The 115,343-nt window shown below is 37.4% G+C and carries 93 protein-coding genes and 1 pseudogene (1 of these 94 running past the window's edge); 31 read left to right on the forward strand and 63 right to left on the reverse strand.

Annotated elements, in window-relative coordinates; all coding sequences use genetic code 11:
* On the reverse strand, window positions 1-311 hold the 5' portion of the coding sequence (locus AC27H3_RS01180; protein ID WP_487103036.1) for a YegP family protein. Its footprint begins 25 nt before the window's first position; the window shows 311 of its 336 coding nt (coding positions 1-311); it begins with the start codon at window positions 309-311; the stop codon falls past the left edge of the window.
* 244 nt (window positions 312-555) lie between these two features.
* Between AC27H3_RS01180 and AC27H3_RS01185 the strand changes: the two genes are divergently transcribed.
* Window positions 556-1,440, forward strand: a complete 885-nt coding sequence (locus AC27H3_RS01185; RefSeq protein WP_487103038.1) for a BrxR family transcriptional regulator — start codon at window positions 556-558, stop codon at window positions 1,438-1,440.
* Between the two features lie 621 nt (window positions 1,441-2,061).
* On the opposite strand, the gene AC27H3_RS01190 is transcribed toward AC27H3_RS01185, so the two are convergent.
* The gene (locus AC27H3_RS01190) at window positions 2,062-2,697 is read right to left on the reverse strand and encodes a PEP-CTERM sorting domain-containing protein (RefSeq protein WP_487103040.1); all 636 of its coding nucleotides are present in this window, start codon (window positions 2,695-2,697) and stop codon (window positions 2,062-2,064) included.
* Window positions 2,698-3,089: 392 nt separating this feature from the next.
* Here AC27H3_RS01190 and AC27H3_RS01195 point away from each other — a divergent pair, with 392 nt between their 5' ends.
* The 3 genes from AC27H3_RS01195 (at window position 3,090) to AC27H3_RS01205 (ending at window position 8,964) form a co-directional block, all read left to right on the forward strand.
* The gene (locus AC27H3_RS01195; RefSeq protein ID WP_487103042.1) at window positions 3,090-7,073 is read left to right on the forward strand and encodes a two-component regulator propeller domain-containing protein; all 3,984 of its coding nucleotides are present in this window, start codon (window positions 3,090-3,092) and stop codon (window positions 7,071-7,073) included.
* A gap of 196 nt (window positions 7,074-7,269) precedes the next feature.
* Window positions 7,270-7,437, forward strand: a complete 168-nt coding sequence (locus AC27H3_RS01200) for a zinc ribbon domain-containing protein (RefSeq protein WP_487103044.1) — start codon at window positions 7,270-7,272, stop codon at window positions 7,435-7,437.
* Window positions 7,438-7,446: 9 nt separating this feature from the next.
* Window positions 7,447-8,964 carry a hypothetical protein gene (locus tag AC27H3_RS01205; protein WP_487103046.1) on the forward strand — a complete coding sequence of 506 codons (1,518 nt, stop codon included), beginning with the start codon at window positions 7,447-7,449 and terminating at the stop codon, window positions 8,962-8,964.
* Window positions 8,965-9,270: 306 nt separating this feature from the next.
* Here the strand turns inward: AC27H3_RS01205 and AC27H3_RS01210 are convergent, their stop codons facing one another.
* Window positions 9,271-9,984: a PEP-CTERM sorting domain-containing protein gene (locus AC27H3_RS01210; protein ID WP_487103048.1), complete on the reverse strand. Its 714-nt coding sequence runs from the start codon at window positions 9,982-9,984 to the stop codon at window positions 9,271-9,273.
* 537 nt (window positions 9,985-10,521) lie between these two features.
* Window positions 10,522-11,148 (reverse strand): PEP-CTERM sorting domain-containing protein, encoded by a 627-nt coding sequence (locus AC27H3_RS01215; protein WP_487103050.1) that lies wholly within the window; start codon window positions 11,146-11,148, stop codon window positions 10,522-10,524.
* A 538-nt stretch (window positions 11,149-11,686) separates the two neighbouring features.
* On the opposite strand from AC27H3_RS01215, the gene AC27H3_RS01220 reads away from it, so the two are divergent.
* Window positions 11,687-12,379 carry a substrate-binding periplasmic protein gene (locus tag AC27H3_RS01220; protein WP_487103051.1) on the forward strand — a complete coding sequence of 231 codons (693 nt, stop codon included), beginning with the start codon at window positions 11,687-11,689 and terminating at the stop codon, window positions 12,377-12,379.
* A 259-nt stretch (window positions 12,380-12,638) separates the two neighbouring features.
* On the opposite strand, the gene AC27H3_RS01225 is transcribed toward AC27H3_RS01220, so the two are convergent.
* On the reverse strand, window positions 12,639-13,460 hold the full coding sequence (locus tag AC27H3_RS01225; RefSeq protein WP_487103053.1) for an RMD1 family protein: 822 nt from the start codon (window positions 13,458-13,460) through the stop codon (window positions 12,639-12,641).
* 806 nt (window positions 13,461-14,266) lie between these two features.
* Window positions 14,267-15,139 (reverse strand): protease HtpX, encoded by an 873-nt coding sequence (gene htpX / locus AC27H3_RS01230; RefSeq protein WP_487103055.1) that lies wholly within the window; start codon window positions 15,137-15,139, stop codon window positions 14,267-14,269.
* Window positions 15,140-15,459: 320 nt separating this feature from the next.
* Between htpX and AC27H3_RS01235 the strand changes: the two genes are divergently transcribed.
* Entirely contained in the window at window positions 15,460-17,406 is a 1,947-nt protein-coding gene (locus tag AC27H3_RS01235) for an AsmA family protein (protein WP_487103057.1), read from the forward strand.
* Between the two features lie 227 nt (window positions 17,407-17,633).
* On the opposite strand, the pseudogene AC27H3_RS01240 reads toward AC27H3_RS01235, so the two are convergent.
* From AC27H3_RS01240 to AC27H3_RS01260, 5 genes and pseudogenes are all read right to left on the reverse strand, one after another.
* Window positions 17,634-18,302 (reverse strand): annotated as a pseudogene (locus AC27H3_RS01240) (transposase); the annotation flags it as partial.
* 175 nt (window positions 18,303-18,477) lie between these two features.
* Entirely contained in the window at window positions 18,478-18,957 is a 480-nt protein-coding gene (locus tag AC27H3_RS01245; RefSeq protein ID WP_487103059.1) for a hypothetical protein, read from the reverse strand.
* 164 nt (window positions 18,958-19,121) lie between these two features.
* Window positions 19,122-19,550, reverse strand: coding sequence for a hypothetical protein (locus tag AC27H3_RS01250; RefSeq protein WP_487103061.1), 429 nt, complete (start codon window positions 19,548-19,550; stop codon window positions 19,122-19,124).
* 773 nt (window positions 19,551-20,323) lie between these two features.
* Window positions 20,324-23,044, reverse strand: a complete 2,721-nt coding sequence (locus tag AC27H3_RS01255; RefSeq protein WP_487103063.1) for a nitrate reductase — start codon at window positions 23,042-23,044, stop codon at window positions 20,324-20,326.
* Between the two features lie 154 nt (window positions 23,045-23,198).
* Window positions 23,199-24,551 carry an NAD(P)/FAD-dependent oxidoreductase gene (locus tag AC27H3_RS01260; protein WP_487103065.1) on the reverse strand — a complete coding sequence of 451 codons (1,353 nt, stop codon included), beginning with the start codon at window positions 24,549-24,551 and terminating at the stop codon, window positions 23,199-23,201.
* Window positions 24,552-25,393: 842 nt separating this feature from the next.
* On the opposite strand from AC27H3_RS01260, the gene AC27H3_RS01265 reads away from it, so the two are divergent.
* The 10 genes from AC27H3_RS01265 (at window position 25,394) to AC27H3_RS01310 (ending at window position 38,857) form a co-directional block, all read left to right on the forward strand.
* On the forward strand, window positions 25,394-26,866 hold the full coding sequence (locus tag AC27H3_RS01265; RefSeq protein WP_487103067.1) for a NarK family nitrate/nitrite MFS transporter: 1,473 nt from the start codon (window positions 25,394-25,396) through the stop codon (window positions 26,864-26,866).
* 6 nt (window positions 26,867-26,872) lie between these two features.
* A complete protein-coding gene (locus AC27H3_RS01270) occupies window positions 26,873-28,645 on the forward strand; it encodes a bifunctional protein-serine/threonine kinase/phosphatase (protein WP_487103069.1) in 1,773 nt (590 codons plus the stop codon).
* A 251-nt stretch (window positions 28,646-28,896) separates the two neighbouring features.
* The gene (gene nirB / locus AC27H3_RS01275; protein ID WP_487103071.1) at window positions 28,897-31,440 is read left to right on the forward strand and encodes a nitrite reductase large subunit NirB; all 2,544 of its coding nucleotides are present in this window, start codon (window positions 28,897-28,899) and stop codon (window positions 31,438-31,440) included.
* Window positions 31,441-31,468: 28 nt separating this feature from the next.
* Entirely contained in the window at window positions 31,469-31,804 is a 336-nt protein-coding gene (gene nirD / locus AC27H3_RS01280) for a nitrite reductase small subunit NirD (RefSeq protein ID WP_487103073.1), read from the forward strand.
* A 372-nt stretch (window positions 31,805-32,176) separates the two neighbouring features.
* On the forward strand, window positions 32,177-32,818 hold the full coding sequence (locus AC27H3_RS01285) for an ANTAR domain-containing response regulator (RefSeq protein ID WP_487103075.1): 642 nt from the start codon (window positions 32,177-32,179) through the stop codon (window positions 32,816-32,818).
* Between the two features lie 9 nt (window positions 32,819-32,827).
* The gene (locus tag AC27H3_RS01290; protein ID WP_487103077.1) at window positions 32,828-33,907 is read left to right on the forward strand and encodes a CmpA/NrtA family ABC transporter substrate-binding protein; all 1,080 of its coding nucleotides are present in this window, start codon (window positions 32,828-32,830) and stop codon (window positions 33,905-33,907) included.
* 350 nt (window positions 33,908-34,257) lie between these two features.
* Window positions 34,258-35,655: a CmpA/NrtA family ABC transporter substrate-binding protein gene (locus AC27H3_RS01295; RefSeq protein ID WP_085301483.1), complete on the forward strand. Its 1,398-nt coding sequence runs from the start codon at window positions 34,258-34,260 to the stop codon at window positions 35,653-35,655.
* A gap of 126 nt (window positions 35,656-35,781) precedes the next feature.
* The gene (locus AC27H3_RS01300; RefSeq protein ID WP_487103523.1) at window positions 35,782-36,729 is read left to right on the forward strand and encodes an ABC transporter permease; all 948 of its coding nucleotides are present in this window, start codon (window positions 35,782-35,784) and stop codon (window positions 36,727-36,729) included.
* A 10-nt stretch (window positions 36,730-36,739) separates the two neighbouring features.
* Entirely contained in the window at window positions 36,740-37,606 is an 867-nt protein-coding gene (locus AC27H3_RS01305) for an ABC transporter ATP-binding protein (protein WP_487103079.1), read from the forward strand.
* Between the two features lie 60 nt (window positions 37,607-37,666).
* Window positions 37,667-38,857 carry an alginate export family protein gene (locus AC27H3_RS01310; RefSeq protein WP_487103081.1) on the forward strand — a complete coding sequence of 397 codons (1,191 nt, stop codon included), beginning with the start codon at window positions 37,667-37,669 and terminating at the stop codon, window positions 38,855-38,857.
* A 429-nt stretch (window positions 38,858-39,286) separates the two neighbouring features.
* Here the strand turns inward: AC27H3_RS01310 and AC27H3_RS01315 are convergent, their stop codons facing one another.
* Entirely contained in the window at window positions 39,287-39,430 is a 144-nt protein-coding gene (locus tag AC27H3_RS01315) for a hypothetical protein (RefSeq protein WP_487103083.1), read from the reverse strand.
* Between the two features lie 242 nt (window positions 39,431-39,672).
* Between AC27H3_RS01315 and AC27H3_RS01320 the strand changes: the two genes are divergently transcribed.
* The 3 genes from AC27H3_RS01320 (at window position 39,673) to AC27H3_RS01330 (ending at window position 44,684) form a co-directional block, all read left to right on the forward strand.
* Window positions 39,673-41,088, forward strand: a complete 1,416-nt coding sequence (locus tag AC27H3_RS01320; protein ID WP_487103085.1) for a coniferyl aldehyde dehydrogenase — start codon at window positions 39,673-39,675, stop codon at window positions 41,086-41,088.
* A gap of 68 nt (window positions 41,089-41,156) precedes the next feature.
* Window positions 41,157-42,785: an AMP-binding protein gene (locus AC27H3_RS01325; RefSeq protein WP_487103087.1), complete on the forward strand. Its 1,629-nt coding sequence runs from the start codon at window positions 41,157-41,159 to the stop codon at window positions 42,783-42,785.
* A 1,026-nt stretch (window positions 42,786-43,811) separates the two neighbouring features.
* Window positions 43,812-44,684, forward strand: coding sequence for a LysR family transcriptional regulator (locus AC27H3_RS01330; protein WP_101685906.1), 873 nt, complete (start codon window positions 43,812-43,814; stop codon window positions 44,682-44,684).
* Between the two features lie 373 nt (window positions 44,685-45,057).
* Here AC27H3_RS01330 and AC27H3_RS01335 read toward each other — a convergent pair whose 3' ends face one another.
* Window positions 45,058-45,663, reverse strand: a complete 606-nt coding sequence (locus tag AC27H3_RS01335) for a MarC family protein (RefSeq protein ID WP_487103089.1) — start codon at window positions 45,661-45,663, stop codon at window positions 45,058-45,060.
* Window positions 45,664-46,139: 476 nt separating this feature from the next.
* Complete coding sequence (locus AC27H3_RS01340) at window positions 46,140-47,057, reverse strand: histone deacetylase family protein (RefSeq protein ID WP_487103090.1); 918 nt, start codon at window positions 47,055-47,057, stop codon at window positions 46,140-46,142.
* Window positions 47,058-47,460: 403 nt separating this feature from the next.
* Between AC27H3_RS01340 and AC27H3_RS01345 the strand changes: the two genes are divergently transcribed.
* Together AC27H3_RS01345 and glsB are read left to right on the forward strand one after the other, a co-directional pair.
* Window positions 47,461-47,976: a hypothetical protein gene (locus tag AC27H3_RS01345; protein WP_487103092.1), complete on the forward strand. Its 516-nt coding sequence runs from the start codon at window positions 47,461-47,463 to the stop codon at window positions 47,974-47,976.
* A 464-nt stretch (window positions 47,977-48,440) separates the two neighbouring features.
* On the forward strand, window positions 48,441-49,373 hold the full coding sequence (glsB, locus tag AC27H3_RS01350) for a glutaminase B (RefSeq protein ID WP_487103094.1): 933 nt from the start codon (window positions 48,441-48,443) through the stop codon (window positions 49,371-49,373).
* A gap of 179 nt (window positions 49,374-49,552) precedes the next feature.
* On the opposite strand, the gene AC27H3_RS01355 is transcribed toward glsB, so the two are convergent.
* Both AC27H3_RS01355 and AC27H3_RS01360 read right to left on the reverse strand, forming a co-directional pair.
* Window positions 49,553-51,193 carry a M28 family metallopeptidase gene (locus tag AC27H3_RS01355; protein ID WP_487103096.1) on the reverse strand — a complete coding sequence of 547 codons (1,641 nt, stop codon included), beginning with the start codon at window positions 51,191-51,193 and terminating at the stop codon, window positions 49,553-49,555.
* Window positions 51,194-51,243: 50 nt separating this feature from the next.
* Window positions 51,244-51,891, reverse strand: coding sequence for a hypothetical protein (locus AC27H3_RS01360; RefSeq protein ID WP_487103098.1), 648 nt, complete (start codon window positions 51,889-51,891; stop codon window positions 51,244-51,246).
* 154 nt (window positions 51,892-52,045) lie between these two features.
* Between AC27H3_RS01360 and AC27H3_RS01365 the strand changes: the two genes are divergently transcribed.
* Window positions 52,046-52,774 carry a YebC/PmpR family DNA-binding transcriptional regulator gene (locus tag AC27H3_RS01365; RefSeq protein WP_487103100.1) on the forward strand — a complete coding sequence of 243 codons (729 nt, stop codon included), beginning with the start codon at window positions 52,046-52,048 and terminating at the stop codon, window positions 52,772-52,774.
* Between the two features lie 149 nt (window positions 52,775-52,923).
* Window positions 52,924-53,955, forward strand: a complete 1,032-nt coding sequence (ltaE, locus tag AC27H3_RS01370; RefSeq protein ID WP_487103101.1) for a low-specificity L-threonine aldolase — start codon at window positions 52,924-52,926, stop codon at window positions 53,953-53,955.
* Window positions 53,956-54,068: 113 nt separating this feature from the next.
* Here ltaE and AC27H3_RS01375 read toward each other — a convergent pair whose 3' ends face one another.
* From AC27H3_RS01375 to rlmD, 4 genes are read right to left on the reverse strand one after another with little or no spacing between them, the layout of a single operon-like run.
* Window positions 54,069-54,869, reverse strand: coding sequence for an enoyl-CoA hydratase-related protein (locus tag AC27H3_RS01375; RefSeq protein ID WP_487103103.1), 801 nt, complete (start codon window positions 54,867-54,869; stop codon window positions 54,069-54,071).
* 32 nt (window positions 54,870-54,901) lie between these two features.
* On the reverse strand, window positions 54,902-55,708 hold the full coding sequence (gene mazG, locus AC27H3_RS01380) for a nucleoside triphosphate pyrophosphohydrolase (RefSeq protein ID WP_487103104.1): 807 nt from the start codon (window positions 55,706-55,708) through the stop codon (window positions 54,902-54,904).
* A 17-nt stretch (window positions 55,709-55,725) separates the two neighbouring features.
* Window positions 55,726-57,927 (reverse strand): GTP diphosphokinase, encoded by a 2,202-nt coding sequence (gene relA / locus AC27H3_RS01385; RefSeq protein WP_487103106.1) that lies wholly within the window; start codon window positions 57,925-57,927, stop codon window positions 55,726-55,728.
* Between the two features lie 36 nt (window positions 57,928-57,963).
* Entirely contained in the window at window positions 57,964-59,280 is a 1,317-nt protein-coding gene (rlmD, locus tag AC27H3_RS01390; RefSeq protein WP_487103108.1) for a 23S rRNA (uracil(1939)-C(5))-methyltransferase RlmD, read from the reverse strand.
* Between the two features lie 141 nt (window positions 59,281-59,421).
* Between rlmD and barA the strand changes: the two genes are divergently transcribed.
* Window positions 59,422-62,196, forward strand: coding sequence for a two-component sensor histidine kinase BarA (barA, locus tag AC27H3_RS01395; protein WP_487103110.1), 2,775 nt, complete (start codon window positions 59,422-59,424; stop codon window positions 62,194-62,196).
* A 37-nt stretch (window positions 62,197-62,233) separates the two neighbouring features.
* On the opposite strand, the gene AC27H3_RS01400 is transcribed toward barA, so the two are convergent.
* The 12 genes from AC27H3_RS01400 to rpoE form a co-directional block, all read right to left on the reverse strand.
* The gene (locus AC27H3_RS01400; RefSeq protein ID WP_487103112.1) at window positions 62,234-62,479 is read right to left on the reverse strand and encodes a hypothetical protein; all 246 of its coding nucleotides are present in this window, start codon (window positions 62,477-62,479) and stop codon (window positions 62,234-62,236) included.
* A 590-nt stretch (window positions 62,480-63,069) separates the two neighbouring features.
* A complete protein-coding gene (gene acpS, locus AC27H3_RS01405) occupies window positions 63,070-63,450 on the reverse strand; it encodes a holo-ACP synthase (protein WP_487103114.1) in 381 nt (126 codons plus the stop codon).
* A gap of 24 nt (window positions 63,451-63,474) precedes the next feature.
* Entirely contained in the window at window positions 63,475-64,212 is a 738-nt protein-coding gene (pdxJ, locus tag AC27H3_RS01410; RefSeq protein WP_085301462.1) for a pyridoxine 5'-phosphate synthase, read from the reverse strand.
* 124 nt (window positions 64,213-64,336) lie between these two features.
* Entirely contained in the window at window positions 64,337-65,038 is a 702-nt protein-coding gene (recO, locus tag AC27H3_RS01415; RefSeq protein ID WP_487103116.1) for a DNA repair protein RecO, read from the reverse strand.
* Between the two features lie 171 nt (window positions 65,039-65,209).
* Complete coding sequence (era, locus tag AC27H3_RS01420) at window positions 65,210-66,121, reverse strand: GTPase Era (protein WP_487103117.1); 912 nt, start codon at window positions 66,119-66,121, stop codon at window positions 65,210-65,212.
* 31 nt (window positions 66,122-66,152) lie between these two features.
* Window positions 66,153-66,842, reverse strand: coding sequence for a ribonuclease III (rnc, locus tag AC27H3_RS01425; RefSeq protein ID WP_101685883.1), 690 nt, complete (start codon window positions 66,840-66,842; stop codon window positions 66,153-66,155).
* A gap of 2 nt (window positions 66,843-66,844) precedes the next feature.
* Window positions 66,845-67,765: a signal peptidase I gene (lepB, locus tag AC27H3_RS01430; RefSeq protein WP_487103119.1), complete on the reverse strand. Its 921-nt coding sequence runs from the start codon at window positions 67,763-67,765 to the stop codon at window positions 66,845-66,847.
* Window positions 67,766-67,885: 120 nt separating this feature from the next.
* A complete protein-coding gene (gene lepA, locus AC27H3_RS01435; RefSeq protein ID WP_487103121.1) occupies window positions 67,886-69,676 on the reverse strand; it encodes a translation elongation factor 4 in 1,791 nt (596 codons plus the stop codon).
* An 88-nt stretch (window positions 69,677-69,764) separates the two neighbouring features.
* Entirely contained in the window at window positions 69,765-70,241 is a 477-nt protein-coding gene (locus AC27H3_RS01440) for a SoxR reducing system RseC family protein (RefSeq protein ID WP_487103123.1), read from the reverse strand.
* The gene (locus AC27H3_RS01445; protein WP_487103125.1) at window positions 70,238-71,200 is read right to left on the reverse strand and encodes a MucB/RseB C-terminal domain-containing protein; all 963 of its coding nucleotides are present in this window, start codon (window positions 71,198-71,200) and stop codon (window positions 70,238-70,240) included. The genes AC27H3_RS01440 and AC27H3_RS01445 overlap by 4 nt, the downstream gene beginning before the upstream one ends.
* Window positions 71,197-71,790 carry a sigma-E factor negative regulatory protein gene (locus AC27H3_RS01450; RefSeq protein ID WP_487103127.1) on the reverse strand — a complete coding sequence of 198 codons (594 nt, stop codon included), beginning with the start codon at window positions 71,788-71,790 and terminating at the stop codon, window positions 71,197-71,199. Before AC27H3_RS01450 ends, AC27H3_RS01445 begins: the two co-directional genes overlap by 4 nt.
* Window positions 71,791-71,867: 77 nt before the next feature.
* Entirely contained in the window at window positions 71,868-72,446 is a 579-nt protein-coding gene (gene rpoE, locus AC27H3_RS01455) for an RNA polymerase sigma factor RpoE (RefSeq protein WP_085301454.1), read from the reverse strand.
* 220 nt (window positions 72,447-72,666) lie between these two features.
* Between rpoE and nadB the strand changes: the two genes are divergently transcribed.
* Window positions 72,667-74,265 carry an L-aspartate oxidase gene (gene nadB, locus AC27H3_RS01460; protein ID WP_487103129.1) on the forward strand — a complete coding sequence of 533 codons (1,599 nt, stop codon included), beginning with the start codon at window positions 72,667-72,669 and terminating at the stop codon, window positions 74,263-74,265.
* Between the two features lie 80 nt (window positions 74,266-74,345).
* Here nadB and AC27H3_RS01465 read toward each other — a convergent pair whose 3' ends face one another.
* Window positions 74,346-74,600 (reverse strand): hypothetical protein, encoded by a 255-nt coding sequence (locus AC27H3_RS01465; RefSeq protein WP_487103131.1) that lies wholly within the window; start codon window positions 74,598-74,600, stop codon window positions 74,346-74,348.
* Window positions 74,601-74,787: 187 nt separating this feature from the next.
* A complete protein-coding gene (locus AC27H3_RS01470) occupies window positions 74,788-75,039 on the reverse strand; it encodes an FAD assembly factor SdhE (protein WP_085301451.1) in 252 nt (83 codons plus the stop codon).
* A gap of 196 nt (window positions 75,040-75,235) precedes the next feature.
* Here AC27H3_RS01470 and ygfZ point away from each other — a divergent pair, with 196 nt between their 5' ends.
* Both ygfZ and AC27H3_RS01480 read left to right on the forward strand, forming a co-directional pair.
* The gene (gene ygfZ, locus AC27H3_RS01475; protein WP_487103133.1) at window positions 75,236-76,201 is read left to right on the forward strand and encodes a tRNA-modifying protein YgfZ; all 966 of its coding nucleotides are present in this window, start codon (window positions 75,236-75,238) and stop codon (window positions 76,199-76,201) included.
* Window positions 76,202-76,209: 8 nt separating this feature from the next.
* Window positions 76,210-76,698 carry an FKBP-type peptidyl-prolyl cis-trans isomerase gene (locus tag AC27H3_RS01480; RefSeq protein ID WP_487103135.1) on the forward strand — a complete coding sequence of 163 codons (489 nt, stop codon included), beginning with the start codon at window positions 76,210-76,212 and terminating at the stop codon, window positions 76,696-76,698.
* Between the two features lie 205 nt (window positions 76,699-76,903).
* Here the strand turns inward: AC27H3_RS01480 and AC27H3_RS01485 are convergent, their stop codons facing one another.
* From AC27H3_RS01485 to guaB, 7 genes are all read right to left on the reverse strand, one after another.
* The gene (locus AC27H3_RS01485; RefSeq protein ID WP_487103137.1) at window positions 76,904-78,868 is read right to left on the reverse strand and encodes a RecQ family ATP-dependent DNA helicase; all 1,965 of its coding nucleotides are present in this window, start codon (window positions 78,866-78,868) and stop codon (window positions 76,904-76,906) included.
* Window positions 78,869-79,033: 165 nt separating this feature from the next.
* The gene (locus AC27H3_RS01490) at window positions 79,034-79,645 is read right to left on the reverse strand and encodes a DVUA0089 family protein (RefSeq protein WP_085301447.1); all 612 of its coding nucleotides are present in this window, start codon (window positions 79,643-79,645) and stop codon (window positions 79,034-79,036) included.
* 385 nt (window positions 79,646-80,030) lie between these two features.
* Window positions 80,031-80,381: a RidA family protein gene (locus tag AC27H3_RS01495; protein ID WP_487103139.1), complete on the reverse strand. Its 351-nt coding sequence runs from the start codon at window positions 80,379-80,381 to the stop codon at window positions 80,031-80,033.
* Between the two features lie 70 nt (window positions 80,382-80,451).
* A complete protein-coding gene (locus AC27H3_RS01500) occupies window positions 80,452-80,994 on the reverse strand; it encodes a hypothetical protein (RefSeq protein WP_487103140.1) in 543 nt (180 codons plus the stop codon).
* 15 nt (window positions 80,995-81,009) lie between these two features.
* The gene (locus AC27H3_RS01505) at window positions 81,010-81,585 is read right to left on the reverse strand and encodes a hypothetical protein (RefSeq protein WP_487103142.1); all 576 of its coding nucleotides are present in this window, start codon (window positions 81,583-81,585) and stop codon (window positions 81,010-81,012) included.
* Window positions 81,586-82,277: 692 nt separating this feature from the next.
* A complete protein-coding gene (guaA, locus tag AC27H3_RS01510; protein ID WP_085301443.1) occupies window positions 82,278-83,855 on the reverse strand; it encodes a glutamine-hydrolyzing GMP synthase in 1,578 nt (525 codons plus the stop codon).
* A gap of 238 nt (window positions 83,856-84,093) precedes the next feature.
* The gene (gene guaB / locus AC27H3_RS01515) at window positions 84,094-85,566 is read right to left on the reverse strand and encodes an IMP dehydrogenase (protein WP_487103144.1); all 1,473 of its coding nucleotides are present in this window, start codon (window positions 85,564-85,566) and stop codon (window positions 84,094-84,096) included.
* Window positions 85,567-85,755: 189 nt separating this feature from the next.
* Between guaB and xseA the strand changes: the two genes are divergently transcribed.
* Window positions 85,756-87,093, forward strand: coding sequence for an exodeoxyribonuclease VII large subunit (gene xseA / locus AC27H3_RS01520; protein ID WP_487103146.1), 1,338 nt, complete (start codon window positions 85,756-85,758; stop codon window positions 87,091-87,093).
* Here the strand turns inward: xseA and AC27H3_RS01525 are convergent.
* The 12 genes from AC27H3_RS01525 to iscX form a co-directional block, all read right to left on the reverse strand.
* Window positions 87,090-87,773: a flagellar brake domain-containing protein gene (locus AC27H3_RS01525; protein ID WP_487103147.1), complete on the reverse strand. Its 684-nt coding sequence runs from the start codon at window positions 87,771-87,773 to the stop codon at window positions 87,090-87,092. The two genes, xseA and AC27H3_RS01525, sit on opposite strands and share 4 nt — an antisense overlap.
* Window positions 87,774-87,955: 182 nt before the next feature.
* A complete protein-coding gene (der, locus tag AC27H3_RS01530) occupies window positions 87,956-89,431 on the reverse strand; it encodes a ribosome biogenesis GTPase Der (RefSeq protein WP_487103149.1) in 1,476 nt (491 codons plus the stop codon).
* 144 nt (window positions 89,432-89,575) lie between these two features.
* Entirely contained in the window at window positions 89,576-90,778 is a 1,203-nt protein-coding gene (bamB, locus tag AC27H3_RS01535; protein WP_487103150.1) for an outer membrane protein assembly factor BamB, read from the reverse strand.
* 18 nt (window positions 90,779-90,796) lie between these two features.
* Complete coding sequence (locus AC27H3_RS01540) at window positions 90,797-91,435, reverse strand: YfgM family protein (RefSeq protein ID WP_487103151.1); 639 nt, start codon at window positions 91,433-91,435, stop codon at window positions 90,797-90,799.
* A 9-nt stretch (window positions 91,436-91,444) separates the two neighbouring features.
* Window positions 91,445-92,719 carry a histidine--tRNA ligase gene (gene hisS / locus AC27H3_RS01545; protein WP_487103153.1) on the reverse strand — a complete coding sequence of 425 codons (1,275 nt, stop codon included), beginning with the start codon at window positions 92,717-92,719 and terminating at the stop codon, window positions 91,445-91,447.
* Window positions 92,720-92,873: 154 nt separating this feature from the next.
* Window positions 92,874-93,992: a flavodoxin-dependent (E)-4-hydroxy-3-methylbut-2-enyl-diphosphate synthase gene (gene ispG / locus AC27H3_RS01550; RefSeq protein ID WP_273311757.1), complete on the reverse strand. Its 1,119-nt coding sequence runs from the start codon at window positions 93,990-93,992 to the stop codon at window positions 92,874-92,876.
* A gap of 47 nt (window positions 93,993-94,039) precedes the next feature.
* Entirely contained in the window at window positions 94,040-95,083 is a 1,044-nt protein-coding gene (locus AC27H3_RS01555) for a RodZ domain-containing protein (protein ID WP_487103155.1), read from the reverse strand.
* Window positions 95,084-95,095: 12 nt separating this feature from the next.
* Entirely contained in the window at window positions 95,096-96,412 is a 1,317-nt protein-coding gene (pilW, locus tag AC27H3_RS01560) for a type IV pilus biogenesis/stability protein PilW (RefSeq protein WP_487103157.1), read from the reverse strand.
* A gap of 41 nt (window positions 96,413-96,453) precedes the next feature.
* Window positions 96,454-97,599 carry a dual-specificity RNA methyltransferase RlmN gene (gene rlmN / locus AC27H3_RS01565; protein WP_487103159.1) on the reverse strand — a complete coding sequence of 382 codons (1,146 nt, stop codon included), beginning with the start codon at window positions 97,597-97,599 and terminating at the stop codon, window positions 96,454-96,456.
* 277 nt (window positions 97,600-97,876) lie between these two features.
* Entirely contained in the window at window positions 97,877-98,308 is a 432-nt protein-coding gene (ndk, locus tag AC27H3_RS01570; protein WP_126667789.1) for a nucleoside-diphosphate kinase, read from the reverse strand.
* Between the two features lie 283 nt (window positions 98,309-98,591).
* Window positions 98,592-100,286, reverse strand: a complete 1,695-nt coding sequence (locus AC27H3_RS01575; protein WP_487103161.1) for an NAD-dependent malic enzyme — start codon at window positions 100,284-100,286, stop codon at window positions 98,592-98,594.
* A 140-nt stretch (window positions 100,287-100,426) separates the two neighbouring features.
* Window positions 100,427-100,627 carry a Fe-S cluster assembly protein IscX gene (iscX, locus tag AC27H3_RS01580; protein WP_085301431.1) on the reverse strand — a complete coding sequence of 67 codons (201 nt, stop codon included), beginning with the start codon at window positions 100,625-100,627 and terminating at the stop codon, window positions 100,427-100,429.
* Between the two features lie 244 nt (window positions 100,628-100,871).
* Between iscX and AC27H3_RS01585 the strand changes: the two genes are divergently transcribed.
* Both AC27H3_RS01585 and AC27H3_RS01590 read left to right on the forward strand, forming a co-directional pair.
* The gene (locus tag AC27H3_RS01585; protein ID WP_487103163.1) at window positions 100,872-101,117 is read left to right on the forward strand and encodes a DUF2164 domain-containing protein; all 246 of its coding nucleotides are present in this window, start codon (window positions 100,872-100,874) and stop codon (window positions 101,115-101,117) included.
* 84 nt (window positions 101,118-101,201) lie between these two features.
* Window positions 101,202-102,155, forward strand: a complete 954-nt coding sequence (locus AC27H3_RS01590; RefSeq protein WP_487103165.1) for a D-2-hydroxyacid dehydrogenase — start codon at window positions 101,202-101,204, stop codon at window positions 102,153-102,155.
* Window positions 102,156-102,240: 85 nt separating this feature from the next.
* Here the strand turns inward: AC27H3_RS01590 and AC27H3_RS01595 are convergent, their stop codons facing one another.
* Entirely contained in the window at window positions 102,241-103,578 is a 1,338-nt protein-coding gene (locus AC27H3_RS01595; RefSeq protein ID WP_487103167.1) for an NAD(P)/FAD-dependent oxidoreductase, read from the reverse strand.
* A 104-nt stretch (window positions 103,579-103,682) separates the two neighbouring features.
* Between AC27H3_RS01595 and AC27H3_RS01600 the strand changes: the two genes are divergently transcribed.
* Window positions 103,683-104,249 (forward strand): GNAT family N-acetyltransferase, encoded by a 567-nt coding sequence (locus AC27H3_RS01600; protein WP_487103169.1) that lies wholly within the window; start codon window positions 103,683-103,685, stop codon window positions 104,247-104,249.
* A gap of 73 nt (window positions 104,250-104,322) precedes the next feature.
* Here the strand turns inward: AC27H3_RS01600 and AC27H3_RS01605 are convergent, their stop codons facing one another.
* From AC27H3_RS01605 to AC27H3_RS01645, 9 genes are all read right to left on the reverse strand, one after another.
* Window positions 104,323-105,855 (reverse strand): aminotransferase class V-fold PLP-dependent enzyme, encoded by a 1,533-nt coding sequence (locus AC27H3_RS01605; protein WP_487103171.1) that lies wholly within the window; start codon window positions 105,853-105,855, stop codon window positions 104,323-104,325.
* A gap of 227 nt (window positions 105,856-106,082) precedes the next feature.
* On the reverse strand, window positions 106,083-106,775 hold the full coding sequence (gene ung / locus AC27H3_RS01610; RefSeq protein ID WP_487103173.1) for a uracil-DNA glycosylase: 693 nt from the start codon (window positions 106,773-106,775) through the stop codon (window positions 106,083-106,085).
* A 426-nt stretch (window positions 106,776-107,201) separates the two neighbouring features.
* On the reverse strand, window positions 107,202-107,480 hold the full coding sequence (locus tag AC27H3_RS01615; protein WP_487103175.1) for a hypothetical protein: 279 nt from the start codon (window positions 107,478-107,480) through the stop codon (window positions 107,202-107,204).
* A 431-nt stretch (window positions 107,481-107,911) separates the two neighbouring features.
* A complete protein-coding gene (thrC, locus tag AC27H3_RS01620; protein ID WP_487103177.1) occupies window positions 107,912-109,198 on the reverse strand; it encodes a threonine synthase in 1,287 nt (428 codons plus the stop codon).
* Between the two features lie 60 nt (window positions 109,199-109,258).
* Window positions 109,259-110,236 (reverse strand): homoserine kinase, encoded by a 978-nt coding sequence (thrB, locus tag AC27H3_RS01625; protein ID WP_487103179.1) that lies wholly within the window; start codon window positions 110,234-110,236, stop codon window positions 109,259-109,261.
* Complete coding sequence (thrA, locus tag AC27H3_RS01630; protein ID WP_487103181.1) at window positions 110,236-112,692, reverse strand: bifunctional aspartate kinase/homoserine dehydrogenase I; 2,457 nt, start codon at window positions 112,690-112,692, stop codon at window positions 110,236-110,238. The genes thrB and thrA overlap by 1 nt, the downstream gene beginning before the upstream one ends.
* Before the next feature lie 264 nt (window positions 112,693-112,956).
* On the reverse strand, window positions 112,957-113,901 hold the full coding sequence (locus AC27H3_RS01635) for a GGDEF domain-containing protein (RefSeq protein WP_487103183.1): 945 nt from the start codon (window positions 113,899-113,901) through the stop codon (window positions 112,957-112,959).
* A 2-nt stretch (window positions 113,902-113,903) separates the two neighbouring features.
* Complete coding sequence (locus tag AC27H3_RS01640) at window positions 113,904-114,512, reverse strand: chemotaxis protein (protein ID WP_487103185.1); 609 nt, start codon at window positions 114,510-114,512, stop codon at window positions 113,904-113,906.
* A complete protein-coding gene (locus tag AC27H3_RS01645) occupies window positions 114,509-114,874 on the reverse strand; it encodes a response regulator (RefSeq protein WP_487103187.1) in 366 nt (121 codons plus the stop codon). Before AC27H3_RS01645 ends, AC27H3_RS01640 begins: the two co-directional genes overlap by 4 nt.
* Window positions 114,875-115,343 lie beyond the last annotated feature (469 nt).

Genomic DNA, 115,343 nt, shown 5'->3' on the forward strand with positions numbered 1-115,343 from the left:
GCTGTAGGTCCATAGCGCTTTACAGCTTCTATGCCCTTATCTCGAGCTTGCGCACTAGAATAAGCTTCACTAACACCAATCACTTGTTCATTTGATGCTTTTAATGTGAAATACGGCGCATTTCGCCCATTTGTTAAGCGACTATAGTATTTGTCGTATGGACTATGAGTTTTGCACGATGCAATACCGTTTTCAGCTCCTTGCATTGAAACATATCCCTCGCTTTGAAGAATGATTTCGTTGTTAGGTGCTACCAATCTGAAGTAGTGCTGTCTGTTTGTTCCTAAGAACAGTTCATAACGTTCGGCCATTTTAAGGCTCCTTAAATAAATTGACTTTATGAGAGCAAACAATCACAATCTTGGCTCCTACCCCAAAGGTGTGATTATTCGCTCACCTTTTTATACCAACTCGTAAGTGAATTTCATTCTCGAGTTAGTACAATTAAAATACTACCATGATCGTTTTGATCATAGCAAGCATTATGATCGACTTGATTAATTCGATCTCGCAGTTTAATATTAAAATAGATAACAAACAGACAAAGGTATCGACATGAATACCGAGCTAAAAGAAGTATCACCACAAGTTAGAGAGCGGTTAGCGTTTATTGATTTCTTCGCTTATTTCTTAGGAAGAGTAGGAAGAAAAGAGTTAAGTGACAGATTTGGGATAAGTGCCCCTGTAGCAACAAGAGACTTTCGTTTATACAACCAAATAGCACCTGATAACTTAATTTATAGACCAAGCGATCGTGCATATTTCAAAAGCGACAGCTTTTCACTAATCACTAGCTTATCGGTAGATAAATGCTTAAGCACTCTAAATGATGGCTTTGGTGATTTTGAGTGCGTAGAACAGCAACTGGAGATCAGTGAAAGCTCTAGGTTAGGTAAACCAGATCTACAAACTCTTGCTTCAATTACAAGAGCAATTTATACAAAGACTGCAATTGAAATAACCTATTTTTCAACTACATCAGGTGAAAGCAAAAGAACCATTGTTCCACATACATTAGTAGATACAGGTATGCGCTGGCACGCACGATCTTATTGTAGAAAGCACAAACAATTTAGAGACTTTGTAATTAATCGAATTGTCAAAGTAGAAAATGTACATGCTGGCTCTGCTTCAGATAATGAAGTGAAATTTAATGATGATGATTGGATAGAAAAAGTAGATCTCGATATTCGACCACACCCAAGACTAGGCGATAAAACAAGAGCAATTGAACTTGATTACGGAATGGATAAGGCTAAATTGCTAGTTAATTGCAGACTTGCTACAGCCTCCTACCTTTTAAGCGGTTGGAATATCGATTGCACTGAAGACCATTCAGAAGCAGGAAAACAATTCCATTTATACTTGCATAACAATAAAAGTGTATTTAAAAAGTATTCAGGTAAGCTATTTGTTAATAATGCTAAATCTAAGAATTAACTCTAGGGTAATTTTTGAATAATTGGATGATTCCAAAAAGACCTATTGATGACTTTAAGCCACATTTAATGCACTAGAGTTTTTGGATATGCTTTTTTTAGTTTGATAAATCTAATTTGTGAAGTATTTAATATTGATAATAACCACAAAAATCACATAATTAGTGCTATAAATTGGGTGGAAAACAGATAGGGCTATTATTGTATTTCAATATATTATTCATGTGGTTACACCGCATAGCCAGTGGGATTCCCTGCACCACGTAGCGGCCTTGTAATCAGTAGGTCGCCAGTTCGACTCCGGCAGTCGGCACCATTTATTCTCTAACGAGAAGAAACGAAACCTTAATAGCAATGTTAAGGTTTTTTTTCGTCTGCAATTTATTACTTATTTAAGTTCATTCAAGGAAGACCCAATATAGTTCTTGGATATTTATACCAATTGATATAAACAATCGATCATTCAAAAGCGGTTTAAAATTGATTGATTCATTAAGTCAATTGGTATTACAGAGATGCTTGTTCCTATCGTATTATTTAGAGCCATTATTTGCTACCAGTCAAAAAAAAAAAACACCAATCATTACAATTGATGTTTTTAGCACTCACAGCGAAGAAGTTATTAAGCTTTTTTCTTAAATTTACGTGCTGCTAAGCCCATAATACCTAAAGCAAAAATGGCAAGTGTAGAAGGCTCTGGAACTTGTAGTGTTGGATCCTGAACTAAGCTTTGGGTGTTACTTGTAGTAAAGTTAAGGATTTGGTCATCATTGTAAAATGCTTGTTCATCATTCGCATTTCTAAAAAACAAGTAAGTAGAGTATTGATTCTGTGTTAACTGCATGCGGCTTACATTGCTTGTATGATCATAAACTAGATAGGCAGATTCACTGTAGCCACCTCCTACTTCCAGTGATAATTCCCAATTATTATTCCCTAAACTACTAAAACTAAATAAGTTATCTATATTAAGGTACTCCAAAGGACTAAGTAGTGATACTGGAGCACCTAGTGATGCAATGTCATATGACATTGAATTTATATCTGCAAGTGTCACCCCTGTTCCAAAATTACTATCATCTACAAATTCAATGGTAAATGTATCTCCAGAAGAAAAATTATTTACCGAGTTGGCATTAATATTATCAAGTTTAAATTCGAAAATAATGCCCGCAGTTGCTGCGTTGCACATTACAAACATTAAACTAGCAAAAAACATTTTGCTAAACTTACACTTCGTTTTTGAAAAACCTTTCATTCTTTATCCCTTTTTATTTTTTTTAAAGTAAATTTGGCAAGTAAGTCCTTATAAGTAAAACCCACTTAACGTGCAAAAAGCAAAAAACACACCAAAAAAAATTATACTTTAAATTCAATGCATTAGTTATCTGCTCTATTTTTACACTCGTACAGTTGTAAAAATAACTGACACGAAAACCTCTATCAACCATCTGAATTTATTGCAAAATATTTGAAAGCTACCGTTTCAAGTGACTTAGACAGAAAAAGAGAGCAAGTTTTAACGGTTCGTCGCAACTTTTAAATCTAATTTTTAAGCACAACTGAATTACTTGTGAATAAGCTTACATATTTGTAAGCTCTGTATGTCATAACTTGTTTATTTAACTAATTAAAATAAGAAAAAGCTAAATGCCTCATGTTTTACTTTACTGTTTACTTATTATTCCTTTCTGCTCGCTCTCCAATGAACTAGAAAACACTTATCAACCAGATCCAAATTTTATTTCATATACAACAGAAAGTGGCTTATCTAATAATATTGTTACCGCAATAACGCAAGATAGTGACGGTTTTATGTGGTTTGGTACCCAAGATGGCTTAAATCGTTTTAATGGAAATAACTTTAAAGTCTACCGTTACAGCCCAAATAAAAAATATAGCCTTGCAGGCGTTAGAGTTACTAGCCTTCATGTAGATTCAAAAAAACAACTATGGGTTGGAACAGAGACCGGCGGGTTAAGCTTATATCAGCCAGATACGGGTGATTTTTTAAATTTTAGGCACAACACCTTGGACCTAAATACTATCAGTAGTAATGCTATTACTTCGTTAGAGAGTGACAACAAACACTTATGGATTGGAACTCTTTCAGGTATTTCAAAATTAAACCTAAGCACTTTAAAAATTGAACGAGTTGCACACAGCCAACAAAATGGCTCAGGTACAAACCATGCAAAAATATCTTCGTTAACAAAAGACAATAACAACAATATATGGATAGGAACATTAGGTGGTGGTTTAAACAAATATTCAAATGATAAAGATTTTTATACTTATTTTCAGCATCAAGCTGATACCCCTCATTCGCTTAGCAGCAATCAAGTAAGTAGTGTGTATGTTGATAGTTACAATGAAGTTTGGGTTGGCACTGAACAAAAAGGGTTAAATAAATACCAAAAAAACTGCCAATGCTTTAAAACCTATCTTGCTAAAACCGATGACCCAACCACTTTACCGCACAATATGGCACTGTCTTTTACAGAAAATGAAAAACGCGAATTATGGATAGGTACAATTAGAGGCTCTGCAATTTATCATAGGGCAACTGATACTTTTACAAGATATAAGCTAATACGAGCAAATAAAGCAGGCCGGCTTTATCGCTCTAACCGCTCATCTTATACAAGTGCCGATGGTACTGTGTGGTTTGGCAGCCAGCAAATGGGTGTAATATCAATTCCAAATGATGGTTTTAGGTTCCAAAGCTACCAATACGCTGCAAATAATTTAAGTTTAAGGTCTGATGATATTAACTCTTTGTTCGTTGAAAATAACGAAATGTGGACTGGCTCTATCAGTGGACTATTTCGCTACAAACTTGGTGAGAATGGACAGCTTTCTTTTTTAGATAGAGTACATCAAGCTTTCGCCTTAAAAATAATTAAATCATCTGACAATACATATTGGCTAGGAACCAACCAAGGGCTTGTGCATTTAGACAAACAGTTAAAAGAGCTATCGCACTTCACTAAAAACGACTTTTCAAGTCATTACATCAGAGAGAACGCTGTATTAGATGTAATTCAAGCACGTAATGGCGATATATTTATGGCGAGTTGGGAAGGTGGATTTAGCCGGTTAATAGATGAGAAAACGGCTGAGTTCGATAATATTGGCCAACTAAACGATCCCCGAGGTGAATTACAAAGTTTGTCAATATATGCCTTAAAAGAAGATAAACAAGGCAATATTTGGATTGGTTCAAGAGCCGGAATCGATAAATACAATCAGCACTTAAACAGCATTACCAATTACACTTTGCTCGACGATGAATATATCAATGCAACAGTTTATTATATTTTTGAAGGTGAAAGTGGTTTATGGCTAGGCACTAACTTTGGTCTATATCGATATTCAACCACAGAAGATAAATTCACTGCTTTCCCATTAACTTTAGACAGCCAATATATTCAGGCTATAGCAGAAGAGTCAGACGAAGTATTATGGCTAACCACCTTTAATGGCTTATATCGCGTTAACTTAGTTAATAATGAAACCACTAAATTCACTAAAAAAGACGGTGTGCAAGGGAACGAGTTTAATACCAAAGGTATCTTCAAAGCGCCAGATGGGTGGTTATATTTTTCAGGCACTGAAGGTGTAACTAAGGTTAATACTCAACAGTTTACCTCGAGTAACTTTGCGCCAACAATTAATTTTGTAACTTTGCACTTGCTTGAGTCAGATAAAAAACAGCGAATTATCGGTGAAAGCGCACTTAACTTAAGTGCAAATGAAAATAGTTTCAGTATTACTTTAATTGTTGATGATTATCGCTCGCCCGCTAAATTAAAATATCGATATAAACTTAATCACGGAAAATGGAACGAGCTTGATAACACGCAAACAATTCAATTTCTCAATCAAGAATACGGATTATTAAAGCTTGAAGTACAATCAACTAACCATTTAGGTATTTGGCAACCAAACACTCAATTACTAACGGTTAATGTTCATCCGCCAATTTGGCAAACCAGCATAGCTTACACGCTATATTTCTTGATAATAATTAGTCTTATTTTTACGGCTTACAATATTCGTGTAAAACGTTCAAAAGTAGCCCAAAAAGAACTCGAGAATAAAATTGCTGAGCGAACTGCTGAAGTAAATAACCTGTTAATCCAAAAACAAAATTTATTTGCTAATATTTCACATGAGCTACGCACCCCACTTACCTTAATTACAGCGCCATTAGAGCAATTAATTACAGATAATACTTTTAACACTAAACAGAATAAACTGTTAAAAATGGCCAATAACAACAGTAAAAGGCTTTTTAGTTTAGTTGAAAAAATACTGCATTTAACATCTATCGATAAACAAGATAAAGCCCAAGAAAACATTGCTATTGATGAGTTATTACATAAATACATTATTGCCTTTGAGCCGTTATTACAGGCTAAAAACATTAAATTATCAAAAAATGTACATAGTAACGCCACAATTTATGCTGATAATCATGAGTTATCATCAGTAATCGAAAATTTATTCAGTAATGCGCTTAAATATACAATGAGTAATGGTTGGGTAAAGCTGCACTCTAGAATTAAAGGGAGTCAATATCAACTTGTCATTGAAAACGAACACCAAGGATTAACAGCATTAGAAACTGAAAAAGTTTTTGAGCGATTCGAACGCTTAGGGCAGCCAGATAGTGAACAAGGTTTTGGCCTAGGATTAGCTTTTGTTAGAGAAATTTGCCAACAAAACAGTTGGAAAATTGAATGTATTAGCATTGCAAGCCACTCTGTATCATTTATGTTAACTATTAATGACTATGGTATTGTTCAACCACAAAAAACCTTAACACCACAAAATGAAATAAATCTCTTAGCAGCGAATAAAAAGCCCCGTACAGTACCCGGAAAACAAAACATTCTAATTGTTGAAGATAACAATGAGTTGCGTGAATTTTTAGCTGAAATTTTTTCAACTCATTACCAAGTAATAACAGCAAAAAATGGTTTATTAGGGGGAGAAATTGCGATAGCAGAAATACCCGACATCATTATTTCAGATGTAATGATGCCTGAGCTTGATGGTTATCAATTATTGCAACAACTGGCGCAGCATGACAACACTTGTCATATCCCCGTTATTTTGCTCACCGCTAAAGCGGATAAAGAAAGTGAATTAAAAGGGCTAGAACTTGGCTCTATTGATTACATTGCAAAACCCTTTGATACCAAAGAATTATTACTAAAAGTGCAAAACACGTTAACTAAAAGAACTTCATTGCTTAACTTGTCTAATAGCACATCTCAAAGTCATGAGACTCAATACATATCTGAGCGAGATACGCACTTTAATACTAAATTGAATAACATCGTTGAAAAAAACTATAGTAATAGCGACTTTAGTGTTGAACAGTTAGTCGATCAAATAGCGATGAGCGAACGACAATTACAAAGAAAAATGAAAGCATTATTTGATCAAACGCCAGCCGAGTTTATTCGTAATTATCGATTACAAGCATCAAAAGCACTATTACTCGCTGGTAAATCAATTTCTAATACTGCTGACTTAGTTGGCTTTAATTCATCAAGCTATTTTAGTCGCAGCTTTAAAGCAGCTTTCAAAAAATCGCCTTCCGACTTTATTCACCCCAAATAGGATACTAAGCACTATTAATAGTAATAGGCTGAATTAACAGCACTTTATTATCTTTTGTCGGTTATGTTCATCATAAAGTCGGATTAGTTAAAGCAAGTAAAAACCATTAATATTACGATATTTTTAATGCTCCCAGCTCAGTAAGTTAACGACCAACGAACGTTAACCAAAGCTAATATAAAGGTAAAAATAAAAAATGAGTTTAATAAACTGCCCTGATTGCGAAAAGCAAATATCTTCAAATGCACACAAATGCCCTTTCTGCGGATATAAAGCACCTACAACCTTCTTAGGAAATCTACTGCTAGTAGCCTCAATATTGCTAGGTAGTTTTGGCATTATTAATTGGCTTTTATTACTTTAGGAGAAATTTATGTCATTAAAAAAAAGTAAAATTGTAATAGCATCAGCATTTTTCTTCATGGCTGTTGTGTATTTCATTATGATGCTTGTTAAATCTTATGAGTTCATAAACTCAAATACCGTGTTCGTTGTTTCTTTATCATTGGGTGCTTTTTTAGGTTCTTTTACTGGGCTGATATTAATTTTGGCTGACAAAGAACAAAACAAGACTGCCGCCGATCAGTGGGCAATAAATAAAGCTTACAAGTATTATTCGCAATACTTTAGATTATCCTTAATATTGATTGCTGGCGTTGTAATATCTAAATTATTTTTTGAAGTAACCCAGGCTAAGTGGTATTTAAAAATGCAAGTTGCAAGCCACGCAGTAGAGTTATGTAATGAGTGGAACTCGAGTAAAGATGTCAAACAAGAGCACAAGTATTATTCAAAAGCTGTTTTAGAGCGTTTTTCATCGCATGAAGTTTTGGTACTGGCTTGTAGCGCAGCTATGTTTGAACAAAATGATGTAGATAAGCACAGAATTAAAGTTGCTATAGCACAAATAGACAATAGAGAGATCAACAGTGTATTCACAACAATTGGGTTACTAAAAGAGAAAAAAAACCAGATTATGCTAATAAATAAACTTATTCTGCGTAATTATTTAGTCGAAGCCGAACAGCTGATTTTAGATTTGCACGCGACTATTGCTGAAGAGTCAGAGAGCATAATATCCAGCATATCTGGTAATTCAGAAAATAAATTATCACCAACAGAAAAGCAAAAATTAAGAGTTAAGGCCAAAGAGAATTCCCAACATACAAATAAACTACACCAAGTGTTAGCAAATTTAGCTCTAGGGTATTTAAATAAAGGCGACTATGCCAAAGCTGAGCCTATGTATAATGCTTTACTCTCTGCAAATATAGATTCGGTCACTTATGGTTTGAAACGTATTTACGATGCGAAAGATAAAAAAAGTAAATCTGTTGAGCTACTACATAAGCTGTTAGATAAACAGCTTAGTAAAAACAGCAATCCTTCACAAACCTACGCCTACCTTGGTGAATATTATGATAGTGGTATTGGTGTAACAAAAAACCTTGAGGTTGCAAGAACGTATTATGAAAAAGGCTTAAAATCACTTTCCTCTGCCAGTAAAGTCAGACTAGCAGAGATGATTTACAAAGGTATTGGCGGAGATGTAAACCATAGTAAAGCGATTGAATTAGGATATAAAACCCCTAAGATGCTTAAAGTAGAAAAAATTAAAAATGGATCAGGATATATTGAGCGAGGCACTTATACCTGCCTTTATTTCAATTCAATTCATAGAATCACACAACTGCAAAACAGCTATGGAAGTTTACACTATGTTAAAAGAGCAATACCTGCTGACTGTGTTGACTTAACCTCTTATGCCAGAGGCGTAAATACCTTACCGATAAAGAAGTTTGTCTCAGTTGAAGGTAATTATATACAATTCAAATTTTCTAATAATGGCGACTCAGCCTGGGTACATTTAAATAGTATTCAGATTAAATAACAATAAGATTAAAAAGCTTAGCTTTAATTAATATGTACCTTGCGTTATTGCTGCAAGGTACATATTACATAGCGTTTATTATTACTGACATGACCAAGTAACAGGCAATTTTTCGCTAGAAATAAACTATATATAAACTATAAATAAGCTAATGAAATTCAGTTAAGTTCACGTTATTGTTCCAACCTAAACATTTAAACTATCAACAACATAAATTTAACAGTTCTCTCTAATTTGGAGTCCACCAGATACAAAAAAACACCAATCATAACAATTGATGTTTTTACACATTTAAAGAAGAAATTATTAAGCTTTCTTGTTAAATTTACGTGCTGCTAAGCCCATAATCCCTAATGCAAAAATAGCCAATGTGGATGGCTCGGGAACACTAGTGGTTTCTGTAGTAATAGAGACATTATCAAACCCTATATCAAATGGACCACTATTATCAGCTTGAGCAAATCGAACTAAAACGTTTTGTCCCTGCAAACTTAAAAGTGAAGCAGTTATATTTTGATTAAAAGATGTCCATGCTTGAGTATTATTGTCTCCAGGGTTTGTTTGAAGCGCGCTAAATACGATATCACTTGGTGCAACAGAATCGAAAAGTGAACTGCCTAGTAGAATCTCTACACGAAATTGTTGGTTACTTACATTATTGAACGCTAAAGTATTTGGGCTAGAGAATCCACTACCGAAGTTTTGATAGGCATAATCAAAAGAGAAATTAGCTGATAAAAGGTTATTAGGAACTACAACTGACTGCCAAAAAATGTTCTGACTTGGACCTGATTGATTTCCAGCGAATGCATAAAAATCTGAAGTAGGAGATGCCCCCAGTTCTGGATCGCCAGATGCAGGAAGAACTGTTTGTGTCGAGCCGCCAGACTGTGAAACAGACCAACCTGAAAAATCACCTGTCTCAAAATCACCATTTGTAATTAATCCAGCAAATGCTGAACTTGCACAAACAGATAAAGCCAAACTAGCAACTGTCGCCTTCAATAATTTAAATTTCATGTAATGTCCCTTAGTTATTTATTATTTCTTTTATATAAGGTAAATGAACTAGTACAAGCTTTTACCTGTGTTTTACTTTTACTTCTGAAGTAAAGCAAAAAGCACACCAAAAGAATAAACCCTATAAATTTCAATAAAATAAATTTATAGAGTTTATTGTCTATTTATTAACTGTAAAATAATTCGACATAAACAAGTTACTAACTAATTGAATATTTGATAAAAATCTAACTATTTAATATTTTGTTATAAAACCTGTCATGGTGGTTCAAGAATATAAACACTAAAAAAATGTATGTTCAAGGGCGCATAATTTAAATCTACTTTGCCGAGCTAATTTCGTTAACGCTAGCTATTGATATCAATAATATCTAAAACAGCACACTCCAAGCAGCTTAAATAGCGTAATAAATAGCAAAATAAGAACTTCAAAAATTAATAAACTTAATGCATCTAGGCTGCATGTTTGAATTCACCAGATACAAAAAAACACCAATCATAACAATTGATGTTTTTACACATTTAAAGAAGAAATTATTAAGCTTTTTTCTTAAATCTACGTGCTGCTAAGCCCATAATACCTAAAGCAAAAATGGCCAATGTAGATGGCTCTGGAACGTCGATTGCCGAAGCTCTAAATACAACTTTTTCATACACTCCGCTACTGTTACTAGCATAGTTTCCAACTTTGTATCCAGCAGTATAGTCATCATGCATATGCCATGATAACTTTGATAAAGCACCATTATCAGCAGATGTATCAGCGGAGTTTAAAGTCACTGTTTCACCTATATCAACAAAGCCCATTGAATAATCGTTTCTAAAATACCAAGATGCACCGTTATAGTCGTTCGTAGCATTACCTAAGGTATAGTTTAACAAATCAGAATAAAGCACAGCAGAGCCTAAGGCTATGTTATTAGTTCCAATATCTAATGCGCCAATAAAAACATATTCATCTAGAGCAATTCCAGCAAACATTTCGTAGTCATGGGCGTCTTGTGATCCCCAGTTTGACTGAAAGTTTAAACTCCATCCGTTATTGGTTAAGGTACTTGTATCGATATCGGTTTGTATACCAAAAGGTATCAAAGTAGCACTAGCAAAACTACTTACAGACAAAAAACTACTTACAATTGCAACTTTCAAAATTTTAAATTTCATTTGATATTCCTTTTAATCCCTCAGCAAACTCTCTTGAGGTAAATACTAAAGTGAAACAACATCACTTACTGTTTTCTAAGCTAGACACACTCATTAATACACAAAGCATCTAAAGCACAAAACAAGCCAATTTAAATTTATCCTTTAATTTCAAATTATTAAATAAAATAAAATTCAACCCACTGTAATTACTGTAAAAAAAATGGACATAATAATTTAGCAAATGAATTTAAGGCATAATGTTAATAAATATATTTTGTAATCAGCAGCCCAAAACTTATAGTCATAAGTTTATTTTATAGTTGAGATAAATTATCTTGGCTGTAACCTAGTTCAGTAGGCTGCATCGTTTATTTCAAATAAAACCTCTTGCTCACATATCTTGTACTTCTTTTTTTACCTACCTTATAATATATAAAGTTTTACGCCCTAGTTTTGAGCCATTACATTGTTAAAAAAATATATTACTTTTTTGATATTTATATTATCAATTTCCCATGTAAATTCAGCCTTTGCTGCTAAAGAAAAAGTGTTAACCATGTGCGTTTCACATTTTCCGCCGTACCAGATTGTACTGCCTAATCGAACACCTATTGGTGAAAATATTGCCGCTACAACTTATTTTTTTAATCAACTCGGCTATGAAGTTCAATATACACAGGACAACTCTATTTGGCGTTGTTTAGGCATGTTAAAAGCTGGTAAAGTGGATATTATGTCGGGTTTATTAGACGCACCTGAACGTCGTGAATTCGCACACTTACTTGTATATGGCTCATTAAATAAGAAATCTCTTTATGTTAACCAAAACGGCCCAACAATAACTAAATTTGCAGATCTTAAAGGCTTAAAAATAGCGGTATTGAAAGGTATAAAACAGTTTGAAAAATTTGATAATGCGCCCGATGATTACTTTGAAAAAGTCTATATTAATGATATGGCGGCTGCATTTCGTGTTCTAGCCGCTGGTAAAGTTGACGTTGTCATTTCAACTGAGTTTAACGAACTCGAAAAGTTTCAAAGTTCGAGTAATAAAGGGATAAAAAAAATGACCGTCGATTTAGATGATGCCGCATTACTTTTTATGGCTTTATCAAAGAAATCTAAAATTGCTCATTCAGCTAAAAAATATGAACAATTGTCGGAAGAGTTTTACAAAAATAAAGAATTTCAAAAAGTTATTAATAATTTTAAATTAGCACACCCTGAGCACTATGCTCCTGCTTTATAAATTCGCTTAAAGGAACTTCTATTCCTAACAGGGAAAAATATTAGTAAAGCGTGATTTTTTAAATTTTTTTTCCCAGATAGTAGCTAACCAAAGCTCTTACCTATAAGTTGAAGCTTTATAGTTAAATGATGTACCAATTTAAAACGCTGATGTACAAAAGTTTTTGAATACAAAAGCGCCTAATTAACTACATTAGACGCTTTAAATATTCCTAAAGCTACTTTAGGTCTTTGCGCTGCACATTAGAGTATTCTGCTGATTAAGCCATTAAGTTTTTCCATTCTTCTGCCAAGAATATAACAATTTCAATGGCGATCAACACGATGATGATCCACTCTAAAAATGATGAATGTTGATGTTTTTGCTCTTCAGCTAGCACTTCAAATAGCTCATTAATGGTAGAAAGCTTTTTCGATAATAGCTCTATACGTTGATGTATATCCATATATCGAGCCATACGCTGATAAGCCACTTCATGCTCCGGGTACTCCCAAAAAAAGTCAGGTGTATCTAATAAGCCATAATGCAGAATAATGTCGCTTTTAGTACTTAATAACGTGCCTCGAATTTTAGCTATTTCTTTTGGGCTAATCGATATTTTGCCAAACTTAGCCAACTCTTCTGGAATATGGGCATAGTCTTTAATCGAGTTTTGCGCTTGCACCTCATATTCCATAAGCTTACTCGATTGCGCCAACGCATGACTTATGGCTAAACGCGTTAAAGGATCATCGTCTGGCAAGGTAATAAGATCTTTTTTAATCATCAATTCGCTAGCGAATGTAAAGCTTAAATGTTCTTCAATTTTTTCAAAATGCGTTGTATTGTCTTTTTTAAGGCTATTAATTAACGCTTGGCGCTCAACTTTATCAACCGCCCAAAACACCACTACACCGTAATCAAATATCCAATATTCGCCAGTAGATACAACTATTTGCACCGCATCTCTGTAGCGAGTTCCGCCTTCAAAAAAACGCTTGTCGATATTAGAATTCTCTGATGAGAAGTCATCACCAAAGTTGTAAATAGATAAGTTATCGTCGCTAAAGACAATGCTATTATCTGTTATTAGTTGTTCCATGGTTACTCATTTAAATGACAAAACTATTTATGTGTTTGATACGCGCTGCATTAGTGCATGTCGCTGATTATATTAACTATTATTCTAAATTCCCTAAGTTTTCCCTGACTTATTTAACAATACACAAGCAATACCTTAGTCGCTATTTAGCTTAAGTATCTTATTCACTAGGTGCTCATTTTCAAATACACATATAGAATAAATTATTTGCCTAAACTTCTGTTTTTTTACGTTATAAAACAATAATTAAAATCCTACCTAAGTAAAAATTTCGCTGATTTTGCACTTTTATTAAAAAAGCTCAACATCATTTTTTTAATCAAGCTAACAAAAAATATTGAGAAAGTTAGTTCCGTTGAGAATAAAATTTTATAGACTTTATTAACAAGCACTTAAAAGTTATCAGAACATTTAAACCGTGTGAAAGTCAGTAGCGTCATTCAAATATTTACGAAAAATAACTGCACAAGTTATTCTCAATAAAATTTTTAGTCACAAAAACATCCATATATATCGAATGAGGAGTGGTTCATCACTATCCTTGTTCAAGATTCTTGTTCAAGGTTTATACAAAGAGTTTTCGAAGATTAAAATGGCGAAATGAGTTGGAGCGACTTGCGTTTGTTTTTGGCTGATTTAATTAAGCTAGGTTAATAAAAAACATATCACATTACGCTGGTATTCTTAAACGCTACCCGCAAATAATGCCCATTTGAAAACAAAAAGCGCTAACCAAGGTTAGCGCTTTTTACATATTACTTAGCAAGCGTGTTTACCGATAAAACTTTGCTTTTGTAACCCTATTTCTACATAGACTTTAACGCATTAATTCGATCTTCTAGTGGCGGATGCGTAGCAAATAATTGGCTAAATGAAGACTTAGTATTTATACCAAATGCCATCATAGAACCTTCTAAATGGCTTTCTTGGCTACGTTTAAGTCGCTCTAAAGCACTAATCATTGCTGATGTACCAGCTAACTTTGCGCCGCCAATGTCGGCACGAAATTCTCTTTTTCTTGAAAACCAAGCCACAATAGTACTCGCTAGCACACCTAGCAGCATTTCTAGTACAAATACGATGCCAAAATAAGCAAAGCCACCTAAACCTGCACCATTTGAATTATTGCTTCTAGTAGCGTTATCGATAAGGCCGGCAATTACTCGCGCTAAGAAAATTACAAAAGTGTTTACCACCCCCTGCACTAGCGTTAGCGTTACCATATCTCCATTAGCTACATGGCTAATTTCATGGCCAATAACTGCTTCAGCTTCTTCTTGTGTCATGTGCTGCAATAAACCAGTACTAACCGCTACTAAGGCATTATTTTTATTGGCACCGGTTGCAAAAGCATTCATATCGGGTGAATCAAAAATGGCTACTTCAGGCATACCAATTTTAGCTTGTTGGGCATAACGCTTAACCGTTTCAAGTAACCATTTTTCAGTGTTATTTTTTGGTTGTTCAATCACATAAGCACCAACAGAGCGCTTTGCCATCCATTTCGACATTAGCAATGAAATAAATGAGCCACCAAAACCAAAAACACTCGCCATAACCAGTAAGCCGCCCATGCCCTGACGATCAATGCCAAATACTGACATTAAAATGCTCATGGTAATACTTAGCACAACCATAATCGCTAAGTTAGTTAATAAGAATAAGACAATACGCTGCATGTTAAACTCCAGTAATTGATCGCAACCTTGACATAATATGTCTAATTTATTTTTAATCAATACATTTTTTGTGTTTGTTTGTATATTTTTACGAGTGCTTCAGATAAGTCAGCATCATAATAACCTAGTAACGCTATAGGTATGCCACAATTTTAAAACATACTTAACGGCATGTACTCCAACCTATTTTCAAGCAAAATTTACCTATTATAATAATTTGCTTGGTTTACAAAATACTCGAATCTTTATTTGCCTATTCGATGAATTTAATCTTCTTTTTTACTATAGTAGGCAATAACTTTAGTTATCTAAGAGCTGTTATGAAAATATTTTTAAAATCCATCGTTATATTTATTCTTGCCATTGTTTTATTAGCCGTGGTTGCAACACAGTTAATATCAACAGAGGATATTGTTAACCGGGTAAGCACTAACGTAGAACAATCTACCGGACGTACATTAACGGTTGATGGCGAACAGAGTTTACGTGTTTTTCCTAGCTTGTCGGTAACATTAAAAGATGTGCATTTTTCTAATGCGGCAGGTGGCTCTAAGTCAGACATGGCAAGCATTAGCGAACTACTGATTCATATTCCGTGGCTTTCAGTGTTTTCGGGGGAATTGGCGATTGAAAAATTTGTGATTAATAATCCTGACATCCTCTTAGAGAAGAATATTGATGGCAGCGTTAATTGGCAGTTTTCAACATTAACAGGCGCAGAAAAAAACACAGAAAACAATACCGAAAATTCAGCAAATAAAGGTCAGTCGGTTACCCTGCCTAACGGTTTTGATATTAGTTTAGGCCAAGTAGAAATTAATGCCGGCAAGCTCACTTTTATTGATCATCAAAATAAGCAAACACAGGTAATCGACCAACTAAATTTAGCGGTAAAACTGCCTTCTTTACAACAACCCCTTAAACTCACGGGCAGTGTAAGGTATATGGCGCAAGTGCTTGAGCTTGAATCGAGCATAACTTCACCCGCTAAGGCCATAAATAATCAGCCATTTTCTGTAGAATTAGATTTATCATCCGCTTTGCTGAAATTAAATTACCAAGGTGAAGTTATACAACAGGGCAAAGAGTTAAGCGGCAAGTTATCGGTTTCCGGTGACTCTGTTAAAGAGCTACTCAACTGGCAAAATATTCCATTGCCAGCTAAAGATGAAGCATTCAATAAGTTTTCATTTAAAAGTAATATTGGCTTTGCTAACAATAAGCTGAGTCTAGAGCAGTTAATTGTTAGTTTAGACGCCCTAGAGTTTAAAGGCACAACTAGCATCGCTTTAACTACGCCACTTAATGTTGAAAGTAAAATTGATCTAGGCGTGCTTGATCTAAATCCATACTTGCCTGAGCCAAGCACTGTCATTGAAACACCACCAAGCGATGATAAAGCGGCTCAACCCATAGTTTGGGATAATACCCCGGTTGATTTGTCAGCATTAGGGTCAATAAATGCCAATATTTCAATTCAATCGAGTCAACTATTGGTACGTGATATCAAGCTTGGTAAAAATGAATTAGCGATTGTGTTAAACAATAGTGTTGCTGATATGCAATTAAAAAGTTTCGAGGGTTATGAAGGTAATGGCAGTGGTAAAATTAGGGTTAATGCGAATAAAAAACCTTACCAAATCACGACTAAATTTGAGCTAGCTAATATTAACGCCGAGCCCTTACTTACCGATGCAGTTGGCTTTGACAAACTACTAGGTAAAGGTCACTTAGCTTGGGATCTTTCAACTCAAGGGCTTAGCCAACGTGAGTTTATTAATAAACTTAATGGCCAGCTCGACATTAGCTTTATCGACGGTGCAGTTAAAGGCTTAAATTTAGCCGCTATTGCAAAAAGTGCGAGTAACATAATGCAAGGTAACTTATCTGCAGTAAGTTTAGACAGCGACTTTAGTAATGCAGAAAAAACTGACTTTGCCGCTTTAACCGGGAAATTTACACTTAATAACGGTGTCGCTAATACTGACAATTTATCTTTAGATAATCCCTTTATCAGAATATCGGGCACTGGTGATATCGACTTACCTGAAACCAAAGTCAACTTGCATATTAAATCAAAGCTAGTAGCGTCAACTCAAGGCCAAGCAGCAGAAAGTACTGACTCTGGTGTGGTAATACCAATTAAAATTACCGGACCATTTCATAAAGTAAAAATACGCCCTGATGTAAGCTCCGGCGCTAAAGATAAAGCAAAGGAAAAGGTTAAAGACAAACTCAAAGACAAATTAAAAGGTCTATTTGGCTAGTAAATTAGCTGAATGAATTGGCTGCGTTAACATTCAGCGATAGTTTATATTTACTATCGCTGAGCTTTTTTTGAGAGCTGCCCTGTGTAATTAATTATTAATAGAGGAGTAATTAATAGATAGTAATTAATAGAGGCACTCATTCTAAATAAAATCTAATCACATAACAGCGATCTTATAATATCTCAGTGTTCTGTAATTTCAATTAAGATGAGTGTCCGGTTAATTTTTGTGAGGGTTTTGGGTTGTTGGCTTTGTGTGGCTTGCTCGCATCGTAATTTAACGCTGGTGTGCACTGAATCTTCTGGGGTGTTGGCGATATTGGCGCGAATGGGGTTTAAGTCAACATAAGCCATACAAGCGGCAAGTGCGGCTTCATCAAGGAGTGCTTGAGATTTAAAACGTCCTTCCCAAAAACGGCCTGTGCAGTTATCTTCTTGGTTAGCGGCTCTGGCAATACCTTCATTGATATTACCCATAAACCAGCTGATTTTCATCAGGCGTTTGCGATACACTTCAGCGCTGGCTTTAACGCTTTCAAGCAACGGTTTCGCTAACACATCACCACGACAGTATTGTTGTGTCAGTAATGTGCCCTTGTGTAAACGGTGCCAACGTTCGAGTACCTCATTCATACTCCACTGTTTGGCTTTTTCTTCATCCACAAATAACACCACATGATAATGGTTACTCATTACCGCATAAGCACAAACGTCAATCGCAAAGACTTGACTAAGAAAATGTAACTTATCCTCAACCCATTGGCGGCGATGCTCATAACTTTGCCCTGTAAAGGCATCTTCTCCACATAAAAAAGCACGTCGAACACAACGTGAAATACAATGGTAATAAGGGGTATCGACTAAACTGATTTGTCTTTTTCGAGGGGTTGCCATCCTAGCTTCCTGATTAAAATCCTATTTGCTCACAAGCATAGAACAGCGTTCATAAAATGCAAATTTGAGTGGGTGTCTCGTTAATTTGAAAAATGTAGTTGGCTAAAATGTTGAACGGAGTGAAAACAGGCAACTGTATTTTTTCCGTTTGAAGTTTTGTTAGTTTTTTATAACACTATAGAAAAGATAATGTACCATTTTTAATAACAACATCTAATAAATTACTATTAAAACATTGAAGCTCAGCGTTACACACAACCGCTTTAAGTTTGTATGTACCATCTACTGCAACATCCTGTTCTATCTCTGAATTAACTCGAAATTCTTGTAGTAATAAAGAATAATCAAAAACTTTAGATATCCCCATATACATAGGTAAAGAAGTACTTCCTTTTAGATCGCAAATATAATTAATGTGACCATTATCAGGTATGTAAACTTTATCCTTAGAATGTAAATAAAAGTTTAGTTGTCCAATAGCTGAACTACACAACGTTTTATGTGATATTTCCATTATTTCATATGGGTCTTCACTATCGTTTAACAAAGTAACTAATAATCGCTGTTCATCTATAACACTTACAAATAATTCAGAATCATTTGCGTAAGTTTGGAATGTTAAAAAAGTAATTAAAACTATAAATGCTTTATTCACAAACGCCTCTAAAGGTGATTAATTAATATTTAAATACAACACCGAAATAAGAAAAAAACTAACGCCTAATTAACAGGCAAAAAATTGTTGGCTAAAATAAGTGAACGGAGTGAACAAAAAGCCAACTGTTTTTTGTCCTTGTTTAATTTCTTGTTATACGAACTTTAACTACTAGCTATGAATTTACTCCATTCTTTAGCTGCTCCTACAGAAACACCCAATGGAAATACTGAGCCCACGATTATAAAATAATTGGAGTTTTCGAACTCTGTTGTTTGAAATATACCCGTAAACAAAAAATTAATGAACCCAAAAATACCGAAGCCCCAACAAAGCAAAATTGCATATTTTACAAAATTAGATTTAGGTGAGTTAAAAGGGTTTACTCGTTGAAAACCGATCACAAGTGTAACCATTACGATTGCAGCGAAATACATAAAAACAGTCATTATAGGTGCCGCAATGACTAAGGCTAAATCATTCACTGTATATAACCCAATGCAGAGAGAAATAGAACACCATAACAGTGAAAATTTGGTAAACCATTTTTCAGAGAAATTCATGTATGGGATTATTCTAAGTTCAAGATTCACACCACGCTCCGTGTTCGTATAACAGCTTATTATGAGGAAAAAATCCTTGTTTAAACAAGGAAAAAATCCTTCTTTCATATTTTAAGATAATCAAAACATACCTGATTTATTCATTATCTACAATAAGTTACTAATAAAACATCTCGTGATGTTAAAGACATAAACGAGAATATTTCCTTTTTATTGGATGAAAGCAGGAAACAGCACCAAACTGTATAGATGCACAGTACATTTTGTGGCGTAACAAAATAAATAAAGATAAATATATGAGCTCTCTTTTTCTTATTCATATTTAAGAGCCGATGTGGATAAAAGGATTAGAGCCGTTTTAAGTAAACTCTTCTGAAAAAACAGTATTTCAGTGGATCATGTGATACCAAGAAAACTATGAGCCAATTACAGGTTAACAATATATATAAACTATTTACTCTGGTTCATTGAAGGTGATGATTTATTCAAAGTCATTCTCGCTGTTAACGTTTTCTGCTAGCTTCCTTGCCATACTTTTTTACATCAATGTGTTTTTACATCAATACTTTTTAGTTGATAATTTTGTTGGCTTTTACAATAAAAATTAAACATAAACTACGGAGGCAGGTTCGTTGAAATATCAGCAATGTGCTCAAACAGAGATATTAATCGAGTTATACTACGCCAGTTTCAGGCTCATAACTGTCTGTCAGATGAAGTCAGAACCTATACACACTTAACATTTTCATAAAATGTTAAGTGTTGTGCTAACTTTATACCAATGTAAAAAATTGCTTTTAAAGTTAACCGTTCAATAAATATGTTTTCAATTCAGGAATACATGAACCACAGTTAGTGCCACATTTTAACTTTTCACCTAAACTGGTTACCGACTTACAATCGCCGGATTTAATCGCTGCTTGTATGGTTTTTTCACCCACCTGAAAACAAGAGCATATCATGTCGCCCACATCGCCTTTGCCATCACTATCAATACCCGACATTAGCTTAAAGCGAGTTTTTATTGGTAGGAATTTATTTAACTGCTGTTCAATAAATCTACTGTTAAACGTCAGGCTTAAATCGGTGCTTGCTGCAAAAAAACAATGCAGTTGGTTATCGATAAAGCCGGCAATACGTAATACATTTTTTTGCTGGTCTTTTAATACTACCCAGTCGTTAATCTGCGGATATAAGTCAGCGAGAAAAGTTTCATCTTCAGCTAGCTCTTGCTGATCAGATAATAAATATTTGTGACCTTGTTCAAGCTGTATTTTGCTCCAGTAATGGGTTGAACAGTTTACCGCTTGCGAAGAGATTAAATAGCCAGACCATACAGCATTAAACGGCCTAATATTAACTGGACTGTGTTTGAATTCGGGTTGCCCACAAAGATCGTCAGTTATCGGGTTTACCAATGCAGATGCGCGAGCAGAAGCCGAAAAATTATCATTCCAGTGTATAGGAACAAAAATTTCGCCCGTGCGCTGCTCATTCGTAATATTTACTCTACCAATATATTCAGCACCCAAGTTAGTGAGCACAGCGAGTTGTTTATCTGCTAATTGAAAACGCTTGGCATCTTCTTCGTTAACAGCAATATAAGGCTCGCTTGAGTGAGTCATTAACTTAGCAACACGACCGGTTCTGTTCATAGTATGCCATTGATCGCGAATTCGCCCCGAATTCATTACCACTTGATCAAGACTCGGCGCTATTTTAGGTAATTTCGCAATAATAGGGATAAAGTTCGCTTTTTGATTTTTTGTCGCAAACACAGCATCTGTGAATACACGTTTTACCCCGCTGGGGTTCGCTGTATTAATTGGCCATTTCGTTGGTGTAAAATTTTCGTAATCAGATAGTGAAATGTTAGCTAACGCTGAAATATCAAAAACCCGGTAAATATCATGTTCAGCTCTTTTATCGGCATAAGGGTGGCTGTTTTCAAAACCTGACAATGCCGCATGCTCTTTGAATATATCGACGGGATGTTGATAATTGAATGCTGCTTTAAAGCCTAACTTGTGTGCAACGTCGGTAATTATTTGCCAATCATTTTTTGCTTCACCTGGCGCTTTTAACATGCTTTTGTGCACAGAAATGGTTCGGTCAGAGTTGGTTACAGAGCCATGTTTTTCGCCCCAAGTACTTGCGGGTAACACCACATCAGCATAAGCAACAGTGTCAGTGTTTTCATAACATTCGCTCACCACAACCATAGGGCATTTTTTTAATGCGCGTTTAACAAGGTTAGCATTAGGCATACTCACTACAGGATTAGTCGCCATGATCCAAATGGCTTTTATTTTTCCAGAATCTACCGCGTCGAATAAGTCTACCGCTTTTAAGCCTTGCTTAGTCGCAATGTTAGGGGCTTGCCAAAAACGTTTAACTAAGTCTATTTCATTGGGGTTTTCAAAATGTAAATGCGCGGCAAGCTGCGTCGATAAGCCACCTACTTCGCGACCACCCATAGCATTAGGTTGCCCGGTAATTGAAAACGCAGCAGCACCTTCTCGCCCTATTTTCCCCGTCGCTAAATGACAATTAATAATGGCATTACCTTTATCAACACCACTTGATGATTGGTTAATGCCTTGCGAGAAAAAGGTAACGACTTTGTCAGTTTCGGCAAAAATCTGGTAACTCTCAAGCAATAATGAAAGCTCTATATCACAGGCCTTTGCTACAGCTGAAATATCAGCAAACTGGCTTTGTGCGGTTTGTAATGTTTGTTCGAAACCTTGGCAATGCTTGGCGATATAATCGTTATTTAAATGCCCTTGCTCAGCCAAATACATTAACAAGCCGTTATAGAAATAAGCATCGCTGCCAGGCTTTATTGCCAGATATAAGTCGGCATCTTTCGCAGAAGCCGTTTTACGTGGGTCGATTACCACTATTTTACGTGTTGGGTTTTCTTCCCTCGCTTTAATCATGCGCTGATAAACAATGGGATGAGCATAAGCGGGGTTAGCGCCAATAATAAATATAGCTTCGGCGGCGCTTAAGTCGTCATAACAGCCAGCCACAATATCTTCGCCAAAGGCACGTTTGTGAGCTGTACTGGCAGACGCCATACATAATCGTGAGTTGGTATCAACATTGGCTGAGCCAATAAAGCCTTTCATGAGTTTATTGGCGACATAATAGTCTTCGGTAAGTAACTGCCCTGATAAATAAAAAGCGACTGAGTCTGGGCCGTATTGCGCAATTGTTTCTTGAAAATGTTTGGCTATTTTAGACGTTGCTTGGTCCCAACTTACATCTTCGCCATCAATACGCGGGCTTAAGATTCGATTTTTTACCCCTTGTGTTTCATGAAGTGAAGAACCCTTTACGCACAAGCGCCCTAGGTTTGCAGGGTGCAGTTTATTACCTTTTACGGCAATAACCTTATTATTTTCAACAGTGGCTTCAATACCGCAACCTACCCCACAATAAGGGCAATTAGTTTTATTTGTGGTGAGTTTATTGTTTAAAGCTGAAGGTTGTTTATCGGTAAAAATAATATCGGTCATGAAGTTCTCAAACGTTAACTCACCAGTGCAATTATTATTCGTTTTTTGCAAAAAGTGCGTTGGTAAAATTTTAAATTAAGTGGCTTCTTAATATCAAAGTCGTGTGCGCTACTGCTAAGCTAAAGCAAAACTAGCCTTATGTTGCAAAAGTAAGTTATGCGATACTGACTTGCTTTTCATTATCGCTAAGGGTGACAAACTCTTCGCCAATTAAAAGCTCTGGCAACATAGGAGTAACTGTTGTTGCTTGTTGCATTAGGTCAAAATAAGCCATACCAGAGCTCACATCGCCAAAGAGCACAACACCACTTATTTTGTCGTTTTTAACGATTAACTTGCGGTAAATAAGCGCTTTTTTATCTAATAGCGTAAAACATTGGCTATCTTCTGATACTTCAACATTACCTGCTGAAAATAACTGCACACCCGACACTTTTAACTTGGTTGCTACAGGTGCGTTATAAAATGGCTTTTCTAGGTTATGACATAAACGCTCAGCAAGCGTAATACACTGTGCCCAAATAGGGTCAACTAAACCAAAGGTAGCTCCTTGGTGCTCACAACATTCGCCTAAAGCGCTTATCGAAAGTTCACTGGTTTGCATGTAATCATTAACTAATATGGCACGATTAACTTCGATATTACTGATTTGCGCTAATTCTTTGTTTGGCGTAATACCGGTTGCAATAACGGCCATTTGCGCACAAATAAACGTACCATTGGTTAACGTAACACCTGATAATATTTCAGTTTTCTCATTATCAGCTGCTAAGCTTTGATCGATGTTACTTTCAAAAGCGGCAACTTCATGGCCCAAAACAAAGCTAATATTTTTTTGTTCTATAATGGTTTGCAGCATAACGCCGGCCACTTTATCAAGCTGGCGGTTCAACAACCATTTGTTACGATGCACTAATGTTACTTCGACTCCGCTAAGCGCTAACCCGTACGCAGCCTCTAACCCTAATAAACCACCGCCAATCACAACCGCTTGCTTTTTAGTTGTGCCCGCTTGCTTAGTGAAGGCTTGAATTTTTTCGGTATCGGCAATATTTCGAAAATTAAATATTCCGGTAATATTTTGATTTTTGGCTGGAATTTTAGCGGTGCGTGAACCTGTAGCGATAATAAGTTCGTCGTAATCTATTTGCACACCTGAGGCTAAATCAACGTACTTTTTTTCTTTATTGATATAAGTAACAACACCGCCACTTAAAAAATTAATATGATGCGCTTTGTACCATGCTGGTGGTTTTTGCATAATACTGTCTATGGTTGCTTCACCCGCTAAAACAGCTGATAACATTATTCGGTTGTAGCTACCAAAGTGCTCTTTAGAGATCACGGTAATCTGGTATTTATTCGGCGTACGTTTGATTATTTCGTCGAGCAGGCGACCTGTTGCCATACCGTTTCCAATGATCACCAATGCAGGTTTTATTTGCACAACTGACTCAACAGGCTTGCTGCTTGAACGCTTAATTATGGGTTTTTCGGTATTAGCCATTTTACTGCCTATATTTGTCACGTTATGTTGGTAGCGAAGGTAAGTTACTCAGTTCGCCATTCTTTTGTGACTATAAAAACTTTATATAGAGCTAAATGCAGGTAATGTGCCATGAGATTTTTAATTCTGCACTCCCCTTTACCTTATTGTAATTAAAGTGTTTTCTTTATAGAGTTGTTCAAAATAATAATAATTATGCTGATATTTATATAAGTTTATGCACTGATATGGTGCTGGCATGCATTGTTTTATAAAAAAGGCGGTGTGGGTAACTTATAACTTAAAGTAACTAGAGTTAGGTATCTAGACTTAAAATACCTGGCCTTAAAGTGCCAAGCAAAGGCTTTTACGAATAAGATGAGTAAGCTCCATCATACTTAAGCCAGCATTCAAGCTAAATACAACGGGCTAAGCGCAAACCATTGCCACAAATAATTTCCATAAATACTTTCCATAAATAACGTCCACAAATATTTTCCACAAATAATAAGATTAACATTGAGATCTTAGCTGTTTATCATTACACCCTATTTTTACCTGTTACGCATTGCTTACCATTTTTTCTGCACTTAATCTGTGCGTTGGCGCTTTTGTATCGTGCAGCCATAACCTAATAACGTGTAGAATTATCTATGCAAAATACACTAAAAAACAATTAAAACAACACCATAGTAATATCAGTATTGTCTGGCATTGCATTTGCTACTCAGTGTTCACTACTGTTATTGGCACTCAACTAAGCCTGTCTGATAACAAAAATAACAAAGCCATTATTTGTTATTAACGCAGAAAAGTGTCTCTGGTTAATAAAAGCATAGATTTTAATTTTTAGGAGTTGTTGCATGAGCGGTCAAGATAGTCTTAATATTTTTTCATTTAAAGGAAAAATGAAAACCTTACATATGAGTTGGATAGCATTTTTTATCACCTTTGCTGTTTGGTTTAATTTTGCGCCTTTAGTGTCGGTTATTGCAGACTCACTCGGTTTATCTAAAGCAGAGATAAAAACCTTAATGCTATTAAATGTGGCCTTAACTATTCCCGCTCGCGTGATTATCGGCATGTTAACCGACAAATATGGCCCTCGCTTAACTTTCGCGGTATTACTTGCCGTATGTAGTATCCCTTGTTTTATGTTTGCTTTTGCAAGCTCTTTTGAACAAGCGGCATTGTCTCGCTTCTTATTAGGATTTATTGGCGCTGGTTTTGTTATCGGTATTCGTATGGTATCTGAATGGTTTCCGGCGAATGAACTGGGTACTGCTGAAGGTATTTATGGTGGTTGGGGTAATTTTGGCTCTGCTGCTGCGGCAATGACTTTACCGACTCTGGCATTAGTATTTGGTGGTGAAAACGGCTGGAGATATGCTGTTGCTTTTACTGGAGCATTAAGCTTACTTTTCAGTATTATTTGGTATAAAAACGTTACCGATACCCCAAAAGGTTCAACCTACTTTAAACCTAAACAAACTGGCGCAATGGAAGTTACGTCAACTGGCGACTTCTTTCTATTACTCATTATGAAAGTGCCAATGTATGGTGCTTTAGCTTTACTTACTTGGAAATTATCACCGGCAGGCGTAAGTTTATTATCAGATCAAAGTGCATTGCTGGCCTATATTGGTTTAGTGGTTTTATTTGCGATTGAAGTTAAGCAAACCATAAAAGTAAACGGTCATTTATTTTCAAAGCCAGTAGAAAAAATTCACCAATATAAATTTAAGCAAGTCGCGGTATTAAACATTCTTTACTTTGCTACATTCGGCTCAGAATTGGCAGTTGTTTCAATGCTACCGTTATTTTTCGCTGAAACCTTTGAGCTAAGTATGGTTTATGCCGCGATGTTAGCGTCAACTTATGCCTTTATGAACTTAATGTCTCGCCCTGGCGGCGGTTGGTTGTCTGATAAATTTGGTCGTAAAAAAACCTTATTAATTTTAACGGCGGGTTTAGCAATTGGTTATTTTGCAATGTCGGAAATCACCGGTGAATGGCCATTAGCGTTAGCGGTAGTAACAGCCATGGCTTGTTCATTCTTCGTGCAAGCAGGCGAAGGTGCCGTATTTGCCGCCGTACCACTAATTAAACGCAGATTAACCGGGCAAATTGCGGGCATGACAGGCGCTTATGGTAACGTCGGGGCTGTGGTTTATTTAACGGTATTAACCATGGTTGATTATTCAACCTTCTTTATGGTGATAGCCGCTACTGCAGTGCTAGGATTCACAACGTTACTCTTTATGGAAGAGCCCAAAGGCACTATTACTGAAGTACGAGAAGATGGTACGGTAGAGTTAATTAATGTTAGCCATTAAGTAAATATGAGTAATGAAACCCAGCAAAACCAAAGCACGGTTGCAGATTTGCAATTGTGCATTGGCGGATTTTCTTCAAAAGGTTTAAAGGCCGAAAACCAAGACGCTTTCGCCGCTATTGTGCCCCAAAGCCACGAATTACGCGCTAAAGGTGCTGTTGCGGCTATTGCCGATGGGCTATCAAGTGCTAATAAAGCGGCAGATGCCTCGCAACTTGCTGTTACTCAATTTATTCAAGAATATCTCGCGACCCCTGAAACTTGGTCAACGCAGAAGTCAGCTGCCAAAGTATTAACCAGTTTAAATAACTGGCTGTATTCACAAAGTGATTTTGTTGAAGGCTTAGCCGACGAGAATTCTCCACAGTGGTTAACAACATTTTCAGCGCTCATTGCTAAGTCTAATACTGGTTATATTTTTCATGTGGGTGATACGCGTATTACCAAGTATCGTAATCTTCAATTAGAGGTTATTACACGTGACCATAATCGCAAGCAAATTGGCCAACAAGCTTTATTAACCCGTGCCTTGGGTGCTGATAACCGCTTAGAAGTTGACGTGCATCAGGTTGATTTGCAGTCGGGCGATTTATATATGCTCAGTTGTGATGGTATTCATGATTACATAACAAAGCCGGTTTTTAAAACCCTGTTTGATGCTTTACCCGTATCGCCAGAAAAAGGCGATTTAGAAGCCCTTTCAATTGAAATAGTTAACACGGCACTTGAGCAAGGTAGTAACGATAACCTCACCTGCTTATTAGTTTATGTTAAAGCGGTACCGAATCGTAAACTGGCGGAAATCCAGCGTGATCTTAGTACAAAAGTCATACCACCAGCATTAAAAGTTGGGCAGAAACTAGACGGCTACCTGATCAAAAAAGTTATTCACGCTAGCATTCGATCACATTTGTATTTAGTTATCGATATCGAGACAGATAAACCCTATGTTTTAAAAACACCTTCAGCCAACTTTGCAGAAGATACTATTTATTTACAAGGGTTTATGCGAGAAGCTTGGGTTGGCGAGCGCGTTAAGCACGGCAATGTAATGCGAGTGCTGCCCGGCAGAAAAAACAGCCAATTTTTGTATCACGTTTGCGAATACTTGCAAGGCCAAACACTAGGTGAATGGTTACACGACAATCCTAAACCTAGCATTGCACAAGTTCGTGATATTATGAAACAGGTTATCAGCGCATTACGCGCCTTTCAGCGTTTAGATTTAGTGCATCGTGATTTAAAACCCGACAATATTATGATCGACCAATATGGCCACATTAAGTTGATTGATTACGGCACTGTATTTGTTGCTTCACTCGATGAAAACCAAGAAACCATTAAAGAAGAAGTGCCATTTGGCTCTTTAAACTATATTGCGCCTGAAACGTTATTACACATGAGAGCAGACAATCAAAGTGACTTATTTTCTTTAGGCGTTATTTGTTATGAAATGCTCTCAGGCGAGCTCCCCTATAAACCTATGCAGCGGGCTGAGGTAACCATTAAAGATTATAACAGCATGCAATATCGCAGCATTAAACAGTTTCGACCTGAATTACCTTTATGGTTAGATTTAAGTTTACAAAAAGCAACCCAGGCTGATCCTAAATTGCGCTATAACGCTTTTTCAGAGTTTTTTGCTGATTTAAGTAACCCACAAACAAATGCCATTGAAGAATACAACAGTCAGCCGTTATTAAAACGTAACCCTATTTTATTTTGGCAATCATTATCAGCCTTATTATTTATTGGGCTAATTTTTGCGTTACTCCACTAAGCTTTAAGCCCACCACTTATCAATAATAGTTTAAACTTTTTTGCGCACACCCTTGGTGCGTAAACATCTTCAATACAGTGCAAACATCTACTTTTAATACGCTACAAAAAACTTAGCCAATTGAATTAATTGAAAAAAGTTAACTGGTTCGTTTATTGCAGGTTCGTTTATTGCAAATATCTAGTAAAAATCTAGTAAAAATCTAGCTACTCAAATATAGCGCTAATTAAAAGCAATAGGACTGTAAAAATATGAACACAGCACCTCAAAAAATCGTCGTCGTTGGTAATGGCATGGTTGGTCATCACTTTGTTGATGAAATGGCAAAACATGAAGGCTATGAAATTACCGTACTATCAGCAGAAGATCGCTTAGCTTACGACCGTGTTCACTTATCAGAATATTTTTCTGGCAAAACGGCGGAAGATTTAGCCATGACTTCGCCAGCCTATTACAACGAAATTGGCGTTAATTTTTTCACCAACGCGAAAGTCACTCATATTGATAAAGCAGCGAAAGAGGTAACCACTGAGTCGGGTGAAACCTACGCTTACGATAAGCTTGTTATGGCGACAGGTTCGTACCCATTTGTTCCTCCTATTCCAGGTAAAGAGCGTGATCATTGTTTGGTTTATCGCACTATTCAAGACTTAGACGACATTCAAGCATCAGCTAAAGCTGGCAAAGTTGGCGTTGTGGTTGGTGGTGGTTTATTAGGTTTAGAAGCTGCAAATGCACTTAAAGAACTGGGCTTACAAACACACGTAGTTGAATTTGCACCACAATTAATGGGCGTGCAATTAGACACCGACGGCGGCGCATTATTACGTTCAATGATCGAAGGCATTGGCGTACAAGTGCACACCCAAAAAGCTACCAATGAAATTGTTGATGGCGAAGAGTGTGTTCATCGCATGAACTTTGCTGATGGCTCTCATTTAGAAACTGACGTTATTTTATTTTCTGCTGGTATTCGTCCATACGACAACCTTGCACGAGAATTTGATTTAGCTGTTGGTGAACGCGGCGGTATTGTAGTTGATAACAACTGTAAAACTTCTGACGACAGTATTTATGCTATTGGTGAATGTGCCCTTTGGAACAACTTTATTTTTGGTTTAGTTGCCCCTGGTTACACTATGGCAAAGGTTGCTGCCGATAACATTATTGGTGGTGAACAACAATTTACCGGTGCTGATATGAGCACTAAGTTAAAATTAATGGGCATGGATGTAGGCTCAATTGGCGATGCACATGCCAGAACCGAAGGCTGTAAAAGCTATGTATATTCGAATCAGCCAGATCAAATTTATAAGAAAATTGTCGTTAGCCCAAATGGTAAAGAATTAATCGGTGCGGTTTTAGTCGGCGATACCAGCGAGTATGACTCATTACTGCAATATGCTTTAAATGGCATTGAATTACCCGAAAACCCTGACGGATTAATTTTACCAAGTTCAGGTGAGAAACCAACATTAGGTGTTGACGCCTTACCCGATACCGCAACTATATGTTCATGCTTAAACGTTACCAAAGGCGACATTGTTGCTGCCATTGATTGCGGTGCTGTTGATGTTGGCCAAGTTAAATCGTCAACACAAGCAGCTACCGGTTGTGGTGGTTGTGCGGCGTTACTGAAAAAAGTTACTGATCACGAATTAGAAAAACGTGGCGTTGAAATCAGTACAGATATTTGTGAACATTTTGCTTATAGCCGTGTTGAGTTATTTCATATCGTACAAGCTGAGCAAATTAAAAGTTTTGACCTATTACTAGAAAAACACGGCTCAGGTTTAGGCTGTGAAATTTGTAAACCTGCTGCTGCCTCTATTCTTGCTTCGGTATGGAACGACTACATTTTAAAACCAGATCATGTGGCGCTACAAGACACCAACGACATCTTCCTAGGTAACATGCAAAAAGATGGTACTTACTCTGTTGTACCACGTATGCCTGGTGGTGAAGTTACACCTGATAAGCTCATTGTTATTGGTGAAGTAGCGAAAGAATACAACCTTTACACTAAGGTAACTGGCGGTCAACGCATTGATTTATTTGGTGCCCGTGTTGACCAATTACCCGCTATTTGGAAACGCTTAATTGATGCAGGCATGGAAACTGGCCACGCTTATGGTAAGTCGTTACGTACGGTTAAATCTTGTGTCGGTAGCACTTGGTGTAGATACGGCCAACAAGACAGTATGGCAATGGCGATTCTTTTAGAAGATCGTTACAAAGGCTTACGCTCGCCACACAAAATTAAATTTGCGGTTTCGGGTTGTACACGCGAATGTGCTGAAGCCCAGAGTAAAGATATCGGCGTAATAGCCACTGAAAATGGCTGGAACTTATACGTGAGTGGTAATGGTGGTATGAAGCCTCGCCATGGCGATTTATTTGCTACTGATTTAGACGATGAAACACTGATTAAATACATAGATCGCTATTTAATGTTCTATGTTAGAACAGCGGACCGATTAACCCGTACCTCAGTTTGGTTAGACAACCTAGAAGGCGGTTTAGCTTACATGGAAAAAATTGTTAAAGATGACCATTTAGGCATTAATGACGAACTAGAGAAACAAATGCAGAATGTTGTCGATACTTATCAATGTGAGTGGAAAACCACCATTGAAAGCGAAGAGCAATTAAAACGTTTCCGCCAATTTGTTAACTCTGATGCCATCGATAGCAATATTGAATTCGTTACCGAGCGCGAACAAATTCGCCCCGCTAAGGATGAAGAGAAAAAATACGGTGTGAAAATTCAAGCAGTTGACTTAACGCCAGCATAAAAGTTTACCAAAGAAAAAGGACATTAATATGACGACAGAAAATAGCTGGCAAACTATCTGCCCAACAAGCGACTTAGTGAAAAACTCAGGTGTATGTGCGTTATTAGCAAACCAAGAACAAGTCGCTTTATTTCAAGTTGGCAATGACAAAGTATATGCCGTTTCTAACTTTGACCCTTTCGGTAAAGCCAATGTTTTGTATCGCGGTTTAATTGGTGAGACTAAAGGTAATGTTTACGTTGCCTCGCCATTATTAAAGCAACGTTTTATGTTAAATTCTGGCGTTTGTTTAGATGATGATGCTTATACGATTAAAACGTACGAAACGCGTATAACTGATGGCAAACTAGAAATATTAGGTTAATTGGTTAGTTCTATTGTTTAACTTAATTGTTGCTGTAAGAAATCCCAAGTTAGGAGACTAAACTGGGATTTTTGTTTATAGATAGCAAATATATAAAAAGCTAACCACCAACTAAAATAAAAAGTTACCCGACAGGTTAAACATTATGTTGCACAAATTTTAAAATGCTCAATTAAAAATTTAAAAAATGTTATATCCACTCAAGTGATGAAGATATTATTTTAGGGCAAGTCTTGCATCATAAACTAACAAAAGCCTATTTAAAACCAAAGTAAAAGCAAAATAAAAAAGCAAGCCACTGAAATAAAATAACTTTATATAGTGGTATGAATGCTGCTCTATATTTCGGTTTACCTGGGTATTTATTTTAATGTGAATGAATTGAAAAAAAACACCTTATCATTAACTAAGCATGATCATATTCTGCACAACACTGTAAAGTTAAAAATACTGCTTGCAGAGAATAATCATGCAAAAGCTAGAGCATTAATCAGTAAACTTACCAGTACCGACTATGACATCCATCATATTGCACACTCTGGTGTTCCTCTATTAAAAGATGTTGAGCAATTAAACCCAGATATCATCATTATTGATATAGAGTCTCCCGATAGAGATATGCTTGAAAATCTCAATAAAATATCCCAATTTGCGCCTAAACCTATCATCGTTTTTTCAGAGCAACAACACCCAAACCCCACGATTAATCAGTTAGTTAAATCTGGGGTGAGTGCCTATGTAGTTGGTGAAGTGAGTCAACAAAGAGTGAAATCAGTTGTTGAAGTAGCCATTGCCAGGTTTAGTGTTTTTCAAGGCCTTAAACAAGAGCTTGCAGATACAAAACAAAAATTATCCAGTCAAAAAAATATCGATAAAGCGAAACGCTGGTTAATGGAAACTAAACAACTTTCCGAAGTAGATGCCTATAATTTTATCCGAAAAATAGCGATGGATAACAGTCAAAAAATGGATGATGTTGCCAAGAATATCCTATCAGTTGCCAGTATATTTTAGAGAAAAAAAATGTTTAATGTTGAAAAGAAAAATATAACGCTTGGCTTTATGCCATTAACCGATAGTGCACCGGTAATTATTGCCCATGAAATGGGGATGTTTAAAAAGTGGGGGCTTAACGTAAGCTTAAACAAGCAAAACTCTTGGGCAACATTACGAGATAAATTACATTTAGGTGTTATCGATGCTGCACAAATGTTAGCTCCAATGCCTATAGCCAGTCAATTAGGCTTATATGGTCAAAAATCTCAGGTGATTACTCCAATAATATTGAGTCGTAACGGTAATGGCATCACCTTATCCACGAAGCTATATAAAAAAATATTAACACAACAAAACACCACGAAAATAGATATGCCTTTTTCGGCAAATATTCTGCTTAATGAAATAGAAAAGCGCAAAAAAGAAGGTAATAAATTAACCTTTGCTGTCGTTTTTCCTTATAGCTGCCATTATTATCAACTTATTGAATGGCTTAAAAGAAGTGATATTGCACTGTCAGATATTAATTTATTAATTGTCCCCCCTTCTGACATGATGCCATCAATGCAGTCTGGCGACCTTGATGGTTTTTGTGTTGGTGGTCCATGGAATGCGAAAGCCGTTCGTGACGGTGTAGGTATAACAGGTGTAACTTCATCAGATTTATACCAAAACTCCCCAGAAAAAGTTTTAGGCTTAATGTCTAATTGGCAACAGCAACACCCTCAAACAACGTTAGCTTTGGTTTCGGCTTTATATGAAGCATGCCAATGGCTTGAAAATATACCCAACCGGTTTGAAGCAGCAAGACTATTAAGCCGTTCATGTTACCTAGACACAAATATTGATGTTATAGCACCTTCGTTACTCGGTAGTTGTTTAACATTTAACGACACAACACCGCGAAAGATACCGACATATAATCAATTTTCTACCTTAGGCAATTCAGAATTTAACAACCCTGGACAGTATTGTGGGGAAAATATTGCCAACTTAATGAAAGAGTCTGGCCATATTAGTAGCCAACAACGTGCTGAATTAAGTATTGCTGCTATCTTTAGAAAAGATATATATGATAACGCGATCAACTCGCCCAAATGCAATTGAATATAAGTCATTCTGAAGTCTGAATAGCAAAAAAAGTCACCAAACTTGTGCACTCGTTTCACATTAATGAGTCAATTTTAGATTATAAATTAAAATCACAAACCAACAAAATACTATACCATTGATTTTTAACGACATTAATTTATGGCACTATATATGCTTTATAAAAATGGAGTTTTTACGTTAAAGCAATCAACAGCGGTTGTATTAACAAACAAGTAAAACCTACAAAACTAATTTCGTTAAAACTAATTGCACTGCAACGGCGTAGTCATTATTAGTTTGGCATTGTAGCCCACAGCACTCGGATTGTACCGAAGTGCTGTGGGCTTTTTTATTTGGAGAAAAGTATGTTGAAAGTACGTATAAAAAATGAATATAAAAAGTTATGCCATGCTGTAATTGCAGGTATTTGTATCTCAGGCGCATTATTAACGTCATCTATACAAGCTGCAGAGTTAGGCGAGCCAGAAAAAGAAGAACTAAAATTTGGTTTTATTAAGCTAACAGATATGGCCCCCATAGCCATCGCTTATGAAAACGGCTACTTTGAAGATGAAGGTTTATACGTAACTATTGAAGCACAAGCTAACTGGAAGGTTTTGTTAAATGGTGTTATCGACGGCACCTTAGACGGTGCACACATGCTGGCGGGTCAACCTATCGCGGCAACCATGGGTTATGGTACTAAAGCCAATATTATTACGCCTTTCTCAATGGATTTAAACGGTAACGCGATTACTGTATCAAATGATATTTGGGCAAAAATGAAGCCAAACATTCCTAAAATGGCTGATGGTAGACCTGTTCACCCAATTAAAGCTGATTCATTAGTGCCGGTTATTGAAGCACTTAAAGATGATGGTAAACCATTCAAAATGGGGATGGTATTTCCGGTTTCTACCCATAACTATGAATTACGTTATTGGTTAGCTGCTGGTGGCATTCACCCTGGTTACTACGCACCTCATAAAGGTGACACATCAGGCCAAATTGATGCACAAGCATTGCTTTCTGTAACACCGCCACCGCAAATGCCATCAACCATGGAAGCCGGTACTATTCATGGTTACTGTGTGGGTGAACCTTGGAACCAACAAGCTGTTTTCAAAAATATCGGCGTACCTGTTGTTACAGATTATGAGATCTGGAAAGACAACCCAGAAAAAGTATTTGGTATTACTGAAAAATTCGCTGAAAAATACCCCAATACCACTATTCGCTTAACCCGTGCACTTATAAGAGCGGCTAAATGGTTAGATGATAACAGCAATGCTAACCGCCCTGCTGCCGTAAAAATATTATCTCAATCTAACTATGTTGGTGCAGATTATGATGTTATTGCTAACTCAATGACAGGTACTTTCGAATATGAAAAAGGCGACAAACGTGCCGTGCCTGACTTTAACGTGTTCTTTCGCTACAACGCAACTTACCCATACTATTCAGATGCCATTTGGTACTTAACGCAAATGCGTCGTTGGGGACAAATTAGCGATGATAAAAGTGACCAATGGTACAAAGATCTTGCTGCAAAAGTTTACCGTCCCGACATTTATGAAAAAGCGGCTAAATCTTTAATTGCTGAGAAAATAATTCCTGCCAATGAGTTTCCTAACTTCGCTACAGAAACAGGTTTTAAGCCACCTCAACAACACTTTATTGATGACATTGTATATGACGGTAACAAGCCAAATGCTTACTTAGAAAAATTTAAAATTGGTCTTAAACAAGGTGACAAACTTTAAGTCATTTGTGTGCTAACCATGATTAAACTCATGGTTAGCATCAACACTTAACGTATGTATTTAGAGGAATTAAACATGAGTTTAACAACCGCAACTATCAATCGTTTAACGACCAATGAGAAAATAATGAAAACCTTAAAAGGCGTACTTAACACAGTATCAAACGCACTACTTCTACCCGCTGTCGGTATTGCTATATTTTTAGCATTATGGTCTATAACAGCGCAAAGTATCCATACATCGTTAGGGGAATTCCCGGGGCCAAATGCCGTTGTTAAACAATTTTCTACACTGTACGACGAACATATTGCTGAAAGAAAAAAAGCTGAAGCTTTCTATGAAAGACAAGAAAAACGCAACGCGAAAAAACTTGAAAAAAACCCAGATGCTGTCGTTAAAATCAGAGCATACACAGGTAAAGAAACATTTGTTGACCAAATATTTACCAGTTTAATAACCGTAACCAGTGGTTTTTTAGTTGCTGCAATTATTGCCATACCGCTAGGTATATGGATGGGACTCAGTGCCAAATTAAACTCTGCCATGAACCCTATAGTACAAATATTTAAACCGGTTTCACCACTAGCCTGGTTACCGCTGGTCACTATGGTTGTCAGTGCGCTTTATGTATCAGACGACCCATTAGTATCTAAATCATTTTTAACCTCATTAATCACCGTTAGCTTATGTAGTTTATGGCCCATGGTAATTAATACCTCGATCGGTGTTTCTTCAATCGACAGTGATCTGCTTAATGTCAGTAAAGTCTTACGTCTACCGACATTAACGCACATAAAAAAAATAGTATTACCTGCTTCAGTGCCCATGATTTTTACCGGCATGAGATTGTCTTTTGGTGTGGCTTGGATGGTATTAATTGCGGCAGAAATGCTCGCACAAAATCCTGGTTTGGGTAAATTTGTTTGGGATGAATTCCAAAATGGCAGCTCAAATTCACTAGCACGCATTATGGCCGCAGTAATCGTTATTGGCTTTATCGGCTTCTTGCTAGACCGAATTATGCTGATGCTACAACGCAAAGTATCTTGGGATAAATCAAGCGCAACGGTTTAAGGAAATTATGATGACTACAACACAAAATTCAGAAGAACATTTTTTAAATATTAGCCGTATTGATATGGAGTTTCCGACACCAAGCGGTAGTTTTACTGCCTTAAAAGATGTTGATATTCAAATTAAACAAGGCGAGTTTATTTCACTAATTGGCCATTCAGGCTGCGGTAAATCTACCGTTTTAAATATTGTTGCTGGTATTCACCAAGCCACTAAAGGCGGAGTATTACTGAAAAATAAAGAAGTGAATGAACCGGGCCCTGAACGTGCCGTCGTGTTTCAAAACCATTCATTATTGCCATGGTTAACATCTTATCAAAACGTTGAGCTAGCCGTTGACCAAGTTTTTCGTAAAACCATGACAAAGGCTGAGAAGAAAGATTGGATTGAACACAATTTAAAATTAGTGCACATGGATCACGCCATGCATAAACGTCCAGATGAAATATCAGGAGGCATGAAACAACGTGTTGGTATTGCGAGAGCATTAGCAATGCAACCTGAAGTATTACTGATGGATGAACCCTTTGGTGCTCTTGATGCGCTTACCCGTGCACACATGCAAGACTCGTTAATGGAAATTCAAAAGGAATTAAACAATACCGTAATTATGATCACCCATGACGTAGATGAAGCCGTTTTATTGTCTGATCGCATAGTGATGATGACCAACGGACCAGAAGCAACCATAGGTGAAATTTTAGAGGTTAATTTACCGCACCCAAGAAACCGTTTAGCACTAGCCGAAAATCCTGAATATAACCGACTCCGCTCCGCAGTTTTAAAATTTTTATATGAAAAACAACGCAAAGTTGAAGTAATACCGAAAACTACAACAGCCGAAGAAGAACAAGAAAAAACATCTAATGTTGCTTAGACAATAGCAAAATAAAAAAATAATAAACCAATTTAAAAATAAAATATTAAGGGATAAACCATGCAATCAGCAGATAAACTTTCAAAAATTAGCCTATTAATTTTATTGGCAAGTACCAGTATTTCGGCTAACGCAAATAACGAGACTGAAACCGAAGCTAAAACCAGCCTTGATTTAAACTTACGTTATGAAGCCGTTGATCAAGACAATGCATTAAAAGATGCTTCAGCATTAACATTAAGAACACGTTTAACACACACCACTGCCAGCTATAATGGCTTTACCGGTGTTGTTGAATTTGAAGATTCAAGGCAAGTTTTTGGTGCAGATAGTTATAACGATGCCACTGGCAATAATACCCAATACTCAGTTGTTGCCGATCCTGAAACAACAGAAGTAGATCAAGCTTATGTGCAATATAAACAAGGCAAAGTAACCGCTAAAGTGGGTCGCCAAGTAATCACCTTAGACAATCACCGTTATGTTGGTCATGTAGGATGGCGTCAAGATAGACAAACTTTTGATGCAGCAACCATAGTTTATAAGGCATCAAAGCATTTAAAAGCTAGCTACAGTTACCTCACTAAACGTAATCGTATTTTTGGCGAAGTTAAAGATATAGACTCAAAAGATCATTTACTAAACCTTTCTTATAAAACAGATCACGGACAACTAACGGCATACAGCTACTTATTGGAAGTTGATAATGGCACGTCAAACAGCTTAGACACTTTTGGTGCTAACTTTAAAGGCAAAAAAGATAAATTCTCATACTACGCTGAAATTGCTACGCAAAACGCTGACAGTAGCACAACAGACTATTCTGTAACCTATATGGCGCTTGAAGGCGGCTACAGCTTTGATACAGTAACCGTTAAATTAGGTGCTGAAATACTGGGCAGTGACGATGCAATGTTTGGTTTTTCAACACCCCTAGCGACTTTGCATAAATTCAATGGTTGGTCAGATCAATTTTTAGGCACACCAAAAGAGGGTTTAGTCGATTTATATGCCTCAATTTCAGGCAAAGCATTTGGTGGCGGCTGGACAATTGCCGTACATGACTTTTCTGCTGACGAGGCAACAGAAAATGTTGATGATTTAGGCACCGAAATTAACGCGGTTTACGCGAAGAAGTTTGCGAAAAAATATAGTGCAGGTATAAAGTACGCCGCATATTCTGCAGGAGACTCAACCGCAGGTAAAGTTGATACAGATAAAGTTTGGCTTTGGGTAGGTGCTAAGTTTTAATCAAAGAGTAAAGCATTAATCTAGCCTCAGTTTACTGTGTTATATAAAAAGGGGTTTTGAGGCGCTAAAAAAAGCATATTGCTTAATTAATTATCTGGAATTTAGTAACCGATAAATAATAACCCCCAGTTTACCAATATATGCTTTTTTGATATTTTTTTTAGCAATGCTAATCTAGCGCCATTTAAACGTTAGATTAGCATAACTAACTTAGCTTATTAATTTAACGCCTAATATTACAAAAACTTAGTTTGTATACGAAGCACATTTCTTATACCTCGACCCCCTTAATTGAATACCAAAATATATCTGAACATTTCAAATTATTTTTAAACGCTTTAATATAAAAACAGCAAAAAAGTCTCTCAATATGCATAAAGTTATAACAGCTAACTATTATATTTGAGCCATATCGGCAATCTTTCCTCTCTAAGTACAATAACTAATACCAATACAGAAACAGCCAATAAGATCGCCGTTAAAAGTACCTGCCTCTAAAATACTTTCGCTGAGATATATTGCGTTGTTATTAATTACTTGAAAACTTTTAGAAATAACCGCATTGTTATTCATATCAACACCACATGTATTTGAAATATGACTATAAAAGTTTGTATAGATTTTAAGTGCGAGGTAAATATCTCCAATACTGCGCTAACAGCGCTTAAGCATGAATGACATTATTTGAATTTATAGTTCAGTTAAGAAGATATTTAGACGGAGAAATTCGTAATACTTAACAAAATGTTAGGCTCGATAACACTTATAGCAAATACATAACTAGTCAAAGCAAGTGCTAAACAGGATAAAAAGTAATGACCGAAATAATAACTAAAACAGCACTTACCGATACTTTTTTACAACAAAAAGAATACTTTGCCAGTAATACTTATCCAAGCTACCAAAGTCGCATTAGCGACTTAAAAAAATTAAAAGCACTGCTGATAAATAATCAAGAAGCTTTTATTGATGCCATGAGCCAAGATTTTGGTCATCGTAGTGCCACAGACTCAAGAATAGGCGATATTCTTACCACTGTAATGGGTATTAACTATGCGATTAAAAAACTCAAAAAGTGGATGAAGCCCGAGAAAAAACATATCGGTATTTTATTTCAACCCGCTAAAGGTGAAGTAGTTTATCAACCTAAAGGCGTTATCGGCATTATTGCGCCGTGGAACTACCCTGTTTTTCTTACCTTAGGGCCATTAACCACAGCACTTGCCGCAGGTAATACGGCAATGATAAAAATGAGTGAATATACCCCAAAAACCAATACGTTATTAGCCACCTTATTGGCTGAGGTTTTTCCTCAACATAAGGTCGCTATTGTGTGTGGCGAAGCTGATATGGCGGCGGCTTTTTCAGGTACCAGTTTTGATCATATTTTTTTCACCGGCTCTACGGGCGTAGGCAAATTAGTGATGAAAGCCGCGGCTGAAAACTTAGTACCTGTTACTTTAGAATTGGGCGGTAAATCACCAACAATTATTGATAATGACATTGATATAAAAACCGCCGTTAACCGTTTAATATTAGGAAAAGTATTAAACGCAGGACAAACCTGTGTGGCACCTGACTATATTTTCTGCCCAGAAAACAAGGTCGATGAACTAAGTGAAGCTTTTCAAACCGCTTATCAAAGCATGTACCCAAACATTGCTGAAAACGACGATTACAGTTGCATAATCAATGATGGTCAAAAGTCACGTTTAGATAGCTTATTAGCTGATGCTAAAGCGCAAGGCGCAAAGATTATGCCTTTAGCTACAAACACAAATGACAAAATGCCACGAAAAATGCCTTTAACCCTTATTACTGATGTTAATGACGATATGACCGTAATGCAGCAAGAAATTTTTGGTCCGCTATTACCTATCATAAGCTATAAAAACCTTGACGAAGTGATTACTTATATCAATAGCAAACCACGTCCACTGGCTTTATATATTTGTAGTTTTAATAAGTCTGTTCAACAAAAAATATTATTGAATACCCATGCTGGTGGGGTTTGTATTAACGAAGCAGCGTTTCATGTTGCCGTAGACGACTTACCTTTTGGTGGCATAGGTGCATCAGGCATGGGGCAGTATCATGGTGATGAAGGTTTTAAAACGTTCTCACATGGCAAGTCGGTATTTTCACGCGGAAAAATAAGCTTAGGGTCATTATTATTCCCACCATTTGGTAATAAAATTCACCAGCTTTTATTTAAACTATTTATTCGTTAATTAACTTATTTTGCTTGTTTAACTTTATTTTTCAAGCCTAAATGCAACCCGTTGCGAAAGGAAATAACATGACTAAACCTTGGATGAAAAATTATCCAGAAAACGTTGCGCATGAAATCGATTTATCGCGTTACGATTCTTTATTAGACTTATTTCATAAAACAACCACTAAGTATGATCAGCAAACCGCCTACAGTAACTTTGGCACTGAGCTTACCTTCAAGCAAGTTGACGAACTTTCACGTAATTTTGCCGCCTACTTGCAAAATAAATTAGCTATTGCCAAAGGTGAACGTGTCGCTCTGATGTGTCCGAACACACTATGTTTCCCTATTGCTATGTGGGGCATAATACGCATTGGTGCGGTGCAAGTTAACGTAAACCCTTTATATACAGCTAGAGAATTAACACATCAACTTAACGATGCCCAAGTTGATACGATTATTATATTTTCTCAATCAAGCAAAATGTTAGCTGACGTACTTGATCAAACCCAAGTGAAAAACGTTATAACGATAAATTTAGACGATTTAGTCGATAAAGGTTTACCTTGTGCTCCGCTCGACGAACGCTTAACTAATACCATTAAATTCACTGACGCCTTAACACAAGGTGAACAACTTGAATTGACAGCGCCAGCAATAACACATAGTGACTTACTATTCCTTCAATACACTGGAGGAACCACAGGGCTTTCTAAAGGCGCTATGCTTAGTCATGGCAATTTAATTGCCAACATTTTGCAATATCAAGAGTTTACTAAAAAACATATCGACCATGGTAATGACATTGTTATTACCGCGATCCCGATGTATCACATCTTCGCGTTAATGGCGAACACACTAGCTTACTTCTGTTTTGGGGCTAAAAATGTACTCGTTACTAATCCTCGCGATATGGAAAGTTTTGTTGAAATTTGGAAAAACACCCGAGCGACAACCTTTACAGGCGTAAATACTTTATTTAACGGTTTGCTGCATACCCCAGGGTTTGATCAAGTCGATTTTTCAGCCTTAAAAGTGTGCGTAGGTGGCGGTGCTGCAGTTCAACAAGCCGTAGCGGATAAGTGGCAAGAAGTTACTGGCGCTAGATTATATGAAGGCTATGGCTTATCTGAAACCTCACCAGTGCTCACCTTAAACTTTGGCAACAGTGATCAAAGTCAATATATTTCAGGTATTGGTGTACCTATGCCCAATACTGACATTTCAATTCGAGATGACAATGGTAATATCGTCGCCGATGGCGAGTCAGGTGAATTATGCGCTAAAGGCCCACAGGTAATGCAAGGTTATTGGAATAACCCCACTGCAACTGCCGAATGTATGACAGCCGATGGTTACTTTAAAACCGGTGATGTTGCCATGCTTGATAATGACGGTTTCTTTCACATTGTTGATCGTAAAAAAGACATGATTAATGTTTCTGGTTTTAATGTTTATCCAAATGAAATTGAAGCTGAGGTTGCCAAAATGCCCGGCGTGTTAGAGTCTGCTTGTATTGGCGTACCTGATGAAAGAACAGGTGAAGCCGTTAAGCTTTTTATCGTAAAAGCGGAACAAAACATAACTGAGCAAGATATTATTGCGCATTGTCGTCAAAGTCTTACCGCTTATAAAATACCAAAGCATGTAATATTTATTGACGAAATACCAAAGTCTACCGTCGGTAAGTTATTGCGTAGAGAGTTAAGGTAAAGCGTTTTAAAACAAAAATTAAAGATGCAAATTAAAGGGAGTTTTTATTTTTAATTAGATGAATTTTTTTCACCTGTCAAATGAATTTATCTCGTTTGCCGCTTGAAATAAATAACTCTAAGATGAACTTGTTTTTGGATCTTCCCCGATTCGACACAACGTTTTTACATAGTTAATTTGTTTCATTTCAAGGACACCGTTTGGTGTCCTTTTTTTATGCTTTTTTTTAACGTTCCCACACACAAAAATAACCAATTAAATTCAATAGATAAATCACAAAAAAACTTATCTGTTTAATTTCCCCTAAATAAACAAAGCAAAAAGTAACGTAAAAACAATATCGTATGATTTGTCGACAAATTAATTAAATTCATCTATAAGATGAAATTATCTCGTTTGCCGTACTGGGAAAGTGCCCTTAAGATGAACTTGTTTTTGAGTCTCCCCCGATTCTACAAAACGCACTTTACATAGTTAATTTTGTTTCATTTTAAGGACATCGTTTGATGTCCTTTTTTTTATGTGTTTTTTATATGTTTACCCATAAAAAATCACCATTTAAATTCAATAAGTAAATCACAAAAAAGAAACTTATCCGCTTTCCGCTCATATAGAAAAAAGCAAAAAGTAACGTAAAAACAATATCGTATGATTTATCGACAAATTAATTTAATTCATCTATGAGATGAAATTATCTCGTTTGCCGAGCCGGGAAAGTGCCCTTAAGATGAACTTGTTTTTGAGTCTCCCCCGATTCTACAAAACGCACTTTACATAGTTAATTTTGTTTCATTTTAAGGACATCGTTTGATGTCCTTTTTTTTTATTATTTTTGTAAGTTAAATTAAAGTATTTAATTCAATTGCTATTACACCTTCATTTTGGTGCAAGCACACTATTATGGTGCACCCTAAAGCTTCAAAAAGGCACAAAAATAAAATAAAACATTTAAAAACAGCAAGTTAAAAGTCGGCTTGAGTTTTGCAATTGTACTCATGTCTTCATTAAAAAATATTAATTATGTCTATCCAAACTCCTATACGTGGCCTTCGCTCTTTTTGCGTAGCATCAAAATGCTTAAGCTTTAAACATGCCGCATCACAATTATTTTTAACGCCTTCAGCTGTTAGTCATCAAATAAAACAACTCGAAACACAATTAGGTATCGTGTTATTCAATCGAGGTACACGCACCATTGAGCTTACCAGTGCAGGAAAGCAATTTTACCAATCTATTCAACCCATTATTACCCAGTTAGAATCGACTATAACTGAGTTCACCCAAAAGCAACAAAACCAAACTATTGTGATTAGTTTGCCGGAATTTTTTGCTAGTGAATTATTTATTCCTCGTTTATCACAATGGTCTGAAGAAAACCCCACCATTAACTTACAGCTAGAAACGGTAAAATCAGGCAGCGAGCCTTCACAGTCAGCAGACTTATCTATCGTACTTGCTAATGGCAAACCTAACGCGAAAATAGTGGAAGAGCTATTCCCTATTCGATATGCCCCTGCTTGTAATAAAAAACTGTATAAAAAATTAAAGAACTCTGGTTTTGACGCCTTAAAAACTACACCATTAATTTTACATAGATCTCGCCCATGGTCTTGGCATCAGTGGGCTGATAAAAATAATATTGATGATTTTGATCCTAAGCAGATCATTCAGTTTGATAGCATGTTTGGTGTTGCAAGAGCTGCACAACAAGGCATGGGTATAGCACTTGTACCTTTACCAATGAGTAAAGCCTGGTTCAGTGAAGAGCTATTAGTAAAGTTGTTTGACGAAGAATTAAATACCAATGACAAGTATTACCTTATTCAACATGAAAATATGGACAACCATGCTGAACTCACCTTATTCGCCAAATGGGTAAAAGAAAGCTTTTCGATTTAGTTTTTCGCCAAGTTATCAATTTAGTGATTATGTGCTAAGTACCACACAAAATGAGCTTAGTGTCCTCAGCCTGATAATACTGTGGATCTTCTAATTTAATTATTGCTTTGACGTAGCCATAACTCAGCAAAGATAATATTGTGGGTACCTGTGGGGTCAGGTTTGTTTAAAGCAATAAAAGCATGCGAGCATGCTCTGAACTGAATAAGAAGCGACCAATATAACAAGCCTACCCCTTCATTCATTAATTTGGTTAGGCGCATAGTTGTTTTTAATTGTTTTAGTTAAATCACATACAGTGGAAGCTAGATATAGAAAATTTAAGTTAAATAATCTTTTAATATACACTCTGCTTTACTGTAAACATGGTGATTTACATTACTGAATTTATACCGACAATAAGCATTTGCATACCAATAACTGCCAGTATAAGCCCCATTAAACGAGTAACTATCCCAAGTCCACTCTCGCCAACCAGTGAAAGTATTTTCGAGCTAAAAACAAAGCAGAAAAAAGTAATTATACAAAGTGTCGCAAAAGCCAAAATTGTAATAAATATTTCAGCTACTCCTGCTGCCGCTGAATAATTCATAGCAGTGGCAATAGTACCAGGACCGGCAAGAAGAGGGACAGCTAAAGGCGAGACAGCAACATCAGTATCTTCAGAAGATTCAGCTGTATGTAACTTAGAACTTGAGCCTTGTAACATGTGGTAGCCAATAAGAAAGACTAAAATACCTCCAGTAATTCTCAGAGCAGGAAGTGTTATGCCGAATAAATGAAATATTGACTTACCAAGTACGGCAAATATAACAACAATTAAAAAAGTAATGACTAGCGATTTCATTGCGATTTTCCGTTGCTCACTTTTAGACCTTTCACCCACTAGCCCTAGAAAAACGGTTGTATTTGCCAAAGGGTTCATAATTGCGAAAAAAGCCATGAAAACTATAATGGCGTGGTGGATTTCTAGATTCATTTTAAACTCGTTTTTATAAACTAACGAGACTGTAGCGTTACTCGTTATTGCATATTGTTGGTAATCAAAATACTTTAACTGGATTGTTTTCTTTTAACAATCAGAACATTTATGTTTATTTCTATTTTAATAATAAGTGAAGTCAGCTACTGCCCTACAGCTTTTAATATAAAGTAGGGTCAGATACACATTAATTGGTTTTGGTGGTTTTGGTAACTGTGAAACGTTTATGTTGAGCTTAAAGCTTGAGCACTTGCTCGCTTCTTTAGGAAATAACAGGCAACTAAAGATTAATGTGTATCTGACCCTACTTATTTTTACCCTACTTTATTTGGTTGTGTTTGTTTGTTTGGCGATAGCTCTAAACATTACACATCTGAATGTTCCCTTTTTTAAATTGTTTTATTGATTTTTATAGATTTTTATAGATTATTTGTGTGGATAGGTCAGGTACACATTATTACTTATCGGGCTCATCATAATAGGTGAACACCTGATTCAATAACGCCTGCAGCAATGAAAAGTTGAAGGTGCACATTAACTAATGCTTCAATATCTCTTTGATAACCACCACCAATGACTGCAGCGATTGGTATACCTTTAAGCTTACAGTAATCAAATACTAGTTTGTCACGCGTTAAAACACCTTGGGTGGAAATATCAAGATGACCAAGATCATCATTACAGTGAATGTCTACCCCTGCATCGTAAATTACTGCATCAGGCTTAAAACTAGTAAAGGCTTCGTTCAAAGCATTTTCTACTGTTTCCAAGTAAAGCGCATCTGTTGTTCCTTTTGGCAAAGCAAAATCTAAATTTGAAACTTGTTTACGGTATGGAAAGTTTTTTTCACCATGAATTGAAACTGTAAACACATTCTGGTTATTTGATGCTAACTTTGCTGTTCCGTCGCCCTGATGTACGTCAGCATCAAATATAAGTACTTTGTTGATATTATCATTTTGTAACATGGATAATGCGGCTAGATATAAATCGTTAATCATGCAAAACCCAGAGCCAAAGTTAGCAAAAGCATGATGATAACCTCCGGTTAAATTTAGAGATTTCCCATGTTGTAAGGCTAACTGTGCAGTCATTATTGTTCCACCAACAGCAGTTAGTGTTCGTTCAATCAATTGTTGAGACCAAGGAAAACCTATTCTTCGCATCGCTTTAGGATCTAATTGATTATTTATCAACTGATGGATATAGGTAGGATCATAGACAGTTTTTACATTATCTGTATTAACCGGTGTTGGTTTTTTAAACCAATCTTTAGGAACCCCATTAGCGGCAAGTGCATTTCGTATTCCTACATATTTTTCTATCGGGAATCTATGTCTAAAAGGTAATTCAAGTTGGCTATAAATAGGGTGAAATACTAGAGGTGTCATAATTTAACTTATAGAGTATTTAAAAAGCGTTAATGATAATAACTAAAATGTTGCCTATTTTCGATATCTAAAGCTACGCAAGAACTGTTTAAAAAAACGTAGCCATTTGCTTCGATACTTTCTTGTGAAGGTGATTTATTCTATTTACTGGTTATTAGATCACTGAAAAATCATTATGTCAGCGAGATAACTATTCATAGCCTATGGTTTGACCATGAATCACCTCAATTGATTGTTGCTTTTTTCATCGAAACATAGCATTCAACCTGTTCTTTTAAACTATTGAAGTATAGGTGAATTATATTCACTTGATGGGTGTAATCTAATCGTTTGTCAGTAAGGGAGCATGTCTTTATATTTATGCTGTATCAACTAGATACGCAACTAATATAGAGAAATAAAAATGAAAAAATCAATGTTAACAAGCACACTCTTAGCCACTTTGTTATTAAGTACAAGTTACTCAACTTTGGCCAGCAACTCGATATTTCAAGTAGCTGTTGTTAAAGGCGCTGTAGGTACTACTGACTTAACAGAAGGTAAAGTAGAGTCAGGTATAAAGAAATTAACCTCAAGTGAAAAAACTCAAGACTTTTATGCCAATAAAATGAATCTATGTGTGGCTTACTTGCAATCTGCTCTTAGTCATAGCAACAAGTCTGAATCAGCCTGTACCGACGCTATTAATACCTTAGAGTCAGTAAAACGCCAAAGTAACAAGGTGAAATATTTAACCGCGTTAAATTACAGTAACCGTGGTGTAGCTCGATATAGACAAAACCAATTAGATGCTGCATTAAGCGACTTTGAACTTGCTGTAAAAATTGATGACAATGAAATTACAGTTAAAAACTTACAAAAAATCAAGCAACTTTTACCACTTGAACAAGTTGAGACAATGACAGAGTTAGCTGATTAATACGTCTATATAAACTATCAATTTAACTATCAATTTAACTATCAATTTAATTATATTTTTAACTAAACGGAGTTTTACATGATTGGTAACATAGCAAGCACAATAAACGAAACCATCTCTTTCTTAATTGAAATAAAACATATCTCAATTAGTCAGTGGGACGTTGAATAACACTAGCGCATTACTCATTATTATAGCCTATAGCGCTATCATCAGTTTAATGAGTAATGCTGCCTTTCATTAATAACGCAGTTAAGTAAACATCAACAAGTTTTTATTTAATTGCGTTGCAACGCTATTCATACCAGCTAAATCCTCATCACTTCAAAATAAATAAAATAATGTGCGATTCCATCACAGCCAACTCAAAACTTACAAACCTTTGGGTATTGAAGTCTTTTTGTGCATAATAAAGCCCCTGCAAGCTTATTATAAGCGTTTATCAAGGCAAAAAAGTTCAATATATGATCAAAGACATTTCTAATTTACAGGTAAAGTTACAAACCTTACTCGCCGCACAAAAAAATTTTTATACTCAAGGAAAAGTCGCCGATTACATTCCGGCTTTAGCAGAAGTTAGTGCTAAAAAAATGGGGGTTTGTGTAACAACGATTGACGGTAAAACAGCCGGCGCTGGTGATTATCAAGAACCTTTTTCGATACAAAGTATTTCTAAAGTTTTTGCCTTAGTAATGGCAATGAAACGCATTGGCGATGATTTATGGCAACGTGTAAATATGGAACCATCTGGGCAGCCCTTTAATTCTATTATTCAATTAGAATGGGAGAAAGGTATTCCTAGAAATCCGGTGATAAACGCTGGTGCTTTATTAGTTGCTGATGTGCTAACTAGCCATTTTTCTGCCAGTAAATTAGCCTTTTTAAGTTTTATGCGAAAATTAGCGCATGACGAGTCAGTGTTTATCGATAATCATGTTTTTCATTCTGAATTGGCTCACGGCAACAGAAACGCGGCATTGGCTTATTTGATGAAAAGTTTTGGTAATATTCAAGCAGAAATACCTGACTTATTAAGCCATTACTTTACCCAATGCTCGGTAGCAATGAGTTGCGAACAGCTAGCAACTAGTTTGCTTTTTCTCGCCAATAAAGGTGTTGACCCACTAACCAATAAAGTTATTTGCAGCCCAAGAGATGCACACCGCGTTAATGCGATATTATCAACCAGCGGCATGTACGACCAATCGGGTCAGTTTGCTTTTTCTATTGGTTTGCCGGCTAAGAGTGGCGTTGGTGGTGGTGTTATTGCCATAGTGCCTAACTATGGTGTCATTTGTACCTGGAGCCCGCCTCTAAATTCATTTGGTAACTCAGTTATTGGTACAAATTTAGTCGCGAGCCTAGCTGAAGAGTTGGGCTTATCTATTTACCACTAACACCTTAAACACCCGATTAAATTATAGTTAGCGTGAAGCTTTATGACTTTACATTACCGATAAAAATCGAGGTATTTAAAGGTAATGAGTATTTTAAAAGCTAAAATCAATTGACCTTAAAGTGCTAACTATAGTCAGTTAGCACTTAGCCCCTTAATGGCCTGCAGTCAGTAACCTACTTATTTTTGATCTTGCATTCTTCGCTTTTTAAAATCAGAATCTGCTTGCCATTTAGGCCAGTCATTACTGTTGGCCAATGTACTGGCAATATCAGCAATAAGTTTTATGTCTTGCTCCATGCCGCCCAACGACCATGAGGCAGAATAGTCATCTTCTTCTTTATGATAACGATGCGCTATATAGTCTGGGTCTGTATCACCTAAACTCATAAACAATAAACTGGGTACACCTTGTTTTGCTAATGAGAAGTGATCAGAGCGAAAAAATAAACCATTTTGCGGTCGAGGATCCATTTTAACTTTACGCTGCTGTTTCGCAGCAGCATCAGCTAAATAGCCTTCAATTTCTGACATGCCTTTACCGTATTGCAAAATATAGTCAACCGCGTCTAACGCGTTCATACCGTCAATATTTAACATGGCGACCATATTTTTAGTCGGTACAATAGTACCTAAAGCAAATAACTCTGAGCCGATCATACCGGTTTCTTCAGCGGTGAAATTAACAAATAAAATTGAACGCTGAAACGGTTTGATTTGGTGTTGCTTCATCAAAATACGTGCTAGTTCAACCGTTGCAGCACTACCCGTGGCGTTATCAATTGCGCCATTATATATTTTCAAGCCTTCCGCTGTTTGCTTAGTGCCAAAGTGATCCCAATGAGCGCTAATCACAATATATTCTTCAGCTCTGCTTTCGCCTTTAATCATTGCAACAACATTATTAGATTCAGCATTTTCGATTGCACTTTTTAACGTTAAATTAGCGGCTTGCTGCAAGTTAACCGCTTTAAAGTTTTTATTTAGAGCAAAAAGTTGCATGTCTTCAAGTGATAAACCAGCTGAGGTAAATATTTTATCGGCCACTGCGTGTTGTATCCAGCCCATAACAGGGAGCTTACTGACATTATTTTCGTCATCGACTAAGCTATATTTACTGCCAGTATTTGAACTTTCAACAACGCTCCAAGGGTATGCTGCAGGCGCTGTTTCGTGAATAATAAAAACGGCTTTCGCACCTTGTCGAGCGGCTTCTTCGTATTTATAAGTCCAACGGCCGTAATATGTCATGGCATTACCAGTGAACAGCGTATTATCTTGGGTTGCAAAGCCGGGATCATTAACCAATACCACGACAGTTTTGCCTTTTACATCAACATTTTCATAGTCATTCCATTGGTATTCTGGTGCGTTAATACCATAACCAACAAATACCACATCAGAATTCGCTAATACAATATCGCCATTAACCTGCTTTGTTCGTGCGGTAAAATCTCGACCGGCAACAAAGCTGTGTTCACCAATAACCAACTGCATATTTTGATCAGGTGTAACTTTTGCCATAGGTACTGCTTGGTAGAAGCTACTTTTATTTCCGGGTTCTAATCCTATTGACTGGTATTGTTTTGCTAAGTATTCAATGGTTAGCTTCTCGCCGGCAGTGAGTGGACCACGGCCTTCAAACTCATCAGATGCTAGCATTTTAATATCTTGGTGAAGGTTCTTTAAGTTAACCTCTACACTACTCGCTGCCTCGGTATTCGCTACCTCAGTATGCTTTATCTCGGTACTCGCTTGTTCACAAGCGCTCAATCCTAGCAAAGCCAAAACAGCGAAGGGAAATACGATTTTAAATTTCATGATTTACTCTATGGTTAATGTCGATACTTTAGGTAATACAGCTTTACAGGTTATTTGGCTGCGGTTGAAGTTGATGATTGCTCTGTGATGAACTGGTTATATTTTATTGATAATAAATCAGTTAGCCTTTTAATGTAATGTTGATACGCATTACTATCATAGTTCGGCGATAACGCATTCATAAAACCATGCAGCTTGCTGCTTTGTTCAATGGTAACGTTTGATTTTTGTTGTAAAACGCTGCGCATTTCTGCAACCGAGAAATGTTCCTCGCTAATAGGTAAAATAAGCCTAGTCTCAATATTCGGTGTTAACTGCATCATATGTCTAATTTGACTACTATAAAAGCAAGTAGCCAACACATTTTGCTTAGCAGTATTTTCTGCACATAACTGCCAAATAGCGCTGCCTCCAACACTAAAACCCACCAGAAAATTGATACCTGATATTTTAGAAAGTTCTGTCTTAAGGTGCTTAACGTAGCCTTGCAAAGTCACATTTTTTGTAAAGTACTGATAAGCGTCTTGCTCAGAGTTGAACAGCTTAGGTTGCTTTTGATATGGCCCTATTAAGTGACATTCAACATTAACTGAGTTTTTAAGGTTAAGCACTTGCTCAACATTAGAAGTTATTTGCTGACATAACGCCTTAAATTCTTCTGTACGACCAAAAATATCGGCAACAAATATAATATTCAAATAATTACTCAAATATGCACGGCTAATAGGTAAATATTTGCATGTTATTATAAAATTTGAAAGCTCAAATGAGCTCAGCACTAGAAATAGCCGACACTACCCGTTAGAATCTAGCGCATAGAAATTTTAATCATTAGCAACGAGACGTATTCAGATGGGCAGAGCATACCAAAACCGTAAATTATCCATGGCCAAAACTGCGGGTCAAAAGACTAAAGTTTATTCAAAATACGGCAAAGAGATTTACGTATTAGCCAAAAATGGTGGCGTAGACCCCGATAGTAATCTTTCATTGCGTCGTACTATTGAAAGAGCCAAAAAAGATCAAGTGCCAACGCATGTTATTGAAAAAGCAATTGAGAAAGCATCAGGTGTTGGCGGTGAAGATTACGTTGAGTCACGTTACGAAGGCTTTGGCCCTGGTAACTGTATGGTAATTATTGATTGCTTAACCGATAACGGCAATCGTACCATTAAAGATGTTCGTCAATGTTTTACCAAAACTTATTCAAAAATTGGTTCATCTGGTACCGTTTCTCACATGTTTGATCACCAAGCTGTTTTCGCTTTTAAAGGTGAAGATGACGAAGTTGTACTAGAAAACCTAATGATGGCCGATATCGACGTAACCGATGTTGAACTTGAAGACGGTATTATTACCGTTTATGCACCGCATACTGAGTTTTTTAAACTGAAAACTGAATTTGCAGAAAACATGGCTGATGTTGAGCTTGAAGTAGAAGAAATTACGTGGGTACCACAAACTTATACTGAAATTTCAGGTGAAGATGACTTAGCTAATTTCGAAAAATTCATCAACATGCTTGAAGATTGTGACGACGTACAAAATATTTATCACAATGCTGAGCTTCCAGAAGAATAAGCAAATTATCAATGACTAAAACTAAGGCATCAATATGATGCCTTTTTTATTTAGAACAAATGGATTGCGCGTTCATTTAAATATGAAGTTTTTTGCTGCTGCACGCCATTAATACTCTGTCTATTTCAAATTAATTAAAAAGGTACACCATGATTGATTTTCGCTCTGACACCGTAACGCGCCCCAGTAAAACAATGCGAACTGCTATGGCAAATGCAGAAGTAGGCGATGACGTATACGGTGATGACCCTACGGTAAACGAGCTTGAATCTTGGGCAGCTAAACGTCACGGCTTTGCTAGTGCTCTGTTTTGTAGCTCAGGTACACAAGCAAATTTATTAGCCCTAATGGCGCATTGCCAACGTGGTGATGAATACCTTTGTGGCCAACAAGCTCATAACTATAAATTTGAAGGCGGCGGTGCTGCAGTTTTAGGTTCGATTCAACCACAACCCATCGATAATGAGCCGGATGGCACTTTATGCTTTAAAAAGCTTACTGCGGCGATAAAACCCGACGATTCGCACTTTGCCCGCACGACGTTACTGAGCATTGAGAACACGATTAATGGTAAAGTGCTTTCTTTAGAGTATATGGCAAAAGCGCGCGCGTTCACTCAGCAACATAACTTAGCATTACACTTAGATGGTGCGCGTGTTTACAATGCGGCCACAGCATTAAATGTTGATATTACTGAGATTTGCCAATATGTAGACTCAATGTCGATATGTTTATCTAAAGGCCTTGGTGCTCCAATAGGGTCAATATTATTAGGCTCAGAAGCGTTAATAAAAAGTGCTAAACGCTGGCGAAAAGTTGTTGGTGGAGGTATGCGCCAAGCAGGTATTATTGCCGCTGCAGCCAAAATAGCTTTAGAACAAAACCCGCAAAAACTAGCATTAGATCACCAAAATGCAAAATATTTGGCTAACGCTCTAAACCAGTTACCTAATGTTTCAGTTAACCTTGAGCACGTTGAAACAAACATGGTTTTTGCTACTTTTGCAGCAGCAGTCGATGTAGTGAGCTTAGTGGAGAAATTAAAGCACCAAGATATATTGCTAACCCCAGGTAATCCTATGCGACTAGTGACACATTTAGATATTGATAAAACTGATATCGATAACTTTATTCAGCAGTTAAACCACGCTTTAAAGCAAGTTAAAGAACAACTTAGATAACGCTATCTGTAGCTCATTTTGAGTCATTACAAAACTAGTAGAAATTAAAAGTGGCAACTGACTAGCTGCCCTTTTAAATAATTTTTTAATAGCTTTTAATATGTCGAACTAAGTTATTTAGCCAGTTTTTCAATCATGGTATTTACAGCCGTTAAATGCTCAGGATTGTTATGGCACATGCCCTGAAACACAGCGCATATATCCAAAAAATCGGGTAACTCTGTACGTTGTGCTAATTTCATTAATCGCTTAGTTAACCGTAAGGAAGCAACAGGCTTAGCCGCCATTTCATTCGCCAGTTGGTTCACTCTTTCCATTAATTCATCAGGCGCTACAATCTCTAAAACAATACCTATTTCTTTTGCTTCTTGGGCATTAATAACACGCCCGGTAAATGTTAACTCTGCCGCTTTTTGATAACCAATTAAGCGCTGCATAAACCAGGCACCACCGTCACCAGGTATAATCCCTAAGTTGACAAAAGTTTCGCCAAATTTAGCTTTAGTTGAGGCAATTCTAATATCGCACATATTGGCAATGTCAAAACCTGCGCCTATAGCTGGTCCGTTTACCGCCGCAATAACAGGCACTTCTAACTTATGTAGCGCTAGAGGTATACGCTGAATACCTTCTCGATAACGTCGCTCAAGTGCTTGTACATCACCAGCAAAGTCGCCAGCACGTTCAGCCATATCTTTAATATTGCCACCTGAAGAAAAAGCAGAACCAGCGCCAGTTATAATCAATACCGCTATTTCAGGTGTTTTATTAATCCATTCAACTGTGTTTACAATATCATCTGCTATTGTCGTACCCGTTAACGCATTTCGCACATCGTGGCGATTGAAAGTTAAGGTAACAACTTGATTATGTAGTGTTATTTGGCTATCGACTAACTCAGGTACAGAATTCATATTTACCTCAAGATGTGGGTTGAATAGTGATGCTAATACGATGGTTTTTCTGAAACTTTCACTTGTTGCCAAAATGCTTCAAGTTCATCTAGCGTGTGTTGCTCCATACTTTTATTAGTATTATTTACTTGTGCTTCAACACCATGAAATCGCTTAGTAAATTTGTTATTCGCTTGGCGTAATAATACTTCGGGATCTTGCTTAGCATGACGACATAAATTAACCACAGCAAACATTAAGTCACCTAACTCTTCTGCCAAAGCAGTATTATCTCGATGCAGCTCTGCCTTGACCTCTAAAACCTCTTCTTCTACTTTCGCAAAAACATCATCAATATTGTCCCAATCAAAACCAACATGTGCACAGCGTTTTTGAATTTTTGCCGCTTGCGATAATGCCGGTAAATTACGTGGAATATCAGCCAAAATACTTAAATTATTATCATTGTTTTTATGTTGACGTTCTTTAGCTTTCTCATTTTCCCAATTGGCTTTAATTTCAGCATCAGATGTAAAGTCACTAGTGGCGAACACATGAGGATGACGACGAATTAGTTTTTCACAAATGGCGCTTACAACGCTGTCGAAATCAAAACGCTTTTCTTCTGCGCCAAGTTGGCTATAAAACACCACTTGAAACAGTAAGTCACCTAGCTCTTTTTCAAGCTCAGTAAAGTCTTCTTGCTCAATGGCATCAACAACTTCGTAAGCTTCTTCGAGCGTATGCGGAATAATAGAAGCAAAGGTTTGTTTTAAATCCCATGGACAGCCAGTTTCAGGATCACGTAACTCAGCCATTATCCAACGAAGTTTATCTATTGAGGGTTTTTCGTTTAACATTATTTTAAATATTCCGCCTATAATCTTTTAACTTCAGTAACATCATCTAACTGTTTAAGTTTTGCTAATAATCGCGTTAAAGCTTCATTGTTAGCAATTTCTACTTTGATGGTCATGCTCATACTTTGTTTGGCGTTATCAGTGTTACTTTCAATACCAATAATACTGACTCTTTCATTAGAAATAATTGTTGATATATCTCTGAGTAGGCCTTGGCGATCACCACCGATAATATTAATGCTAACTTGATAACTTTTATTGTTGCTACCACCCCACTGCACTTCTACTTCACGCTCGGGTTGCTGGTTCAGTGAATTGGCAAGTTGGTCACAATCAACTCTGTGTACAGAAATGCCCCGACCTTGGGTAATAAAACCGAGTATTTCATCACCTGGCACCGGCTGACAACATTTAGCCATGTGGGTTAATAAATTGCCGACACCAGAAACTGTAATACCATTACTATCGCCCGTTTGCGTATCAGTTTGTTGTGGCTGACGAATTAAGCTTTGCGGATCAATCTCTACTTCAGGTTTTGATTTTTCATCTTGTTGCTGTAAACAATGAACCACTTGTAACAAACGGGTATTGCCTGAGCCTATAGCAGCAAACAAGTCATCATTAGTGGTTAAATTAAAGCGCTCTGTTGCTACTGATAAATCAACTTTTGCTAATGACAGTTGTAATTTACCTAACGCGGTTTCTAACATTTCTTTACCAGCAGCGAGGTTTTTATCTCGGTCTAGTAAACGGAAAAAATGCTGAACTTTTGCCCTAGCGCGCGAAGTATGAAGATACTTTAAACTTGGGTTTAACCAATCACGACTTGGGTTTAAGGTTTTACTGCGCAGAATTTCAACTTTGTCGCCTGTACGTAAGGTGTGCGTAAAAGGTACAATTCGACCAAATACTTTTGCGCCAATACAGCTATGGCCAACGTTTGAGTGAATATAGTAAGCAAAATCTAACGGTGTAGAACCGCTTGGTAAATCGACTACGTCACCGCTTGGGGTAAAAACATAAATACGGTCTTCAAACACTTGGCTACGTAACTCATCAAGTAACTCGCCACTTTCTGAAACATCATCTTGCCACTGTAGAATTTTTCTTAACCAGCTTACTTTTTCGTCAAAACCTGAGGTTTTGCCACTGGCATTACCTTCTTTGTAGCGCCAATGGGCTGCAACGCCCAATTCGGCATCATCATCCATTTGCTGAGTTCTTATTTGGATCTCTATCGTTTTACCTTCAGGGCCAATAACAACAGTATGAATTGACTGATAGCCATTACTTTTTGGTGTCGCGACATAATCATCAAATTCTTTTGATAAATGATTCCAGCTGGTATGTACTAACCCTAGTGCGCCATAACAGCCCTGTAATTCATCAACAACAATACGTACGGCTCGCACGTCAAATAACTGTTCAAAATCCAGCGACTTTTGCTGCATTTTTTTCCAAATGCTGTAAATATGTTTTGGTCGGCCATAAACGCAACCTTTTATGCCACTAGATCTCAGCTGTTCTGCAATATTAGCAACAAAGTCAGTCATGTACTGCTCTCTGTCGAGACGTTTTTCATCTAGCTGTTTTGCAATGGTTTTATATACATTCGGGTGTAAATAACGAAAAGAAAGATCTTCTAGTTCCCATTTTAACTGTCCAATACCTAAACGATTGGCCAAAGGTGCATAAATATTACTGGTTTCTTTCGCAGCCAAAACACGGGTTTCTTCATCACTATTTTTAACTAAACGTAGGTGACATAAACGTTCGGCCAATTTGATAACCACAGCACGAACATCTTCCACCATAGCTAATAGCATACGGCGCACATTATCAATTTGATTAGCACTTACTTGGCTAGATTGTGATTGATTAAGAGCCTTAATTGCTTCCATTTGGCTTACGCCCTTGCAAAGCAAATATATTTTTTTCGAAAAATGCTCTTCAATATACTCAAGGCTAATGCATTCATATTCATATAAAGGGCAAATAAAGGCGGCGCATAGTGAATCGGTATCAAGGTTTAAGGCAGACAGTATTTCTACCATCTCTAAAGATTTAGTTTGGCAAGGAGTACTCGCATCAAATAAATCGTTTACTTTCGCATACAATTTTTCTAATGCTGCTTTCTTGTCATTATCTAATTCAAGCGCAACTAGCCACTGTTCAAAACTTGCTTGTGACATTTGATGCGACTTACGTACAGAAACCATGAAACTCCCTACCTGTGATTCAATGTTAGATCCGTTTTATAAGCTAAACATTACCATAGTTTCAACATGCTTTGTTTGCGAAAACATATCCATTAAGGCAATTTTTTCAATTTTATAACCATGTTCAATCAGTAACTTGGCATCACGTGCTAAAGAAGCAGGATCGCAACTAACATATAGCACTGTTTCGACTTTAAAAGTAAGCAATTGTACTAACGCTTCGTAAGCTCCGGCACGCGCGGGATCAAGCAAAACCTTGGTATATTTTTCTTTTATCCAATCATGTTGTTGCCAATCACTGTTAAGGTCTGCTTGGTAGAAGCGACAATTAGTAATGCCATTTTTTAAGGCATTGTCTTGTGCTTTGTCTACCATAGCGCTAACACCTTCAATACCAACAACACGGCTGACTTGCTGAGCAATCGGCAAACTAAAGTTACCTAACCCACAGAATAAATCGAGTACAACGTCATTTTCATTTAATGCTAACCAAGTTTGAGCTTGCGCTATCATCTTTTGATTAACGTGGTGGTTTATTTGAATAAAATCTTGCACGGTAAAACCAATATCTAAAGTATCGGTTAGGGCATAACTTAAGGCTACATCTTCGAGTAATGGCGAAATGCTTTTTCCATCATCAAAATAGACTTGCCATTGATTATTATTAGCAAAGTGAGTCCAAACCTTTTTGTCTGCCGCTGTAATGTTAACAAGCTGTCGAATAACAACTACATTAACGTTAGCTGAAATCACTTCAATGTGCCCAACCGCATTTTTTCCTGAAAGTTTGGGCAAGGTTTTCTTTAACTCGTCAAAAACATGGTCAAAATCATTCACAAGAACAGCGCATGATTTAATTTCTGTTAAATGGTTACTTTCACGTTGGCGAAAGCCAATAATAGGTTCGCCTCGCTTATTATATTGTACGCCTATTCTTGCTTTACGGCGATAATGCCATGGCTCACTCACAATAGGTGCTTGCCATGGTAAGTTTTGTTCGAGTGCTTGACGAGAAAACAATTGTGTTATTTTATCTTGCTTATACACCAGCTGTTGCTGATAAACCATGTGCTGTAGGTTACATCCGCCGCACTGGAAATAATGCCGACACTTAACCTCGGTACGGTCATCACTCGCCGAAACAACATTAAGCAACTTAGCTTTGGCGAATTTACTTTTTTGCTCAAATACTTTTACTTCAACCGTTTCATTTTCCAATACACCATCAATAAAAATCGGCTTTTTGTTATGGAATGCAACACCACAACCTTGATGATCTAGATGGCTTACTTTCAACGTTAAGTTTGGTAGAGCTGTTACTTTTTTGGGGCTTGCTTTAAAAAAATTTGCCATAGTTATCTTAGTTTGCGAACAATGAGCAGCATAAATTACCCATTTGCTGTTATAGTAAACGATTATCTATTTGGTATTGATCTTAATTGTGCCATTATAGCGTTATTAACCTAAAAATTTCACACTAAAGTTCAGCAAATAATGCATAAAATAAGCCTGAAAGAGTGGGTAATTTTACTTACCATCTTTCCGACAGTCATACTTAGTTTAATTATTGCCGGCTATCTATCTTATAGCCGCTACAGCGAACTCGACCAATTTATTTACCAACGTGCTACCAGTATTATTTCTCCGCTAGCTATCAGTAGCGCTGAACCGTTAAGAGAGAAAAAAAGAGATGACTTAAGGACCTTAATCGGCTTTAGTCATCGCAGTCAGTCAGACATTATCAAAAGTATTGCAATATTTACTAAAGACAACCAAGTTTTTGTCACTAGTGCGTATCATGGCGATACGCATACTTTACGGGTAAGACCAGGGCAAGGTTTACCCAAACGCATACAGTTTGATGAACAAGGTAATTACCTTATCTTTCGTGCGCCTATTATTGACGAATTTTCAACTGAAAACTCAGCAATTACATCTGATATGAATATTGTCGGTTATATTGCACTTCAAATTGACACAAGCACCATTAAGTATGCTCAACAACAGCTACTGATAACGGTATTTTTTATTTTACTCGTTGGTTTTATTATCAGTGCTCTTTTTGCCTTTAAACTGGTTAACAGCGTTACTCGGCCAATATCTTCAATGGTGTTAGCTATAGATCGTATTAGAGAAGGAAAAATCGAGAGCCGGATTAGTGGTCAACTTGTTGGCGAGCTAAACTTTTTAAAAAATGGTGTGAATGCCATGGCGCAATCTCTTGGCGATTACCAAGACGAAATGCAACGCAGTATTGATCAAGCCACTATCGACTTGCGAGAAAGTTTAGAGCAGTTTGAAATTCAAAACGTTGAGTTAGATATTGCCAAGCGCAAGGCACAAGATGCCAACAAGGTTAAATCTGAATTCTTAGCCAATATGAGCCACGAGTTGCGTACGCCACTTAATGGCGTTATTGGTTTTACACGCCAAGTTTTAAAAACGCCATTAAGCGATACACAACGTGATCATCTGCAAACGATAGAGCGCTCTGCCGCGAGTTTACTTTCTATTATTAATGATATTTTAGATTTCTCTAAGCTTGATGCTGGCAAAATGATTATTGAAAACATTCCGTTCTCAATCCGTGAGTCTGTTGAAGAAACACTTACCTTACTCGCGCCGAGTGCCCATAAAAAGAATATAGAATTATCTTTACGTGTTAGCCCACAAATACCAGATTCGCTTATCGGTGACGCCATGCGTATAAAGCAAGTCATGGTAAACCTAGCCAGTAATGCGATTAAGTTTACTGATAAGGGCGCGGTTGATATTAACCTTGAAGGAAATGTTACTGAAAATAATCTCTATAAAATCAGAGTTACAGTACAAGATACGGGGATTGGTATTCCTGGAGCGCAACAAAATTCAATTTTTGAAGCTTTTGGTCAAGGTGATAAGAGCGTTACGCGAATTTATGGCGGAACGGGGTTAGGTTTAGTTATATCACAACGTTTAGTGTCAGAAATGCAGGGGAATATTGGTTTTGAGAGTATGGAAAGTGAAGGTTCTACCTTTTGGTTTACCTTTCAGTGTGAATTAAACACGATACCAACTATACAAGTATCAGCGCCTGAATGCTTAATTGGAAAATCAATACTTTATTACGAACCGCATGCAGCAAGCCGTTTAGCTACCAGCGAAATATTAGCAAGTTGGCAGATGCAAACAACAGCGGTTCAATTACGTAGCGATTTAGACGAAATTCTTCAGGATAAAGCCGCATTAGCTTCTTTTGACTTCGCATTAATAGGCCATGATGTTACGCCTGTAGCCCTTAATGAAGCAAAAAAATTACTCTTTACACTCAAAGATATTATCCCATCAGTGCACCTTGCGATTAATAGTAATTCACCTAGTTTACATGAAGCGTTAATTTCAAGTGGCGCTAAAACTTGTATTAGTAAACCCATTACAGTTCAACGCCTTAGTAAAACACTGGTGCCTTCAGCAACAATACAAGGTGGTCATATTATTGAAGTATCAGACCAAAAAGTACCGATCAAAGTACTCGCCGTAGATGATAACGAGGCCAACTTAAAATTAATAAAAGAATTACTTCTCGAACAAGTCGTTGATGTTAGTACAGCAGTAAACGGTGCTGAGGCTGTTGCTCTTTGCCAAAATGAAAGGTTTGATCTCATTTTTATGGACATACAAATGCCTGTGCTTGATGGCATTTCAGCATTAGGTATTATTCGTCAACAAACACTTAATGAGCAAACACCTATAATTGCTGTAACAGCGCATGTTTTTGGTGAAGAAAAAGATAAAATTCTCAGTAATGGCTTTAATTCATTTATTACCAAACCCATAGATGAAGCTATGTTACATCATAGTATTTATGAATACTGTGATTCAACTCAACTAGCTAGTTCTCCAAAGCTAGAGTTACCGTTTATCGAAACTATTGCGAGTAATAGGCCCCAAATTATAGACTGGAAATTAGCGCTGCAACGCGCTGGTCAAAAGCAAATGTTAGCTAAAGATATGTTTGTTGGTTTGGTAAATAGCTTACCTGAAAGTAAAGTTAATATATCTGAAGCACTTATATCTCAAGATATAGAACAACTGAAGGTACTCATCCATAAACTTAATGGCGCGTGCTGCTACTCTGGCGTACCGAGTTTAGGAAAAGTAACTCATGAACTTGAAACAGAATTAAAACGAGGAATTGGCTTAGATGATTTACAGCCAGAATTTTTTGAATTTTTTGAACAAATAGATTTGGTGCTTGAAGATGCTGAAGATTTTATCAAAAAAATATAAAGTATCAGAAGCACAAAAGAATATGTAAGACTAAACGTTAGCGAATTTTAATATCTGGTGAAGTATTAATATCGCCATCTTCAGTAATAACAGCAATACCGGAATTGCACATTAGTACCGCTAAACTATGCCCTTCATTATTGCGAACAAAACATAATTCGTAACCAAATTTTCCAAGGCTGCTCGCGGAAAACTTTTGCGCTAATGAGAGTTTAGACCACCATACTGATTGCTCAGGGGGCTCTTCTCGTCTATCAACAATTGGGTATTTTTCCGTTTCCATTTCAACTCCTGAATCAACAGCTACAACTCAAAAACTCAATCTGCGTAATTTAAGTATAGAACAGATATGATTACAAAGACTAAATTTATTATTAAATAACCTGAACGCTGGATAAGCAGCACTTGCTCAATGCTTCCTTTGAAGCCATTATCTGCGTTAAAACGTCGATAAATAGCGCGCTATTCATAAACGTTTTGCCTTGAAAATGGCATAAAATGAAGCATTGATGATGTCTATTCGTGATGTTCACCTGGCGATAGCATTTACTTTACCACTTAAGCTTTTGGTTCACTTGAGTATCAAGCACTCATTATCCAGTGTTCAGGTTATATAACCTGAACACTGGATAAGCAGTACTTTCTCAATGCTCTCTTTGAAGCCATTATCTGCGTTAAAACGTCGATAAATAGCGCGCTATTCATAAAATTTTTGCCTTGAAAATGGCATAAAATGAAGCATTGATGATGTCTATTCGTGATGTTCACTTTGCTATAGCATTTACTTTACCACCTGAACGCTTGATTCACTTGAGTATCAAGCGTTCAGGTTAACTAGAGTAAATACTTTTATTAGAGGCTTATTTTTATAAGCTATTTTGATAAAACAGCGAAAGCAGTAGCATATTTAACTTCATCTGAAAGTGATATATGCCAAGAAGTAGCAGCTAACTCATTCGCTAAAGTTAGCGCCTGTGAAGTAAGTTCGAGAGTAGGTTGGCCTGATGCTAAAGATACTATTTCAATATGTTGAAATGAGACGCCATTGGCAATTCCAGTCCCTAATGCTTTAGCTACCGCTTCTTTGCCAGCCCAACGTTTAGCAAGAAAACGTTCAGGCTGTTTGAGAGTTAAATAGTGTTGAAACTCTTTTTCCGTTAAAATTCGCTTTGCCAGACGCTGCTGAGCATTGCTAGACATTTTAGCAATACGGCGAATATCAACAATATCGGTGCCAATTCCAACCACTGACAAATTATAACCCTCTATGGTGCCAATTTAAGCTAAACCGCGTGCTTCAAGCATTAGACGTTTCATATCGCGTATTGCTTTATCTAAACCATCGATAACCGCGCGGGCGATAATGGCATGGCCAATATTCAGCTCTATTATTTCAGGGATAGCTGCAATAGGTTTTACATTAAAATAATTAAGACCATGGCCAGCATTCACTTTTAAGCCTAAACCATGGGCATATTCTATACCTTCGATTAGACGTTCCAGCTCTAGCTTTTGTTCTTGCTCAGTTACTGCTTCTGCATATTGCCCGGTATGAATTTCAATATAAGTCGCTTTACTCAACAATGCCGCGTCAATTTGCTTTTTATCGGCATCAATAAATAAACTTGTTTGAATACCTGAGTCAGCCAAACGTGCTACCGCAGCATTAATTTTATCTTGTTGACCTGCAACGTCTAAGCCACCTTCAGTGGTTAACTCTTCGCGTTTTTCTGGCACTAAGCAACAAAAAACAGGCTTTACATCACAGGCAATATCTAACATTTCATCGGTAACGGCCATTTCAAAATTCATGCGAGTATGCAAAGTCTGTTTTAATACATAAATATCTCTGTCTTGAATATGGCGACGGTCTTCACGTAAGTGTACCGTAATGCCATCGGCACCAGCATGCTCAGCAACCGAAGCCGCATAAACAGGATCAGGATAGTTTGTGCCACGGGCTTGTCGTAAGGTGGCTATGTGGTCTACGTTTACGCCTAATAAAATATCATTCATGCTCAATCTCTTCTTAATATTCTGAATTCGGTTCTGATTACTGTTCTAAAAACTGTTCTAAACACTAAACTGCTTTATGCTGCTGATGTTAATTAGTATTTTAAAAGCACTTTGCGCTTTATATCTATATATTCAGGTTTGTAATTTTTTTACTAAATAATTTTCGGCTATTTAAAGGTACACCATTGAGCAAGTGATTTATAACTTGCCTCATTAAGGCTTTAAATGTACTGAGTATTTCAGGTGACGACAAGTCGTTTTGAGCAATAGCGATTAAATGCTCACGGTTATAACAAGTTTGTTTTAAAGCGGTATAAGCGGGTATAAAACCTTCGTCGGGTAAATAATAAAAACCTTGAGCGCTATGTTCAAATACTAACGAAAAATCAAATGAAACGCCTAATTCTTCCATTAGCGTTAACTCAAACTCTCGCAGACAAACTTCAATATTGCTGGTTTGGGCTAAAGTCTGAAGGCACCTTTGATATTGCTGAAACAGATCGCCGCAAGCAATATTATCGCCCAGTAATTTCACTAATAATTCATTGATATAAAATGCGCTAAATAAGGCGTTTTGCTTTAACAAGTATGACTTGCCGATCGGCTCTACACGGAGCAAATTTTTAAGGCTACTCTGCCCTTTTAAGGTGATGCTAATCGGTAAAAATGGCTGTAGTAAAGCCTTGCGACTAGATTTAGTAGAATGCCCAATATAACTTAATGCTGCCAACTTGCCGTCATGCTCAGTCAATAAATCAACCAATAACTGGTTTTCTCGGTATGGCCGAGTATGAAGTACAAAAGCTGATTGGGTAATTTCTTGCATTGGTATCTGCTATCTAAGTTGGTTCAAGGCTATCGAACTATTTACTCAGTGAGAATATGGAAGTTGAACACAAAAGTTACTTCGTTGATGATCAGATCTAAGCAACTCTAATGCTCTAAGACAATAAAAACTATTAATCTACGCTATCGAACTTAGGTTAGTCTCTGACAACTAACCTGAATAATCATCACCGTAACCTAAACTTCTTAACGCTCGTTCGTCATCTGCCCAACCTGATTTGACTTTAACCCACGTTTCTAAAAAAACTTTACGTTCAAATAAGTTTTCCATATCGCGTCTTGATTCTTGGCCAATAACTTTTAATTTTTCGCCTTTATTACCAATAACCATGCGTTTTTGGGTTGCTCTCTCAACTAAGATTAAGGCGTTAATATGCAAAACACCTTTATCATCAATCTTAAACTGTTCAATTTCAACAGTAGTTGAGTAAGGTAACTCATCACCTGTAAAGCGGATCAGTTTCTCGCGAACAATCTCTGATGCCATAAAACGGCTTGAACGGTCGGTAATATAATCTTCTGGGAACCAGAAGTCGCCTTCTGGCAGTGCTTTAAAACAAATGTCTTTAATTGCAGCAACGTTGTCGCCTTTACTGGCAGAAATAGGCACAATATCAGCAAAGTTATGCATAGCACCTAATTTTTGTAAATGTGGCAGTAAAGTGTCTCTATCTTGAATATTGTCAATTTTGTTCACCACTAAAACACATGGCGCACCACTGTTTTTAATTTTAGTAAGTACCATTTCATCGTCTGTAGTCCAATGTGTACCTTCAACTAAAAACACCACGGTTTCAACTTCAGCTAACGTACTGCTTGCTGCGCGGTTCATTAAACGGTTAATCGCCCGTTTTTCTTCTGAATGAAGACCTGGAGTATCAACTAATACGGCTTGGTTATTACCTTCAGTTAATATGCCTAGTATACGATGGCGTGTAGTTTGCGGTTTACGCGAGGTAATACTTACCTTTTGACCAAGCAAAGTATTAAGTAATGTAGATTTACCAACATTTGGTCGACCAACGATAGCGATAAGACCGCAATGGGTTTGTTCTGTAGTCATAATTAGATTATCAACTTTATTGTCAAAAAAGCTATTTAGCTTTTTCGATTAATGTAAGCACTTGCAAAGCCGCTGATTGCTCAGCTTTACGACGGCTAGTGCCTTTTGTAATTACTTCATTTTCAAGCACACTGGTTGTGCAACGAACCGTGAATTGCTGATTATGCGATTGCCCAGTGGTATTAATTACATCATATTGTGGCAACGGAATTTTTCGCCCTTGCAAGTATTCTTGCAAACGCGTTTTTGGATCTTTTTGCTCATTACCTGGTTTTATATCGGCTAAGCGCTTCTCAAACCAACTTAAAATAAGTGCTTGGCAGGTTGGTAAATCTGAATCTAAATAAACAGCCCCAAGGATAGCCTCAATTGCATCTTCAAGAATAGAGTCTCTACGATGACCACCACTTTTAAGTTCGCCTGGACCTAAGATTAAATACTGTCCTAAATCGAAGGATCGACCCACTTCTGCTAAGGTTACACCTTTTACCAAGCTTGAGCGCATACGTGTTAAATCGCCTTCAGCTTGTTTTGGAAATTTTTGATACAGAGATTCAGCAATAACAAAACCTAAAATTGAGTCACCTAAGAACTCTAAGCGCTCATTGTGAGCACCTTTAGCACTTCGGTGCGTTAACGCTTGCACCAATAAGTTAGGCTCTTTAAAAGTATAGCCAATTTTTTTTGATAGCCGCGCAATCGCGGTAGGATTAAGTAACACAGCTATTCAATTCCGCCGATTCGAGAAAAACGCACATTTGTTGGTATCCAACTTGGTAAAAAGCTGTCTGCTGAACGGTCGAAATCAAAGCTCATCCAAATAGCAACAGCCTCTCCGACTAGGTTTTCTTCAGGTACAAAGCCCCAAAATCGTCCATCTAAGCTATTATCACGATTATCACCCATAACAAAGTATTGCCCTTTAGGAACAACAAATTCATTATTTTGAGTGCCACCTTGTCTAAAGTAGTGTTGAACGCGCGGTAAAATTTGCTCATTAACTAATAAGTCATGCGTTTTCTCCCCCATGGTTGAGGTGTAACGTGATAACGGCATGCCTTGGTCGTTATAATCAGTTTTATTTTTAAAGGTTTGTTCTACTTGTTCAAAGTCAGGACATTTATCATCTGAAGCGGTACAGGCGGGCTTAATGTATAAAATTTTATTTTTATAAATTACCCGATCACCCGGTAAACCTACTACGCGCTTAATATAATCAATTTGTGGGTTTTGTGGGTATTTAAATACCACAACATCGCCACGCTCAGGCAAACCTACTTCAACAAACTTATTACGTGCCACAGGATCGCGTAAACCGTAGTTAAACTTATTCACCAAAATAAAGTCACCATCAAGCAAGGTTGGCATCATAGAGCCAGACGGAATTTGGAATGGCTCGTAAATAAATGAACGTAATATTAAAACAAAGGCAATAACGGGAAATATTTGCACTGGCGTATCAATAAAAGCAGGTGCTTCTACGATTTTTCTTACAACATCATCACTTAATTCGCCATCACATTGTGCTTGCGTTGCTGCTAATTTAAGCTGCCTTTGCGGTGCTAAATAAAACTTATCCGCAAGCCATACAATACCAGTAACTACGGTAACAATGACTAGAAAAATTGAAAAGTAAACTGCCATATTATTCCTATTTATTAGTTCTACACTAAGATCAAACTGATGAGTAAATGACTTACTTGGTTACGTTTATCACTGTAAAGTAGCACAAAAGTAATGTTAGTAAGTCACCGGTTTGATTAATTATTTATCCAGTTTAAGTACAGCTAAAAACGCTTCTTGAGGTACTTCAACATTACCTACTTGCTTCATGCGTTTCTTACCATCTTTTTGTTTTTGTAATAATTTTTTCTTACGCGAGATATCACCACCGTAACATTTTGCGGTTACGTTTTTACGCAATTGCTTAACGGTTGTACGCGCGATAACATTGTTACCAATAGTAGCTTGAATAGCGATATCAAACATTTGTCGATGAATTAATTCTTTTAATTTCTCAACTAACATACGACCGCGAGGAACTGAATTCGCGCGATGCGTGATCATAGCTAAGGCATCAACTCTATCACCGTTAATCATGACATCTACACGCACCATGTCAGCTGATTGGAAACGTACGAAATGATAATCTAATGAAGCATAACCGCGACTGGTTGATTTTAACTTATCAAAAAAGTCCATGACCACTTCAGCCATTGGTAATTCATAAGTTACCGCAACTTGATTGCCGTGATAAATAATGTCTTTTTGTACACCACGTTTTTCAATACATAAAGTAATAACATTACCTAAATGTTCTTGTGGCACTAAAATATTAGCTTGTACAATTGGTTCGCGAATTTCATCAATATTATTTGTTGCTGGCATGTCGCTAGGGTTATCAATAGAGATAACATCACCATTAGTACAGGCTATTTCATAATTTACTGTAGGCGCAGTGGTGATTAAGTCAAGGTCATATTCACGAGCTAGTCGCTCTTGAATAATTTCCATGTGCAGCATACCCAGGAACCCAATTCGGAAACCAAAACCAAGCGCTGATGAATTTTCAGGTTCAAAAAATAACGAGGCATCGTTCAAACTTAATTTATTCAATGCATCACGAAAATTTTCATAATCGTCAGAGCTTATTGGGAAAATACCCGCATACACTTGCGGTTGAACGCGTTTGAAACCAGGTAACGCTTTATCAGCTTCTTTTTTAAGAATAGTAATAGTGTCACCTACAGGTGCACCATGTATTTCTTTAATACCAGCAATGATAAAGCCGACTTCACCGGCTTTTAAGATACCAGTATCTGTTTGCTTAGGTGTAAAAATACCTACTTTGTCGATAATATGGTTTTGTCCTGTCGACATAACCACCATTTTATCGCCTTTTTTAACCTGGCCATTCATGATTCTTACTAATGACACTACCCCTTGGTAGTTATCAAACCATGAGTCGATAATAAGTGCTTGAAGTGGTGCGTCTGAATCACCTACCGGAGGTGGTATATTTTCAACAATAGTTTCTAGTACATCTTCAATACCTAAACCGGTTTTAGCTGAACAAGTAACAGCACCTGTTGCATCAATACCAATAATATCTTCAATTTCTTCACTCACGCGCTCAGGATCGGCTTGCGGTAAATCAATTTTATTTAGAATTGGGATAACTTCTAATTCCATTTCTATAGCGGTATAACAATTCGCTACCGTTTGGGCTTCAACACCTTGACCAGCATCTACAACTAAAAGCGCACCTTCACAAGAAGCTAAAGAACGTGATACTTCATAAGAAAAATCAACATGGCCTGGCGTGTCGATAAAGTTAAGTTGGTAAGTTTCACCGTCTTTCGCTTTATAGTCTAATGTTACACTTTGCGCTTTAATGGTAATACCACGCTCGCGCTCAATATCCATAGAATCAAGTACTTGAGCTGCCATTTCACGTTCTTGTAGACCACCACAATGTTGTATTAGGCGATCTGATAATGTTGATTTACCGTGATCAATATGGGCGATAATAGAAAAATTTCGAATATGTTTCATAAATGGGAAGTCAAATAAGCTTGTAGTTAATTCAATTATGGCGAGATTTTAACGAATTTAGCGCGTTGGGGCTATCTTTTGTTGCGAATCAATCAGTGATTTCTGTAATCGCGATGTTTTGAGGTTCTTTACGGATTATTTTTGGTGCTAGTTTTGCACAGGTAGCACTTTTTATTTGTTGCTTTTTAGCTAATAAAAATCCGCTATAACCACCAATAAAGCCAAAAATAATAGCGAATATTTCATGAGGTAAAATGGCGCTATTTACTAACCACTGACCAAACCAAGACGATATTATTAACCCTAACAGTGGCCATAAATAAACTTGCCAAGCTGATTGTAATAAAGCACTTTCATTCAAACCTAAAATAACATGGTCACCCAATGCGAGTGCTAAGGGTGACTTTATCGTTAAAGTTAATTTTTTTTGCGGAAATGCTTTCGCTACTTGGCCACTGCCGCAGTTGTCAACTTGCTGACAACCACCACAAGCTGACTTAATCAAGCTAGTGACGGTAACATTATCATTATCGATGGCGACTACTGTCGCCTTTTCTTCAATCATGGCAGTTCTTTAGGCGTAAAAATAACAGAGTCAGCAATAGCTTTTGCTGTTTTGGCTGGAATTTTACCCACTACGCTTACTTCAAAACCGTTAATAACTTGGTTTAATACAACGGTTGCGCCGTCCATAACGTAATCTGTTGCTCTTTGTCTTTCTTCTGACTGATTAACATAAACTGAAACATCCACTAAGCCATCATTAAAAAGCATAAACTCAACAGGCTTTTTAGTCGCTGAGATACGATGACGGTTCGCATTTAATCGCGTGAAGCCCTCAGGTAACCACTTTACTTGCCACTGAAGCACTTGTTCTTGATAACCGTCTGGTATTTCAATCACAGCAGGCAAGGCTGTTTGCTGAAGTTGCATTAAGCTTTCGCTTAAATCATCAGTAATATCTAAATGCGTAAATTGAATTTGTTCCAGTAATTGCCCAGTACGATTTGCTAAGGCCAATTTCAATAACATACCAGTTTTTTGATCTAACCAAAGCCAATGACCATATCGATAAACGTCTTTAGAAACAATACGAATTAATTGAGCTGGTCGCCCTAAAACACGGCTACGCCCAACAGAAATAAAGTCATAAGTTTTTGCCAGTTGTGTAACACCTTCACGTAAAACAGCTGGAATAGGACCCGCTATTTGTTGCGAAGATACTGAATAAGGAGGTGCTTCAGGTTCAATATAACTTACCGTATTGTGCTTACGTAATACATCTCGGCGTGGGCCATTTAATAAAGACAATATTTCTAATTCGTTGCCGCTTTCATCAACACCGTGAAACCAATGATAAGGCTCAGCTTGATTATTTTTAACAACAACAAATGAAGTGCTAAAGTTTAGCGTTTGTAAGGATTGTGCAAGGCGCTCAAGCCAAGGTTCAGCTTGTTCATTTTCATTGGCTGCTACTGATGTGCTAATGGTGACCAATAGCAGCAGACTTGATATTAATTTCATTTAGCTGATTCTGCAGCCTTATCTTGTTCAGTTGTTGAGTTTACATCAACTGAGCTTAATTTAACTTGTTGATGATGATCAGACAATAACGCTTGAAAACGTCTTTGTTGCTCAATAAACGCTTGTTTTTCACTTGTGCGACTGGTTTGTTGGAAGTTTAAACTTACTGGTTCTGCAACCCCACCAAATGGCATGGTTTTTACAACTTGAGTCTCAGGTAATAAAACATCGTTATCTGCTGAGTTTTGCTGAACTCCCATAACCATAAGACCTGCCGCAGATGCTGCAATGGCCATTTGACCAAAAGGCTTGGCAAACTGTACAACTTTAGCCTTTAATTTATCAACAACATTATTGTTTGCACGAGGTGCTAAAATTGTTGGTTCATCTGCAATAGCTGAGGCTATAGTTGATGAAAGGTCTAGATCAATAACATCAGAAGTATCACCGCGCATAACATCACCCATTAAATGGTAACGCTGCCAGGTTGCTGACAAGTGTGAGTCGTTGAGTATTTCATCAAACAATTCATCTGTTTGCTGATAGTTATCAACAACCGACGATACATTCTCAAACTTATTTTCACTCATAAATATACCTTAAAATCTAATACTTCATTCATCACTCAATAAAAATAATTGAGTAATACTCTATGTACTTGCTTTTACTATTCTTGCAATAACGGCCTAATTTTTTTATCTACTGCATCACGCGCTCTAAATATTCTTGAGCGCACAGTGCCAACAGGACAATCCATAATCGTTGCAATTTCTTCATAACTTAAGCCTTCCAACTCTCTTAAGTTAATTGCTGTGCGTAAATCTTCTGGCAATTGCTCAATGGTTTTAAATACAACCTGCTTAATTTCAGCTGTTAGTAATAATTTCTCAGGTGAGGCATTTTCGCGTAAAGCTTCGCCTGAGTCATAAATCTCTGCATCTTCAACATCAATATCTGAGCCGGGAGGTTTACGTCCTCCAGCGACTAAATGATTCTTTGCACAATTAACCGCTATTCGGTAAAGCCAAGTATAAAAGGCACTGTCGCCTCTAAAATTAGGTAAGGCGCGGTAAGCTTTAATAAATGCTTCTTGTACTATATCGGGTACATCACTATGGTTTTTAACATAGCGTGAAACCAAATTTGCTACTTTATGTTGGTACTTAGTTACCAGCAGGTTAAATGCGTTTTTATCACCACGTTGCACCCGCTCAACCAACTTTTGGTCAACGTTCTGTTCGCTCATTTGAGCCGTATCTCCTACTCACCATTATTTAACTTATCTACAACTGGTTTACATCTGGCTCATGGCAAACGCTACAAGTAGGACTAGCCTTGTGTTAAAAAGTTCGATAAATATTGAAAAAAATTAATTTTTATTTATAAAAATAGTTTAGTGCTGTTCTGTAACTGCAATAAAAGCTAATATTGAGCTATCAATTATTGTACCCCAATTTCAAAAATATATGAATCAACAACACAATTGTGACGTTTTAATTATTGGTAGTGGCGCCGCAGGACTATCATTAGCTCTTCATTTAGCAAAAAATGCCGATGTTATCATACTGAGTAAAGGTCAAATAAATGATGGCTCAACTTTCTATGCTCAGGGCGGAGTTGCTGCGGTATTTGATGAAAATGACAGTGTGGCTTCTCATGTTACTGACACTTTAATTGCCGGTGCAGGTTTATGTGATGAAACAGCAGTACAATATACCGCTGAAAATGCGAAAAAATGCTTAGAATGGTTGATTGATAAAGGTGTGCATTTTGATCAAGACGAACCTGGTGAGAATGGAGATGTTCATTATCATTTAACCCGCGAGGGTGGTCATAGCCACCGACGAATTTTGCACTCTGCTGATGCAACGGGTCAAGCAATTCAAACTACGCTGGTTTCTCAAGTAAAAAATCATAGCAGAATACGTATATTTGAACGTTACAATGCCATTGACTTGGTTTATCAAGATAATGAATCGATTGCAAAACGTGAATGTATAGGCGCCTATGTATGGAATCGTAATGACGAACATGTAGAGCGTGTTTTTGCCAGAAAAACAATTTTAGCTACCGGTGGCGCAAGTAAAGTTTATCAATACACATCTAATCCAGATGTGGCAAGTGGTGACGGTATTGCGATGGCTTGGCGTGCCGGTTGTCGCGTTGCCAACATGGAGTTTAACCAATTTCATCCTACCTGCTTATTTCACCCCAAAGCAGGTACCTTTTTGTTAACAGAAGCATTACGCGGTGAAGGTGCAGTGCTTCTTCGCCCTGATGGCACAAGGTTTATGCCTAGCTTTGACGAGCGAGCAGAATTAGCACCAAGAGATATCGTAGCGCGTGCAATCGATTTTGAAATGAAACGCTTAGGCGCTGACTGTATGTATTTAGATATAAGCCACCAGTCAAGTGACTTCATAAAGCAACATTTTCCAACCATTTATGAAAGAACATTAGCATTAGGTATTGATATTACCAAGCAGCCTATGCCTGTTGTACCTGCAGCGCATTACACTTGTGGCGGTGTCATGATAAACCAACAAGGTAAAACAGACATTGAAAATTTATATGCCATAGGTGAAGTTGCTTATACCGGTTTACATGGGGCAAATCGCTTGGCAAGTAACTCATTATTAGAATGTCTTGTTTTTGCTCGTGCAGCCGCCATTGATATTGAAGAAAACATTAATTTAAATAAACCTAACATTGAGTTACCGCCATGGGATGAAAGTCGCGTAACTAACTCAGATGAAGAAGTGGTGATTCAACATAATTGGCACGAGTTACGATTATTTATGTGGGATTTTGTTGGCATCGTAAGAACAACCAAACGTTTAGAACGCGCCTTGCATCGCGTTGAATTATTACAAAGTGAAATTGAAGAGTATTATTGTAACTTCAGAGTAAGTAACAATTTATTAGAATTGCGTAACTTAGTACAGGTAGCTGAGTTAATTATACGCTCTGCATTAGAAAGAAAAGAAAGCAGAGGCTTACACTACACGCTTGATTACCCTGATTTACAGGCAGAAGCTAAGGTAACGATTCTAAAACCTAAGTAATTAGTTGATTAGCTTTAGCTGAGTTTGTTTAAGTGTGTTTTCAGACGTAATTTCATAGCTGCTGTTTCATCGCTACTGTTTTAGCCATACTTCTTCACCCTTAATATGGTACGAGCAATACGTGCCTGATCTTGTCTTGATATGCTGTCTTTAAAAACAAAATGTTTTTTCAAGGCAGCATCACTTTTTGTAAATACTAGCCAATACCCCCATAAATTAATCTGAGATTTTGCTGATATTTGCAGAGTTTCTTGGCTATTAAATTGGCACTCACCGGTATCTGTTAAAACAAAGTTGCCTAATATTGAATGATCAATTGAAGTATTGTGACTCAAGCTTGGTTGGTTTGAAAGCAGTAGAGAAATCTGGCGATGAAAATAATTAAGAAAAATTAAACAGCTAACGCATAAAAGACTTAACCAAAGATAAAAGCCGAATAGCACTGTTATCGTAAGATAGATAAAAGCCGTATAAAATAACCAATTAAAAATCGCCCTGTGCTTAGAGGGCGATACTTCAATATTATACTTTAACGCGCTGTAATATAATTTGGACCATGGCGTTGAGTTCTTTGTCTTCACAAATTTCGTGTCCCATAAACCAAGCAAACAACTCAGGATCTTGGCAAACTAATAAACGTTCGAAAATAGCTTTGTTTTCAGCTGAGAGATCATCGTAGGCTTCTTCAACAAATGGCATAAATAGTACATCTAACTCTAGCATGCCGCGTCGACAAGCCCATCGTAATCGAGGTTTATTATCTGTTAATGTCATACATAACTCTACTTAGGAAATATTTTTATATATTCTAACAAACCCACAGTAAAAATAGCCACGAATTGATCATTAAATTCATCCTATGTCTTATCAAAATAGCAGAAAAATAACACCTGTGGTTGTAATTTGAATAAATGTCCTCACTTTACTTGTTAACAGACTTTTTCAGCCTTATTGCCGGATGAACATCATCATGAATAATAACTTACCAAGTTATAACGAATTACCTGAACTATTTGCGATTAATCTCAATAGTATTGGAGCCATAACTTTAATGGGTGAAGAGCAAATAAAATACTTACAGGGCCAAGTAACTTGTGATGTTGCTAATTTAGAGCAAGAGAAGTTGCTAACTGGTGCTCATTGCAATGCTAAAGGTAAAGTCTTTTCTGCATTTCGATTACTTGAGCGCGAGGGTAAATTTTTTCTTATTCAACCTAAATCATCGATTCAACAGTCATTAGCTGAATTAAATAAATTTGGTGTTTTCGCTAAAGTTGAAATAGCTGAAGATACTGAACAAGCTTACTTAGCAATTGCCGGGCAACAAGCCCCCGCAAAAATGGCCGCTTTATTTCAGCAAGTACCTGATGCACAAAGCCCTGTTATTCATCAAGATAATGCAACGTTAGTTTATATCGCTGGCAATATGAATCGCTACCTTATTATTGATAATGCGGCGAAACTATCAACTTTTACAGCGGCATTAGATTGTACTGTTTATAATGATGCCGTTTGGAGCCTACTTGAAATTAGTGAAGGCTTCCCACAACTGGCTCAACAAACCATTGCTGAATATGTGCCGCAAATGCTTAACTTACAGGCGATTAACGGTATTAGTTTCACAAAAGGCTGTTACTTAGGTCAAGAAACCGTTGCCCGTATGCAATATCTAGGTAAAAATAAGCGGGCACTTTTTGCGTTATCAGGTGAAGCAACTCAAGCCAATGTAGGTGATATTATAGAGAAGAAGTTGGGTGAGAACTGGCGTAAAGCTGGTGATGTATTAGCCGCTTATCAAGCAAGTAATAATCAAACTTATATTCAAGGTGTGTTAGCTAACGATGTTGACGAAAATACCGAATTAAGAATTAAAGAACAGAGCTCAAATTTAGCCATACTCCCTTTACCATATAAAACAAACACAGACATAGCATAGGACACAATATGAAAATTACCGACAATAAAGTGGTTGTACTACATTACGCCGTTTCTGATAGCGAAGACACCTTAATTGATAGTTCATACGATCACAGCCCATTAGCGGTAATTCAAGGTTCACATTATCTTATCCCTGGTTTAGAAGAAGCATTAGTTGATCACCAAGCAGGCGATAAGTTTGAAGTTGAAGTTAGCGCAGACAATGCCTATGGTCAACGTGAAGACGGTTTTGTACAAACGGCACCAAAAGAAATGTTTGGTGGTATTGAAGATCTAGATGTGGGTAGCCAACTACGAGCAACGACCGATGATGGCGAACAAACGGTGATAGTAATTGACGTGCAAGACGATGAAATTACTGTTGACGGTAACCACCCGTTAGCTGGCATTGATTTAAAGTTTGATGTTGAAATTTTAGAAGTGCGAGATGCCACTGAAGAAGAGTTAGCTCATGGTCATGTCCATGCAGAAGGCGGTTGTGGCCATAGCCATTAATTAGTTTACGCTACACTTAAAGATCAAGGCACCTATGAGGTGCCTTTTTTGTTTTAATACCAATTGATTTAATGAATCGATCAATTTTAAACGAGGATAAATTTTCAGTAGCAAGGCGCTTGATTGAGCAATAGCAGGCTATTGGGATTGAAAGCAACGTAGATACTGGATAGTTAAACCGCTTTAGAATGATCGATTGTTTATATCAATTGGTATAAGACAATAACTTAAAAACTTCTGTTTTTATCTCTGCATAGCGCATGGTTTGACAAATACCGAAATAACTTAATTTCCTGACTTTCGCACGCGTAAATAGCGGTATCGACATGCCTGATAAAAATCGACATATTGTTTCTATAGATACTTGCTGAGATTGCTCATGAACAGTGGTTTTTAGTGTAGAAAAATGCTGTTGTAATTGCTTAATGGCAAGTTCAATTGTTTCTGAACTTACGGCTTGAACAGTGTTTGAATAACCTAGTTTTGCTATCTGCCCGCGACAAACCGAACAATGGCCACAGTTTTTAGGCGCTTGCTGATCATCAAAGTAATGACAAAGCGCTTGCGTTAAGCACTGCTCACTTTGAAAAAATGACACTAACTTATCAATACGTTTAATTTCTGATTGCTCTTTTTCATGAAAATAATTAAACAACCTATCCGCTAAAGTATTATCATTTAATACAGTTGTATCAACACTATAGACTTCAGTGGCCTTTTTCGTTTCCAATACAATATGCTGTTGATCTGCTAAATACTCTAATGCTGCAACAATTCGTTTTCTAGGCGCTTGATAACGGCTGAACATTACATCGAAATCTGGCTCTCCCCAGATTTTTTTCATTTTAGCAGCACTAAAAACTTGCGTTAAAAAAGTATTTCGTTCGGTATTAAAGGCGCGAATTATATCTTCTTTAGGCGTGATGAATTTAAACTTAAAGTCAGCGAAATAACTAAACTTAGCACGAATGACACCAAGTAACTCTAATTGCACCAACAAGGTTTTTAGTGCTAATTGCTTAATGTTACTAGCATTTGACAGACTGAGTACTTGTAACTCCCATTGCCCATTATGCATTTCATTGCGAATATTGTTTAGCACATACTCAATACTGTTTTTTTCGGGGGTATCGGCATAAACAAAGTTTTCTACGGTATGTATTCCATCAAGATTAGCCAATGTATAGCAAGCTGAGTTGTTGCTATCTCGACCTGCTCTGCCAATTTCTTGGCTATAGTTTTCAATCGACTTGGGTAAATCGTAATGTATAACAAAACGAATATTAGATTTATCTATCCCCATTCCAAAAGCAATAGTCGCTACAATTACCGGGGTATTACCTTGCATAAAATCTTGCTGAATCTGCTTACGGACATCATCTTGAAATCCGGCATGATAAGCCTTCGCAACTATGCCTTGTTGTTGCAGAAAATCAGCTACTTTTTCAGCACTTTGCTGCAAGGTAACATAAATAATACCACAGCCTTGGTGATGTTGAATTAAATCAACTAGGGTTTTATTTTTAACTACTTCTGCAACAGGTAAAACCGACAAGTCTAAGTTACTACGATAAAAACCGGTTTGTATTATATGCTCAGTACTAATGGCAAATTTAGCAGCCATATCCTGTTTTACTTGTTTCGTGGCTGTTGCGGTAAGTAAAAGCACTAACGGAATATTCAGTTCTTGACGATAACGTGGCAGTTTTAAGTAATCAGGGCGAAAGTTATGCCCCCACTCCGAAATACAATGTGCTTCGTCAACTACTAGCATTGAAATAGCAATTGACTCAATAAACTGACGAAAACGTTCATTCTTAAAGCGCTCAACCGAGACCATTAGAATTTTAATTTTCCCCGAACGTACATCACGATTTACTTGCTGGCTTTCTTCGAACGATAGAGTGGAATCAATACTAGCTGCGGCAATTCCTTTGCTGTGTAAAAAAGCTAACTGGTCTTTCATCAAGGCCAATAAAGGTGATACAACTAAGGTTAAATGCGGTAAATTTATTGCCGCTAATTGATAACAAAGCGACTTACCTGCGCCGGTAGGAAAAATAGCAAGTGATGACTCGCCATTAAGCAACTGCCGAACAGTTTGTTCTTGACCTATTCGAAAACTATCAAAGCCGAAGTGTGTTTTTAACGATTGCTGAAGGGGCAACATATCTAGCCTAATTATTTATTCTTTATACTAGTGTACCGAATAAATTTTATAACAGCATATATTACAATTAATTATTTTATGAATACGAACTTTAGATAACAGATATAAAAAAGCCTTACTCATAAGTAAGGCTTATTACTGATAAAATTTATTATAAGTAAAAATTTACTTTTTAAATTTACGACGGCCAACAATACCAAACAAAGCCATACCTAATAAGGCAAGAGATGCAGGCTCAGGTACACTAGTAGTTTGTGTTACATTGAAGCCAAGGCCTCTAACATTTGCTAAATCTTCGCCTGAAATATCAAATGCGTAATTAGACGTACGGCCATCAAAGTCTACTTGGCCGGCGTTACTCCATTCACCTTGAAATAAGTCACCTGACTCATAATCACTATCATACTGTGTTAATACAGCAATGTACGAGCCTATATTTAAACTACGTTCAATTAAAGAATCATAAGCAATACCGTTTGACGCTGATCTCACGCCTGAACCATCATCATCACTTTCAATTAATGAACCCGCTGAATTAAATAAGAATAATTGAGGATCAAAACCACCATCTTCAATCGTTGTACCAAATAAGTTTACGCCACCAGCATAACCCAAAGTAATTAACTCAACATCGGTGTTATCTACGGTTACATCAAATGTAATGTAATAGCGCGCATCGTTATCATCAAAATTACCCGTAAAAGACTGTGTTATCAAACCAGCGTTAGCAGCGGTTGATAGTCCAAATGCAAGAGCAATAGCGAAAAGTTTTTTCATTGTTATTCCTTTAATAAATATATAAAAAATGTGTACAAAACAACAAAGAGCAAAAAATAAGCCAACATAAAATTAAACTTAAAATACAATGAGTTACATCACCAAATAAAAACCAACTGATCCGACTTGTAAAATAACCTGACAATTTTATCTATATAATGCAATGACTTACAATAATTGTGACGATCAAAAAACAACCACAACGCGCTCAAATAACAAACAATAAAAAATGAGCAGCATAAAACGCACTATTTAAAAATAAATAAATGAACACTCGATAATCTAAACCAGCAATCGAAAAATTTTAAAACAAAAAGAAAATTAAACTGCTTAATTGTACGTTATTATTTAAAGTAGCCATCGCATTAATAAATTAAGGACGGCGCTATATTTCAGCGGCAACGACACTTATTTCAACTAGCAGTACATCTCTCGCCATTGCAGCTTCAACACAAGCTCGTGCTGGTGCATGCCCATCTGGAACCCATGCATCCCATACCGCATTCATTGCCGAAAAGTCAGCCATAGTTTTTAAATAAATAGTTGCTGAAAGCATATGTTGCTTTGAACTGCCAGCTTGCGTTAATAAGGTTTCAACCTTGTCTAACATCGTTTGTGTTTGCTCGGTTATATCTTTAGTTGCATCTGCACATACTTGACCACATAAATAAACCGTACCATTGTGCTTAACAATACGGCTCATGCGAGGTTTAGTTTCTAATCTTTCAATAGTCATTTAATTTTCATTCACATATAAAAAAGCCCTGTTAGATGTTAACAGGGCTTATGATTTTTCACACTAATAATTAACGTTCGGTTGCTTTCAGAAAGTCAGGATCGGTAAATAAAGCACCACAAAGCTTTTGCACCAATACTGGATAGCTTAATTGGCCATTTGGAATAGCAATATTCCCAATAAATGATGAATCAAATTCGTGGGTTACCGAGATTGATTTTGTAAAGATAACGCTATCCTTATTTGAGACAACAAACTCTACGGTCATGTTACCTTCACCTACTGAGAAACCAGAAACATCAATATCATTTTCAATGAGTTTTCCATTAATAACGATTGAAGAAACACCAGAATAAAGCTTAGCTGCAGTCAACTCACTCTCTAGTGCTAGCTCTAAATAATCTCCAAAAGATTTATTATTTGGGGAAACCAAACTAGAACCACGAAGAGAAATAGAATTTACTTTTTTGCTATCTTCTATATTTCCAACAGCGACTTCTTGCATATCACTTCGCTTTAAATGTTGTAAATTATCCATTGAATTTTTATATGGCGGTGCCACCATAGTACAAGCAGATAGTAACAACACCGACAAAACGGCTAAATATTTCATAATGATCCCTCAGTATTATTCTGTAATATTATTGAGCTCTTCAACAAGCAAGTTAATGGCTTGTTCTGAAGCGCGGCGTGCTGATAAGGAAAAATCACTCTTAAACTCATCAAACTCTGCATGACCAGCAGACTCAATGGTTTTCTCCCAAACTAAGTCACCACTAGCAGAGATAGCTTTACATGTTAATTTGATTGAAAAGTCAGTGGCAGGCCAAGTCATAATACTATCTGAGCTTGAATCAGTTTCTATTTCTGGTACAAAAATTAATGAAATACCTTTCTCTTTAATGAAGCTACTTTCATCTAGTGACTTTACAGAGTAAACATCTTTGTATTTATTCGATAGAGCAGTATAAAAAGCGCTTTCTAAGTCGCTATATGGCAGATAAGAAATTTTATCGCCACCGCCGCCTGGTGTTGTTACTTTTTTCTTTTTGTGTTCTTCTGAAATGAAATAACCAACTATTTTGTCACTTTTATTTTCTACTTGATTAATATTTGCCATATCGGGGTTAATTTCAATTTGATGCGCACAGCCAGTAATTAGTAACGCAAGTAATACTACAATGCTTTGAATGTATGTTTTCACTGTGAATCCCTTTCAATTTATTATTTTTAATTGTTATAGTTTTGTTAACAAAGTTAACGAGCACAATGTACATATTTTTCTGCGTATTATCAATAATTAACTCTGATCGTTAATGAAATAGTTAAGACCCAATAAGTAATATAATGTAGTGACTAATATTGAATATCGCCCATAAAAAAACCTGCTGATTACAGCAGGTTTTAAGTTTATAAACTTCATTACTTAGCAACAATGCCACTTGAAAATAACACGTAAGCCTATTCACCCTATCTTCACGCTTAAGCGCATGTAGAACATTCAAGTTCAAGGCGGTAGCACGGAGCCTAGGTTACTAGGTGAGTACTTCCAATCGACAAATCGATTGTTACCGTAATTCACGCTTAAGCGCAGGTAGAACATTCAAGTTCAAGGCGGTAGCACGGAGCCTAGTTTACTAGATGAGTACTTCCAACGCCGAAATTGGATGTCACCGTAATTCACGCTTAAGCGCAGTTAGAACATTCAAGTTCAAGGCGGTAGCACGGAGCCTAGTTTACTAGATGAGTACTTCCAACGCCGAAATTGGATGTCACCGTAATTCACGCTTAAGCGCAGGTAGAACATTCAAGTTCAAGGCGGTAGCACGGAGCCTAGGTTACTAGGTGAGTACTTCCAACGCCGAAATTGGATGTTCTAACAAGCTTAAGGTAGGGTTACTCCCATTCAATTGTTGCGGGCGGCTTCCCTGATATATCGTAAACAACGCGAGAAATACCATCAATTTCGTTAATAATACGGTTAGACACTAAGCCTAAGAAATCGTAAGGTAAGTGCGACCAACGAGCGGTCATAAAGTCGATAGTTTCTACACAACGTAGGCTTACAACCCAGTCATATTTTCTTGCATCGCCCATTACACCTACTGAACGTACAGGTAAAAATACCGTGAAAGCTTGGCTGACTTTTTTGTATAAGTCATGCTTGTGTAATTCTTCAATAAAAATATGGTCGGCACGGCGAAGTAAGTCTGCGTATTCTTTTTTCACTTCACCTAAAATACGAACACCTAAACCTGGCCCTGGGAAAGGATGACGATAAAGCATGTCATAAGGTAATCCAAGCTCTAAACCAATTTTACGCACTTCATCTTTAAACAATTCGCGTAGTGGCTCTACTAAGCCTAACTCCATATCTTCAGGCAAACCGCCAACATTATGGTGCGATTTAATCACATGGGCTTTGCCAGTTGCAGACGCAGCTGATTCAATAACATCTGGGTAAATAGTACCTTGGGCTAACCATTTAGCATTCTTAAGTTTACCGGCTTCTTCGTCAAAAATTTCAACAAAAACATTACCAATAATTTTACGTTTTTTCTCAGGGTCGTTCTCATCAGCTAATCGGTCTAAGAAACGATTTTCGGCATTAACATGAATAATATTTAAACCGAAATGGTCACCAAACATATCCATTACTTGCTGGCCTTCGTTTAAACGGAGTAAACCATTATCAACAAATACACAAGTTAGTTTATCACCAATGGCGCGGTGTAAAAGCATAGCAACAACAGATGAGTCAACACCACCAGACAAACCAAGAACAACTTCGTCATCTCCGATTTGTGTTTTCATTTTCTCGATTGCATCTTCAATAATTGATGCTGGTGTCCACAACTTTTCACACTGACAAATATCAACAACAAAATGCTCAAGAATTCTTAAGCCTTGCTTAGTATGAGTAACTTCAGGATGAAATTGTACACCGTAGAATTGCTTGTCTTCATTTGCCATTGCCGCGTATTTACAACTTGGCGTTTGGGCAACAGTAACAAAACCTTCAGGAATAGCTGACACTTTATCGCCATGGCTCATCCACACATCTAATAATGCATTGCCGTTTTGACTGACATTATCTTCAATAGCATTAAAGAGTGCTGATTTTGCGATAACTTCTACCGCTGCATAGCCGAATTCTTTATGTTCAGAACCTTCTACACCGCCACCTAATTGTTCAGCCATGGTTTGCATGCCGTAACAAATACCCAATACTGGCACACCCGCATTAAATACATATTCAGGTGCACGAGGAGAGTTTTGTTCGGTAACTGACTCAGGTCCGCCCGCTAAAATTATGCCAGTAGGATTAAAACCTTCAATTTGTTCTTGAGTAACATCCCAAGCCCATAATTCACAATAAACACCAATTTCTCGAACACGACGAGCGATTAGTTGAGTATATTGCGAACCAAAATCTAATATCAGTATGCGGTGATCATGAATGTCTTTACTCATGTTGTTTTCCTACTTTTATTTAACTATAAAATGAACAGGCTGAGCTTGCTCAAAATGAGATAGCGCTCAGCCTATTTGAATTTCTTTAGATGAGTAAAAAATCATCTTCAGTTTTATTTTTCTAACAACAAAGCGTTGAGAGTATTTAAGTTCAAGTTCAGATCAAAGTACCTGTTCAACATTCGTCAATAGGTGCTCAGCGAATACAAACTTAATTTAAATAACTCTACCGCTCTTACTAGCCCATGCGATAATTTGGCGCTTCTTTAGTGATAGCAACATCATGAACATGAGACTCACCCATACCGGCAGAAGTTATTTTCATAAACTCAGGTTTGGTGCGCATAATTTCAATGGTAGCAGAGCCTGTTAAGCCCATTGAAGAGCGTAAGCCACCCATTTGTTGATGGATAATAGCAGCAACTGGGCCTTTATAAGCAACACGTCCTTCAATACCTTCTGGTACTAATTTATCGGCTTCGCCATCAGACTTTTGGAAGTAGCGATCACTTGAGCCTTCTTTCTGACTCATGGCGCCTAAAGAACCCATGCCACGATACGATTTATAGTAACGGCCTTGGTATAACTCTACTTCGCCTGGCGCTTCTTCTGTACCAGCAAGCATGCTGCCAACCATGACACAATGTGCACCAGCAACTAATGCTTTAGCAATATCGCCTGAAAAACGAATACCACCATCGGCAATAACCGGAATTCCGGTCCCTTTTAATGCTTCAACAGCATTAGAGATAGCGGTTAATTGTGGAACACCTACACCAGTAACAATTCGAGTAGTACAAATAGAGCCTGGGCCAATACCTACTTTAACAGCATCAACACCAACATCAGCTAAAGCCTTAGCGCCAGCAGCTGTAGCAACGTTACCGGCAATAATTTGTAAATCTGGGTATTTAGCGCGAGTTTCAGCTACGCGATCAAGAACACCTTGTGAGTGCCCGTGTGATGTATCAATTAATAAAACATCAACACCTGCAGCAACAAGTGCATCAATACGTTCATCGGTGCCAGCGCCAACACCAACAGCAGCACCAACACGTAGGCGACCTAGCTCATCTTTACAAGCATTAGGTTTACTTTCAGCTTTTTGATAATCTTTAACAGTGATCATACCTTTAAGCGTAAAAGCGTCGTCTACCATTAGTATTTTTTCAATGCGATGTTCGTGCATTAAACAAAGTATTTCTTCTCGTGATGCACCTTCTTGTACTGTGACAAGTTTGTCTTTCTTGGTCATCAATGCCGATACTGGCTTAGTTAAATCAGTTTCAAAGCGTAAATCGCGCCCTGTAATAATGCCAACAAGTTTATTTTTTTCGTCAACAACCGGAAAGCCTGAAAAACCAAGTTCATCAGCTAAGCGCATGGTGCCTTCGATAGTGGCTGTTGGGTTAACCGTAACAGGATCTGAAACAATGCCGCTTTCATATTTCTTAACTTTAGAAACATTTTTAGCTTGTTCAGCAATGGTCATATTTTTGTGAATAAAACCTACACCACCTTCTTGAGCTAAGGTAATAGCTAAACGTGCTTCGGTCACTGTGTCCATCGACGCAGAGATCATTGGAACATTTAAGTTGATCTTTCGAGTTAATTTAGTTTTTAACTCGGCAGTATGGGGCAGTACCGTAGAATGAGCAGGTACCAGTAAAACATCGTCAAACGTTAACGCTTCTTGGGCAATTCTTAGCATCGCAACATCTCTCTAAAATGAGTGGTTAGGGAGGAAATATTGCGGCAGAATTTTAACCGCTTTCACGACTAAGGTAAACTTATAATTGCGATAAAATGAAAATAAACTGCCGATTATGGGTTAAACAAATATATAATGGTCGGCAATAACATTTTGTTACCTCTTAATCATATAGAAAGTAAAATATTTATGGCTCAACAGCATATTCTACAAGTTAGTGAACTCACCAAAAAAGTACGTTTTATTCTAGAAAGTGAGTTAAATACTGTTTGGTTATGTGGCGAAATATCTAATTTTATTGCCGCAAGCTCTGGACATTGGTATTTATCTTTAAAAGATCAAAAATCGCAAGTTCGCTGCGCTATGTTTAAAGGTAATAATCGTAGGGTTAGCATTCAGCCACAAAATGGCCAACAAGTTCTAGTGCGAGCTAAAGTATCCTTGTATGAGCCGCGTGGCGACTTTCAACTGATTATTGAGCAAATGGAGTCTGCTGGAGAAGGCTTACTACGACAACAGTATCAATTATTAAAAGGCCAGTTGCATAAAGAAGGTTTATTTGAGCTTTATCATAAGCAAGCTATACCTAAATTAATTGAAACAGTCGGCATCATTACTTCGCCGACGGGTGCGGCAGTAAAAGATATTATTAACGTATTAAAGCGAAGAAACCCGCTCTTAAAAGTTATTATTTATCCGGTGTTAGTTCAAGGCGAACAAGCTAAATATGATATTACCCATGCAATAACGTTAGCAAACCAACGCAATGAAGTAGATGTATTATTAATAGCTCGAGGTGGAGGTTCTTTAGAAGATTTGTGGGCTTTTAATGAAGAAATTGTAGCACGAGCAATCTTCCAATCCGCATTACCAATAATTAGCGGAGTAGGTCATGAGATAGATACAACGTTATCTGATTATGTAGCAGACTTAAGGGCCCCTACGCCGTCAGCTGCTGCAGAGCTTGTTTCTGCTGATACAGAAGAGCGTATCAAAAACCTTCTTTCTCTTTCCAAGCGCGCGCACTTAGCTATTGGCCAACAACTAAAGCGCTCAAGCCATTTGTTGGGGAGTTTAAATCATAGGTTGAGCCAAGTTCATCCTGAACAACAGTTACGAAATAAACAACAAAAATCAGACGATCTCACGCTTCGTTTACAAGGGCTTATTTCGAGGAAGTTAAATCAAGTTAAACATCAGCCAACATACCTTGAGCAACGTCTTATTAATGCTAGCCCGGCTAATAAAGTAAAACAAAAACTTCAGTATGCAGCGCAATTAAATACACAATTGATCAAAGCCCAACAACGGCTATTAATGGCTAAACGTGAAGTTTTTTCTCATCAATGCGAACAGCTTCATATTGTTAGTCCATTAGCGACTATTGCTCGTGGCTATAGTATAACTCGAACTGAGCAAGGGGAAATGGTTAAAAGTATTAAAGATTTAGAAATTGAAACCAATATTAAAGTGGAAGTTTCTGATGGTGTAGTCGATGCTAAAGTTTTAGCAGTAAAGGCCAATTAGCCAGTTGAAATTACCGCTTCTTGTAATAACTTAGTTACTTCGCTTTTACTTGAATCGTTAAATTTAACCCCGAGCAATACGCCGGCCGTTTGTATTTTACTATTACAAATTTCAGCTGCTAGCTTGAGGTTCTTTAAACCTTGGAAATCTTCAATAATGATTTCTATCGGCTTATCCTCCGTTAATGTTAGCTTTTCACCATTTGTGATCATGAGTTTACAGCCAGAAACAGAAATATCAGAAATTACTGAGCCCCAATATTCCTCTTTAATTTTAGTTTTAGCTTTTATATAGGTCTCAATGCGCATTGAACCACGAAGATTCTGTAAGCTTACTTCTCTTGGAAATTCTAGTACTAAAATACGAGAAGGAATTTGAATAGCCATTTTAATATTAGAAATGAATGCAACTACCGCCCCTTCGTGACCCTCAATTAAACCACGAACAGTTACGCCCATGCCGGGAGCAATGTATTTCGCGAAAGTGCCCATTTTTGAGCTATCAGGGTATTGCACTAAAACATAATGCTTTTGTAAATAACCGATAAACGTTGAACGAAACTTACCTCGTTGCCCTGCTGGGGTCGACATATCGAGTGTTACAACAGAACCAGGGTGTAACAATGCTAAATTTTTATTTAACCGTTCTACTGTTTCAATCTTTGCAGAGGGATCAGGCATAAGTTTCCAAAAGTTTAATCTTAATAGAACAAAATTATTCTGTTAAATAAGTTGCTTAGGGTATTTAACATTAGCGGAATACATTAACTAAGGCAATATCAATCGTATTAAAAACAAGCAAAAAAAACGGATAAAAAAACTGACATTGAGTTGTCAGTTTTGTTATCACTTAAGCGTAATACTTAGTCTTTTTTATAACCTTGAGTTGCTCGGGCAAGTTTCTTTTGCTCGGTATAATTTAGTTTTTTCTTACCCGCAAATGGGTTCGATGTTTCTCTAAATTCAATTCTAATTGGGGTTCCCATTATTTTTAATGACTTACGGTAATAGTTCATTAAATAACGTTTATAAGATAACGGTAGGTTTTTCGCTAAGTTGCCATGAATCACAATAATAGGTGGGTTGTAACCACCGGCATGGGCATATTTTAGTTTTATACGACGACCTTGGTGCATAGGAGGTTGGTGATCAAACACCGCCATATCTAAAATTTTAGTTACCATAGAAGTAGAAATACGTTTAGTTGCTGAAATAAACGCTTCTTCAACTGACTCATATAAATGCCCTACACCTGTGCCGTGTAACGCTGAAATAAAATGAATTCGAGCAAAATCAATAAAGCCTAGGCGACGATCTAATTCAGATTTAATACGATCTTTAACGTGGTCATCTAAACCATCCCATTTATTCACTGCTAATACCAATGAACGCCCTGCTTCTAAGATAAACCCGAGTAAGCTTAAATCTTGATCACTAATGCCTTCTTGAGCATCAATGATCAACAAACAAACATTAGCATCTTCAATCGCGCGTAAAGTTTTAATAACTGAGAACTTTTCTACGATGTCAGTAACATTTTTACGACGACGAATACCTGCCGTATCAATTAAAGTATAAGGACGACCATTGTGCTCCATTGGAATATAAACGCTATCACGCGTTGTACCCGGCATATCAAATACTACGACTCTGTCTTCACCTAAAATACGATTAGTTAAAGTCGACTTACCTACGTTAGGTTTACCAATGATCGCTAGTTTTATAGTGTCAGTTTCTTCTGGCGCTTCTTCAATATTCTTTTTATCGAGAGCTTCAGGGTCTAAGTGTTCTTCGAAATCACCGTCAAATTCGTCATTTTCTTGTGCTTTCGGTCTGCCCAACTCTTCAATATGAGGTGTTAAGGCTAACGTTAATAGTTGCGTAACACCACGGCCATGAGCCGCAGCAATTTGATGTACTGCATCGCCTAAACCAAGTGAGTAGAAGTCAGCAACCGCAGAGTCAGCATCTATACCATCGACTTTATTAGCAACCAAAAATACTTTTTTATCTTGTTTACGTAAATGGCTGGCTATACCTTGATCAGCAGATGTTAAACCTGCTCTTGCATCAACCATAAATAATACGGCATCGGCTTCATCAATAGCAATTAAAGACTGTTCAGCCATTAAAGCATCAATACCCTTCTCGTCACCTTCAATGCCGCCAGTATCAATAACAATAAATGGATGCTCTTCAACTTCCGCTTTTCCGTATTGGCGGTCACGCGTTAAACCAGGGTAGTCGGCAACTAAAGCATCTCTGCTGCGTGTTAATCTGTTAAATAGTGTTGATTTACCGACATTAGGTCGCCCAACGAGTGCTACTACAGGAAGCATGTTCACCTCAAATTTCTTTTACGCTAATATGATGTTAGCGTTATTAATAAACAACGGCTCCAGCACATTTTGCACTGGAGCCGTTTATAATTTTAGTCTAAATATTTAGTTAGTCGGTATTTTTTAACTGACTCATTAAATTATTTATTTTGGAATAGTAATCGCTTCTAAATCACCATTACGTGCTTGGCTATACAAAACGTTATTTTCAACTGTTGGTGTTGCATGAATTCCGCTGCTATCAACATGATGGCGAGAGACTATTTCGCCGGTATCTTGATCTAACCAATGTAAATAACCTTCAAAATCTCCAACAACAACATAATTACCTTGAGGAACCGGTCCAGTTACGCCACGATTAGTGAAAGATAACTGGCTCCAAAGTTCTAAGCCATTATTACGGTCAATTGCGTATACATGACCTTTAACATCAGTTAAAAATAAGCTGTTACCGCTTATCGACACTTCACGATAAGATGAATATTGACGCTGCCATAATACACGACCTGAACGTAGTTCAACGGCACTTAAATTGCCTCTTGAAGATACGCTATAAATGTTATCACCGTAAATTAATGGCGTTGAGTCAACATCAATAACACGTTCTAATTCGGTTGAGCCTGCAGCTTCACCAATATCTACCGTCCAACCTTGGCGGCCTTGTTCAAGTAAATAAACAGATAATGAACCGTCGGCAGAGCCAACAATAACACCACCGCCAGCAATAACAGGAGCACTAATACCACGTAATGTTAATGGTGGTACATCTTGTTCTATTTGCCAATCGTCTTGGCCGTTTGAGGCATTAAATGCTTTCATTACGCCTGATGCTGTATTTACAACTAGCTTACCTGAGTCTAGTGCTGGTGCAGCTATAACTTCACCTTTAACTTTACCTTTCCAAGCTAGCTTGCCATTTTCAATATCAAGTGCGAAAACTTCACCATTTTCACTACCAAAAAAAGCCTTGTTAATACCGGCAACAACACCGCCACTAATTAAAGCAGGCTCTTTATCGTCAAAAAAGCCGCGCTTATTTTCTATGTCGCTTAAATCAGCATGCCAAACTTGATCACCGCTTTGTTCGTCAAATGCGTAAGCTTCACCTTCGCGACTTACACTAACCACTTTGCCGTAAGCAACTACAGGTTGAATACGAGAGAAGTAATCTCCCACACCGTTGCCAACGCTTGCATCCCATTTCACATCAGGTTCAAACAATGCTTTTATTTCAGTTAATTCTGCAACCTTTAGATCTTCGTCTTCATCATCAGTTGATGAACACGCAGAAATTCCTAGTGCTAAAAAACAAATAACAAGGAGGTTTCTATTAAAGCGTTTACTCATAAACATGCTTATCGCTCTCTATTTGTTTAAGTTAATAACTTGCGCTAGATTATCTAGTTTCATCTGTAAAGCTGGGTTGCTGCTATCATCTGCGCTGTCGATGGCCGCTTGATAAGCAGTACGTGCTAATTCAGGTTTACCTTGTTTAAAGTAAATATCACCTTTAATTTCTTCAACACTCGTATCGAATGAGGCAGGTAATTTAGGAGCTAATGTTTTCAACGCTAGTTCAAATTTTTCTAACTGTAACTGCACACGCGCTAAACGCACTGTGGCTATTGCTTTAATACCGTCATCAACTGATTTTTCAATCGCTGTGCTTAGATATGTTTCAGCTTTTTCCCAGTTTTGGTTTTCAGCAGCTTCTTTAGCTAAGGCAATTGCCGTTAGCATTGTATAGCTAGAGCTTTCATTTTCAGCAATAAAAGCATTACCAGCTACTTCAAAATTAGCACCTTCTTCAGTCGAAGCTTCCATCATTGCTTGATAAGCTTCTGAAGTATTAAGTTCTTGTTGTAATTTATAATCGTTATAGTAATTAAGACCTATAAATCCTGAAAAACCAATAACTAAACCAGCAATAATTGCGTTTCCGTTGTTACTCCAAAACGTTTTGATTGCTTCTACTTGTTGTTCTTCTGTTTGATGTATATCCAAAACTAACCCTTAAAGTAAATTTGTTAAAAGGCTTGCCACTTGTTCTAGTGGCAAACTTTGTTGTTCTTGTTGTCCGCGCAAATATTTTACGGTTACCATTTTTTGAGCTACTTCATCTTCACCAAGAATCAATGCTATTTGGGCACCTGATTTATCTGCACGCTTCATTTGTTTCTTCATATTGCCACCACCACAGTGACATTGTAATCTTATTTCTGGTACTTGATCGCGCCATTGCTCAGCTAAGCCATTACCCGCTATTTCAGCGTCAGTACCAAGCATAATAACGTAAGCATCCACTTGGGCTCTAACATTATTCGCTTTTTCTAAACTGGTTAACATCAAGACTAAGCGTTCAATACCCAATGCAAAACCAAAACCAGGTGTTGTTTTTCCACCTAATTGTTCTACTAAACCGTCATAGCGGCCACCGGCACAAATAGTACCTTGTGCGCCTAAGCTAGATGTAACCCATTCAAAAACAGTGCGATTATAATAATCTAAACCACGAACTAAGCGATCATTAATTACATACTTTACCCCTGCAGCGTCTAAACGCTGACAAACTGAAGCAAAGTGTGCACTCGATTCTTCGCCAAAGTAATCGGCTAATTTAGGTGCGCCCGTTAATGCTGCTTGCACATCTGGGTTCTTACTGTCTAGCACACGTAATGGATTAGTGTGCATTCTACGCTTGCTGTCTTCATCTAAAAGATCTTCTTTTTCAGATAAAAATTCTACAAGTGCATCTCGGTATTTACCACGCTCTTCGTTCGAGCCTAAAGAGTTTAACTCTAGTGTGACAAATTCATTGATACCAAGTTCCCGCCAAAGTCGCGACGTTAACATAATAATTTCAGCGTCAATATCTGGTGTTGCTATACCAAAGGCTTCTAGGCCAAATTGATGAAATTGACGGTAACGCCCTTTTTGTGGACGTTCATGGCGAAACATTGGTCCCATATACCATAAGCGTTGCTCTTGGTTATACAGTAACCCATGTTGATTAGCTGCTCGCACGCAACTTGCCGTACCTTCTGGTCGCAATGTTAAACTGTCACCATTGCGATCATCAAAAGTATACATTTCTTTTTCAACAATATCGGTAACTTCACCTATAGAGCGCTTAAATAAGGCTGTAGACTCTACTATAGGCATACGTATTTCTGCAAAACCGTAATTACTGGCAACTCGGCGTAATACTGTTTCTACCATTTGCCAAATACCTGTTTCTGCTGGCAAACAGTCGTTCATACCTCTAATGGCTTGTAATGCTTTACTCACGTATTATTTTCTCGCTCATTTGTATTTGTTCATTTTTAATTCATTCGCTGATACAAAATATACTTTTGTTGAGCGCCATTATTTATCGCGCATAGTATAGGCAGTTTGCTATCAAACGTAAATAACAGCCGCTAGCGTAATGAATTAAGCTTAATTAATCTAGCTCTTGTATTGCTATTTGATTGCTCGCATCAAGCATCTTAGCTTTTGCGCGAATTCGTTGTTCAAGCTGGTCAACAAGATTAGTGTTATCGAAACGCTCTTTTTGTCTTATGCCATCAAGGTAATAACCACTTTTTTTACTACTGCCGGTTAAACCTAAGTCAGACACTAATGCCTCACCTGGGCCATTTACAATACAACCGATAATAGAAACATCCATAGGTGTCATAATATCTTCAACACGCTGCTCTAAAGCATTTACGGTAGAAATAACATCGAACTCTTGGCGAGAACAACTTGGACAAGCGATAAAATTAATACCACGACTACGCAGTTTTAAAGACTTTAAAATATCAAAACCAACTTTGATTTCTTCAATAGGATCTGCCGCTAATGAAACGCGTAAGGTATCGCCAATACCTTCAGCAAGCAATAAACCTAACCCTACTGATGACTTAACAGAGCCTGATCGCAAGCCACCTGCCTCAGTAATACCAAGGTGCAATGGGTTATCAATTTGTTTAGCTAATAAACGATATGCGCCCACGGCAAGAAAAACATCTGATGCCTTTACACTGACTTTGAATTCATGAAAATTTAAACGGTCAAGAATATCAACATGACGCATGGCTGATTCTAATAACGCCTCTGGTGTTGGTTCTGTGTATCTTTCTTGAATATCTTTTTCTAACGAGCCGCCATTAACACCAATGCGAATAGGGATATTATTATCGCGAGCACATTCAACAACAGAGCGAACTCTATCTTCTCGGCCTATATTACCCGGATTTATACGCAAACAATCAACGCCATACTCAGCTACTTTCAAGGCAATACGATAATCAAAATGAATATCGGCAACTAAGGGGATATTAGTTTGTAACTTTATTTCACGAAAGGCTTCGGCAGCATCCATCGTCGGCACACTCACACGAACAATATCGGCACCAACAGCTTCAAGGGCATTAATTTGTGCAACGGTTGCTGCCACATCTGTGGTTAGCGTGTTGGTCATCGACTGCACCGAAATAGGTGCGCCGCCACCAACTGGCACATTACCAACCATAATTTGACGTGATTTTCGACGGATAATAGGAGATTCTTTAAACATAATAAAATTTCAGTATTGTGATATTAATTAAACAAAAAATGACCGAATTAAGGCGTCATAGGTAGTGAGAATTTAGCGATATTTCCAGCGTTAAAACCCGTCATATCAACCGCAAGGTCATTGTAATCTATTGCCACTAACTCAGGTTTACCTAAAGTAATAGAGAAAGGCGCTTGACCCGAAATTTTCATAACATAGCCAGACTTTTTCACACCCCAAGCAACTCTTTCACCGGTAGCATCATATATATTAACCCAGCAGTCACCTGAAAATGTAAAAACCACATTAGCAATTAATGAAGTTTCGCTTTCTTCGGTTATGCTTTCATCAGTAATGCTTTCAACATTAGAACTTTCAACAGTTTCGCTAGGTATAGCAGAGCTTACACCATTATCTAATTGCTCAGTCTCAATATTAACAGTTTCGGTATTAGTAGCATTTTCTGTTGATGTATTTAATTCATCATTAACATCGAAGGTTTCACCTTCACTAACTGCATTGTTTTCGGTTACACCTGAATCGTCAAGGTTACTTTCATTAGTTATAGCGCTAGTTGTTGTCGGGATATTATTGTTTGTTTCCTTAGTAGCTGACGCTTTCGCAACTAGGTTAACATTCTCAGATTCAATAGGCTCAGGTTGCTCTGAAGGCGTTTGAAGCCACCAGACCACTGTTGCCGTAAGGAATATTGCCAAAATAAGATAAGTAATCCACATTAACAATTTATGCTCAGCTTGCTTTTCTGTTCCCTTAGAAAAACTTTGCATACCAGCACACTGGTTTTGTACTTCAGCTAACTGATCATAACTATTTAACACCACAGTTTCTGGAATATTTACCAATTTAGCGTAACTTTTGAGATAACCACGATTGAAAGCTTCAGGCAAGCTTCGGTCAAAAATGTCCACTTCTATATTTTGTACTAAGCGTAATCTAAAGTTAAGCTTATCAGCAACTTGCTGCTCACTTAACCCACGAATTTCTCGTGCTTCTTTCAGTATCGCTCCAGGACCAACAATTAAGTTGATTTCGTCGGTAGCGGCTACTGATTCATTTTGTTCATTTTTCAATGTATTTAACTCTTGCTTCATCAAGCGTTTCTCTTAACGTTTAGCCGCTGATTTTGGGTCTGCGAGATAAATAACATCACCAATTTTTAACAGATATGGGCGACCTAACTTATTCCAACGCTCTAAACTTTTCATTACAATATTGTATTGCTTAGAAATAGCAAACAAACTATCACCCTTGGCCACTACATGAATGGGTAATGACACCACTGGCGCTATATTTTCTTCATCTTTAACTTCAGTTACCGGTGTTATATCTGTTTTTTTATCTGACTTATTCTCTGTTTCTTTATCATTAACAAATGTTTTTTGAACAACCGTTTTAGAAGCGTGTTTTTGCTCGTTAGCCTTAGAGTTCTCTGCGTTTACATTAGCCTCTTGCTGAGATGTTGGCATGACAGAGTTTTCCATCACAGGTTTTAAACCATAATGAGCTAAACTTGCATCAGAAACTTTTTTACTTGTTTTTGGAGATAATACAACAACTCGCTTTTTACTTTTTTTGCCGCTTTCACCTAACAGTGAAGCTTGGTATACCTCTGCTAGTTTGTCTGCATCAATCTGATAAAGTTCATTTAATATATATTGTTTTGCTTCAAATGAGTTTGGGAACATTTTAACTAACATTCTGCCATAGTTAGATGAAATACGTTTATTCCCTTGCTTTTGAAAAATTTTAAACGCTAAGGCTAAAGCATCAGCACTAAATCGACGAGTCGATTTTTCATAACGGTGAAGGTAAGTTTGCGCTAACTTATAGTCACTTTTAGCGTATTGTAAACGCATCATTTGTAACAAAGAGCTCGCTCTATTTGGGCTATGAGCTATAGCTTTTTCAAGGTAAGTTTGTGCTTTATCAAATTGCTCAGCTTTTAATTGGCAAAAAGCTAAGTTTTCGTAACTTTGCGCGACTAAAATATAGCTAGGAATCGCTATCGCTTTTAACATTTGTTTTTCAGCAGCTGCGTATTTTTCATTGCGGCATAGAAAAACACCATAGTTATTAAGTGTATCAGCGTCTTGGCTATTAATACTCAACGCATGTTCATAAGCTTTAGTTGCTAACTCAGGTTCTCCAACAGTATCGTAATAATGTGCAAAAGCGGTGTAAACTTGCACTAAATTAGGCGAAAAACGTTTCGCCTTTTCTAAATTAAGTTTAGCTTGCTGAGTGTTACCCATTTTTAAGTAACCTAAACCAAGCGATATGCGGGTCATAGCTATTTCGTTGTTACTGGTTTCGTTTTCAATTAATGGCGTGTCTTTATCATTGCCATAATTTTGCGTCACACAAGCGGTAAGTGTGCTTGTTGATAGCAACGCGATAAACACCGGTAATAGTTTTTTCATAATAAAAATGAGGTCACTTAGTAAAGGTTAAAAAATTGTAATTAAACCATTTTTACTGAAATTGACTCAGCTTTCACCTCTTTTTTTCCTGCGCGCTTAGTTCTATCTAAAACTTCACCTGCTAATTGCCCGCATGCTGCGTCAATATCGTCACCACGAGTTCGACGTGTAATCACTGTTAGGCCGTAGCTTTGCAGTACTTTATCGAAGCGATCAATACGAGAATTACTTGAACGTTTATAAGGCGAACCAGGATAAGGATTAAATGGAATAAGATTGATTTTACTCGGTAAATCTTTCAATGCATGCGCTAATTCATGTGCTTGATCAGTACTATCGTTAACATGATCCAACATTACATATTCAATTGTTGCCTGTTTATTAGCTTTTGAGCCATCAATATAACGCGCCGCTGCAGCAATAAACTCTTCTAACGGATACTTTTTATTAATTGGTACTAATTCGTCACGTAAGGTGTTGTTGCCTGCATGAACAGATATTGCTAACGCACAGTCAATCTTTTCTTTTAACATATCTAAAGCAGGTACAACGCCTGATGTACTTACCGTTACACGACGTTTTGACAAGCCATAACCCAGATCATTTAGCATAGTATCTAACGCTGGAATTAGGTTTTTCATGTTAAGTAATGGTTCGCCCATCCCCATCATCACGATATTGGTAATTGGACGTGTACCGGCAATGCGCGTAGCTCCAATATCATTAGCTACTCGCCAAACTTGGCCAATAATCTCGCTCATAGAAAGGTTGCGGTTAAAGCCTTGTTGGGCAGTAGAACAAAAAGTACATTCTAAAGCGCAGCCTACTTGTGATGAAACACAAAGTGTTGCTCTGCCATTTTCAGGTATCCAAACAGTTTCAATTTCTTGACCACCTTCAAGACTTAAGGCGTATTTTATTGTACCGTCGCTTGAAACTTGTTTTTCAGAGATTTCTGGGGCTTTAATTTCTGTATCACGTTGCAATTTTTCGCGTAGCTTTTTGTTCAAGTTAGTCATTAACTCAAAATCGTCGTAGCCGAAATGGTACATCCACTTCATTATTTGGTCAGCACGAAATGGCTTTTCGCCGATTGAAGCAAAATACTCTCGCATACCTTGTTGATCAAGGTTTAGTAAGTTAATTTTTTTCTTCACTGGGGTTACTACTTCGGTTACATCACTCATGATAAAAGCTTCTCAAAACTACAAAAATTTACAGATTAAATTGTACGCTTTTTATACAAAACAAACAATTTAGTGATTCTACTTTAAAACCTACACAGGCTTAAACTAAATAAAGGTCAATGTTCTCAGTTATGTATATACGCTGAAAGCACTCAATTTTATATGGTCATAAAACAGAGAAAAGGATTTTACCGATTAACAGTAAAATCCTTCAAATTAATTTTCAAACTACATTTAGCTGTTCTTAAATAGCACAGCTAATTTGTAAAATTTAAAATTAACGAGTACGTGGGCAAATTTCTTCGTCAGCGAAGAAGTAAGCAATTTCACGTGCTGCTGATTCTAAAGCATCAGAACCGTGAGCAGCGTTTTCGTCAATTGAATCAGCAAGGTCAGCACGAATAGTACCCGCAAGAGCTTCAGCAGGGTTAGTAGCACCCATGATTTCACGATTTTTAAGAACAGCGTTTTCGCCTTCTAAAACTTGAACCATTACAGGACCAGAAGTCATGAATTCAACTAAAGCACCAAAGAAAGGACGTTCGCTGTGCTCAGCGTAGAAACCTTCAGCTTTTTCTTTTGATAAGTGAATCATTTTAGAAGCAACGATTTTTAAACCAGCAGTTTCAAAACGGTTGTAGATTTGACCAATGAAGTTTTTAGCAACTGCGTCTGGTTTTACGATAGAAAAAGTACGTTCGATAGCCATGATAGCCCTCTCAATAAAATTAGAATTAAAATACGGTATAAATTTTGGCGCGATTATAGACGAATTAAATGCAAATGCCTAGGGTTATCATTTTTCACTGTAGGGTTTGCATTAGGAGATATTACGTAAGGGAATATATAACTGTGGGTCTGCGCTGACTAAAGCTGATGTTTCTTGTTGGGCTTACGGTAATTTTGTTATGAATGATTACTCAAGCCAAAAAAAAACGCTCATCATTGTGAGCGTTTATCAATCGTTTACATAAATACTACAAGAAGTAGATTTAAATACTCACTCGGCGATATTGTCGATACTGAGGTGTCCAAAAATTACGTTCAATATGCTCTAAAAGTTGTTCATCGCTAAGTGGTAAAGCTAACTCTTGTTCAAAGGCAACTTGAGCAACGGCGAAAGCAATTTTTTTACTTAAGTCGGCAATTTCTACTAAAGGAGGCAATAACTCACCTGTGCCATTATTTGCTAAAGGAGAAGCTTGCGCTAACATCGCACTTGCTGCCATTAACATTTCATCAGTAACACGATTAATATTTGCTGATATCACGCCTAAACCAATACCTGGGAAAACATAGCTATTGTTGCACTGGGCAATTGGGTAAAGCTCGCCTTTGTATTCAACCGGGTCAAATGGGCTACCGGTAGCTATGATAACCTCACCATCAGTCCAGTTAATTACCTGTTCTGGAGTCGCTTCAACTTGACGACTCGGGTTACTTAGCGGAAATATTACCGGTAAATCACAAGTTAATTTCATCGCTTTAATAACCGCTTCAGTGAACAAACCTGGTACACCTGAAACACCGATTAAAATGGTTGGCTGCGCGCCAAGCATTACTTCAAGCAAAGAAGCGTACTCACCGGCAATATTCCATGATGCTAATGACGCTTTTGGTTGTACAAGTTGAGCTTGAAAGTCACGTAAACCTACCATGCCTTCAGTTAACAACCCAAAACGGTCAACCATAAATACTTGGCTACGTGCTTGTTGTTCTGAAATACCTTCACTGACCATTTGCGAGATGATTTGCTCTGCAATACCACAACCTGCTGAGCCCGCACCAACAAAAGCCACACGTTGCGTAGATAATGCAACATTTTTAGTTCTACACGCTGCTAACAAGGTGCCAACAGTTACAGATGCAGTACCTTGAATATCGTCGTTAAAACAACAAATTTCATCGCGATAACGGTTTAATAATGGCGTAGCATTTGGCTGTGCAAAATCTTCAAATTGTAATAACACATGCGGCCAGCGGCGTTTAACGGCACTAATAAACATGTCTAAAAACTCATCATATTTATCTTGTTCAATACGCGGATGACGCCAGCCCATATACATAGGATCGTTTAATAGCTTTTGGTTATTCGTGCCTACATCAAGCATCACAGGTAAGGTGTAAGCTGGGCTAATACCACCACAAGCGGTATAAAGCGAAAGCTTGCCAATAGGAATACCCATGCCGCCAATGCCTTGATCGCCTAGACCAAGAATGCGTTCACCGTCGGTAACAACAATAACTTTAACTTTGTTTTTTGTCGCGTTACGTAAAATGTCGTCAAGCTGGTGGCGCTGATCATAAGATACAAACAAACCACGAGAGCTGCGATAAATATCAGAAAACTGCTCACAGGCATCACCTACCGTGGGGGTATAAATAATTGGCATCATTTCAGCCAAATGCGCCTGCACTAATTTAAAGAATAAGGTTTCGTTATTGTCATGAATAGCGCGTAAATAAATATGTTTATTTAAGTTAGTATCAAAACTACGATACTGCATATAGGCGCGTTCAACTTGTTCATCAATACTTTCAAATCGTGGTGGTAATAAACCCGTCAAATTAAAATGCGATCGCTCTTCTTCGCTAAATGCACTACCTTTATTCAATAGTGGTGTTTCTAGTAAGCTAGGGCCTGCGTAAGGGATATATAAAGGACGTTGATTTTTTTCAGATGTCATAGTTGAATCTTTTTATGCTTTAGGTGAATGATGAAAATTCATCATGAAAATAACGGTGTGCGCATTATAATCAAATATCAGTTTTAAAAAAGTTAAAATTGGTTATTAAATAATATTAATGTAAACAGAACAAATTCTGGCTAGTCGCTCTCAGAAATCCACGCTAACTGAATTGCTTCAAGTACACGCTCGCCGCAATGTTTAGGATCATCATCAAAATTTTCTAAGGCGAGCACCCACTGCATTAACTCAGGAAAATGTAATTTCATCGGATCAACATCCGGGTGTTCTTCGATCAAATCAAGCGCAATATCTAGTGAATCTGTCCAGCGATAAGTCATAGTGTTACCTTGTTTTTATGCTATTAGTGAATAATTAAACCAAACCAAAGCCCGTCTGCAACTAACATCAAAATTAGCCAGAAAACAATCATTCTAGATTTTCGACAAAACTGACAGTCGGTATGCCACCATTGCTTAAAAGTTGATTTATTCAATGCATGTTACTTAAATTAGTGTCCGTTTTACGAGTATAATACCAATTAACCGCGTTTACTCTCACAAAATTAATTTCAAGGAATATACTATGTCGCCAGTTCAATTTTCTCAGGCTGAAAAGTCACTGTTAATCGACAAACTACAACGTTACTTCAGCCGAGAGCTAGATCAAGAACTTGAACAGTTTGATGCTGACTTTCTACTTGATTTTTTTACCAAAGAACTAGGAGCCATTTATTACAATCGAGGTTTATTCGATGCTCAAACATTAATGTCTCAAAAGCTTGAATTGATTTCCGAGCAAATTGTTGAATTAGAATTACCGGTAGGTTAAACAACACTTACTGATGAATAATGGAGTCGCTCGTGTGTATAAAGTGTTATAAACTTAGAAAAATTTTCCTTCTGAGGATGTAACATGCACGCGGTATTTTTGGATTATCAAACCTTTAGCCCTTCGCTTGATTTATCAGCACTCAATAAAGTTATCAACAAGTTTGATTTTCACTCAACAACGACACCCGAGCAGGTACTAAAGCATTGTTCAACCGCCGAAGTCATATTGACTAATAAAGTCGTTCTAAATAGCACAACTTTAAAACAGTTACCGCATTTAAAGCTTATTTGTATAACCGCCTCAGGCTATAACAATGTTGATATTAACGCCGCACGTAAGCTTGGCATAGCCGTTACTAATGTTAGTGGCTATGCCAAGAATTCAGTCGCACAATATGTGTTTGCGCAACTGCTGTCGTACTATAGCCATATTGAAGATCACAATAACAATACCCGTGAAGGCCAGTGGCAAAAAAGTGAAACGTTTTGTCTGCACGGCAAAGGCAGTAGTGAATTAGCAGGGAAATCAATTGGCATTATTGGTTACGGGGCATTAGGTGGCCAAGTAGCAACTATAGCCCGTGCTTTTGATATGCAGGTGTTAATCGCTGACCGACCTAATGCTACAACAATTCGTGCTGATAGAATCGCATTTAACCAGGTTGTTGCTCAAGCAGACATCATTACCTTGCATTGCCCTCAAACAGCTGAAACTGAAAACTTATTCAACGCCGAAGTTTTTAGCCAAATGAAAAATAGTGCTGTATTAATTAATACCGCCAGAGGAGCATTAATTAATAATCATGACTTATTAACCGCACTCAACAATAATCAATTAGCTTGTGCAATTTTAGATGTACTGGAACAAGAGCCACCGCCAGAAGATCATATACTTTTAGCTGCTCAGTCGAGTAAATTAAAGATCACCGCTCACATTGCTTGGGCAAGCGAGCAAGCACAACAAGCTTTACTTAACTTAGTTGCCGATAATATCGTTGCGTTTCAACAAGGTAATCGTGTTAATCGCCTCGATTAAAAATTTGAGTTAAAAGCGCCCTATTTAAGCATCTGAACTAAGTACCTAAATTAAGTACCTAAATTGGGCGCCTTAACTAAGCGCTTTAAAACCACTGGTCTTTAACTTTACCATAATGAAAATAGCCCCATTGCCCTACGCGTCTTAACGGCGCAAAGGGAAATTTAGGCAGCGCCTTATTGTACAAAGGTAAATTCGTTACGGTTTTTTCAGCCACTTTCTCCGCTAAACGTTTGCCAGCTTGTACCGAGAAGGCAACACCACTGCCACAATAGCCCATACTATAAAAAACCGATTGCTCATCATTTTGATAAATATGAGGTAAGTCGTCTAACGCCATGCATATCCAGCCTGACCAAGCATAACTGTATTTTATATTCGCCAAGGCAGGAAAACTGGTTTTAAGCACTGACAGTAATCGTTGAGCATAATAAGGATCGTCAGCACTTTTGCCGGTAATTGCCCCACGACCGCCAAATAAAATGCGATTATCAGGCAATTTTCGATAGTAATATTTTAGCGCCCGAGTATCCATGACCACATTTGAAGTTAGGAAATTACAGGCAGCAATTTGTGCTTCTGTTAAAGGCTCAGTGACAATAATTTGCGACAATACAGGTAAAGTTCTATCAGTAGTTAGCGAGTGAAAATTTTTCGGTGTATAGCCATTAGTGGCTATTACAACCTTTTGTGCGCTAACCGTGCCATTAGGCGTATGCAGTACTTGTTTATTACCCTGAGTTTGCCATTGCGTAACGGGCGAAGAGCAATGCACCTTTGCGCCAGCCTCACGCGTCAATTTTTGATATCCCCACGCAAGCTTTAATGGATTCAAACCAAAACCGTCTTGATAACGAATGGCGCCATAGGCATTTTTGTCATCCATGTACTGTTCGCGTACTTGGCTTTGTGACAATATTTCAACGTCATAACCAAACATGTTCTGTTGAAGTTTTGCCAGCTCAATTAGCTCTTTAAGTTTGCTCGGTTTATGCGCAACTTTAATATAACCCGGACTTTGCCTGTCGCAATCAATGCCTTCGCCGATCAAGCTATTTACCGTATCTACCCCTGCCGCCATTTCTTGGTAGATGCCGCGCATCACTTCTTCGCCCCATTGCTTAGCCATTTGGCCATAAGACTTGCGACCTGACGATTTCAAAATAAAACCGGCATTTCGACCGCTGCACCCCCATGCTGTTTGATTAGCTTCTAAAACATGCGCCTTAATACCGTGCTCTCGCGCTAAGTGCAGTGCGCAAGAAAGCCCAGTATATCCAGCACCAATTATAGCCACATCAACATCAAGATCTGCGATAACAGCGCCATCGTGCTCTGGCGCTATACCTGATACATTTGCCCAATAACTGTCAGGATAAGGTTCATTACAACCGGGGGATAAATCATGCAAAGGATCGTACATTTTCACTTCCAACGTTTTAAATTATTTTTCATTATAAGAGCGCTTAAAGTATCTCAAAAAACACAGTACAATGCTGTAATAACTAACTCAATTAAAATAACTTTATGAGCATAGCGCTTAACTACCAACATTTAACACCAGCTGACTTTGAACTTGTGATTAAATTAGCAACTGAAGTACACGGTGCAGGCTACCTTGATCAAAATAGCATGCAAGATTGGTATAACAAAGGTCTTAAAAATGGCATTAATGCCGGTTTTGTGGTTTATCATGACGATAAATTAGTTGGGTTTAGAATTACTTATGCTGCTCAACAATGGCAAGTAGACAAGTGGTGTTCGCCAACGCTATGGCCTGTTGCTGTTGATCAAGTCTGCTACTTTAAATGCAATACTGTTGATGAAAACTATCGTGGCCATGGTATTGGCGGCGAACTATTAAAACGCTCAATTGCAGCAGCAAAGCAACAAGGTGCCATTGCTGGTGTAAGTCACTTATGGAAACAAAGCCCGGGTAATAGTGCGGTAAAATATTTTACCAAATGCGGCGGCAAACTCATTAAAGAACACCCAGACAGATGGCATGAACTCAGCCTTGCAGGTTACGAATGCCCTGTATGCCAGCACAATTGCCATTGTGAGGCCGCTGAAATGATGGTTACTTTCGACTAAAAAAATAGCGAACAAACGATTAATCGCTATTGCTCGCGATTAATCGTGTTTACGAGTATTTCTGGTAGCTAAATTATCCAAAAAATTTGCGTAACATTGAGGGTGCTTCGAAGCTGTTTGTTTTAGCTTTTAATCTTGAAGCTCCTAAAGCATTAAAATTAGCTAAACTCGGAAATTCCACGTCGTGTTTACAATGCTCATAGTCACCTATAGCAGGATTAAAGCGATACGCTTTGCTCCACTCGACTATGTTTTCTGTTACCTTATTAATAGCATCAACCACAAACGCCACTTCTTGATCTGAGGTTGTAGGATGAAACGACGCGCGAATCCAACCCGGCTTTTCAGCAAAATCCCCCAAATCTATTTGTTGGGTAATTTTTGACGACGTATCTTGATCAACATTCAATAAAATATGGCCATAAGTGCCGGCGCAAGAACAACCTCCGCGCGTTTGTACGCCAAACTTATCATTGAGTAAACGCACCACTAAATTATAATGAGCACCAGGTATGTAGAACGACACAATGGCTAAGCGATCACGAATATTAGGCTCTAACATAACAACGTGTTCATTTTTAGCTAAGTTATCCATTACATAATGAGTTATTTCAGCCTCGCGCTTTGCAATATTATCAACTCCCATGGCATTTTTTACTTTGATCGCTAATGCGGTTTTAATACATTGTAAAAAGCCAGGGGTGCCACCATCTTCACGCATTTCTATATTATTAAAAAAGCTATGTTTTCCCCAAGGGTTAGTCCAAGTAACTGTGCCGCCACCCGGATGATCAGGCACTTTGTTTTTATAGAGTGCTTTATTAAATACCAACACGCCTGAGCTACCAGGCCCACCTAAAAATTTATGTGGCGAAAAATAAATCGCATCTAGCGCTTGCTTAGGGTTACTAGGATGCATGTCAATATCAACATACGGAGCAGAAGCGGCAAAATCGACAAAACATAAACCGCCATGCTGATGCATTATTTCGGCTAACTCATAGTAAGGTGTTTTAATACCCGTAACGTTTGAACAAGCGGTAAATGATCCTATTTTAACCGCGCGATTTTGATATTTTTCTAGTAATTGCGATAAATGTTCAAGCGAAGGTAAACCTTGCTCATTAGGGTCGATAATTTCTAGTGTTACATCACATTCATACCAAGAGGTTTGATTTGAATGGTGTTCCATATGGGTGATAAAAACTACTGGTCTATCATTTTCTGAAAAGCTGACCTGTGCTTGCATGCGCTCAGGTATACGTAAACCTAAAATGCGTTGAAATTTATTTACCACAGCGGTCATACCTGCACCTGCGGTGATCAAAACGTCGTTATCACAAGCATTTACATGACGCTTAATGACATGCTGAGCATCATGATAAGCGTGGGTCATCGCACTGCCCGTTAAATTAGTTTCAGTATGGGTGTTGGCAACATAAGGCCCTAATTCATTGGTAAGGTAATCTTCAACAGCTTGGTATAATCGTCCACTGGCAGTCCAATCGGCATATATTATATCAAGTGTTTTCCCATTAACTTGATGTTGTAAATTTTGACCTATAACTTGCTGACGAAAAGGTAAAAAATAATTTTCTAAAGACATTTGCTAACTCTCAACTTGTGCTAATAAAAACATACTAGCACCTAGTAGATGTTGAGCAATAAAAAACCAACAAACCAATATAAATAGCAAATAAAATCCACAATAAAAACATAAGACAAATTAAAAAACCTATATTGTTATATTTTATCTATTTTCAGAAAATAAATTTTATAAATCCCACTGAACTGAAATTATTTTCTTAATTGGCAGTAAAAAATTAAAGAAATTTAATTGTTGATTTGCCAGTTAATCATGCTTTTATTTTGTGCTGTTAGCCAAAGGTTGGCTTTTGAGAAATGTTGACAGCCGAAGAAACCACGATAAGCTGAAAGCGGTGATGGATGAGGCCCATTAAGTACATAATGCTTTTCTTGATCTATATTCTTACCTTTCTTTTGTGCGTGACTGCCCCACAGTAAAAATACGCAACCTTGGTTATGTTGATTTATTTCAGCAATTATTTTATCGGTAAAGGTTTCCCAACCTAACTTTGCATGAGAATGCGCCTGCGCTTGTTTAACGGTAAGTACGGTATTGAGCAACAGTACACCTTGTTCTGCCCATTCAACTAGGTAGCCGTGCTCTGGCGTTTTAAAATCAGGTATATCTTGCGTAAGCTCCTTGTAAATATTAACTAATGAAGGTGGTACTTTAATTCCTTTGCGTACAGAAAACGCTAAGCCATGCGCTTGTGACTCTCCATTTTTTCCTAAGCCATGATATGGGTCTTGACCAAGTATAACCACTTTTACATCAGATAAATCAACACTAGCAAAAGCAGAAAAAACGTCTTCTTCCAGAGGGAATATCACCTCGCCACTCGAACGCTGTGTATTTACCTCTAAGGTTAATTTTTTAAAATAATCTTGTTGTTGCTCATGAGCAATTATTTTTTGCCATTGGGGTTTTAACGTTGTCATATTGAGTAGCGCACCAGGTAACTTGTAGTATCGCTCTATTATGAGGCATTATGTGGGGGTATGTCATCGAGTGAAATGAAAAATAGTTACTAAGGGCAACTATGCATCGTACTAACTTTCAACGCTATGGTGAATAAAAGTTATCAGTGGGGTTCTAGAGATGAAGTTAGATTGCCACGCTTGTTACAACATTACGATAGTTAATAACTGACATTAACTTTTATGTATTATTGACCATATATTGAAGTATATTGGCCATAATATTTATTATTAGCTGTCATACGAATTCAAGCTTTGAGTACATTTAGTCGTTGAAGTTATTATGGTTAACTTAATAAGGAGTAATGTGTATCTGACCCTACTTAATATGATTCAAATGGAAAGCGCCTTTAACACTTAAAGGTAGATAATATTATATTTCCCTTCCTATTTATTCTCTTTCTTAGCAATCAAATATAGCGCGTTAACCAAAAGTTCGTGCTCTTCTGAGCCCCTTTGAATATGCCACGCTTTACCAAGACAAAGTCCGGCTAAAAAAGGTAAACTTGTTGAACCGAATCCAAACTTGTCATAAAAAGCTAACGATAAGCTTGGCATAAACACTAAAACAATAAAAACGACTCCTAATATAAGAAATAACCATTTATTTATTGTTTGTTTTTTGTAGTACGTTTCTAATTTGTCCGCAAATTCCAATTTTGTCATCAATCTTCCCTAGTTGATTTAACACCTAAACGCAGCCTTTAAACAGAGCATAATTAGTGGGTTAAATAGATAATTCTAAACTTAGCATATTATTTAACCTGAACTCTGGATAATGAGTGCTTGATACTCAAGTGAATCAAAAGCTTAGTTGATAAAGTAAATGCTCTAGCTAGGTGAACATCACGAATAGACATCATCAATGCTTCATTTTATGCCATTTTTAAGGCAAAACGTTTATGAATAGCGCGCTATTTATCGACGTTTTAACGCAGAAAATGGCATAAAATGAAGCATTGAGCAAGTGCTGCTTATCCAGAGTTCAGGTTATTTATACTCAAAAAAAACAAGCAAATATCAAAAAGGCAGTTTTCACTGCCTTTAAAATAATATGACATCCGCTAATGCGCCATCAGTTTATAAACCTATTAGCGTTATGCTAATAAGTACGCTCTAAGTTCAGCAAAATCAGTAGAGCTTGTTGTTGAAAGAATGGTTTCACTTGCACAATCTGCAAGTTCTTTTGGTAAGCCAATAGGTTGGCCTAAAGTGCTTTCAACGATGTCTTTAAATTTCGCCGGGTGTGCGGTACCCAAGAACACGCCAAACTCAGTATCCGTGGCATTGTATTGTAATGCTCGGTAAGCCACTGCAGCATGTGGCTCACTTATGTAGCCAAGTTTTGCTAGTTGGATCATCGACATTTGTGTTTGCTCTTCGTCTATTGATACAGAGCTAACACAGTCTTGTTCAACTAAGCCTGCTTTTAGCATGTGCTCAACACGTGGCCAGTTATTCGGGTTACTAACATCCATGGCATTAGAGATTGTCGCTACGGTATCATTAGGTGTCCATTCGCCAGTTTCTAAATAACGCGGTACGGTATCGTTGGCATTGGTTGCAGCAATAAAGCGCTTAATTGGCAAACCTAAAGCTTTGGCAAATAGCCCAGCGGTTAAGTTACCGAAGTTACCACTTGGAATTGAAAATACGATGTCGTTCAACGCTTCAGCACCTTTTTGACGGTAAAGTTGCGCCACAGCTTCAAAGTAATAACAAATTTGCGCTAACAAACGACTGATGTTGATTGAGTTAGCCGAGTTTAACCCGATAGTTTCTTTCAATTCTTTATCTTCAAAAGATTGTTTTACTAAAGACTGACAATCGTCGAACGTGCCTTCAACCGCTATCGTACGGATATTTCCGCCTAAAGTGGTGAACATTTTTTCCTGTAATAAACTGATCTTACCTTTCGGGTATAAAATAACTACTTCAATGTTCTCAATGCCATGAAAAGCATGAGCTACCGCAGCACCTGTATCACCAGAGGTCGCGGTTAATATTGTTATTTTTTTATTCTGACTGAAAGCTTGTAAACACTTAGCCATAAAACGCGCACCGAAGTCTTTAAACGCAAGTGTTGGCCCGTGAAACAGCTCTAGTATCGCGCGTTTTTCGCTAATAGGTTGTATTTGAGCTGGAAAGTTAAAGGCATCGGTTACTATTTCAGTTAACTGCGCTTCAGTTAAATCGTCACTAACAAATGGGTAAAGCACTTTAACGCTGCGCTCGACCATAGGTAACGCTAGTATGGCTTCAATATTCTCAAGGCGCGGCATTTCTTCTGGAAAAAACAATCCTTGATTACGCCCTAAGCCTTGCTTTACCGCACCAGCAAAGCTGACTTTTTCATCATTTTCTTTTAAATTATAAAATTTCACACTCAATTCCTATATCGGGTTTCTTCAGCTTACTTTTTACTAGCAAGCTGAACTAATAACTCACTCAGGTAAACACATTGCACCTTGAGTATCAGCTTGGCAAATATGAACAAATCCTTCACTTTTACCTGTTGCTGATGTTTGTAAGTAATTTTCGTTTAGCCAGTTTGCAAACTTCTTCGCTTTTTCTTCATCGTCTGTCACGCAAAAAAGGGTTGGGCCTGAGCCTGAAATACCCACCGCTAAACAACCTTCTTGGGTTAAGTAACGCGCTGCATCGCTATAACCGGGTAAAATTGATTTACGATAAGGCTCTGCAACCACGTCGGTTAGCACTGAAAATGCTTGGGCTTTATCACCACGATGACAAGCATCGACAAATGTTGCTAAGTTTTGTCCAAAACTAATTAAGTCTGCACGAGAATATGACGCTGGTAATATTTCTCTGGATGCTTTTGTTGATACTTCAATACCTGGATATGCCATAACAAAATAACAATCGTCAAACTGTGGCAAATTACGGGTAATTATTTCAGGATTAGGCACCATCAACTGCATACCACCTAAATAACAAGGCGCAACATTATCATAGTGTAGACTACCACTAATTTGCGCTTCCATTTGTCCCATCATTTTTAATAAAGCTTGCTCAGAAAAACTAAACTGATGGTATTTTTCATAAAAAGCATTTAAGCCAGCAATAGCCGCTACTACAGAACAAGCGCTAGAGCCCAGCCCGCTACCTACAGGCATGCGCTTGTCTAAAGTAAGTTTAACAGCTGCAATAGTTTGTTCATTGGCTAACAATTCTTTATTGAATAACAGTAAACAATGCCAAACGATATTTTGCTTTACGTCGCTAGGTAATTTTTTAGCAAAATCACCTGTTACTTCTATTTGGTCGCCGTCATTACTGTGCGTCACTGTTACAACATCGCCAAGTAATGTGCCATCAACAGGTTTAACTGCTAGGCCTAAAACATCAAAACCAACATTAACATTACCTATTGATGCCGGTGCAAATACAGATACACTCATTAGTGTTGTTGCTCCCATGCTAAAGTTCTTAACATATCACCGAAAACACCGGCAGCGGTAACTGCAGCGCCAGCGCCATAGCCACGTAAAACAAAAGGTAACGGTTGATAATAGCGACTATGAACCGCTAAGGCATTTTCGCCATCTTTAATGCTATATAATGGGTGATCAGCGCCAACAGCTTCAATAGACACCTGACATTTTCCATCAACAATATTACCAATGTATCTTAATACTTTCCCTTCAGCTTTCGCTGTAGCAATACGCTCAGCAAATGCCTTGTCAAGTGTCGGTAAGTTGCTCATAAAGGTTGCTACATCACCACTGTCATCAAATGACGGGTCTAGCACTGGTTCAATGGTAATATCCGTTAACTCTAATGCCATACCTGCTTCACGTGCCATAATGAGTAGCTTGCGCGCAACGTCCATACCACTAAGATCATCACGAGGATCTGGCTCAGTAAAGCCCTGCTCTTTCGCTAACGTAGTAGCTTGAGATAATGTCATGCCCTCATCAAGCTTACCAAATATATAAGATAACGACCCTGATAATACGCCTTCAAAACGCACTAACTCATCACCTGCTTTTAACAAGTTTTGTAAGGTATCAATTACCGGCAAACCTGCACCAACCGTTGTTTCATATAAGAATCGACGATTAGTTTTTTGAGCGGCTGTGCGCAACGCCTGGTAATATTCCCAAGAGTCTGTATTGGCTTTTTTATTTGGCGTTACAACATTAAATCCAGCTTCTAAATAATCAACATATTGTAAAGCTAGCGCTTCGTTAGAAGTACAATCAACCAATACTGGGTTGATTAAATGATTTTCACGGACAAACTGTTTAAGGTTTTCTACCGTTACTGGCACAGCTTTCTCGCCAATATTCGCTTGCCAATTTGCTACATCAATTCCATCACGATTAAACACCATGCCTTTACTGTTTGCTAAACCATAAACGTTAAGCGCTATATTATCGGCGGTAAGTTTTTCTTGTTGGCGCGCAATTTGAGCTAACAACTCACTGCCAACCACGCCACATCCAACCAAAAACACATCGATTGCTGGTTTGTGTGAGAAAAAGTTTTGATGACTCACTTTCATTGCATCGGTACATTTTCTGCTTTCAATAACCACAGAAATACTGCGCTCTGACGAGTCTTGCGCAATCGCTACAACGTTAACACGTGCCTGTGCCAGCGAGCTGAAAAATTTAGCGGCAACACCTTGCTGATGATGCATACCATCACCAACTAACGACACAATAGATAATTCGTGAGTAAGCGAAAGTGGCTCTAATAAACCATTTAATAACTCTAATTCAAATTCTTCTTGCAGACTTTGCTCTGCTTTCTCGGCATCAGAAGAATAAATACAGAAACTGATACAATATTCACTTGAAGATTGGCTGATTAAAATTAACGAGATATTTTCACGGCTCATAGTGGCAAAAACACGACTAGCCATGCCTACCATACCTTTCATACCGGGGCCTGAAACGTTAACCATCGTTAAGTCGTCAAGGTTTGAAATAGCTTTTACGCGTTTTTGTTGATCGTTTTCATTCGCGATTAACGTACCTGGCGCATCAGGATTACCCGTATTTTTAATAAGACAAGGAATATGATGTTGAGCAATAGGACCAATCGTTTTCGGGTGAAGAACACTCGCACCAAAATAAGATAATTCCATTGCTTCTTGATAAGACAAGTAATCTAAAAGTTGCGCTTCTTTGATCAAACGTGGGTCGGCATTATATACGCCATCAACATCTGTCCATATTTCACAGTACTCTGCCTCGCTACATACCGCTAAAACCGCAGCAGAGTAATCTGAACCATTACGACCCAATGTTGTAACATTACCACTGCTGTCAACACCGATAAAACCTGGCATAAGTGCAATATTATTAAGATCACTATAGTTATTTTGGAACTTCTCTTTACATAACACTAAATCTGCCACGGCATTCATAGCAACATCGTTGGTGCGTAAAAACTTTTCTGGTTCAATGACGCTAGCTTCGATTGCATCAACAGCTAATACAGACTGCAATAACGCAACGCTTAGACGCTCACCAATACTAATAATACGAGCACGAACATGTTCAGGACAAAAAGAAAGTAATGTTGCACCGTGCAAGTACCGGCTTAATTGATGTTCCCAAGTGGCAAGAGCTTGCTCACTGTGTTGTGGACAAAAGCTAGGTAAAGTGGCTGATAAGTCTTGAATAATGTTTTCAATAGCGTGTTTAAAATGCAATAAGTCACTTTTCAACTTATCTTCGTTAGAAATATTTTCTGCCATGGCCACCAAGTGATTAGTCACCCCTTGTGGCGCAGATACAACTACTGCAAGACGAGATGACTGGCTTTTGTTTTTGATGATGTTCGCAACTTCAATAAAACGTTGCCCTGAAGCCAATGACGAACCACCAAATTTTAATACACGCATTTTTACCCCTTTAAACCCTAAAAAACAAAAAAGCCCGTAACCTAAATGGTCACGGGCTTTATAAAATTGCTAAATTCTACACGTCAGCCGATGACCACCATCCCGGTGAGGGTGGTAATGGTAATAATTGTAATGTTGCGACGAAATAGAATATTCATAGGTATAAAGTGCCTGATATGATTTTTTGTGTCAACTGCTTTTTATGAATAAAAAAAACTAATATATGTATAAAAGTTAGGAAGAGTGAATATTTTCTAAAAGTATTCAGGAAACGTTTCGTTCTTTAGCGACACAAACTTGGTTTCGACCTGAGTTTTTTGCTTTATATAAAGCTATATCTGCTCGACTAATAATGTCTTCATAGCGGGCATCATATTCATTCATAACGGCAATACCTATACTAACCGTTACATTAATGTTTTCCCCTTGATACTCAATAGCGTTATTTTCTATAGTTTTACGTATTCGCTCAGCTACATCGTGTGCGCCTGTCAATTCTGTATTAGGCAAAATTACAGCAAATTCTTCGCCACCATAGCGACCAAATAAATCCCCCATGCGTAATAGTTCATTAATGACTTCTGTCGTTTCAATGAGTACCTTATCGCCTCCCTGATGACCATAGGTATCATTTAAAAGCTTAAACTGATCTAAATCTAACATCACTAAAGCGAGTTCTTGCTTATAACGATTAGCACGTGAGAATTCAGAGGCTAAGCATTCTTCCCAATGCTTTCGATTAAACGCTTGGGTTAAGCCGTCTATTCGATTAGATAACGCTAATTCATTTAATGCTTTATTGAGTTGTGTTTGGTAGTGGCAAACATCGGTAACATCTTCTATTAGAATACAAATACGCTCAACTTCACCTTCAACCTCAATAGGTAAAAAAGTGCAGTTTTGCGCCATAAAGTCGCTGTCTGTAGTAATTGGCCGAGAGTGAGAAAGTTCAAAAAGGTGATGTCGTTGCTCCCAGCCACAAAAAGTTTGATTCTTTAATTGTATTACGCTTGAGAGTTTTCGTTCAAACCACTTCCTAGGTAATTCAGGAAAAATAGTAAAAATACTTTTACCAACAACTTGTTTATCGCTTTTATTGGCATGTACCTCTAAAAACCGATTCCACATAAGAATATTAAAGTTTTTATCTAAAATTAAAATGCCGGTATTAAGACGATTTGGCAGGTCTGCAAAAAGGTTATCTAACATTTTTAAAAGTCTGCCAGTATGCGATCAATAACTGCTTTAATATTACTAATAGCTTCTTCAGGTATTAGCAGTACCATGTCACAATTGAATGAGTAATCTGTTACTTGGTAACTTATTCTCACTTTTAGTGCATAATCCCAATTAAAAGATTGCTGCTGAATGTGCTGATTTATCGTGTTTAAATTTGTCGATAAAAGTCGTGGGGCACTGTATGACATTTGATTATCGATTTGACTAGCAAACACATTCAAAAAAGTCGTTGTTAAAATTGAACTTAAATCTATCATTTGTTCATCAAATGATAATTCTTCTGCTTCATAACCAAGTAAGTCAGCTAAGCGGCTTGAATCAAGTGGTTGATACATTAACAAAGCTTCACCACGAATACCTTCATAACCAAAGAAGCCTTGGCTTACAATCGACGTTGCTTTTAAGTCATGATTAAGGCTGTCGAATAAGAACTCAGAGCGAACTTGTTCAATACTAGGGACTTTTAAATACACAAAGGTATCTAAATATCGAGCAAGTTGATCGCTCGCTTGCCCCATGGCGACATTGATCAACTCTTGTAAACAATCGTGTTGATCTTCTGTTAAGTCAAATGCGTTCATAGGAAACCGTGACTTTTTAAGTGTTCATTTAATGTATCTAATTCTATCGGTTTACGCAAAAATGCTTTTGCACCTAATGCTAATACGCGGTTTTGCATTTCTGGTTGAACATCGGCAGAAATAACAAACACTGGCAGGCTAATCTCTTCATCTTGTAATGCTTGAAGTACGCCCAGCCCATCAATAATAGGCATAGTTAAATCAAGAAAAAGAATGTCAATCTGTTGATTACGTAAAATATCCAGTGCTTCTTGGCCATCTTTAGCTAATTGCACATCAGTTGATAGGTTTTCTGGAAGGCTTCTAAGTACTTGCTTTCTTGCTAAGTTAGAGTCATCACAAATAAGAACACGGGTACTCATTTGGCGCGATTCCTTAATTATTTTTTTTATTAACGCCTAATTTACCTTAAATTTACGCTGCTGTTAATTGAAAAACTCATAAAGGCGACATTTTTATGCAACTTTAGCAACTAATAATACTAACTTGTGACATATTTAAACTGATATTAGCGCTATTAATTAAGTTTATAGCTATAGCGCTTTAGCAAAATGTAAGTTATTGCCTCTTATTATTGCTTAGACCATTGTGGGCTCATAAGCTTACCACTAAATGTATTTTCTTATTTCAACGCATTTAATTATATTTAGTGCAGGTTGTAATTCCATAAAGTAAGTACCCGTAAGCAACTAACAATACGGGTTATAAGTTTATTAATAACTCAATAAAAGTTACTGACATAACTGCAGATAACAAATAAATGCCTATTGCCTTCCAACGGTAATTTGTTAATTTCATCATCATCCCCTAACTTTCAATGTAATCAACAAT

This window comes from Colwellia sp. NW0002-52-1, from assembly GCF_057550865.1.

Excerpts from the sequence above, each read along its gene's own strand:
- ygfZ (WP_487103133.1), top strand. The coding sequence starts at position 75,236 with ATGAATAATAACTTACCAAGTTATAACGAATTACCTGAACTATTTGCG.
- AC27H3_RS01185 (WP_487103038.1), top strand. The coding sequence starts at position 556 with ATGAATACCGAGCTAAAAGAAGTATCACCACAAGTTAGAGAGCGGTTA.
- ndk (WP_126667789.1), bottom strand. The coding sequence starts at position 98,308 with ATGGCTATCGAACGTACTTTTTCTATCGTAAAACCAGACGCAGTTGCT.
- AC27H3_RS01365 (WP_487103100.1), top strand. The coding sequence starts at position 52,046 with ATGGGCAGAGCATACCAAAACCGTAAATTATCCATGGCCAAAACTGCG.
- der (WP_487103149.1), bottom strand. The coding sequence starts at position 89,431 with ATGCTTCCTGTAGTAGCACTCGTTGGGCGACCTAATGTCGGTAAATCA.
- AC27H3_RS01320 (WP_487103085.1), top strand. The coding sequence starts at position 39,673 with ATGACCGAAATAATAACTAAAACAGCACTTACCGATACTTTTTTACAA.
- AC27H3_RS01290 (WP_487103077.1), top strand. The coding sequence starts at position 32,828 with ATGTTTAATGTTGAAAAGAAAAATATAACGCTTGGCTTTATGCCATTA.
- AC27H3_RS01335 (WP_487103089.1), bottom strand. The coding sequence starts at position 45,663 with ATGAATCTAGAAATCCACCACGCCATTATAGTTTTCATGGCTTTTTTC.
- glsB (WP_487103094.1), top strand. The coding sequence starts at position 48,441 with ATGATCAAAGACATTTCTAATTTACAGGTAAAGTTACAAACCTTACTC.
- bamB (WP_487103150.1), bottom strand. The coding sequence starts at position 90,778 with ATGAGTAAACGCTTTAATAGAAACCTCCTTGTTATTTGTTTTTTAGCA.
- AC27H3_RS01595 (WP_487103167.1), bottom strand. The coding sequence starts at position 103,578 with ATGTACGATCCTTTGCATGATTTATCCCCCGGTTGTAATGAACCTTAT.
- AC27H3_RS01225 (WP_487103053.1), bottom strand. The coding sequence starts at position 13,460 with ATGGAACAACTAATAACAGATAATAGCATTGTCTTTAGCGACGATAAC.
- pdxJ (WP_085301462.1), bottom strand. The coding sequence starts at position 64,212 with ATGAATGATATTTTATTAGGCGTAAACGTAGACCACATAGCCACCTTA.
- AC27H3_RS01585 (WP_487103163.1), top strand. The coding sequence starts at position 100,872 with ATGTCGCCAGTTCAATTTTCTCAGGCTGAAAAGTCACTGTTAATCGAC.
- AC27H3_RS01270 (WP_487103069.1), top strand. The coding sequence starts at position 26,873 with ATGAGTAATGAAACCCAGCAAAACCAAAGCACGGTTGCAGATTTGCAA.
- rpoE (WP_085301454.1), bottom strand. The coding sequence starts at position 72,446 with ATGAGCGAACAGAACGTTGACCAAAAGTTGGTTGAGCGGGTGCAACGT.
- AC27H3_RS01495 (WP_487103139.1), bottom strand. The coding sequence starts at position 80,381 with ATGACTATTGAAAGATTAGAAACTAAACCTCGCATGAGCCGTATTGTT.
- AC27H3_RS01315 (WP_487103083.1), bottom strand. The coding sequence starts at position 39,430 with ATGAATAACAATGCGGTTATTTCTAAAAGTTTTCAAGTAATTAATAAC.
- AC27H3_RS01480 (WP_487103135.1), top strand. The coding sequence starts at position 76,210 with ATGAAAATTACCGACAATAAAGTGGTTGTACTACATTACGCCGTTTCT.
- AC27H3_RS01645 (WP_487103187.1), bottom strand. The coding sequence starts at position 114,874 with ATGAGTACCCGTGTTCTTATTTGTGATGACTCTAACTTAGCAAGAAAG.
- ung (WP_487103173.1), bottom strand. The coding sequence starts at position 106,775 with ATGACAACGTTAAAACCCCAATGGCAAAAAATAATTGCTCATGAGCAA.
- AC27H3_RS01400 (WP_487103112.1), bottom strand. The coding sequence starts at position 62,479 with ATGGAAACGGAAAAATACCCAATTGTTGATAGACGAGAAGAGCCCCCT.
- AC27H3_RS01210 (WP_487103048.1), bottom strand. The coding sequence starts at position 9,984 with ATGAAATTTAAATTATTGAAGGCGACAGTTGCTAGTTTGGCTTTATCT.
- AC27H3_RS01190 (WP_487103040.1), bottom strand. The coding sequence starts at position 2,697 with ATGAAAGGTTTTTCAAAAACGAAGTGTAAGTTTAGCAAAATGTTTTTT.
- AC27H3_RS01220 (WP_487103051.1), top strand. The coding sequence starts at position 11,687 with ATGTGCGTTTCACATTTTCCGCCGTACCAGATTGTACTGCCTAATCGA.
- AC27H3_RS01500 (WP_487103140.1), bottom strand. The coding sequence starts at position 80,994 with ATGAAATATTTAGCCGTTTTGTCGGTGTTGTTACTATCTGCTTGTACT.
- AC27H3_RS01310 (WP_487103081.1), top strand. The coding sequence starts at position 37,667 with ATGCAATCAGCAGATAAACTTTCAAAAATTAGCCTATTAATTTTATTG.
- AC27H3_RS01195 (WP_487103042.1), top strand. The coding sequence starts at position 3,090 with ATGCCTCATGTTTTACTTTACTGTTTACTTATTATTCCTTTCTGCTCG.
- AC27H3_RS01265 (WP_487103067.1), top strand. The coding sequence starts at position 25,394 with ATGAGCGGTCAAGATAGTCTTAATATTTTTTCATTTAAAGGAAAAATG.
- AC27H3_RS01200 (WP_487103044.1), top strand. The coding sequence starts at position 7,270 with ATGAGTTTAATAAACTGCCCTGATTGCGAAAAGCAAATATCTTCAAAT.
- barA (WP_487103110.1), top strand. The coding sequence starts at position 59,422 with ATGCATAAAATAAGCCTGAAAGAGTGGGTAATTTTACTTACCATCTTT.
- AC27H3_RS01255 (WP_487103063.1), bottom strand. The coding sequence starts at position 23,044 with ATGACCGATATTATTTTTACCGATAAACAACCTTCAGCTTTAAACAAT.
- recO (WP_487103116.1), bottom strand. The coding sequence starts at position 65,038 with ATGCAAGAAATTACCCAATCAGCTTTTGTACTTCATACTCGGCCATAC.
- AC27H3_RS01605 (WP_487103171.1), bottom strand. The coding sequence starts at position 105,855 with ATGTCTTTAGAAAATTATTTTTTACCTTTTCGTCAGCAAGTTATAGGT.
- AC27H3_RS01600 (WP_487103169.1), top strand. The coding sequence starts at position 103,683 with ATGAGCATAGCGCTTAACTACCAACATTTAACACCAGCTGACTTTGAA.
- AC27H3_RS01575 (WP_487103161.1), bottom strand. The coding sequence starts at position 100,286 with ATGACATCTGAAAAAAATCAACGTCCTTTATATATCCCTTACGCAGGC.
- AC27H3_RS01485 (WP_487103137.1), bottom strand. The coding sequence starts at position 78,868 with ATGTTGCCCCTTCAGCAATCGTTAAAAACACACTTCGGCTTTGATAGT.
- thrB (WP_487103179.1), bottom strand. The coding sequence starts at position 110,236 with ATGAGTGTATCTGTATTTGCACCGGCATCAATAGGTAATGTTAATGTT.
- lepB (WP_487103119.1), bottom strand. The coding sequence starts at position 67,765 with ATGGCAGTTTACTTTTCAATTTTTCTAGTCATTGTTACCGTAGTTACT.
- nirB (WP_487103071.1), top strand. The coding sequence starts at position 28,897 with ATGAACACAGCACCTCAAAAAATCGTCGTCGTTGGTAATGGCATGGTT.
- lepA (WP_487103121.1), bottom strand. The coding sequence starts at position 69,676 with ATGAAACATATTCGAAATTTTTCTATTATCGCCCATATTGATCACGGT.
- AC27H3_RS01615 (WP_487103175.1), bottom strand. The coding sequence starts at position 107,480 with ATGACAAAATTGGAATTTGCGGACAAATTAGAAACGTACTACAAAAAA.
- AC27H3_RS01295 (WP_085301483.1), top strand. The coding sequence starts at position 34,258 with ATGTTGAAAGTACGTATAAAAAATGAATATAAAAAGTTATGCCATGCT.
- nadB (WP_487103129.1), top strand. The coding sequence starts at position 72,667 with ATGAATCAACAACACAATTGTGACGTTTTAATTATTGGTAGTGGCGCC.
- AC27H3_RS01445 (WP_487103125.1), bottom strand. The coding sequence starts at position 71,200 with ATGAAATTAATATCAAGTCTGCTGCTATTGGTCACCATTAGCACATCA.
- AC27H3_RS01635 (WP_487103183.1), bottom strand. The coding sequence starts at position 113,901 with ATGTTAGATAACCTTTTTGCAGACCTGCCAAATCGTCTTAATACCGGC.
- AC27H3_RS01525 (WP_487103147.1), bottom strand. The coding sequence starts at position 87,773 with ATGCCTGATCCCTCTGCAAAGATTGAAACAGTAGAACGGTTAAATAAA.
- nirD (WP_487103073.1), top strand. The coding sequence starts at position 31,469 with ATGACGACAGAAAATAGCTGGCAAACTATCTGCCCAACAAGCGACTTA.
- AC27H3_RS01450 (WP_487103127.1), bottom strand. The coding sequence starts at position 71,790 with ATGAGTGAAAATAAGTTTGAGAATGTATCGTCGGTTGTTGATAACTAT.
- AC27H3_RS01235 (WP_487103057.1), top strand. The coding sequence starts at position 15,460 with ATGAAAATATTTTTAAAATCCATCGTTATATTTATTCTTGCCATTGTT.
- pilW (WP_487103157.1), bottom strand. The coding sequence starts at position 96,412 with ATGAAAAAACTATTACCGGTGTTTATCGCGTTGCTATCAACAAGCACA.
- era (WP_487103117.1), bottom strand. The coding sequence starts at position 66,121 with ATGACTACAGAACAAACCCATTGCGGTCTTATCGCTATCGTTGGTCGA.
- thrA (WP_487103181.1), bottom strand. The coding sequence starts at position 112,692 with ATGCGTGTATTAAAATTTGGTGGTTCGTCATTGGCTTCAGGGCAACGT.
- AC27H3_RS01640 (WP_487103185.1), bottom strand. The coding sequence starts at position 114,512 with ATGAACGCATTTGACTTAACAGAAGATCAACACGATTGTTTACAAGAG.
- rlmD (WP_487103108.1), bottom strand. The coding sequence starts at position 59,280 with ATGGCAAATTTTTTTAAAGCAAGCCCCAAAAAAGTAACAGCTCTACCA.
- xseA (WP_487103146.1), top strand. The coding sequence starts at position 85,756 with ATGGCTCAACAGCATATTCTACAAGTTAGTGAACTCACCAAAAAAGTA.
- ispG (WP_273311757.1), bottom strand. The coding sequence starts at position 93,992 with ATGTTTAAAGAATCTCCTATTATCCGTCGAAAATCACGTCAAATTATG.
- iscX (WP_085301431.1), bottom strand. The coding sequence starts at position 100,627 with ATGACTTATCGCTGGACAGATTCACTAGATATTGCGCTTGATTTGATC.
- AC27H3_RS01470 (WP_085301451.1), bottom strand. The coding sequence starts at position 75,039 with ATGACATTAACAGATAATAAACCTCGATTACGATGGGCTTGTCGACGC.
- ltaE (WP_487103101.1), top strand. The coding sequence starts at position 52,924 with ATGATTGATTTTCGCTCTGACACCGTAACGCGCCCCAGTAAAACAATG.
- AC27H3_RS01340 (WP_487103090.1), bottom strand. The coding sequence starts at position 47,057 with ATGACACCTCTAGTATTTCACCCTATTTATAGCCAACTTGAATTACCT.
- mazG (WP_487103104.1), bottom strand. The coding sequence starts at position 55,708 with ATGTTAAACGAAAAACCCTCAATAGATAAACTTCGTTGGATAATGGCT.
- AC27H3_RS01345 (WP_487103092.1), top strand. The coding sequence starts at position 47,461 with ATGAAAAAATCAATGTTAACAAGCACACTCTTAGCCACTTTGTTATTA.
- guaB (WP_487103144.1), bottom strand. The coding sequence starts at position 85,566 with ATGCTAAGAATTGCCCAAGAAGCGTTAACGTTTGACGATGTTTTACTG.
- htpX (WP_487103055.1), bottom strand. The coding sequence starts at position 15,139 with ATGCAGCGTATTGTCTTATTCTTATTAACTAACTTAGCGATTATGGTT.
- AC27H3_RS01300 (WP_487103523.1), top strand. The coding sequence starts at position 35,782 with ATGAAAACCTTAAAAGGCGTACTTAACACAGTATCAAACGCACTACTT.
- rlmN (WP_487103159.1), bottom strand. The coding sequence starts at position 97,599 with ATGAGTGATGTAACCGAAGTAGTAACCCCAGTGAAGAAAAAAATTAAC.
- AC27H3_RS01325 (WP_487103087.1), top strand. The coding sequence starts at position 41,157 with ATGACTAAACCTTGGATGAAAAATTATCCAGAAAACGTTGCGCATGAA.
- AC27H3_RS01205 (WP_487103046.1), top strand. The coding sequence starts at position 7,447 with ATGTCATTAAAAAAAAGTAAAATTGTAATAGCATCAGCATTTTTCTTC.
- AC27H3_RS01260 (WP_487103065.1), bottom strand. The coding sequence starts at position 24,551 with ATGGCTAATACCGAAAAACCCATAATTAAGCGTTCAAGCAGCAAGCCT.
- AC27H3_RS01555 (WP_487103155.1), bottom strand. The coding sequence starts at position 95,083 with ATGAAGCAAGAGTTAAATACATTGAAAAATGAACAAAATGAATCAGTA.
- guaA (WP_085301443.1), bottom strand. The coding sequence starts at position 83,855 with ATGAGTAAAGACATTCATGATCACCGCATACTGATATTAGATTTTGGT.
- AC27H3_RS01490 (WP_085301447.1), bottom strand. The coding sequence starts at position 79,645 with ATGAAAAAACTTTTCGCTATTGCTCTTGCATTTGGACTATCAACCGCT.
- AC27H3_RS01305 (WP_487103079.1), top strand. The coding sequence starts at position 36,740 with ATGACTACAACACAAAATTCAGAAGAACATTTTTTAAATATTAGCCGT.
- AC27H3_RS01215 (WP_487103050.1), bottom strand. The coding sequence starts at position 11,148 with ATGAAATTTAAAATTTTGAAAGTTGCAATTGTAAGTAGTTTTTTGTCT.
- AC27H3_RS01355 (WP_487103096.1), bottom strand. The coding sequence starts at position 51,193 with ATGAAATTTAAAATCGTATTTCCCTTCGCTGTTTTGGCTTTGCTAGGA.
- AC27H3_RS01440 (WP_487103123.1), bottom strand. The coding sequence starts at position 70,241 with ATGATTGAAGAAAAGGCGACAGTAGTCGCCATCGATAATGATAATGTT.
- AC27H3_RS01590 (WP_487103165.1), top strand. The coding sequence starts at position 101,202 with ATGCACGCGGTATTTTTGGATTATCAAACCTTTAGCCCTTCGCTTGAT.
- relA (WP_487103106.1), bottom strand. The coding sequence starts at position 57,927 with ATGGTTTCTGTACGTAAGTCGCATCAAATGTCACAAGCAAGTTTTGAA.
- AC27H3_RS01375 (WP_487103103.1), bottom strand. The coding sequence starts at position 54,869 with ATGAATTCTGTACCTGAGTTAGTCGATAGCCAAATAACACTACATAAT.